Genomic DNA, 113,204 nt, shown 5'->3' with positions numbered 1-113,204 from the left:
CCATGGTGGAAGTGATGCGCGTGTAGCCGGCATTGCGCAGCACCTGTTCCAGCAGCATGACGTTGGCTTCCTGGTCGTCAACGATGAGAATGCTGGCGTTCAGGATCTCGGTGGCTTGAAGCATGGCGGTATTCCTAAAATGAAGTGCTGAATTAGCGTACTGCGTGAGTGTCATCGACCAGGCCGTGCGCGGCCGCATGGTGCAGGGCTACGTCGAGCGCCTCCATGAATTCGACGACCTTGATCGGCTTGGTCAGGTAGCGGAAGAAGCCCGCTTCCAGGCCTTTCTCGATGTCGCGCGGCACCGCGTTGGCCGACAGGGCCATCACGGGAATGTGGCTGGTGAGCGGATCGTCGTGCAAGATGCGCAAGGCGCCATAGCCGCTGATGCCGGGCAGGTTGATATCCATCAAGATCACGTCCGGCTGATACGTGCGCGCCAGGTCGATGCCCAGATGCGCATCGATGGCGGTCAGCAGTTTCAAATCGCTGCGGCGGGCGATCAATTGCTCCACCAGCGCCAGGTTGGCCGGATTGTCTTCCACGTACAGCAAGGTGCGCTGGGTTTCCTGGTCTTCCGGTGCCACAGGCAAGACCTCGCCCGGTTCCAGATGCAATTCGGGCGCGCGCGAGGCCTTGAATTCGACCCAGAAAGTGGTGCCCAGGCCCACCGTGCTGTCGACGCCAATCTGGCCGCCCATCAGTTCGACCAGCTGCTTGGTGACGACCAGGCCGATGCCCGTGCCCTCTTCCGTGCTGCTTTCCTGACCCAGGCGGTTGAAAGGCTGGAACAGCTGACTCATCTGTTCGGCGTTCAGGCCGGCGCCGCTGTCGCTGACGCTGGTGCGCACTTTGTCGCCGCGCTGGCGGCAATCGACTTTCACGCTGCCGCCGCTCTGGTTGTACTTGATGGCGTTCGACAGCAGATTGATCATCACCTGTTTTACGCGCGTACGGTCGGCATGCACATAAAAAGCCTGGCCGCAGCGGGGGAAATGCATGCTGATGCCGCGTTTTTCCGCCTGCGGCGCGATCATCGCCTGGCAATCCTGCAGCACGTCAAGCAAGGACATCGCCTCTTCCGACATGGTGACCTTGCCCGATTCGATCATGGCCAGGTCGAGGATTTCATTGATCAAACGCAAAAGATACCAGCCGCCCTTGAGGATCTGGTCGATCGAGCGCTGCTGCGGCACGCTCGGTGCCGGCGTCTCGGACGCCATCAGTTGGGCAAAGCCCAACACGGCGTTCAAGGGCGTGCGCAATTCATGGCTCATGCTCGACAGAAACTCGGACTTCGCCAGGTTCGCCTTTTCCGCCGCCTGGCGGGCCTTTTCCATTTCGATATTCGTGTCTTGCAAGGCTAGTTCGAACTGCTTGCGTTCCGTCACGTCGCGCGCGGCGGCAAACACGCCCTGCAGCTTGCGGTTGCGGTCGTGGAAGGTCGAGGCGTTGTACGACACTACCGTCTGCTTGCCGTCACGTGCCAGGGCCGTCAGCTCGTAATTGGTCACTTTGCCTTCACGCAACACGCGCGCGATGGCTTCCTCGGCCCGGTCCGGTTCCGTAAAGTAATTCTTGCACGGCGCGCCGATCAATTCGTCGCGCGTACAGCCCGTCAGCGCTTCCATCTGCTGGTTGACGTCGCTGATGATGCCGCGCGGGTCCGTCGTCATCAGGGCGTCGATATTCGATTCAATCAGCGAGCGCGTATAGAACTGCTGCTCGCGCAAGCGCTGGTCCAGCAGCGCCTGTTCCGCCTCGACCTGCTTGCGCGCCGTATTATCGGTGCCGATCAGCAAGTAACCGATGACCTTGCTCTGCGCGTCGCGCAGGGCAGTCACGGACACGATGGCGGGGAAGCGGCTGCCATCCTTGCGGATGTAGGTCAGCTCATAAATGTCTTCGATACCGCGCGTGGCCTTGAACACCAGCGCTTCCACGCCGGGCGTGATGACGGTATCAAGTTCCGAGCTGAGGGCGGCGGCGCGCGCAATGATTTCTTGCGCGTCGGAAATACCGGCCGGCGTCAACTTGTCGACCACGTCGCTCGCTTCATAGCCGAGCATGCGTTCGGCGCCCACGTTGAAAATCTGGATAACGCCTTGCGCATCGGTAGCGATGCAAGAGAAATTGGCGCTGTTGAAGATCGCATCCTGCAAGGCGCCCGCCTTGAGCAGCTGGCGCGGCAGGCTGGCCGCCACCGTGCGCCGGTACAGTGCCGCGAGCAGCATCAGCAGCAGAAATACCAGCGCGTCAATGGCGCATGCCGTCTCGAACGGCGCGCGCCAGGCCAGCGCGCCGACGGCCAGCAGCACGACGGCGCTGAACGAAAATGCCAGCGCCATGGGCCAGCGCGAGGGTGCGCGCGGGGGGATGTTTTCGACAGATTGCATGATGTGCCTGGGCAATGACTACGATAAGAGGAAGAATGTGGTACTTAATGCAATTTTCAGTGCGGCAATTTTCAGTGCGGCAATGTTCAGTGCGGCAGTGTTCAGTGCGCCTGGCGCTGGCGCACGTCCGACAGCAGACGCGTGAATTCCTTCTTCACCACACCATAGCATTCGCACACATTGCCTTCGAGACCGGCGCGGTCCAGCACGGAGATATGGCCGCGCCGGTAACTGATAAAGCCACGCGCCTGCAAGCGCCCGGCCGCTTCCGTCACGCCTTCGCGGCGCACGCCCAACATATTGGCGATGAGTTCCTGCGTCATGGTCAGTTCGCGGTTCGGCAGGCGGTCCATGGTCAGCAGCAGCCAGCGGCACAGCTGCTGCTCCACCGTATGGTGGCGGTTGCACACGGCCGTCTGCGACATTTGCGTGATCAAGGCTTGCGTATAGCGCAGCAGCAAGCGCATGACGGGGCCGGCGCGGTCGAATTCTTCCATCAGCAGGTGCGCCTTCAGGCGATAGCCGACGCCACCCGTCTGCACCACGGCGCGGCTGGGGGTCGAGTTGCCGCCCATAAACAGCGCCACGCCCACCACGCCTTCATTACCCACGCCGGCAATTTCCGACGAGCCGCCATTTTCCAGCAGATAGTGTATAGAAACGATGGCGGTGGTGGGAAAGTACACATGCTGCAGCTTGTCGCCCGAATCGTAGATCACGTCGCCCAGCAGCATGGAGACTTGCTCCAGATGGGGGGCAAGGCGCGCGAAATCGGCGTCGAGCATGGCGGCGAGCAAATGGTTTTGATTCGGGTTGTGCAGCTGGGTATGCGGACTCGACATGGGCAGTTTTCCTGGTTTCCAGTCGTCAGCTAGGGGATAAATGAAAGACGTCCGAACGAGGGCCGCTATGTGCAGCAGCCTAACACGGCGTTTGCACAAGCAAGCGACTATATCTTTTGCGGGTATGGTTGTCTGTTCGCCAGCGAACGGACGGCCACGTGCCCCGCGCCCTACAGTCAGTCACTGCCAGGGCTGCCAGATCATGGATCGGCACCGGCGCTGCCTACCGGACGCCATCATGCAATCATTCATCAAACGCATCTCCATTTCCGTTTCCACCTCGGCCCTGATCACCTTGGCGGTCGGGCTGTGCCTGACGGCCCTGTGCTACGCCTCGGCGCGCCAGATCGAGTCGGAAAGCACCCGACTGCTGCTGCAGTACTTCGCCAGCGCTCACTCGCTGGGCGCCGCCCTGCTGCCCGCCAGCGGCATGAACCTGGACGCCAACCATCGCGGTTCCCTGTACGTGCTGCTGGGCGGATTACTGTCGAGCCTGCTGGCAACGGCGTATGTGTTTCAGCTGGTATCGCGCAATGTCGTGATAGCCCGCATCACAGGCGAACGCACGGCGGCGCTGCAGTTTGCCAACTTGCGCCTGTCTGAAGACATCGCCGCGCGCATGCACAATGAAAAGTCGCTGCGTTTGCGCGAACGCATCATCGAAGTGTCGGTCAATGCCGTCATCCTGTGCAGCGCCGATGCGCCGGGCTACCTGATTGAATACGTCAACCCCGCCTTCGAGCGCATCACCGGCTATGCGGCCGGCGAAGTCATTGGCCAGCGCCTGGAAGACTTGCAGGGTCCCGAGCAAGGGCGGCAAGACATGCATGAGATTACAGCCGCCCTGCGCGAACAGCGCGAAGGCAAGGCCATCGTGCGCAATTTCCGTAAGGATGGCAGTTGCTACTGGAGCGAGCTGTTCGTCGCGCCCGTGCGCGAAGATGGCGATGGCCCCGTCAGCCACTTTGTCGTAGCGCAATACGACATCAGCACCGTCATGCGCTTCGAACAGGAGATGGAATTCCAGGCCAGGCACGATATCCTCACAGGCCTGGCCAACCGGGCACTACTGCGCGAACGGCTGGAGCAGGCGATGGCCGTGACGCGCCGCAACGGCCTGCCCCTGTGGGTGGTGTTCATCGACCTCGACCGTTTTAAATTCGTCAACGATACCCTGGGCCACGACGCCGGCGACCTGGTGCTAAAAAACGTGGCAGAGCGCCTGCGCGACGCCACGCGCGAAGTCGACACGGTGGCGCGCCTGGGTGGCGACGAATTCGTGCTGCTGCTGCCCCAGCATGGCAATGGCGAACCGGGCGCCGCCATCCTGCAGCGCATCCAGGACGCCGTGGCGCAGCCGCTGCAACTGGGCGAATATGAATTCTTTCTCAGCTGCTGCATGGGCGTGGCAGTGTATCCCGACGATGGCCAGGATGCCGACACGCTGATCAAGCATGCCGACATCGCCATGTACCGCGCCAAGGAACAAGGACGGGGCCACTGGCAATTCTATGCCTCGAGCATGAATGCGGGCACCCTGGAGCGGCTGGGACTGGAAAGCGAGTTGCGCCACGCCCTGGAGCGCGGACAGTTCCACCTCGAATACCAGCCCCAGCTGGATCTGGCCAGCGGCGCGGTGGTGGGCATGGAAGCCCTATTACGTTGGCAACATCCGCAACTGGGGCGCATTCCGCCTGCCAGCTTTATCGGCCTGGCCGAGGAAATGGGCTTGATCATTGCCATCGGCGACTGGGCCCTGCGCACGGCGTGCGCCCAGGCGCACGCCTGGCAACTGGCCGGCCATGGCCCGCTGCGCCTGGCCGTCAACTTGTCGGCGCGGCAATTCAAGCAAAGGAATCTGCTGCACGCGGTGGCGCAGGCACTGGCCGAGACTGGCCTCAATGCCGCCCATCTGGAACTGGAATTGACGGAAAGCATGGTCATGCATAACGTGGAGCAAGCCACGGCCATCATGAGCAAGCTGAAGGTACTGGGCGTGCAACTGTCCATCGACGACTTCGGCACCGGCTATTCCAGCCTGGCCTACCTGCGCCACTTCCCCATCGACGTACTGAAAATCGACAAGACCTTCGTCAGCGACATCACGCACAGCGACGACGACGCGGCCATCGTGCGCGCCATCATTTCGCTGGCGCACAGCCTGCGCCTGAAAGTGATCGCCGAAGGCGTGGAAACGGCGCAGCAGTTGGCCTTCCTGCGCCAGCACGGCTGCGACCAGATGCAGGGCTATCTGTTCAGCCGGCCGCTGACCGCGCCCGCCTTCGAAGAACTGTTACAGCAGAGAAAATTGCTACCCGCTTAAAACGCGTGGCGCAAGCCGATGTTCAGCGCGCGGTTGCCGCTGCCTACCTCCGTGGCATTGCCCACCATGTAGGCGGCGTCGTTGCGATTGCGAATGTACGCGTAGGCAAGATACACCTTGCTGCGCTTGGACAAGGCATACGTGGCGCCGATGGCCAGCTGCTGCGCGTCGCGGTTGGCCGCGTCGCGGTCATCCTTGTGGATGAACGAAGCCAGCAAGGTGGTCGCGCCGAGCGGCACGGACACGCCGACGATGGCGTCACGGCTGTCCGTGGACGGAATGGGAGCCTGCGCCGCGCCATACGGGTTTTCCGCAAAGAACATCGAACTGCCATCACCCGTGTTGCGGCCATAGCCGGCAAACGCGGTGGCCATGCCGAAGTTGTAGTTGCCGGCCAAAATGGTGTTGTTGACGTCGGCCTTGCCGAATTCGCCGCCACGGCTCTGGCGCGCCAGGCGCAGGGTCAGGGGGCCGTTGACATAACCGAGGGCCAAGCCCAGCGAACGTTGATCTGCCGCCACCCCCGTGTGTTCGCCAGCACCGAACATGATGGTGGCCGTCACCCCGCGCCATTCCGGCGACGTATAGCGCACGGTATTGTCGATACGCGTGGCCGAATAGCCGGCCAGGTTGGTCGACGCACCGGCCAGGCCGCCCTCGAACGGGTCGGCCACGTCGGTCAGCGCCTGGCTTTGCAAGTTGTACTGGCGGCCCACCGTCAGCATGCCCAGCGGGCTGTTCAGGCCGACAAAAGCCTGGCGGCCGAACAACTGGCCTGCCTGGTCCGAGCGGCCCGTGTCGCTCAACAAGCCCGCTTCCAGCGTGAACACGGCTTGCCAGCCGTCGCCCAGCGATTCCGTGCCGCGCAGGCCCAGGCGCGAGCCGGCCGACACGCCGCTGGTAAGCTTGCTGATGCCGCCTTCCTGCACCAGGCCCGCGTCCATCAGGCCATACACGATGACTGAAGACGGGGTGACTGAAGACGAGTCGACGGACGACTGGGCGTGGGCGACAGGCAAGGCGCCCAGGCTGGCCAGTGCCATGGTGATTGAGATTTTTTTCATGCTGGTTTCCTTGTAAAGACAAAACCGGGAAAGCGCGCGGCCATGGCGCGGCCACAGGCGGCTAGGCGCGCTGTAGTTACTGCCGTATCGAAAGACGACGGGCCAGATAACAACATTCCTGGCGAAGCTGTGGCGGCGCGGCCGATAAAGACGATGGCGCGCGGTATTCCGCCGTGAATGGTGCACCGCTGGCGGTGCGCGTGGCTCAGGCGCCCGGCCCGCAGGGGACGCACTGAAAGTGGCTGGCATCGCTGATGCGCTAGCCTTGAGACGCGGACGAGTGTTGGATATGCAACGTTGATACAACCGCGTCTGCTGGCGCCGTCCGCAAGGATGAGGCAGGAGGCACCGAGGCCAATATTATAGCATCGGCAGCGCCTTTATCCCTGTTCTGTTGTTGGAAAACGACTCGCCAGGCCGCCAAAACACGTCCATATGGCCGCACAAGATGGCGCATGCCGACCAGGCAAACGCTATTGCTGCGGCAGGCCGGCTGCCTTGTCTTTGCCCTTGTGCAGCGGTGTGGCAGCCGGAGTTTAGCGCGTCGCGGCAGCCGCCCGCAGCAAGGCCAGCACGGCTTTATTTTCCGGCGTCGGCGCCCGTTGCTGCGCCATCTTCAACACGGAAATTTCACCGCCCAGCGGATTGGCGCCCAGGCCCAACAACAGCTTGACCATCGCCGCGTCGCCATTTTCAACAGCCGCCAGCAAAGGCGGAAGATAACCGTCGCTGACGACGGGCGCGCCCATCGCGGCCAGGCGGGTGACCCAGTCGTGCCGCTGGCTGCGCACCGCATGCCACAGCAGCGTCTCCTTTTCCAGACGCCGCGAATCGAGCGCCGCCTGCTGTCCCTTGTAAGACTCTTCGGCGGCGGGTCCGACTTGCTGCCATGGCATGCCGGGCATCAGCAGTTGGCGCAGCACGTCTTCGGACGCCGGCTGATGGTTGTACATGGCGCGCATCGCGGCGTCGAGCCAGCGGTCCATGCCCTTCGCGTCATGCCGGGGCACGCGCTGCTTGAGCCAGTCCAGCACACGGCCATTACCCGCTTCGGCGGCATAGGCGTACAGCGACTTGTCCTGCTCATCAATATTCGGCGTGGTGCCGGTGGCCAGCATTTTATCGAGCACTTCGGTGCCGCGCGTCAGGCGCAGCAAGCGCCCCCATAGCAAAGAATCGGCCAACGGCCGTTCGGCTGGCTGCGCAGCCCCGCCTTTCTCGGCTTTTTTCTCTGCCAGGTACTGATCTATCAGCAAATATGGCCGGCCCGCGCCTGCGTCGAGCAAGGCGATCATGCTGGCCGTACGTTCATTCGCATCGATCAATTCCGGCAAGATGTCCGCATTCTCCTGCTGCAAGGCGTATTCCAGCGGCGCCATCGTGTGGTTTTCGCCGCCGTATTGCCGCACATCGGCGCCATGGGCCAGCAACAAACGCACCATCGCGGCATTGCCGTACAGGGCAGCCAGATGCAGGGGCGCGGCGTGGTACAGCGTATCGCCTTCGCCGAGCGGCACGCCGCGCTGCAACAGCAGCGTCATCATGCGCAGCTTGGCGGGCAACAGCGCGGCGTGCCGCTCACGCAACACCTGGCGGCGCGCCTGCAGCGACGCCTGCGCCAGTCGCTCCTGATCGTCGTCCAGCCGCGGTTGCGCCTTCAGCCATGCCGCTTCGGCTTCGACCATGCTGGATGGGGGCAAGATCAAATAGTTCAGCAAGGGAAGCCTGTCGATCGCATAGTTGCCCGGCTCGGCGACGCCGGCAAGCAGCTTGCCAAAAGCAGCTTCGTCGCCTTCTTTGGCAGCCTTGAACAGCGCCGTCACCTCTGGCGTCGTCGGCAGCTTGTTGCGTGCCTCGCGTACATAATTGATCAAGCGTTCCATGCCGTGCACCGAGACCTGCGGCAACGGCATGCCCACCTTCCATGCCCGCGCCAGCTGCTCCGCCTCGGCGTGTTGCGCCGCATTCAGTTTCTTTGTCCAGCCGGCCACAGCGTTGCCGGCGCCCGCCGCGCCGCCCGCCACCGCCAACTGGCTCAGCATGGAAGCGAGCACATAGTCCTGCGGCACGCCCGCCTCCTCGCCATACAGCACGGCCAGCTGCAACTGGGCCTTGGCACTGCCGCTTTCGGCGGCCTTGCGCAGCCAGCGGGCGGCCTGCTTTTCATCCAGGCCGCCCGTGCCCTTCCAGCACAACAAGCCCAGCTGGTAGGCGGCTTCCATGTCGCCGCGCTCGGCGGCGCGGCGGTACCAATCCTGCGGCGAACGCCGTCCCGTCAGCGACGTCGTCGGCAAGGGCGCGCCGCGCTTCCAGCGCTTGGCCAGGCGCTGCGCTTCGTCGACCTGGTCCGGCGACATCGTGCCACGGCGTGCCGGCAGGGACTTCTCCATCGCGGCCGCACCGCTCCACTCCTTGTCTTGCAGCGCCAGCAGGTTGAGCGCATACGACAGCACCCTGTCGACCGGCCCGCCTTCGCCCCGCTCATACATTTGTGCCAGGTCCTGCAGCGGCTTGCCGTCACCCTGCGCTGCCATGACGCCCAACCAGGGCCGCGCGCGCGATGGATTGTGCATGCGGCCCGGCGCATATGCATACATGAAAACCAGCGCCTCCTGCGCGGCGCGATCGCCGCCCTTGGCCGCCAGCAGATACCAGCGCTCCGCTTCGACCTCGCTGCGCTCTACGTCCCGGCATCCTTTCTCGCCCATGTAGATATCGGCGAGGACTTTTTGCGCCTCGACATGGCCGCCCAGTGCCGGTCCGCGCAATTGCGCCACGGCGTCAACGCAGCGTCCACGCTGGAAAGCCGCCATTCCTTCCGGGACGCCGGCGCACGCGCCGCCGACAGCCCATCCGGCGCCGAGCACGGCCAATTGCCACAATTTTTTCATGATTGCCTGAGCTTTCAAATAATGTTGCAAAGATGATAGCTTTAAAAAAATACAATGGGGCAATATTGCGCAATCGTGCGCGGCTTTTCGGGCCATCCAGGCCCGCTATTTGCTGCGCATGCTTTATGCACCCCTTATAATGGTTCCTTTTGCCAATCACACGCCAAATCATGGAATTAGCCAAGTCTTTCGAGCCCGCCGACATTGAACAATTCTGGCGCACCGAGTGGGAACAGCGCGGTTACTTTACCGCCACCCTCGATGCGGGAAAACCTTCCTTCAGCATCCAGTTGCCGCCGCCGAACGTCACCGGCACCCTGCACATGGGCCACGCGTTCAACCAGACCATCATGGATGGCCTGACCCGCTACCACCGCATGCTGGGCCACAACACGGCCTGGATTCCCGGCACCGACCACGCGGGCATCGCCACGCAAATCGTCGTGCAACGCCAGCTGGACGCGCAAAAGATTTCGCGCCATGACCTGGGCCGCGAGAAATTCGTGGAAAAAGTGTGGGAATGGAAAGAAAAATCGGGTTCCATCATCACCGGCCAGATGCGCCGCCTGGGTGCTTCGGCCGACTGGCAGCGCGAATATTTCACCATGGATGAACCGCGCTCGAAAGTCGTCACCGACGTTTTCGTGCGCCTGTTCGAACAAGGCCTGATCTACCGTGGCAAGCGCCTGGTCAACTGGGACCCCGTGCTGGGCACCGCTGTCTCGGACCTGGAAGTGGTATCCGAAGAAGAAGACGGTTCCATGTGGTACATCAAGTACCCGCTGGCCGACGGCAGCGGTTTCCTGACGGTGGCCACCACGCGTCCTGAAACCATGCTGGGCGACGTGGCCGTGGCCGTCGATCCGACGGACGAGCGCTACCTGCCACTGGTCGGCAAGATGCTGAAACTGCCGCTGACCGAGCGTGAAATCCCCATCATCGCCGACGAATACGTCGACAAGGAATTCGGCACCGGCTGCGTCAAAATTACCCCAGCGCATGACATGAACGATTACGCCGTGGGCCAGCGCCACAAACTGGCGCAGATCGTCATTCTGACCCTGGACGCGAAGATCACCGACGACGCGCCGGCAGCGTATCGCGGCATGGACCGCTTTGCCGCGCGCAAGCAGATCGTCGCCGACCTCGATGCGCAAGGCTTGCTCGAGCAAGTCAAGCCGCACAAACTGATGGTGCCGCGCGGCGACCGCACGGGCGTCGTCATCGAGCCGATGCTGACGGACCAGTGGTTTGTCGCCATGAGCAAGCCGGCCCCGGAAGGCACTTTCTTCCCAGGCAAGTCGATCGCCGAAACGGCGCTGGACAAGGTCGCCAATGGCGAAATCAAGTTCGTGCCGGAAAACTGGAGCACCACCTACAACCAGTGGCTCAACAACATCCAGGACTGGTGCATCTCGCGCCAACTGTGGTGGGGCCATCAAATCCCGGCGTGGTACGACGACGCCGGCAATATCTTTGTCGCCAAGACGGAAGCTGAGGCGCAAGCCAAGGCATTGGCCGCCGGCAGCACGGGTCCGTTGAAACGCGACGACGACGTGCTCGACACGTGGTTCTCGTCGGCCCTGGTACCATTCTCGACCATGGGTTGGCCTGAAGAAACGCCGGACATGAAGGCCTTCCTGCCGTCGTCCGTGCTGGTGACGGGTTTCGACATCATCTTCTTCTGGGTCGCGCGCATGGTCATGATGACGGCGCACTTCACGGGCAAGGTGCCGTTTGAAACCGTCTACGTGCACGGCCTGGTGCGCGATTCGACGGGACAGAAGATGTCCAAGTCAAAGGGTAACACCCTGGACCCGATCGACCTGATCGATGGCATCGACCTGGAAGGTTTGATCGTCAAGCGCACCACGGGCCTGATGAACCCGCGCGACGCGGAAAAGATCACCAAGGCGACGCGCAAGGAATTCCCGGAAGGCATTTCGGCCTACGGCACGGACGCCGTGCGCTTCACCATGGCCAGCTATGCTTCGCTGGGCCGCAACATCAATTTCGACCTGGGCCGCTGCGAAGGCTACCGCAACTTCTGCAACAAGATGTGGAACGCCACCCGTTTCGTCATGATGAATACGGAAGGCAAGGATTGCTCGCCGAACGAGGCCGACCTGTCGCAAGCGGACAAGTGGATCATCTCCTTGCTGCAACGCGCTGAACTGGACGTGGCCAAGGGTTTCGAAGACTTCCGTTTCGACAATATCGCCGCCACCATCTACAAGTTCGTCTGGGACGAGTATTGCGACTGGTATCTGGAAGTGGCCAAGGTGCAAGTACAACAAGGCACGGAAGGGCAGCAGCGCGCCACCCGCCACACCTTGCTGCGCGTGCTGGAAGTGGTGCTGCGCCTGGCCCATCCGATCATCCCGTTTGTCACGGAAGCGCTGTGGCAAACGGTGGCGCCACTGGCCGGCAAGACGCTCAAAGCGGACGGTGATTCGATCATGATGCAGCCCTACCCGATTGCCAACGTCGACAAGATCGACGCATCGGCCGAAGCGTGGATGCAGCAGCTGAAAGCCTTGACGGACGCGACGCGCAACCTGCGCGGCGAAATGCAAATTTCGCCATCGGTGCGCGTGCCACTGATCGTCGAAGCGGGCAACGCCACGGAAAAGGCCGCGCTGGCATCATACGCGCCCTACATCCAGTCGCTGGGCAAGCTGGCCGACGTGCAGATCGTCGATGCGCTCCCGGATTCGCCAGCGGCCGTCGCCATCGTCGGCACCACCAAGCTGATGCTGAAAGTGGAAATCGACGTGGCCGCCGAACGCGAACGCCTGGGCAAGGAAATCGCCCGCATCGAAGCTGAAATTGCTAAAGTAAATAGCAAATTAGGCAATGAAAGCTTTGTCGCGCGCGCCCCGGCCGCCATCGTTGCGCAAGAAAACGAGCGTTTGCTCAGTTTTTCGGCCACAATTGAAAAATTGCGCGAACAGTTTGCTAAACTAGCCAGCGCATAAGGCAAGTTTGGAAGGATTGCGCGGCCGTCTACCCAGGACGCCGCGCGGTGCGACTAGTCTTGCTTTGGTGAATAGTTCGTGAACCGATCAAAAAAACCATTGGAGACTAGCGATGCGTACTTTATTCAAAACAACCGTCACAGCAAGCATCATGATGGCCGCCCTGGCCATGGCCGCCGCCGCGGCAGCCACTGACAGCCCCGTCGGCACCTGGAAAACCATCGACGACGCCACCGGCAAGCCGAAATCCATCATCCGTATCACGGAAAGCAATGGCGTCTTGCAAGGCAAAATCGAAAAGCTGTTCCGCGCACCGGACATGGATCAAAACCCCAATTGCGACAAGTGCACGGGTGCCAACAAGGACCAGCCCATCATCGGCCTGACCATCCTGACGGGCTTGAAAAAAGACGGCAAGGAATGGACGGGCGGTGAAATCACGGACCCGGCCGACGGCAAGGTCTACAAGAGCAAGGCTGAACTGATTGAAGGCGGCGCCAAGCTGCAAGTACGCGGCTACAGGGGAATATCGATGTTTGGCCGCACGCAGACGTGGGTGCGCGAAGAATAATCGACACACGCCCTGCGCTGTCGAAGCCGGCCTCTGCGCCGGCTTTTTTACGTCCCTGCTCCCGTACTCCTGTTGTTTTTCCAGCTCGAATCCGCTTGTATTTTGGCCTGTATCAAGGTGGCTGAACGCTATGCGCGCCAACGCACATACCGGTAGTCCCCGCCGTGAAATAGTGCATGCCAGTGACGCCATCGCCCTGTAGCGACGGGCGGCATGGCTCTGCCGGATGACCTCATCCGCAGATGCCCGGCAGTGAATGCCATGCACAAAGGAACGCAAATGAACCTCTTCAAACGATATCTGAACCCGCTGCTCGTCTCGGCAGGTTTGCTGGCCATGGCCGTCCTGGCCGGCTGCGGCGGTGGCGACCAGGGACGCGATCCCATCCTCGGCTTGCCGGCTGCCACCTTGTCCAGCCTGGCTGTTACACCAGCCACGGCGACGGTCGCCATCGGTGCCGGCCAGCAATTCACGGCCATCGCCACGTATAGCGACGGCTCCGCGCAAGACGTCAGCACGAAGGCGACCTGGACTTCCGCTACGCCGGCCAGCGCGACAATCAATGCCGCCACAGGCTTGAGCACCGGCATTGCTGCCGGCAGCAGCAGCATCAGCGCCGCGTTTGGCGGCAAGAGCGCAGCGGCCCAGTTGACCGTCTCGCCCGCCACACTCACGGCCATTGCCATCACGCCGCTCGCGCCATCCATCACCATCGGCGCAACGCAGCAGTTTACGGTGACCGGCAGCTTCAGCGACGGCGCCACGCGCGACGTTACGGCCGTCTCGACCTTTGCCTCCGCCACCCCCGCCACGGCCAGCATCGCCGCTAGCGGCCTGGCGCTCGGCAAGGTTGCCGGCACGACGCAGATCACGGCCACCTCGGGCGCGCTCACGGCCAGCACCGTGCTGACCGTCACGCCAGCGACCTTGCTGTCGATCGCCGTCACGCCGCAAAACCCCATCATTCCCGTCGCCGCGACGCGCCAGCTGGCCGTCCTTGCCACGTATTCGGATGGCAGCACCGTCGATGTCACGGCCAGCACCAGCTTCCTTGCCGCCACGCCCGCTTTCGCCACCGTCGCCAGCGACGGCTTGGTCAGTGGCGTTGCCTTTGGTACCAGCGTCATGACTGCCAGCTTCAACGGCAAAACGGCCAGCACCACCGTCACCGTGCCTGCCCTCACCCTGGCCAGCATCGCCGTCACGCCAGCTACCGCCAGCATCGCTGTCGGTGCCCAACAGCAATTCGTTGCCACGGCAACGTATTCGGACGGCTCGAACGCCATCGTCACGACCGGCGCTAGCTGGACTTCGGGCACCGTTACCACAGCTAGCGTGCTGAACACTGGCGTGGCCACCGGCATCGCCACCGGCACCAGCAACATCACCGCCACGGTCGGCGGCCAGTCGGGCAGCGCGCTGCTGACTGTCACGGCAGTGGCCATCCCGCCCGTGTTTAACCCGATCATTCTGGGCCGCGCGGCACCGTTCGGCGTGCTGGCCGGTACCTCGATCACCAACAATTCGGGCGGCACCACACTGATCACGGGCGACGTCGGTGCACCGTCGCAAACGGTCGATCCGACCCAGGCGGCCGGCTTTACCAACTACAAGTCGGGCGCCATCCTGGCCGGTGCCATGACGGATTTGCAAGCGGCAATCACGGATGGCAATAGCCGTACCTGCGACGTCAGCTTTGCCGGCGGCATCGACCTCGGTGGGCAGACCTTCGGCCCCGGCGTGTATTGCTATGCGGGCGCTATCAGCATCACGGGCACTCTGACACTGAACGGTCCCGGCGTGTACATCTTCCGCACGGCATTGACCCTGGATTCGACCGTCAACTCCATCGTTGCCCTGAACAATGGCGCCACGGCCGACAACGTCAGCTGGCTGCCCGTCGGCCCGACCACCCTGGCCGCGAACAGCGTCTTCAAGGGCAATATCCTGGGCCAGTCGGCCGCCATCACGGTCGGCGACAACACGACCTTGCTCAATGGCCGCGTGCTGACGGCTGCCGCCGTCACCCTGCGCAACAACCAGATCACCAAATAATCGGGACATGACCATGACTATTGCACACACACTGGGCGCCCTGAGCGTGATGACCGGCGCCTTGCTGGCGGCGCAAGCGGCGCAGGCGCAGGACAACACCTTCATCAACCCGGACTGGGCCAACAGCGCCTGGTACCTCGGTGCGGGCGTGGGCCAGTCGCGCGCCACCATCGACGAACCGCGCCTGCGCGCCAGCCTGGCCGCCAACGGTGAAACCGTCACCGGTTTTACCAAGGATCAGCGCGACACCGGCTATAAACTGTTTGTCGGCCGTCAACTGAACCAGTATTTCGCCGTGGAAGGCGGTTACTTTGACTTGGGCAAGTTCGATTTCAAGTCGACCACCAGCGGCAATGGCGTACTCAACGGACAAGCAGCCTTTCGCGGCGTGAACCTGGACTTGCTGGGCCAGCTGCCGCTGTCGCAGCGCCTGTCCTTGCTGGGCCGGGTCGGCATGCATTACACCAAGACCAACACGGAGTTCAGCGGCAACCGCCTGCTGGGCTCGACCAACACGCATGCCAGCGAGCGCAAGCTCAACGCCAAGCTGGGCCTGGGCCTGGAATACAAGTTCAGCGAAGCACTGGCCCTGCGCGGCGAAGTCGAGCGTTATCGCTTGAACGACGCCGTCGGCAACCGCGGCGATGCGGACCTGTATTCCGTCAGCCTGGTCTACAAATTGGGCCGCCCGGCCAGCGCCACGCCCGCCTACCAGCCGGCGCCCGAAGTCGCCCCTGTCGTCGCCATGCCGGCACCCGTCATCGTGGCCGCACCGGCACCTGTCCCCGTGGCGGAAAAAGTGTCGTTTGCTTCGGAAGCATTGTTTGATTTCGATCAATCGACGCTCAAGCCGCAAGGCAAGGCCGCGCTGGACCAGCTACTCGGTCAATTAAGCGGCATGGACTTGGAAGTCATCGTCACGGTCGGTCATACGGATGCCGTCGGTTCCGACGCCTATAACCAGAAACTGTCGCAGCGCCGCGCGGAAGCCGTCAAAGCTTACCTGGTGGCGCAAGGCGTGGAAACGAGCCGCGTCTACACGGAAGGCAAGGGAGAAACGCAGCCCGTGGCCGACAATACGAGTGCCGCCGGGCGCGCCAAGAACCGCCGCGTAACGGTGGAAGTGGTGGGCACGAGAAAAGTCGCGCGTTAAGTTGCATGCGCATAAAAAAACCGGCTTGCGCCGGTTTTTTTTCGTCCACAGTTCTTTTCGTCCACCGCTTATTGCCCTGGCGCCGGCTTGCGGTGATGCTTGCTCAAATGCCTGTCGAGACTGTTGGCAAACTGCTGCCGGTCGGATTGGCTGAAGGCAGCCGGGCCGCCTGTGTCCACGCCACCGCTGCGCAATTCTTCCATGAAGGCGCGCATCGTCAGTTGCTGGGCAATATTATCTTTCGTATAAAACTCGCCGCGCGGATTCAAGGCATAGCCTCCCTTGGTCAGCACGTCGGCGGCCAGCGGAATGTCGCCCGTGATGACGAGGTCGCCAGGATTGAGCAAGCGCACGATTTCCTGGTCGGCCACGTCGGCGCCGGACGGCACTTGCACGGTGCGGATGAAACGCGACGGCGGCACGCGCAAGCCCTGGTTGGCCACCAGAGTGAGCGGTAACTCCAGGCGGTCGGCCACGCGGTACAGAATTTCCTTGATGACCACGGGGCAGGCATCGGCATCGATCCAGATCTGCATGCCCGTGCTCGCGGGCACGCCCTCTACCGCCATCACAGTTCCCACGCTTCGCCGCCGGGGCCCATGCGCGGGGCGCTGACGCCAAAGTGCAAATAGGCGGCCGGCGTGGCCACGCGGCCACGCGGCGTGCGCTGCAAAAAGCCTTGCTGGATCAGGTACGGTTCCAGCACGTCTTCGATGGTATCGGCCGCTTCGCCGATGGCTGCCGCCAAATTACCTATGCCGACGGGGCCGCCGCCGAACTTGAACAGCACGGCTTCCAGCAGCTTGCGGTCCATCACGTCGAAGCCGGCAGAATCGACGTCGAGCATGGCCAGCGCGCGGTCGGCCACCACCTTGGTGATCTCGCCATTGCTTTTGACTTCAGCGAAATCGCGCACGCGGCGCAGCAAGCGGTTGGCGATGCGCGGCGTGCCGCGGGCGCGCTGGGCGATCTCGTGCGCGCCTTCCGGATCGATCGGCGCTTTCAGCAAGGCGGCGCTGCGCGTGACGATCTTGGTCAGCTCGCCCGTGTTATAGAACTCCAGCCGCGCCACGATGCCGAAGCGGTCGCGCAGCGGGTTGGTCAACATGCCGGCGCGCGTGGTGGCGCCGACCAAGGTAAACGGCTGCAAATCGAGCTTCACGGAACGGGCGGCCGGACCTTCGCCGATCATGATATCGATTTGATAATCCTCAAGCGCCGGATACAGAATTTCTTCCACGACGGGCGACAGCCGGTGGATTTCATCGATGAACAGGACGTCGTTCGCTTCCAGGTTCGTCAAAATCGCGGCCAGGTCGCCCGGACGCTCCAGCACGGGACCGGAGGTCTGGCGCAAATTCACGCCCATTTCGCGCGCGATGATGTGCGCCAAGGTCGTCTTGCCCAAGCCCGGCGGGCCGAACAGCAAGGTATGATCGAGCGCTTCCTTGCGCTGGCGCGCGGCCGTGATGAATATCTCGAGCTGGTCGCGGATCTTTTCCTGCCCCACATACTCATCAAGCTGCTTGGGGCGCAAAGCCCGTTCGATGGCTTCTTCGTTATGCGAGATGGGCGCCGCGTCGATGATGCGCTGTTCCGTGAAGCTGTCAGTCTGGATGCTCATGCGTTATCAGCCTTTCGACAGCGCTTTCAGCGCCAGTTTGATGCCATCCGACACGCCGCTGCCAGCCGGCACGTTCTTCACGGCCGCCAGCGCTTCCTTGTCCGAATAGCCGAGCGCTACCAGCGCGTTCAAAACATCCGATTGCGCATCGGGCGCCGCATGCGCACCGCTGGCGCCGATGTCGGCCCCCAGTTTGCCCTTCAATTCCAGCAGCAACCGCTCCGCCGTCTTCTTGCCGATGCCAGGCACTTTCACCAGGCGGCCGGAATCTTGCAGCGTGATCGCTTGCGCCAGGTCGGCTATCGTCATGCCGGACAGGATGGACAGCGCCATGCGCGCACCCACGCCCGTGATCTTGATCAACTGCCGGAACACGGCCCGCTCGGCCGCATTGCCGAAACCAAACAGCAGATGCGCATCTTCACGGATGGCCTGGTGCGTGAACAGCACGACTTTTTCGCCCACATGGGGCAGGTTGTAAAACGTGCTCATTGGCACGTCGACTTCATAGCCGACGCCCTGGCAATCGACCAATAATTGTGGCGGATTCTTTTCAAGCAAAATACCGGAGAGACGGCCTATCATCGCGTGTTCCTAATGAAATTAAATTGTAAACAAAAGCTTGCTGGAGTGTTGCGGCTGTCAGGCCATGTTCAGGGCAAGGCGCACTGCCGCAGACAGTACGAATAGTACGGCAAGGCAGTGCAACGACGCCATGGACGTGGCATGGCAGTCGCAACTATCCGACGAGGCGGCCGCGCTTCATACGCAAGCCCTGCAATTGCGGCGCCAGCGCGCCGAGCATGGCCAGCGCATCAATGCTGTTGGCGTGGCAAATGGCCACGCCCAAGGCATCGGCGGCATCCGTGCCGGGCAAGCCGGGCAGTGACAACAGCCGCGAGACCATATCCTGCACCTGCTCCTTGGCTGCCTTGCCGTGCCCCGTGACGGCCTGTTTCACTTGCAGGGCCGTATATTCGGCCACCGACAGGTCGGCATGCACGAGCGCGCAAATGGCCGCGCCGCGCGCCTGGCCCAGCAGAAGGGTCGATTGGGGATTGACGTTGACAAACACTTTTTCAATGGCCGCGCAATCGGGCTGGTAGGTGCCGACAATTTCGCTCACGCCCTGCAAGATGATCTTCAGGCGCGGCGGCAATTCCCCTTCGGAACTCGTCTTGACGGTCCCCGAAGCGATATAGCGCAGCTTGTTGCCGTGTTTTTCAATGACCCCAAAGCCGGTGGTGCGCAGGCCAGGATCGATGCCAAGAATAATCATCGCCAGATTCTATAATGAATACGGCAGGCACCGGTGAATAACCGGTGCCTGCCGTTTGCACACCTTTCAAGAAGGTGGGATAAACCGTAGCGAGCGGCGATGCGGCGTGGCCGAGAAACGCAACTGTGCTAGAGCACAGTGAGCATCGCAGGCCGCGCCCCGCGCCGCGCCGTAGTTTAGACCGCCTTCTTAATGACGGAAGTGACGCGTTCCTGTGTAGAGCATCACGACGCCGCGCTCGTCCGCCGCATCGATCACTTCCTGGTCGCGCATGGAGCCGCCCGGGTGGATGACGCAGGTCGCGCCTGCGTCGACGACCACGTCGAGGCCGTCGCGGAAGGGGAAGAAGGCGTCCGACGCCACCACGGAACCGGTCAGCGACAGGCCGGCATTTTGCGCCTTGATGGAAGCGATACGGGCCGAGTCGATACGGCTCATCTGGCCAGCGCCCACGCCCAGGGTCATGTTATTGCCGCAGAAGACGATGGCGTTCGACTTGACGAATTTTGCCACTTTCCAGGCGAACATCAGGTCGGCCAGTTGCTGCGGCGTTGGCTGCAGCTTGCTGACCACGCGCAAGTCGCCGATGCCGACGTTTTTCGCATCCGGTGATTGCACCAGCAAGCCGCCACCCACGCGCTTGAAGTCCATCGCGTGCACACCCGAGCCCAGTGGGATTTCCAGCATGCGCACGTTTTGCTTGCTCGACAGAATCTGTTTCGCTTCCGCGGAGAACGATGGGGCGATCAGCACTTCGACGAACAGCTTGGCGATTTCGCCGGCGGTGGCGCCGTCGAGTTCCGTGTTGAAGGCGATAATGCCGCCAAACGCGGAAGTCGGGTCCGTCTGCAGGGCACGCGCATACGCTTCGGCCGCATTCTTGCCCAGGGCGACGCCGCATGGGTTCGCGTGCTTGACGATCACGCAGGCGGCGCTTTGCCCGAAGCCGCCCAGGCTCTTCACGCATTCCCAGGCTGCATCGGCGTCGGCGATGTTGTTGTACGACAATTCCTTGCCTTGCAGCTGGCGGTAGTTGGCCAGCGCGCCATCGGTGACGGCCAGGTCGCGGTAGAAGGCGGCGCTCTGGTGCGGGTTTTCACCGTAACGCATGTCTTGCACTTTCTCAAATGCAACGTTCAGGATTTGCGGATAGGCACCGCGCTCGGCGTGCACTTTCGTCGGGCCCAGGCTGGTCAGGTAGTTGGTGATGGCGCCATCGTATTGCGCCGTGTGCGCAAAGACTTTTTTCGCCAGCATGAACTTGGTGTCGTAGCTCACGTCGCCTGCCTTGCCGTCGGCCGAGCGCAGCTCCGCCAGCACGGCGTCGTAGTCGGTCGGATCGCAGATGACGACCACGTCCTTGTGGTTCTTGGCCGCCGAACGCAGCATGGTCGGGCCGCCGATATCGATGTTTTCGATCGCGTCTTCCAGCGTGCAATCGGCCTTGGCGACCGTGCCCTGGAACGGATACAGGTTGACCACCACCATGTCGATGGTCGGCATGTCGTGCTCGACCAGTTTCGACATGTGTTCAGGGAAATCGCGGCGCGCCAGGATACCGCCATGCACTTTCGGGTGCAGGGTCTTCACACGGCCATCGAGCATCTCCGGGAAACCCGTGTAATCGGCAACTTCCGTGACGGGAACACCGTTGTCTGCCAGCAATTTGGCGGTGCCGCCGGTGGACAGGAGGTTAACGCCGAGTGCGGACAGGGCGCGGGCGAATTCGAGAACGCCGGTCTTGTCGGAAACGGAGAGGAGAGCTTGTTTGATCATGGCTGTGGCTAGGTGGTTAAGTGTTCTTGGCGAATGGCGCAGTTCAGTCCTCAGGCGAAGACTGCTGCGGCGGATTCAAATCTTGGCGTCACTTGCATGCCGGCATTACAGCAAACCGTGCTCCTGCAATTTCTTGCGCAGGGTATTGCGGTTGATGCCCAGCATCTGCGCGGCGTGCGACTGGTTGCCATCGGCGCGTGTCATCACGACTTCCAGGATGGGCTTTTCCACGGTCAGCACAACCATGTCATAGATATTCGATGCTTGCTGTTCGCCCAGGTCATTGAAGTAATCTTCTAGACTTTTCTGTACGACTTCCTGAATGCTTTCTTTGCTCATTTGTATGCTTCAACCGGCTGAACACCTGACAATCCGCTGCCGCGCCGCTCATGCGGTCCGCGTGCTGCCGTCTTGTTTCGGTGTTGTAATTAATATTGCATGACGCTCTGTATAGGCGCTCGCCCTTGTACTGCTGGTAACTGATTTACCCTGCTTGTTGCTATCTGCTCATGCTGCCGTGGCCGTAAGTTTGATCACATCGAGCAGGCCACTTTCACTGGATTCGGAGAGGCAGTATTGTAACCGTTCGCCAAATTTCCATTGCGACTCAAAAAATTGATCGACGGCCAGCAATTGCGCATCCGTCGACTCCAGCAAGTTCATTTGCTGTCGGAACGCTTCGCCGCCGTCCAGGTCTTTCACATACCAGCCGATGTGCTTGCGCGCCGTGCGCACGCCCAGGAATTCACCGTAAAACGCGTAATGGGCACGCAAATGTTCGTCCATCAAGGTGCGCACCTCATCCACGTAGGGCGCCGGCAACAAGGTGCCGGTGCGCAGGAAATGATCGATCTCGCGGCAAATCCACGGCCGGCCCTGCGCCGCGCGGCCGATCATGACGGCATCGGCGCCCGTTTGATCGAGCACAAAGCGGGCCTTTTCCGGGCTGCTAATGTCGCCATTGGCCACCACGGGGATGCCCACCGACGCTTTCACGGCGGCAATGGTTTCATATTCGGCATCGCCCTTGTAGCCATCGGCGCGCGTGCGGCCGTGCAAGGTCAGCATCTGGATGCCGGCTTGCTCGGCGATGCGGGCAATGGTCAGGGCATTCTTGTTTTCGCGGTTCCAGCCCGTGCGGAATTTCAGGGTGACGGGCACGTCAACGGCGTTGACGACGGCGTGCAAGATCTTTTCGACCAAGGCTTCGTTTTGTAACAAGGCCGAACCGCACCAGCTGTTGCACACCTTCTTCACGGGGCAACCCATGTTGATGTCGATGATCTGCGCGCCCCGGTCCACGTTGAACTTGGCGCAATCGGCCAGGTCTTGCGGATCGGCACCGGCGATTTGCACGGCTTTCGGCTCCATTTCGCCTTCATGGTCCGTGCGGCGCGCGCTTTTTTCCGTCGCCCACAGGCGCGGATTCGACGCCGCCATCTCCGACACGGCATAGCCGGCACCCAGCTGCTTGCACAACTGGCGGAAAGGCCGATCCGTCACGCCCGCCATGGGAGCGACGAAAACGTTGTTGCGCAGAATGTGAGGGCCGATTTGCACTGAAGAACCTGGAATGGACGGGGGAACCTGCTATTTTAACCGATTCCCTGCCTATTTAATAAGCACTATTTTTTTGTTTCAATGCGCTAGAGTGGGCGCCACGCTTGTGCAGCACAGCAAAATGGGGGACCGGCCAGCCGGTCCGGCGGGCCGCCCCCCTGTTCACCCAACTTTTAGCCCAGCTCGTCCATTGCAGGCGCGCTCAGGTGTTCGATATTTCCCCAGTGCACTAAATGCAGCTTGCCGTCCGCATACGAAAAACGGTTGACGCTGGCATTTTTGACCTGGAAGTCGCGCGGGCTGTCGAGCGTCATGCCGACCGCTTCGCGGTAGGCGCATTCAAGCACGCCACCGTGGGCCACGATGGCAATCGTCTGGCCGTCATATTGTTCGGCCCAACGGGCGATGGCGACGTTCGCGCGCGCATAGAACTGGCGAAAACTCTCGGCCTGACGCTCGCCTGCCGGCATCACGGCATCGATCTGCCGCGATTGCCATTGCGCATACTCATGCGGATAGCGGGCGGCAATGTCGGCATACAGCAAGCCTTCGAAGGCGCCATAGCAGCGCTCGCGCAGCAAGGGGTCCGTCTGCACGGGCAAGTCTTTCACGTCGGCCACGGCTTGCGCCGTCTGCTGCGCGCGCTGCAAATCGCTGGCAATGATGGCGGCCAGCGGTGCGTCCGCCAGCGCCTGTCCCAGCGCGGCCGCTTGCGCCAGGCCCGCCTCGTTCAGGGCGATGTCGATATGCCCCTGCAGGCGGCGGCCCGCATTCCAGGCCGTTTCGCCATGGCGTATCAGTAAAATCGTGGTGCTCATGCTTTATTTCTTCAGGGTAAGTGCCAGCTCGGGGTTGAGCGAGTAGGCAACGACGAGCTGGGCTTCGTCGAGGATGTGGCCGTACATGGCGGCATGCGCTTGCTGCCCCGTAAAACGCTCGGACAAGGCCAGGCGCGGCACGTCGAGCGCATACAGGCGAAAAATATAATGGTGGATACGCTCGTCATTCCACGGCGGGCACGGACCATCATAGCCGTAATAATCGCCGGCCATGTCAGGATCGCCGGCAAACCAGCCCGTGTAGTCGTTGATGCCCTGGCGCAATTGCAGCCCAGTACCAGTGCCGGCAACCTTGCCGCGCGGCGTGATGCCACTGGAAAATTCACCGGCGGCAATAACCCGCATGGCGGGCGGCAAGTCGAGCAAGCTCCAGTGATAAAAGTCACCGCGCGGCGCCGTCAGCGGCAGAGCCTGGTCCTCGCGGTTGGCCAGGCTCGCATCTTGCGGCGCATCAGGGTCAATGCAGAACAGGGCCAGCGACTCGGTGCCATTCGGCACCTCGTCCCAGGCCAGATGGGGATTACGGTTGCCGGCAAGGCGCACGCGGCTGACCGGATCGAGCTCGGCAAACGCATATTCGGCCGGTATCAAGCCGCCATCACGAAACGTCTCGCTCCACAATTTCATCGCTTGCTCCTCTTTATCGTTTTATCTATTGCTTTGCGTTCACTTGCAGCCAGAACGTGACGGGGCCGTCATTGGTGAGGGACACCTGCATGTCGGCGCCGAACTGCCCCGTTTGCACGGTCGCATGGCGGTGGCGCGCCTGTTCCACGAAATGCGTGAACAGGCGCAAGCCATCCTGCGGCGAGGCCGCCGGCGTGAACGACGGGCGCGTGCCGGACTTGGTGTCGGCCGCCAGGGTGAACTGGGGCACCAGCAACAAGCCGCCAGCCACGTCCGTCACGCTGCGGTTCATCTTGCCCGCCTCGTCGGCAAAGACGCGATAGCCGAGCAATTTGCTCAGCAAGGCGTCCGCTTCCTTCTCCGTATCGCCCCGCTCGGCGCACACGAGCACCATCAGGCCGGCGTCAATGGCGCCGATGGTCGCACCATCGACATCGACTTTCGCCTGCGTAACGCGTTGCAGCAGCGCGATCATGCCGTCAGGGTGACGCGCGCAAATTTGCGCTTGCCAACTTGCAACACGAATTCGCCTGCCGCCACTTGCAGCGCCTTGTCGCTGATAACGGTGCCGTCGATGCGCACGCCGCCTTGCTCGATCATGCGCATGGCTTCCGACGTGGATGGGCACAGGCCCGCCTGCTTGAGCAATTGCGGGATGCCCAGCGGCGCGCCAGCCAGGCTGACTTCGGGAATGTCATCGGGAATGCCGCCCTTCGAACGGTTGACGAAGTCGGCCAGCGCATCTTCCGCTGCCTGCTGCGAATGGAAACGGGCGACGATTTCTTGCGCTAGAGCAACCTTGGCATCGCGCGGATTGCGCCCGCCCTCCACTTCGCTCTTCAGCTGCGCCAGTTCGGCGATCGAGCGCCACGACAGCAACTCGTAGTAGCGCCACATCATGACGTCGGAAATGCTCATCAGCTTGGCGAACATGGTGTTGCCCGGTTCCGTGATGCCGATGTAGTTATTCTTCGACTTGGACATTTTTTCCACGCCGTCCAAACCTTCCAGCAGCGGCATGGTCAAAATACACTGCTGCTCCTGTCCGTACTGCTTTTGCAATTCGCGGCCCACCAGCAGGTTGAACTTCTGGTCCGTGCCGCCCAGTTCCAGGTCCGATTTCAGGGCCACCGAATCGTAGCCCTGCATCAGCGGATACAGGAATTCATGCACGGAAATAGGAATGCCGCCCTGGAAGCGCTTGGTGAAATCGTCGCGCTCGATCATGCGCGCCACCGTGTAGTGGGAAGCGAGCTGGATGATGCCGCGCGCGCCCAGCGGATCACACCACTCGGAGTTATAGCGGATTTCGGTCTTGCTGGCATCCAGCACTAAAGATGCTTGCGCGAAATACGTCATCGCGTTAATCTCGATCTGTTCCTTGGTCAAAGGCGGGCGCGTGACGTTGCGGCCCGAAGGGTCGCCGATCATCGACGTGAAGTCGCCAATGAGGAAAATGACTTGATGGCCCAGGTTTTGCAACTGACGCATTTTGTTCAGCACAACAGTGTGGCCCAGATGCAAGTCGGGTGCAGTCGGGTCCAGGCCCAGTTTGATGCGCAGTGGAACACCGGTTTTCTCGGAACGTGCTAATTTTTGCGCAAATTCGCTTTCGATCAAGAGTTCGTCGACGCCACGCTTGGTAATCGCGAGGGCTTCTTGTACTCTGTCCGACAGCGGAAGTGCGGTCTGAGCGGCGTTAGCCTTTACAGGCGATGCGGTGGTGTTGATTTCCATAAAATTTGACTGTAGATCTCAAAATGGTAGTAGGTTTGCGGAGTTTGCTATAATGCTCGATCCCATCAATCTTGCCGTATGAAAACGAACCAAAATAACAATAACAAAGAGCATTAGTTCAGGTCACGTTCAAGGGCAAATTTTAACTGATTGCATGAACCCTATACATAAAATCACAGGCTCACGCTTGTACACGCAGCTGACGACGACACGCAAGGCACGCATTATTAGCGTGTCGGCAGTGTTGCTCGCCGTTACCGCCTTCGGCGCTGTCGCTGTGTCTCCCATGGCGCCCGACGCATCCGACATGCCGGTCACGTCCATCGCCCAGAACCTGGAAATGCCGGATCTCGCCTCGCAAATTTCCGCGATGGAACAGGTAGACCAGAATTTCACCCACGAAGAAAAAGTCCGCGCTGGCGATACCCTCGCCACCCTGCTGACCCGTCTCGGCGTGGATGATCCAGCGGCCGCCAATTTCATCAAGACCGACAAGATTGCGCGCGGCGTGATGTTGCTCAAATCGGGCAAGCGCGTGCAAGCGCAAACGTCCGAAAACGGCGACCTCAACTGGATGCGCGCCACCCTCGTCGACGGCAGCGACAAATCGGTCAAGAACATCCTGATCACCCGCAAGGGCGACAAGTTCGTGGCCACGGAAGTGGCAGCCCAGCTGGAACGCCGCGTTGAAATGCACGCGCGCAAGATTACTTCCACCCTGTTCGCCGCCACCGACTCCAGCCTGGACGGCACCCGCCTGCCCGACTCGATTTCCGCGCAAATCGTGGAAATGTTCTCGACCAATATCGACTTCCGCTCCGACCTGAAACGCGGCGACTCGTTCAATGTCGTCTACGAAACATTCTGGCAAGATGGCGAATTCGTCCGAGCGGGCCGCATCCTGGCCGGTGAATTCACCAACCGCGGCACGACTTATCAGTCCGTTTGGTTCGAAGACCCAGCCAGCAAACAAGGCGGCGGTTACTACAGTTTTGACGGCAAGTCCCTCAAAAAAGCCTTCCTGAAATCCCCCCTCGAATTCTCCCGCATCTCGTCCGGCTTCTCCATGCGCGTGCACCCGATTTCCGGCAACTGGAAAGCACACAAGGGCATCGATTTTGCTGCTGCAACGGGCACGCCTATCCGCGCCTCGGGCGACGGCGTGGTCGATACCGTCGGTAGTCAAAATGGCTACGGCAATGTTGTTGTCCTGAAACACTGGGCCAACTACACCACCGCCTACGCCCACATGAGCCGCTTCGCTTCCGGCTTGAAAAAAGGTCAAAAAGTCAGCCAGGGTGATGTGATCGGCTATGTCGGCACCACCGGCTGGTCCACGGGCGCCCATTTGCACTATGAATTCCGCGTCGGCGGCGTGGCACAAGACCCAAGCAAACTGAACGTCCAAGCCCAGGCGCCGCTGACGGCCGCCGAGCTGAGCCGCTTCCGCATGGTGTCGAACGACATGATGCACCGCTTCACCCTGCTGCGTCCGAACGACACGGCACTGGCGTCGCGTTAAACGAGACTGCGACACTGCAACACTGCCTTCGGGCAACAGGCACCGCCCATGTAGATGGCCGGTGCCTTTGTTTTTTCCCGCGCGCTTTTGCGTACGGCACAAATGCGGCACAATGCACCTCATCACTTACGCATTCAAGGAAACACCCATGCTGTATATCGGTTTGATGTCGGGCACCAGCCTGGACGGCGTCGACGGCGCCTTGGTCGATTTTTCCGACGATGGCAGCGTGCGTAGCCTGGGCGACGCCTATATTGCCTTTCCCGCCAGCCTGCGCGCCGACCTGATGGCATTGCAAAGTGCCGGCCAGAATGAAATCGAACGCGAAGCGCTGGCGGCCAATCAACTCGTGCGCCATTACGCCGACTGCGTCACCATGCTATTGAGCAACGCGGGCATAGTCGCGGACGCCATCGTTGCCATCGGTGCGCATGGCCAGACCATCCGCCACCGCCCCGAACTGGGCTTTACGCGCCAGTTGAACAACCCTGCCCTGCTGGCCGAACTGACGGGCATCGATGTCATCGCCGACTTGCGCAGCCGCGACGTGGCGGCCGGCGGCCAAGGCGCACCGCTGGTGCCGGCCTTCCATCAAGCCATTTTCAATCTCCCCGGCCACACCCGTGTGCTGGCCAATATCGGCGGCATCAGCAATATCAGCGTGCTGCATGCGGACGGCACGGTAACGGGCTACGACACGGGGCCCGGCAATGCGCTGATGGATGGCTGGGTCTTGCAGCACCAGGGCCAGCCGTACGACGCCAACGGCGCCTGGGCCGCCACGGGCAAGGTTATCCCCGCCCTGCTGACAGAATTGCTCGATGATCCGTATTTTGACTTGCCGGCGCCGAAAAGCACGGGGCGCGACCTGTTCCATGCCGACTGGCTGCAAGGCAAGCTGGCCAGGTATCCAGCAGCCCGGCCGGCCGACGTGCAAGCGACCCTGACGCAACTGACGGCCGCCAGCCTGGCGCGCGCCATCGCGCGCGACGGCGCACAGGCGGAAACGGTGTATGTATGTGGTGGCGGCGCGCAAAACGCCAGCCTGATGGCGGCGCTGGCGCGCGAATTGCCGGGCATGGCGGTGGAGTCTACCGAAGCGCTGGGCGTGGCGCCCAGCCAGGTCGAGGCGCTGGCGTTTGCCTGGCTGGCTTGCCGTTTTACGCAGCGCAAGCCAGGCAACTTGCCGGCCGTCACGGGCGCGCAAGGCTTACGAGTACTAGGTGCGCTGTATCCGCGTTGACAAGGAATAACTATTCCAGAAACACAAATAGCGGATCATCGATCCGCTATTTCTTAAACCCGTTCAGTCTGTTATTAGACGGAGAACGAGGAACCGCAACCGCAAGTCGAGGTGGCTGTCGGATTCTTGATCACGAACTGCGCGCCTTCCAGGTCATCCTTGTAATCGATTTCCGCGCCGACCAGATACTGGTAGCTCATGGAATCGATCAACAGCTGGACGCCGTTCTTGACCATGGTGGTGTCATCTTCGTTGACGATTTCGTCGAAGGTGAAGCCATACTGGAAGCCGGAACAGCCGCCACCCTGCACGAAGACGCGCAATTTCAGGTCGGGATTGCCTTCTTCTTCGATCAACTGCGCGACTTTTTCAGCGGCGCTATCGGTAAAGATAATGGGTGAAGGGATCACATCTTGCATTTCAGCGACGGCATTCATATCAGACACTCCTACTAGAAAACATTAACTCATTATAGACTGTTGCCGCAAGTCGCGCTGCGACCGCCGCTGACGCGGCTGGACGGTGTTGTTCCTGCTCACATTTCCGACACGGCCAGGTGCAGCACGGGGTCGGCGCTGTCGTGGCGGCTGAGCTTGCCTTGCACCAATGCGCCGCTGTGCATTTCCAGCACCTTGTAATACACCTCTCCCAGAATGCGGGCTTTCGGCTGGATTTCAAGCATTTCGGACACATACACGGGGCCATTGATCTCGCCGCTGACGACCAGACTGGAGCAGCGCACCTCGCCATCGATGCGGCCCGCCTCGCCCAGCACCACATACGTGGGCTCGCCTGCTTCGCCCGTGACATTGCCGCGCACATGACCATCGATGCGCAAGCCGCCGCAAAACAGCAAGTCGCCCTCGATCCGCGTGGAGGCGCCGATCAGGGTATCGATGGGGTTTTTCGCGTTGCGCTCGAACATGAACGTCATCCTGTCGGGGTAGGTGGCAATCCAATTTATCACAGGTCCGGCAAAAAGGCGTCGGACCTGCACAAGCACGGTTGCCTATTTTTACGGCAGCAGGGCGATGTGTTGCAAACCAGCCGTTTCTTTCAAGCCAAACATCAAGTTCATGCACTGCACAGCCTGGCCCGAGGCGCCCTTGACCAGATTGTCCTGCACCACCAGCACGATGACGGTGTTGCCGCCTTCAGGGCGGTGCAAGGCCAGGCGCAACATGTTCGAACCACGCGTGGAACGCGTTTCCGGATGCGAGCCGAATGGCATCACATCGACGAAAGGCTCATCTTTGTATTGCTCTTCGAACAAGGCTTGCAATTCTTCATTGCTGACATCCTTGTTCAGCTGCGCGTACAGCGTCGAATGCATGCCGCGGATCATCGGCACCAGGTGCGGCGTGAAGGTCAGCGCCACTTTTTCGTCCGTGAAACGCTGCAGTTGCGCCGTCGTTTCCGGCAAGTGGCGGTGACCGGCCACGCCGTAGGCTTTGAAGCTGTCGCTGCTTTCCGAGAACAGGATGCCGATTTCCGCCTTGCGGCCGGCGCCGGACACACCCGACTTGCAGTCGGCGATCAAGCCGCCCGCATGGACCAGGCCGGCCTTGAGCAGCGGATAAAAGCCCAGCTGCATGGTGGTCGGGTAGCAACCGGGGTTGGCGATCAGGCTGGCTTTTTTAATATCTTCACGGTTCAATTCCGGCAAGCCGTACACGGCTTGCTCGATCAGCTCGGGCGCCGTGTGGGGAATCTTGTACCACTGTTCAAACTTGGCCTGGTCTTTCAGGCGGAAGTCGGCGGCCAGGTCGATGACTTTCACGCCGGCGGCCAGCAGGGCTGGTGCTTGCGCCATGGCAACACCGTGTGGCGTGGCAAAGAAGACCACGTCGCACTGCTGCAAATTGGCCTTGTCCGGCGAGGAAAACGCCAGTTTTACGTGGCCACGCAGGGAAGGATACATGTCAGCAACGGGCAAGCCATCTTCCTTGCGCGAGGTAATCGCCGTCAACTCGACATCTGGATGGGTTGCCAGCAAGCGCAGCAATTCCACGCCCGTGTATCCAGTGCCGCCGACGATGCCAACTTTGATCATGTTCTTTCCTTGTGTGTAGATTGCATAAGATTGCATAAAGATAGGGGAAACCCTACCCCTGCTGGTTTTCCGCGTATTTTACAGCGCAACGGCGCATCCCGCTGAAATGCAAAAAAGCCGCAGGACCGAAGTCCAGCGGCTTTTCGACCAGCACCCCGAAAGGTGCTGTAGCGTAGAAATTAACGCTTCGAGAATTGCTTTGCGCGACGTGCTTTGCGCAGACCAACTTTTTTACGCTCGACTTCACGTGCATCGCGGGTAACGAAACCGGCTTTCGCCAGTTCCGGTTTCAACGCTGCATCGTAGTCGATCAGAGCGCGGGTGATGCCGTGACGAACTGCACCAGCCTGGCCCGACTCACCGCCGCCATGGACGTTGACTTTGATGTCGAAACGCTCGACATTGCCGGTCAGTTCCAGTGGTTGACGGATGACCATCAGACCCGTTTCGCGCGAAAAGTATTCGTTTGCTGGTTTGCCGTTAACAACGATCAAGCCTGTGCCAACTTTGATAAAAACCCGAGCCACTGCACTTTTGCGACGGCCGGTTCCATAATTGTAATTACCGATCATGTCAGTTCCTTAGAGAACAAGTGCTTTAGGTTGCTGAGCAGCGTGCGGATGGGAACCTTCCGCGTACACTTTCAGCTTCTTGATCATTGCGTAGCCGAGTGGGCCTTTAGGCAGCATGCCTTTGACCGCTTTCTCAAGCGCGCGACCTGGAAAACGCTGTTGCATTTTCTGGAAGTTGGTTTCGTAGATGCCGCCTGGATAGCCAGAGTGACGGTAGTAAATTTTCTCAGTAGCTTTGGTACCGGTCACACGCAGTTTGCCTGCGTTGATGACGACGATAAAGTCGCCGGTATCGACGTGAGGAGTAAATTCTGGTTTGTGTTTGCCGCGCAGTCGGAGTGCCACTTCGCTGGCAACACGTCCGAGGACTTTGTCCGTCGCGTCAACCACGAACCAATCGCGCTGGACTTCATGTCCTTTAGCGGAAAATGTTTTCATGTTGACTTCCTAATAGATTACACGCTCAAATGGTGGTTCCGCCGATGCTGCTATGCGGACTCTGCCTTATTTACTTTTCCTGAGCGAACGGAAAGCCGACAAGTATAAGCGGCTTTGCCTTGCCGCGTCAAGCCACGATGCAGACCCGCTGCGGGCTGGCGGGCGGCACATGGACAGGCATTCCTCTATTACAATACAAAACGCTTACAATTTTCGGAGAGTACGATGGAATGCAAAGTCAGCTGGAATGGCCCGTCGGGCATGAGTTTTCGGGCAGAAACCGGTTCCGGCCACCTGGTGACCATGGATGGCGCGCCCGATGGCGGCGGCCACAACCTGGCGCCACGCCCCATGGAAATGGTCTTACTGGGCACGGGCGGCTGCACCGCCTATGACGTGGTGCTGATCCTGAAACGCGGGCGCGAAGCCGTCAGTGGCTGCGAAGTGACGCTGAAGGCCGAGCGCGCCGAGACCGACCCGAAAGTGTTTACCAAGATCCACTTCCACTTCACCGTGCGGGGCAAGGCCCTGAAACCGACGGCAGTGGAACGGGCCGTGGCCTTGTCGCATGACAAATATTGCTCGGCATCGATCATGCTGGCCAAGACGGCGGAAATCACGCATTCCTTCGAAATCATCGAGGAATGATCCAAGGCGCTCCACGGAGCGCCTTTTTTATCGCTTGTTTATATGTAGTAAGCCGTTTTCGTCATGACCTTGCCCATGATGCCCATCAACGCCTTGACTGGCGCCGGGGTGTCGATGGCGCCTAATCTCTGGGCGGCGGCGCCATGTTCCACTTCATCGATGGCCATCTGCTTGACGATGGCGCGCGACTTGGCGTCCTGGGGCGGCAATTCTTGCAAGTGGCTGGCCAGGTGCGCTTCCACCTGGCGCTCCGTTTCCACCACAAAACCCAGGCTGCGGCCGTCGCCCATGCGCGCGGCAATGGTGCCCAGCGCAAAGGAACCCGCGTACCACAGTGGATTGAGCAGGCTCAAGCGCGAGCCCAGTTCCGTCAGGCGCTGCGCCGTCCAGGCCAGATGGTCTTCTTCTTCCCGCCCCGCTTCATCGAACTGGGCGCGGATGGCCGGGCTGTGTGCATAGCGCGCCTGCGAGTTGTACAGGGCCTGCGCGCAGACTTCGCCCACGTGGTTGACGCGCATCAAGCCGGCGCTGTGGCGCTGCTCGGCCGCGCTCAGCTCCGCATCGGGCGCGTGCGCAGCCGGCGAGGGACGCGAAGCCGAGGCAACGCCCGCAATGACTCGCAGGGCCTTGTCGGCGCCAACAATCAAACGATCCAGGGGGTCAAAATAACGGTTCGCGGTCATCGTGGCTATTCATGTAAGGGAAAACATGAATTATAGGACGATCAGGGCCAGCCGTCCCCACGCCGCGCGCAGGATGAACGGGGCTTCATTGACCTGTGCGCGCTTTTTCCTGCTCGATCCAATCGACCACGGGGCCGACGGCGTCCAGGCCGGAGAGGTTTTTCGCCACGCCCAGGTTCAGTGAAACCAGGAAAGAAATGCTGTCGACGGGGATGTCCGGGCAATGCTCGGCAAACGCGGCGCGAAAACGCTCCGATTGCAGCACGCGCAAGACTTTCTCGCCGCTCATGAATTGCAGCACGCTGGCGATGCTGTGCCCGCCACCAATCGAGTGATAAATAAAACGGTTGTACCTGGCGTCGATCTGCTTGAAATCGAGGGTTTCTTCCGTCATCAGGCCGGCCAGGTAGTACAAGCCCAGGCTGACGCGGAAGAAACCGATGGCTTCGGCACTGCTCATGCCGGCGCGCGCCACGGCCAGTACCTTGTCCTGCATTGCCTGATCGATCGTTCGCATTGCGCTCTCCCGCGCCGTCCGTCGGCGCCCACCGGGCCAGCTTGCATGAAGATACTGTTTTTTTCAATAGACCAAACGATATTTCCATCTTGCAAGTTACATTTTTTGCATGCTACTCTCGTTCTTCACCGTTGAATGGATGAAACACATGATTGAGGTCAAGCACCTGGCAAAACGTTTCCGCATGCCGTCCCACAAGGGCAAGGGCGTGCACGTCAGCGATCCGCGCGAACATGAGGGCTGGTTTCACGCCGTGCGCGACGTCAGTTTCAGCTGCGCCCCGGGCGAAGTGCTGGGCCTGCTGGGTCCGAATGGCGCCGGCAAGACCACCACCTTGCGCCTGCTGTCGACGGCCCTGCAAGCGGACGCGGGCAGCGCCCTGGTGAACGGCGTCGATGTGCTGCGCCAGCCGCTGGTGGCGCGCCAGAGCATCGGTTTCCTGTCCGGTTCGACGGGGCTGTATGGCCGCCTGACGGCGCGCGAGAACGTCGAGTACTTTGGCCGTCTGCATGGCATGCCGGCCGACAAGCTGAAACGCCGCTGCGACGAGCTGTTTGCCCTGCTGCACATGGAGGAATACGGCGGCAAGCGGGCCGATCAGTTGTCAACGGGCATGAAACAGAAGTGCGCAATCGCCCGCACCGTCGTGCATGAGCCGCAAGTGGTGATCCTCGACGAGCCGACGACGGGCCTGGACGTGATGTCGGCCAAGATCCTGCTCGACTTCATCGCCAGCTACAAGGCGCTGCGCGTGCCGCTGATCTTTTCCACGCACCATCTGCACGAGGTGGAAAAGCTGTGCGACCGCGTCTGCATCATTAACCGCGGCACCACCGCCTTCCATGGCACGGTCAACGAACTGCGCCACCTGGGCGGGAGTGCCGATCTGTACGACGCCTTTGTCAGCGTCATCAACCAGGGAGCTTGAGCCATGTGGACCATTTATCTGAAAGAGTTGCTGGAACTCACGCGCGACCGCAAGACGCTGATCTTCACCATCCTCATCCCCATCTTTGCCATGCCGCTGATCTTTGGCGGCTTCGCTTATGTTTCAAGCAATATGTTCAAGAACGCCAAGACGGCGGAAATGCGCTACACCCTGTTCGGCAAGGACCATTCGCCGGGCTTGAGCGCGCGTTTTGCGCAGCAGCACAACTTGCGCGAAGTGCCGCTGGCCAGCGTGGGGGACATCCGGCGCGCCATCGGCGATGACACCATCAAGTTCGCCGTGGTCATTCCGCCCCATTTTGAAGAGGCGCTGCAGCAACATCAGCAAGCCAAGGTCACCTTGCACTACAACAGCGCCAGCACGGTCGACGTGACCCAGCAGCGGGTGCGCGACATTGTCGAGACCTACAACGCCAGCCTGCGCGAAGGGGCGCTGTCGGCCCTGAACCTGAGTCCGGCCCAGCTGGCCTTTGCCCTGCACCCCATCGTGCTCGACAAGCAATCGACGGCCAACCAGCGCGAGCAGATGGGCGCCATCGTCGGCGGCATGCTGCCCTATTTGCTGCTGATGGTGTGCCTGACGGCGGCCATGTACCCGGCCATCGACCTGGGCGCCGGAGAAAAGGAGCGGGGCACCCTGGAAACCCTGCTGCTGGCGCCCGTGCCGCGCAGCGCCATTGTGCTGGCCAAGTTCCTCGTGCTGTTTACCGTCGGCATGACCTCGGCCGTGCTGATGGTCGGCAGCATGGGCGCCCTGCTGGCCATCTTCGGCAGTTCGCTGGAGGGCAACATGGCCGTCATGGTGCGCAGCATCGGCTTGCCCGACCTGGCCATGGTGACCCTGATGCTGGTGCCGACGGCGGCCATCTTTGCCTCGCTGCTGCTGTCGATCTCGATCTACGCGAAAAGCTACAAGGAAGCGGCCGGCATGATCACGCCATTGATGCTGTTCGTCATCCTGCCTACGGTGGCGGCCATGCTGCCCGGCGTCGAGCTGAACTGGATGTGGGCCATGGTGCCGCTGACCAACGTCTCGCTGGCCATGAAGGAACTGGTGAAAGGCACCATGGATTACCGCATGTTTGGCGTGATTCTGGCCTCGACCACGGTGATTGCGGGAGCCCTGCTGATGCTGTGCCGTTGGTGGTTTAACCGGGAATCGGTCCTGTTCCGTAATTGATAGTCACGCGGCGCGCCAGCGGGGTAAAACAGCCCCCGATATGGCGCGCCGTCCACCCTGTCCATCTGCACTCTGGGCACGCGAAAACGCCGTGTATCGCATGCAACTGCCCAGTACGTCTTAAATTCAATACAATGCCAGCATAGAGTAGCCCTGTAGCATCGGGCAACAACGCATGAATTAGGAGTTGTATGGAATTGCAGATTCGCAAATTGTCGAAGACCTACGCGAATGGCGTGGTGGCGCTGGATAACGTGTCGCTGACGATACCGCCCGGGATGTTTGGCTTGCTGGGCCCGAATGGCGCCGGCAAGTCTACCCTGATGCGCACCCTGGCCACCCTGCAGGAATGCGATTCCGGCTCCATCTTCTTCGGCGACTATGACGTGCTCGACGACAAGGACGAGATCCGCCGCATGCTGGGCTACCTGCCGCAAGATTTCGGCCTGTACCCGAAAGTGACGGCCTACGAGCTGCTCGACCACTTCGCCACCTTGAAAGGGCTGTCGCAGCGGGCGCGCCGGCGCGAAGTCGTTGATGGCCTGTTGCAGCAAACCAACCTGTTCGACGTGCGCCACCAGCGCCTGGGCAGCTTTTCCGGTGGCATGCGCCAGCGCTTCGGCATTGCGCAGGCCCTGCTGGGCGACCCGAAACTGATCATCGTCGACGAGCCGACGGCCGGCCTCGACCCGCAGGAGCGGGTGCGCTTCCACAACTTGCTATCCGACATAGGCGAAGACAAGACGGTGATCCTGTCGACCCACATCGTGTCCGACGTGGCCGACCTGTGCGCCAACATGGCCATCATCAACAAGGGCCATTTGCTGCTGTGCGGCAAGACCCAGGAGCTGATCGACGAAGTCAGCTGCAAGATCTGGGCGCGTTTTGTCGAGAAGAAGGAGCTGGCCAGCTTCCAGCAGCGCCATGCCGTCATTTCCACGCGCTTGCTGTCGGGCCGCACCTTGATTCACGTCTACAGCGACGATGATCCGGGCGACGGCTTCGAGGAAGCCATCGGCGACCTGGAAGACCTGTATTTCGCCACCATTGCCGGGCGCCACCGCGTCGCCCCGCAGTGCGACTGAGGGGCCAGCCATGTTTGCCATCGCCCGCTTTGAAGCGCGACAGCGGCTCAAGCTGCTGTCCACCTGGGTGTATTTCGTCATGTTTTTGGCGCTGGCCATGCTGTGGATGGCCGCCGCCGGCGGCGTCCTCAAGGAAGCGAGCATCAGTTTCGGCGGCAAGTTCCTGATCAACGCACCGCGCTCGCTGGCGTTCACGTGCAGCCTGCTGGGCTGCTTCGGCGCCGTGGTGGTGGCCGCCATGATGGGCCGCTCGGTGCAGCAGGATTTCGAATACGGCATGCAGCACTTCTTCTTCAGCGCGCCGATCACAAAATACCAGTATGTATTTGGCCGCTTCCTCGGCGCCTACCTGGTGCTGGCGGTGGTGTTTTCCAGCATCGTGATCGGTGCCTGGCTGGGCGCCTGGCTGCCCGGCATCGACCCGGAACGGCTGGGGCCGCAACGCGCGCTGGCCTACCTGATGCCGTATGTGTTTACCCTGCTGCCGAACCTGTTCATCTTTGGCGCCATCTTCTTCGTCATCGCCGCCCTGACGCGGCGCATGCTGCCTGTGTACATCAGCTCGGTAGTCATGCTGATCGGCTACCTGGTGGCGCCCTCGCTGGCGCGCGACCTCGACTACAAGACCCTGGCCGCCCTGATCGACCCCTTCGGCACGACGGCGCTGATACGCCTGACGGAATACTGGCCGAACGCGGAGCGCAACACGCGCCTGGTGACGTTAGAGGGCGTGTACCTGCTGAACCGCGCCATCTGGTCGGGCTTCGCCCTGGTGGCCTTGCTGCTCGGTTACTGGCGCTTCCAGTTCCACGCCACGACGGACGCGGGCGCCAGCAAGCGCCGCAGCGAGGGTGACGTGCCGCTGCGCCTGTCGAACGCCTCACTGTCCACGCAAGAAGCGCCGGACTTCGCGCAGCGCAATCTGGCCGCCCTGCTGGTCAAGATGAGCTGGCTGAACCTGCGCGAAACCATCAAGAACATCTATTTTGTCGTCATCGTGCTGGCCGGCGTGCTGACCATGTATGGCGGCGCGCTCGACATGGGTTCCATGTATGGCACAAATACCTATCCGGTAACGGAAAAGGTGCTGGACATGGTCAGCGCATCGTTCGCCCTGTTCATGCTGATCATTACCACCTTCTACGCGGGCGAACTGGTATGGCGCGAGCGCGAGGCGGGTACGCACTTGATGCTCGACGCCCTACCCGTGCCGAACTGGCTGCCCCTGCTGTCGAAACTGTTTGCGCTGATCGGCCTGCAGGCACTGCTGAGCCTGGTCATCATGCTATGCGGTATGTCGATCCAGGTCTTCAAGGGCTATTACCGCCTCGACCCCGGCCTGTACGTGGAATCGCTGTTCCTGTCGCACCTGCCGCATTACGCGCTGATCGCCGTGCTGGCCATCTTTTTGCAGGTATTGATCAATCACAAGTACCTGGCATATTTCGCCATGATTCTGTACCACATCGCCAGCATCAGCTTTTCCTCGCTGGGCCTGGGCGACCCGCTGCTGCTGTACGGCAACACGCCGGACTTCGTGTATTCGGCCATGAACGGCGCCGGCCACTATGTGTTGCGCGAGCGCTGGTACTTGCTGTACTGGAGCGGCGCGGCCGTCATGCTGACGGTACTGTCCTTGCTGTTCTGGCCGCGCGGCGCGCAGGACAGCTGGCGCATCCGCCTGCGCCTGGCGCGCCACGGCCTGACGCAAGGCGTGCTGGCCAGTTTTGCCGGCGGCGCCCTGATCTTCGTCGGCGCCGGCGCCGTGCTGTTCTACGTCTTCCACGTGGCCAACGATTACAAATCCGACTACGCCCGCGATGCGGACCGCGCCAGTATCGAGCGCCAGTACCGCAAGTTTGCCGCCACGCCACAGCCGAGAATCACCGACGTGAAACTCGACGTGGCCATCTACCCGGCGCAGCGCACCCTGGCCGTCACGGGCCGCTATGTGCTGCAAAACAAGACCAGTCTGCCGATCAGCCACATTTTTGTGCAGCAAGACCCCACGTCCACCATACGGCTGCGTTTCGATGCGCGCGTGCATCCCGGCCTCGATGACGGCAAGCTGGGCTTTTACAGCTACCGCCTGGCCGCGCCGCTGGCGCCGGGCGCCAGCCTGGGCCTCGATTTCGACATTTCCTATGCGCCACGCGGCATCTTCGGCCTGGGCCAGGACACGCCCGTGGTGGCCAACGGCACCTTCTTCACGAATGCCGTGCTGCCGCATATCGGCTACCAGCCGCAGCTGGAATTGACGGACCCGCGCGACCGCAAGAAACACGGCTTGCCCGCGCGCGAACGGGCCTTGCCGCGCGACGATGCACGGGGGCTGGCCGACAATTACGTCAGCAACGACGCCGACCGCATCAACTTTGACGCCACCGTCAGCACCGTCGACGGCCAGACGGCCATCGCGCCGGGCATGCTCGACAACGACTGGATCGCCAAGGGCCGCCATTACTTCCATTACACGATGGAGCAGCCGATCCTGAATTTCTACGCGTTCCAGTCGGCCCGCTACGCCGTCAGGCACGAGCGCTGGCAAGACGTGGCCATCGACGTGTATTACCATCCTGGCCATGAATACAATCTCGATCGTTTCGTGCGCGGCAGCAAGGAAGCACTCGAGTACTACACGAAAAACTTCGGCCCCTACCAGCACAAGGTCTTGCGCATCGTCGAGTTTCCCCGCTACGCCACCTTTGCGCAATCGTTCCCGAATACGATTCCGTACTCGGAAGGCCTGGGCTTCATCGCCAAGGTGGACGACAAGAATCCGAAAGACATCGACTATCCGTTCTACATCACCGCGCATGAAGTGGCGCACCAGTGGTGGGCGCATCAATTGGTCGGCGGCAACACACGGGGCGCCACCGTGCTCAGCGAAACCCTGGCCGAATATTCGGCCCTGATGGTGATGAAAAAAACCGTGGGGCCGGCCAAGATGCGCCGCTTCCTGCGCTATGACTTGAATCAATACCTGATGGGTCGCAGCGAAGAACGCAAGAAAGAACTGCCGCTGGCCGAGAATGAAAACCAGGCCTACATCCATTACCACAAGGGCAGCCTGGCCATGTACTTGCTGCAAGACATCATCGGCGAAGACAAGGTCAACGGCGTGCTGCGCGAGCTGCTCAAGACCCATGGCCAGAAAGGCCCGCCGTACGCCAGCGTGACGGCGCTGATTACCGGCTTGCGCCAAGTCACGCCGCCCGAGCAGGCATACTTGATCGACGATCTGTTCGAGAAAATCGTGCTGTTCGACAACCGCGCCCTGTCGGCCACGGCCACGAAACGCAGCGATGGCAAATACGTCGTCACCCTCAAGGTGCAGGCGAGCAAATTGACGGCAGGTGAACAGGGAGAGGAACACGACGCGCCCCTGCGCGACTGGATCGAGATCGGCGTCGACGACGCGAATGGCCATCCGCTGCTGCGCGAACGCCTGCGCATGACGGCGCGTGAAGCGAACTACACCGTCATCCTCAGCAGCCGACCAGGCAAGGCGGGGATCGATCCAGACAACAAGCTGATCGACCGCAAGCCCGATGACAATATGGTCACCGTCGAGCTCGAAGAACCGTGACGAAAAATGGCCGCCCTGAACAGGCGGCCATTTTTCTCTGCATCCACGTCAGGCCCAGCTATCAGGTTGCGGCGGAGCGCGTCACCAGACTCAGGCTAATGCCCATTTCCGTCAGATGCTGCATGTCGGTCAGGGTCAGGTCCAGCGGCGCGTCGACCGTGTCGTCGCCATTCAACTCCAGTTGCAACTCGGCCACGATGCGCGGCATGGTGAATGTGACGCCGCGCGAGCGGCATTCGGCCAGGTAGCTGCGTATGCGTGAGGGCAACACTTGCGCTTTGGACGCCTGCGCGATCAGTACGTCGAAGCCGGAATCGACATGCACGCGGCCAGCGCCCTTCGACTCGCCCTTGCGCCATTGCCGTTCCGGATCGGTGGGCAAGACTTCTAGGATAGATTTGAGCGTGGGGTCGTCCCCATGCACCGACAGCTTCACCATATTCATATTACAAGACTTTCTAGTCAGGACGCCGCCAGGACGACGATGCGATCATCAGACCGACAAGTCTACGCAGGGAAGACAAATATGTCCATACGGCAATATTTATTATCACCCTCTAATTTGTGCCACATCAACAACAGGCGGAACAAGCTTGTTCCGCCTGCAACACACAATTACAGCGCCACGGCGCGTGCCTGCAAGGCTGCCCGCACGCCGGCGCCGTAGGCCGGGTCGGCCTGGTCGAAGTGCGCCAGCTGACGCTGCAAGGTGTCCGCGCGCACCTGGCTCAAAGGACCGGCAAGGTTGTCGAACAGGTTCTGTTTCGCCTGGACAGACATCAGACGGAACAAATTGCCGGCCTGCGTGTAATCGTCTTCCGCAGCGCGCCCATCGTAGCGCGCCGCGCCGCCATCGAGTGCCAGCGCCCCCTCGCCATGGCCCAGGCCTTGCGGCTGCGTGCCTGCCGCCGCCACGTTCGCGTAGTTCTGCGCCGCGCCGTCATTGCGGATGGCCATGCTGCCGTCGCGCTGCTGGTTATGGAAGGGGCAGCGGGCCGCATTCACGGGCAGATGCTGGTGGTTCGTGCCGACCCGGTACAGCTGGGCGTCGTGGTAGGCGAACAGCCGACCTTGCAGCATCTTGTCCGGAGAGTATCCCATGCCCGGCACGGCGTTGGCCGGCGAAAAGGCTGCCTGCTCGACTTCCGCGTGGTAATTGGTCGGGTTGCGGTTCAGCTCGAAAATACCCACCGGTAACAGCGGGAAGTCCGCGTGCGGCCACACTTTCGTCAGGTCGAACGGGTTCCAGCCCGTGCGCTGCTCCCATGCATCGAGTTGCTCCTGCGTCGCCACCTGCAGCTTGACTTCCCACTGAGGAAAATCACCGCGCTCGATGGCGCCGAACAGGTCGCGCTGGGCGTAATCGGGATCGGCACCTGCCAGGCGGCCCGCTTCCGCCGCCGGCAGATTCCTGATGCCCTGGCGCGTCTTGAAATGCCATTTCACGTACACGCGCTGGCCATCGGCATTGATCAGGCTATACGCGTGGCTGCCGAAGCCGTCCATGTGGCGGTAACCGTCCGGCGTGCCGCGGTCCGAGAACAGCATGGTGACCTGGTGCAGGCTTTCCGGTGCATGGCTCCAGAAGTCGAACATCATTTCGGCCGATTTCAAATTGCTTTGCGGATCGCGCTTTTGCGTGTGGACAAAGTCGGGGAATTTGATCGGGTCCTTGATGAAGAACATGGGCGTGTTGTTGCCGACCAAATCCCAATTGCCTTCTTCCGTATAGAAGCGTACGGCGAAGCCGCGCGGGTCGCGTTCCGTATCAGCACTGCCGCGTTCGCCACCAACGGTGGAAAAGCGCGCGAAGGTCGCCGTCTGCTTGCCCACTTCGGCAAACAATCTGGCCTTGGTATAACGCGAGATATCGTGCGTCACGGTAAAAGTGCCGTAGGCACCCGAGCCTTTTGCGTGCACCACGCGCTCGGGAATGCGCTCACGGTTGAAATGCTGGAGTTTTTCGATCAGGTGGAAGTCTTGCAGCAGCAGCGGGCCGCGGGGACCGGCGCTGAGGGAATTCTGGTTGTCGGCGACGGGGATGCCCGAGGCGGTACTGAATGGCGGCTGTTGGCGCATGGCTGCTTTTCCTTCGTTGTTGACTAATAGAAGCAGTGTAACGAGGTCAACAACAAAGGAAAAGCTAATTGATTTTATCGAATCGATAGTTATTTACAATGAACAACCGTGGGCGTCGCATACGCCGCCCAGTTGCGCCTGCAACTTCGCCGGCTGCCCCAAAAAGCTTCCGATATCGATCACGGACAACTTGCCGCTGCCGTCGTCGAGCACGAATGTGGGAAAGCCCTGCCCGCCCACCTGCGCCAGCAAGGCGCGGCTGGCATCGATATGCTGCTGCGTGGCGACGCCGGCCTGCCGCGCATATTCCGTTTGGAATGCAGCACCATCCATGCCCAGCTCTTGCGCCAGCGCCAGCAGCACCGGCAGGTCGGCGATGCGCATGCCGTCCACGTAATGGGCGCGCTGCACGCGCTGCAGCATGTCCAGCCCTTTGCCGGCCAGCATGTCAGCCGCCAGGATGGCCGTGATCGGCGGCTCGGAATCCATCATGGCCGTGGTGTCGTTGAGCAAACCATTCACGTAGGCGTCGCCGAAGGGCTGGCCAGACAATTGCTCGATGCGCCGGTCATGCGGCAGCACATAGCCGCGCCATTCGGGCGTGATCTGGCGGCGATTGCTGCCCGTCATCATGCCGCCGCCGTGCAACGCCACCGTCAGGCCGGGCACGGCGCGCGCCGCCTCGACCAGCGGCGCGGCGCCGTAGCACCAGCCGCACAGGGGATCAAAAATGTAGTGCAATGTAGGGTTGGCCATGTTGGCTCCTTGATTCTTGAATTCGTTGCATTCAACCCCGCGCGGCCCGTGCAGGCCCCGCGCGGCAGTTTTTACCACCTAACCACCCACTTACCACTTCATCTCGCCCTTGGCCACCTTGGCGCTGGTTTCCAGCGCACCATCGAGGCCCAGCTTCGGATAGCGCATTTTCATCGTCTCGATCAAGGCGGCCGAATTGGCGGCCTTGGCCGTTTCCGCTTCAAACGTCACCAGGTAGTCGCGCGTAAAGCCGATGCTGTCGGGCGTCAGGCTGGAACCCACCTTGAAGTGGCCCGGCACGACGGTGACGGGTTTCAGTGCGGCAATGCCATCAAGCGTCTTGAGCCAGTCCTGGCGCGATTGCGCGCTTTGCGTATCGGCTGTCCACACGTGCAAGTTGCCAAACAGCACCACGCCACCGACGACAGCTTTGATCGATGGAATCCACACGTAGGTGCGCGATGGCGTCGGGCCGGCGATGTCCAGCGACCGGCCTTCCAGGGCGATGCGCTTGCCCGTCAACGCTTCGGGAATGACGATGCTGTGCGGCGCATTGTCTTTCAGGATCGGTCCCCAGTAGGCGACCTTGGCATCGGCCTTGCGACGGATTTCCGCAACCGTTTCCAAAGTGGCAACTATTTTCGCCTGCGGGAACGCTGCCTTGATCACGTCGAGGCCAAAGTAAAAATCGGGATCGCTGTGGCTGATGTACACCGTCGTCAGTTTCTTGCCGCTGGCGCGGATTTTTTCCACCAGCTTTTGCGCTTCGGCGCGCGAAAACTGTGCATCGATCAGCACGGCATCATGCTTGCCCGCGACCAGCACGGAAGCGACGGGGAAGATGGCCGCTTCGCCCGGGTTGAACACGTCCAGGGTCAAGGGGGCGCTGGCGGCAGCCGAGGCGGCGCCGGCGGCAAACAGGGTGGAAACAAGAACGCTGCTGATGGATTTGGAGAACATGCTGTGCCTTCACAAAATGATGGGGATGCATGCATCTTACGTTGCTTAATCCGGTAGAAAAACCCAAGAATCCGCAATAGTTTGTTGCTTGATTCGACGCAATCGTCGATTCCATCGAAAGCTGGCAAACACGGCACCGTGCACTCTTCCACCGGGGAGGTGCGCTGAAACAACACGGCAGCGCACGCGCATCAACATATCAAATGTGCCACAGGGTCACAGGGTCATGATGGCGTCACATTAGATTGTTATCTTGCTAGCTCTTTCAAACCTAGCCGGATGAACCACATGACACGCAGAAAAATTTCCGTCGCTGGCTGCAGCGTCGCCATCACCCTGATGCTGGCCGCCTGCGGCAGCGACGCCAAAAAAGAAGAGATAGTGGCTGAAGCGCCGCCGAAAAACGTCATCTTCTTCCTCGGCGATGGCATGGGCCTGACCACCATGACGGCCGCGCGCATCTATTCGGTAGGCGAAGACGGTGCGCTGACCATGGACACGCTGCCGGAAACGGCCTTCGTCAAGACCTTCTCGAACGATGCGCAAGTCACCGACAGCGCGCCATCGATGGCCGCCTACATGACGGGCGTCAAGATGAACAATGAAGTCATTTCCATGTCGGCCAACACGCTCGCCATCGATCCGGGCAAGGATGCCAACGGCAACAAGCTGGTCAACAAATGCGGCACCGGCAACGGCACCCCCGCCACCACTTTGCTGGAACTGGCCAAAGCCAAGGGCTACGCGGCCGGCGTCGTCAGCACGGCGCGCGTGACGCACGCCACGCCGGCGGCCACCTACTCGCACATCTGCCACCGCGACCTGGAAAACGATATCGCTGCGGCCCTCGTGCCAGGCGGTACCGGCTACAACAGCGCCCTGGGCACCACCGGCCTGGAAGTGGTGCTCGGTGGCGGCGCGCAATTCTTCAAGCCGTTCAAGGACGGCGGCAAGCGTTCCGACGACCGCGATCTGGTGGCCGAGCTGAAAGCGAAGAGCTACACCGTCGCCAACAACGCCACCGACTTCAAGGCCGTCGATGCGGCCAAGACGGAGCGCCTGTTCGGCGTGTTCACCTCCAGCCACATGAGCTACGACCTGGACCGCGATGCGGCCAAGGAACCTAGCCTGGCGGAAATGACCACCAAGGCCATGGATGTATTGGCCAGGAACAAGAAGGGTTATTTCCTGATGGTCGAAGGCGGCCGCATCGACCATGCGCTGCACGAAACCACGGCCAAGAAGGCCCTGCAAGACACCGTCGCGTTCGATAACGCCATCAAGGCCGCCATCGAAAAAGCCAAGCTTACCGACCCGACCCTGGCCAATACCCTGATCGTCGTCACGGCCGACCATGACCACACCCTGGTGCTGAACGGCTACGCCAAGCGCACCGGCAAGACGGCTGCCGGCAACCCTGGCGTGCTGGGCGTGGTGAAGAACTACGTCACCGGCGCGGTCGAGAAAGACCTGGACGGCGCACCGTACTCGATCATCGGCTTCGGCAATGGCGAAAAGCGCACGCAATCGAGCCGCGCCGCCATGGCCAGCCTCGATGAAACCGTCACCAGCGCCAATGATTACCATCAGGAAGCGGTGATCCGCACCGCGGTCGGCAATGAAACCCACGGCGGCACCGACGTCTTCCTGGGCGCCATCGGCAAGGGCTCGGAAACCTTCCTGGGCACCATCGACAACACCACAGTATTCGGCCTGGTCAAGACCGCCGGCGGTCTGTAATCACCAAGAGACAAGAATTGGACAAGCACATGAAATTCACCTTGAAACCCGTTGCATCGAAACCCGCCACACTGAAATCGGCCCTGAAACTCTCCTTGCTGACCACGCTCGTGGCCGCCAGCGTCGCCAGCGCCTACGCCGCCGACGCCAAGAACGTCATCTTCTTCCTCGGCGACGGCATGGGTCCTTCCGTCGTGACGGCAGCGCGCATCTTCAAGTACAAGGAAGAGGGCAGCCTGAACATGGACAAGCTGGAACGCACGGCGCGCATCAAGACGTTCTCGAACGATGCGCAAACGACAGACAGCGCCCCATCGATGGCCGCCTACATGACCGGCGTCAAGATGAACAATGAAGTCATCTCGATGGCGCAAGACACCATCGCCAAGGAACCCGGCCGCGACGCCAACGGCAACCTGGGCGTGGACAACTGCCCGGCCGGCGGCAAGAGCGTGCCCACCATCCTGGAACTGGCGAAGGCCAAGGGCAAGGCCGTGGGCGCCATCACCACCACGGAACTGACGCATGCCACGCCGGCGACCACCTTCTCGCACATCTGCAATCGCAATGCGCAGTACGCCATCGCCGCGCAAACGGCGCCAGGCGGCACCGGCTACAACACGGCCCTGGGCGACGGCGTGGACGTGCTGATGGGTGGCGGACGCAACCACTTCACGCCATGGTCCGCCAGCAACAAGGGCGGCCGTGCCGACGGCCGCAACCTGCTGGCCGAATTCGCGGCCAAGGGCTACACCGTGGCCGCCAACAAGGCGGAAATGGCAGCCGCACCGAGCGGCAAGAAATTCATCGGCTTGTACAGCGCGAAGAGCCACCTGGAATATGAACTGGACCGCACCGCCACGCCACCGCTGGGCGAAGGCGCGACCCAGCCTAGCCTGTCGGAAATGACGCTGAAAGCCATCGACCTGCTGTCGAAAAACAACGCTGGCTACTTCCTGATGGTCGAAGGCGGGCGTATCGACCACGCCTTGCACGGCATCAACGCCAAGCGCGCGCTGACGGACACCATCGCCTTCGACGACGCCATCAAGGCGGCCATCGACAAGGTCAGGGAAACCGATCCGAAGCTGGAAAACACCCTGATCGTCGTCACGGCCGACCACGACCACACGCTGGCGTTCAACGGCTACGGCAAGCGCGGCAACCCTATCCTCGACATCAACCGCGGCTACAAGGATAACCAGCCAAGCAAGGATGAAGACGGCAATACCTACACCACCCTAGTGTTCGGCAACGGCCCGAACCGCCCTGACCTGCGCACCAACGTCGACAGCGCCACGGCCCTGGCCGACAACTACAAGCAAGAAACAGGCGTGCGCCTGGCCAGCGAAACCCACGGCGGCGGCGACGTCAAGCTGCTGGCCACGGGTGCCGGCGCCAAGGCATTCAAGGGCACGCTGGACAACACCAAGGTATTTGACTTGCTGAAGGCGGCATTCGGCTTCTGATCTGCATCAACACGGTAACCCCACCGGGGCGGATGGCAGTTTTGCCCTCCGCCCCCTTTGCACGATAAAGGCAACACCATGAAATCGACCCTGATCGCCGTGCTCCTCGCCGCCGGCTTTGCCGCCGGCGCGCAAGCCGCTCCCGCAACACCTTCCGCTCCCGCCGACCTGGATCTGGGCATCACCTATTACAGCCGCGTGCTGACGCCGGAAGGCGTAACGCGCGAGAGCCGCTACGAGGAAAAAATGCTGCGCCGCCCCGGCCACGTGTGGGTCGAGCGCGTGCTGGCGCCGGCCACCGACGCGCACGCGGGCCACAGCCATGGCGAGCACAAGAAGGTGACGTTGAAAACGTCGACTGCGGCCACGCAGCATGAGCACAAGCACTTCAATCCCGTGCTGATTCCCCGCCACGTGATGCTGGAAAAGAACACCGTGCGCGTGGAATACATCGATGCACACGACAAGATCGTCGTCTCCATCCCCAAGGCCGAATACGAAAACGTCAATTTCGACGGTTCCTGGGAAAACAGTTTTTATTTGCTGGACCCGAAACTGGTGGCCGCCATGCCGCTGTCGAAACAGGCATCGAGCGTGACGGGCGCGCGCTGGCGCGAAGTGGAAAAAAATGGCGTGTTCCAGCGCATCCTGTGGGATGAGCAAAAGCAGATTCCCCTGGTCATCGAAAGCGGCGACCGCGCGAACACCTTCTATCGCCGGGTCGACGTCAAGCTGCAGCCGACCGTCAGCAAGGCACAGCCGTGGGCCAATCTGCAAAACTACGCGCAGCGCGAGTATTCGGACTATCTCGACTAAGAACGAGGCTAGTTCCGCACTTGACCACCCCATGCCCGCTCGCTAGTATCGACAAGGTACAGCAACGGGAGTGCGGCATGGATGAACAATTAGAAAATGGTTTGCGCATGCGCAAACACGTGATGGGTGACGCCTTTGTCGAGCGCGCCTTCGCCCAGGTCGACGCTTTTACGGCGCCCTTGCAGGACTTCGTCACGCGCAACGCCTGGGGCACGACCTGGTGCCGCGACGGCCTGGATTTAAAAACGCGCAGCCTGGCGACGATTGCCATGCTGACGGCCCTGGGCCGCGCCCAGGAGCTGCGCGGTCACGTGCGCGGCGCCATCAACAATGGCGCATCGATGCAGGAAATCCAGGAAGTGCTGCTGCACGCGGCCGTGTATTGCGGCATGCCGCTGGCCATCGACGCCTTCCGCTCGGCGCATGAAGTGCTCAAGGAAATGGGGCTGGCGACACCGGCCACGCCGCCAGGCTGAGCATTGATGCGTACAATCGGGACGTAAAAAAAGCCAGGGAGCGATCCCTGGCTTTCGTCTGGCTGGCGCCGGATTACTCCGCTGCCGCCGCCTTCTTCGCCGGCGCCTTCTTGGCGGCCGGCTTTTTCACAGCCGCAGCCTTCTTGGCCGGTGCTTTCTTCACGGCCGCCTTCTTGAGCGCCGGTTTCTTCGCTGGCGCCGCGCCCTCTTCGCCTTCCACCTCAGTGGCTGCCGCCTTGGGCTTGGCTACCGCCTTGGCGCCCGGCTTGGCCTTGCGTTCTTCAAACTCGAAGCTCACCTTGCCATCCTTGCCGCGCACGAGGAAAGCCTTGAACGGGCGACGGGTACGCTGCGAAACAAAGCCCGGCAACAAGTCCGTCTTGCCATCGTTAAGCAGTTTCGCCATTTGTTCCGGCAAGATTTCCTGCTGCAAGATAATGCGGCCGCTGCGGAAGTCGCACGTCTTCGGCTTGGCCATGCTGTGTTCGCACACATAGGCCAGGCCCATTTCATACACGCCGGCGTTGCACTTGGGGCAAGGTCCCACGGGCGTCTGGCCCGTGAAATCGACGCCTTCGCCATCTTCGCTTTCGTCGTTCTGGCCGAAATCGAATTCCAGCTTGAAATTCGTGATCTCTTCATCGCGCACGATGCGCAGGATGGCGGCGAACGGACGGCCCATCTTCGAGCGGAAGCCTTGCAGCGGGCCAATGGTGCGGTCCTTCAGCAATTGCTCCACTTCGGCGATTTCGAACTGGCGCGAACCCGGCGTCTTGCTCATCGAGAATTCGCACTTGGTGCAGGCGAAACGGCGGTAGTTTTCCTTCACCACGCCGCTGCAATTCGGGCAGGGCGTTTCCAGCGTGGCGTAGTCGCCGGGAATCGTGTCGTTATCGTATTCCTTGGCGCGCTTGACGATGATTTGCGTCATCTGCGCGATTTCACGCATGAATTCTTCGCGCGAAATCTTGCCTTTTTCCATCTGCGACAGCTTGTATTCCCACTCGCCCGTCAGCTCCGGCGCCGTCAATTCATTGACGCCCAGGCCTTTGAGCAACGTCATCAGCTGCGACGCCTTGGCTGTCGGGATCAGTTCGCGGCCTTCGCGTATCAAATAGCGTTCCGTCAGCAAGCCCTCGATGGTGGCCGCGCGCGTCGCTGGCGTGCCCAAGCCCTTGCCGGCCATCGCATCGCGCAGCTCGTCGTCGTCGATCAGCTTGCCGGCGCCTTCCATGGCCGACAGCAAGGTCGCCTCCGTAAAGCGCGCAGGCGGCTTGGTGACCAGGCCGTTGGCGTTGACGCTTTCCGTCTGCACTTTTTCGCCCTTGGCGACGGGCACCAGGTTGCCGTTGCCATTGCTTTCCTTGTCGGCATCCGTCGACGCTTCCTTGCCATAAATAGCCAGCCAGCCCGGATTGGTCATGACCTTGCCTTCAGTCTTGAACTGATGGCCCGACACTTCCGTGTAACGCGTGGTGACCTGGAATTCCGCAGGCGGGAAGAACACGGCCATGAAGCGGCGCGTGACCAGGTCGTACAATTTTTGTTCCGGCTCGGACAGGTTCTTTGGCGCGATCGTCGTCGGGATAATCGCGAAGTGATCCGAGATCTTCGTGTTGTCGAAGATGCGCTTGTTCGGCTTGACCCAGCCCTTGTCGACGATCTGCTTGGCGAACTGGTGGTAGTTGCTGTTTTCCTTGACCGTTTCCAGCGCCTGCAGCACGGTCGGGATGTAGTCTTCCGGCAGGTGGCGCGAATCGGTACGCGGATACGTCAGCACCTTGTGTTTTTCGTACAGCGCCTGGGCCAGACCCAGGGTGTTCTTGGCGGAGAAGCCGAAACGCGAGTTCGCTTCGCGCTGCAAACTGGTCAGGTCGAACAGGCCCGGCGCCATCGAGGTGGTCGGTTTCGATTCTTCCGTGACGATGCCTTGGCGGCCGCGGCAGGCGGTGGCGATCGAGTCGGCAGCCGTCTTGCTCCACAGGCGCTCGGCGCGCTTCTCGGGATCGTTTTCGTCCTTCTTGAACTTCGTGTCGAGCCAGCGGCCTTCATAAATGCCGGCCGCGCAGACGAATTCGGCGCGCACTTCCCAGAAGTCGCGCGGCACGAATTTTTTGATCTTGTCTTCGCGTTCAACCACGATCGAGAGCGTTGGCGTTTGCACGCGGCCCACGGTGGTCAGATAGAAGCCGCCTTCTTTCGAATTAAACGCCGTCATGGCACGCGTGCCATTGATGCCGATCAACCAATCGGCTTCCGAACGGCAGCGGGCCGCGTCCGCCAGCGGCAGCATTTCTTCATCGCTGCGCAGGTGCGAGAAACCGTCGCGGATGGCGCCCGGCGTCATCGACTGCAGCCACAATCGCTTGACCGGTTGCTTGGCTTTCGCGTTTTGCGCGATCAGGCGGAAAATCAGCTCGCCTTCGCGCCCCGCATCGCATGCGTTGATAAGGGTGGTGACGTCTTTACGTTTGATCAGCTTGTTTAATACTTTGAGGCGCGCTTCCGTCTTAGGGATCGGGTTCAGCGCGAAATACGGTGGAATCATCGGCAAGTGCGCGAAACTCCATTTGCCGCGCTTCACGTCGAATTCTTCCGGCACGGCGATCTCCAGCAAGTGGCCGACCGCCGACGACAGGACGTATTCATCCGATTCAAAGTACTCATCGTGCTTGGTGAAGCCGCCAAGCGTCTTCGCGATATCGTTCGCGACAGAAGGCTTCTCGGCGATGATGAGGGTTTTTGTCATATTTTTTAGTCTCGAAAAATGCTCTAGGATAGTTTCAGCATGCGCATCATACAGTGCATTGCCAGGCGCCGACGCTTTTGTCTGCGCAAGGCCTTGTGACTTGTGGTCTTGTCAAGCGGCCAATGATAAGCGCCTATTGAAGAATTCGGCAAGTTATCTGCAAGCAAGAATGCGCAGGCGCAAACACGATGGACTAGCGGGCGCGCTGGTGCAGTACATAGTAAAGGGGATGGCGCGGCAGCGGTGCCAAGATTGGGCCAACGGCTGCGTGGCAGCCAGCAAGACAGCATAAAAATGTTCAGGGCAAGGCGCAGCGTTGCAGCCAGTACGCTAGTACGCTAGTACGCTAGTACGGCAAGACGCTGTAACGCCGCCATGGACATTTTTATTAGTGTAGCAGACGGGGAGGCAGGTCTTCGTCGTCGACGAATAAGTCGTCAAACATCAGGGCATCCGGTTCCTTGCCCTGGCTCCACAGCAGCATCAGCACGATGACTTTCAGCTTACCCAGCGAGACGGGCGCCTCGTCGAGCGCCAGCGCCCGTTCGATGACGATTTCGCGCTGCAGCGGCGAGAGCACCTTGGCACTTTCCAGGAACTGGATGAAGCCGATGGCGGCCGTGCCCAGCACGTCGCTTTCCTGCTTGACATAGAAGCGCGTGCCCGTGGAACTGGCCGTCAAGGTTTGCTCGACGCCGGCCATGGCGTTCAAGTCCGTCAGCCACACGAGCGCTTCGGAAATCTCCACGTCGTCGAAACCGACGGCCGACAGTTTACGCGCCAGGACTGCCGGCTCGGGGCAGGCGTCGGGGCGATAGTAAGTCTCGTAGAGGTAAACCAGGATATCGAACATGGCTCTACTCTATCAGCTAAGTTCGCTGCGACACAAGGGTGCGCACGGACAAAGCGCGCCCGTGCGGCAAGGCCACCACACAAGTGACAAGCTGTCATTTGCAGCGTTGAAACAGTCCTCCCGGCAAGCGCTCGACCAGCCCCGCCAGCTCCAGCGCCAGCAACTCACCCATCAGCACGCCCATGGCCAGGCCGCTGCGCGCGGCCAGGGTATCGGCATCGAGGGGATCGTGGCCCAGTGCGGCCAGCAGCGGCGGTTCGTCTTCCGCCGCTGGCGGCGCCTTGGGGACACCGCCCAGCCACTGCAGCTCTTGCAGCACGTCATCGGCCGACTCGACCAGCTTGGCGCCCTGCTTGATCAATGCATGGCAGCCCTTGGCCAGCGTGGCATGGATGGAACCGGGCAAGGCATACACGTCGCGCCCCTGCTCGCCGGCCAGGCGTGCAGTGATCAGGGAGCCCGATTGCGCGGCCGCCTCGATCACCAGCACGCCGCGCGCCAGGCCGCTGATCAAACGATTGCGGCGCGGAAAGTTACCCGGCATGGCGGGCAGCCCAAGCGCATACTCGCTGACGATGCACCCCTGTTCGGCAATTCTTTGCGCCAGATCAAGGTTGCGTCGCGGATACACCAAATCGGCGCCCGTGCCGATCACGGCCACGGTGGCGCCCGTGCCGCGCAAGCCGCCTTCGTGCGCGTACGTGTCGATGCCCAGCGCCAGCCCGGAAATGATGGTCAAGCCTGCCGCGCTGAGGGCGTGTGCAAACGCGGCCGCGTTCTGCATGCCTTGCGCGCTGGCATTGCGGCTGCCGATGATGGCCACGCCGGGACGCGACAGCAGTTCCGCCCGCCCCCGTATATATAACAATAGCGGCGGATCGGCGATTTCCAGCAACAGGGGCGGATACCCGGCATCGGCCAGGGTCAGCACGGCATTGCCGGGCCGCTGCAACCATTGCAGGGTGAGCGCCAGCTGGCTGTTGGCCACCGGCTTGGGCGGCTGCACGATGGCACGCGCCACGCCGGCCGGCACCACCTCGCGCAAGGCCTCGAACGGCGCGGCGAAGATCTGCGGCGGCAAGCCGAAGCGGGCCAGCAAGGCGCGCGCCGCCACCGGCCCCACGCCGGACAGATGCTGCAGGCGCAGCCAGCCCGCCAATTCCGTGGCCGTGTCTGCCGTCGTTGCAAGTGCATGCATGACAACCTCACTGTGTACTGTGCCATCCCATGCTAGCGCCATGGCGCGCATGCGATACCGACGCGCGCAAGGATACGTGCAATGGCGCTGCAAAACGGCCCGCCGTCCACAGGGCCATGGGCGTCTGTGATAAAATTTCCCTTTGCAGCAAACGAATAGCGCACTGGCAAACGCATCTGCCGCGCCGTTGTGCCATACGCGCCCAACCGTAGCGTACTCAAATAAAATAGCCCTGCCATCGTTCGCATGGCCCAGGCATGAATAATCCGGCGCATCGGCGCCCACCTTAACCAGTCGAATCCGTATGTCCATATTAAATATCCTGCGTTACCCCGATCCTCGCCTGCACACGATCGCCAAGCCCGTCACCGAATTTGACGCGCGCCTGCAAACCCTGATCGACGACATGGCCGAAACCATGTACGACGCCCCAGGCGTCGGCTTGGCCGCGTCACAAGTGGATGCGCATATCCAGATGATGGTGATCGACATCACCGAAGAGAAAAACCAGCTGCAAGTATTCATCAACCCTGAAATTACCTGGGCCAGCGAGGAAAAGCAGGTCTACGACGAAGGCTGTTTGTCCGTGCCTGGCATCTACGATGGCGTCGAGCGCCCGGCCCGCATCAAGGTGCGCTCCCTGGACCGCCACGGCAAGCAGTTCGAGTTGGAAGCCGATGGCTTGCTGGCCGTCTGCATCCAGCATGAGATGGATCATCTGCTGGGCAAGGTATTCGTCGAATACCTGTCGCCGCTCAAACGCAACCGCATCAAGGCCAAGATGATCAAGGAAAACCGTGGTCTCGAGCGCGAAGCGAGCCTGCGCGCACAAAATCGCCGTTTCTAAGCCGCTTTTGCCGCTGTGCTGATAGACTAAGCAGCAACAGTAGTCGTCACACCACGCCAGTCTGGCGCCTCCGGCACAGGCCTGCGCATCTCACGTCAAGGAACCAAATGAAAGTGATCTTCGCAGGCACCCCTGAATTTGCCGCCACGGCCCTGAAAGACTTGCATGAAGCAGGTTTTGACATTCCGCTGGTGCTGACCCAGCCCGACCGCCCTGCCGGGCGCGGCATGCAACTGCACGCCTCGGCCGTCAAGCAATACGCGCAACAGCATGGCATCGACGTGCTGCAACCCTTGTCCCTGCGCATGGACAGCAAGGACCCGCAGCGCGCCGCCGAGGCAAAAGCAGCCCACGAACGCCTGCTGGCCACCGATTACGACGTGATGGTCGTAGCGGCCTACGGCTTGATCTTGCCGCGCAGCACGCTCGACATCAAACCTTGCATCAATATCCACGGTTCATTGCTGCCGCGCTGGCGCGGTGCGGCGCCGATTCACCGCGCCATCGAGGCCGGTGACGATGAAACGGGCGTGACCATCATGCAAATGGAAGAAGGCCTCGATACGGGCCCCATGCTGGCCATCGAGCGCACGCCCATCGAAGCGGGCGATTCCACCGCCAGCCTGCACGACAAGCTGGCCACGCTGGGCGGCAAGATGATCGTCGAGACCCTGCGCAAGATGCAGCAGCAGCCACTCGAAGCCGTGCCGCAACCGGAAGCGGGCGTGACTTACGCGGCAAAAATTGCCAAGGACGAAGCGGCGCTCGATTTCAGCCAGCCTGCGCTGGAACTGGGCCTGAAAATCCGCGCCTTCAATCCCTTCCCCGTCGCTTGCGGCCAGGTCGATGGCGTGACCATCAAGATCTGGTCCGCCGAGGTAATTGAAGCGGACAGCAAGGAAGCGCCAGGCCAGGTGCTGGCAGCCGATGCCCAGCACGGCATCGTCGTGGCCTGCGGCAATGGTTCCTTGCGCCTGACGGAACTGCAAAAACCGGGCGGCAAGCGCTTGCCCGCAACTGAATTCATCAAAGGCTTCCCGCTGGAAGGCAAACGTTTCGTTTAATTCACACCCCAACTAGCCCGGCGGCAAGCACCCCATGGACCAGCTAACCGCCCTGCGCGCCTTGCGCCGCGTCGTAGAACTGGGCAGTTTCACGGCCGCCGGCGCCGCGTTGGGCATTTCCCACTCGATCGTTTCGCGCCAAATCCGCCAGCTGGAAGGCCAACTGGGCGCCCAGTTGCTGAACCGCACCACGCGCCGCTTCGCCCTGACGGCCGCCGGCCAGGAATACTATCTGGCCAGCCGCGACATCCTTGACGCGCTCGATGCGGCCGACCGCGCCGTCGCCAGGCACCAGGCGCAACCGTCCGGCAGCTTGCGCATCAATGCACCAGTGGCCTTCGGCACGCTGGAACTGGCCGCCTGGCTGCCCGATTTCACCCGCCAATACCCGCACATACACATCGACCTCGTCTGCAATGACCGCATTGTCGACCTGATCGACGATGGCTTCGACGTGGCGCTGCGCCTGGCGCGCGGCTTGCCCGATTCCACCCTGGTGGCGCGCCAGCTGGCCAGCAGCCGCACGCTGGCCGTCGCCTCGCCCGCCTACCTGGCCCGCCATGGCCATCCGGCCACGCCGCAAGATCTGGCGCAGCACAATTGCTTGAGATACACAACCGGCGACAAGCCGGCAGAGTGGCTGTTCACGGACGCCGGCGGCGCCGCGCACAAAGTGGCCGTACGCGGCAGCCTGCAAGCCAATACCAGCGTCGCCCTGCGCGAGGCCGCCGTGGGTGGCATGGGTATCGCCGGCGCAGCCGCCTTCATCGTGCGCGATGCGCTATGCAGCGGCCAGTTGGTCGAGGTCTTGCCCGGCTACACCTTGCGCCCACGCACCTTGTACGCGCTGTATCCGCACAGCCGCCAGCTGTCGCCGAAGGTCAGGGTCTTCGTCGATTTTGCCGTGCAGCATTACCAAGGGCGCCACTGGGATTGATCATGGCTGCTGCAGCGCCTTGCGCACGGCGCGAAACTGCTGCGTCAAGCCGCCATAGCCCCAGGCCGCCTGACGCGCGTCATGCACGTGGATGTAGCTGACGTCATGCAAGGCGCCGAGACACTCCTGCATGGCGGCGAACACGGCGGCGATATAGGCGGCTTTTTCCGCTGCCGTATTCGTTTCATCGCTGATCAAGATATCGAGAAAAAAACTGGCCTTGCCCTGAGCTTGCAGTGAGGGCCCGCCGACAAACCAATGCGCCGCATCGGCATGGCTGATCGCCACCGACGTCAATTCGGGCGCCTTGTGCAGCAGCCGCGCCGTCAGGGCGCTCAGGGTGGCGGCGATGGCGGCCGACTGGCGCGCATCGGGCGCAGTGGACAAACGCAGGTTCAGGATGGGCATGGGATGCTCCGCAAGTGGATGAAGACCCATTCTAGGCAGGCGGGATGAAAAGTGGCAGCCTCCGCCAGGCACAGGATCTGTGCAGTTTGTGCACCAATGCCTGCACCATAAAAAAGGGCTTGCCGCGGCAAGCCCTTTTTTGCATCCAGCACCCTTGCCTAGCGGCGCTGCACCTTCATCAAACGTCCGCCCACGGACGACGACAGGCTGACCTCGAAACGCCCGCCGGTCGGCAAGGCGTTCACATCAACGCTGGCATTGCCCCCTGTCAAGCCGCTGGCGACCACCGTCTTGCGGCCATCGGCGGCCACGTGCAGCACGGCCGCGTACGGCTCCGCTTGCGCATCCCAGGCCAGCGCCAGCTTGCCGCCGCTTTGCGTTACCTCAAAGCTGCCATCGTTGGCAGCCTTGCTGCGCCGCGCGGAACGCTCCAGCCTGGTCAATGGCTTACCATTGAACAATACTTGCACGTCGCTGATATCGCCGGGGTTGGCGAAGCTGACGCGGAAGTGGCTCATAGCGCTGCCGCCATGGTCGGCCACGGTTACGGCATCGAAGGGCAAGTCGATAGTCGTTCCCGACACCGTCAAGACCCGCAGGGTGTACGCCTGACCGCTGCCGCTGGCCGCTGCGCCCACACGCGTGGACGAGGCAACGGCCGGGCGCAATGCCACGCCGGTCGGCGTGATGCGGCCGGAAATGGTCAGATAGCCATTCTCGGCCACGGACATGCTGGCGGCCAACACATTGCTACCCGTCACCTGCGTGCTGCGTTTTTCCAGGAATTGTTGCACCCGCGCATAGCTATAGTCGGAGAACCAGGCACCGCTGCAATAGCTCATCACGTCCTTCATCGGCGTGCTGCCATAGACTGCCTTGCTCAGTTGGCCGATATTGCCTGCGTAGTTGCTGTTGTACAGCGGTTGCGGGCCCAGATTGCCATCCGCATAAGGGTAGTCGGCAGCGGCGCCAGCCGGGCCGCCGCAGGCGACGTGCTGCAGCGAGTGGTTGTGGCCCAGCTCATGCACGAGCGTGGTCAGCCATTCCGGCCATTGATTGCCGAAGGGATCGACCGATGCGATGCTGTTGAACCTGGCATCCAGGCCGATGGCCGACGTGAAGTCGTTGCCGCTGCTGCGCTGGTTGATGTAGGCCAGGCCGGCGGCGCGGGTGGAAGACATTCTCGGCACGAAACCATAATAATAGGCGCCGCTGTCTTCCAGCGCGCGCTTGCTTTCCAGTTTGCCCAGGGTATCGCTCCACCAGCTGTCGGCCGTGCTGCTGCCCGGCATGCTCAGCGCAGCGCGCGTCGTGATGCTGATATTTTCCGTCGCATACGGATACACGCGCAGCAGCGCAGCACGGATCACCTCGGCGTCAGGCAGTTGCGCCACGCCATCGTCGGTGCTCAAGGGCACGAGCACCAAGCGGATTTTGGCCAGGCTGGCCACCACGGGCGCCGCTTCCTGGGTCACTTGCACGCCGTCATTGCCAACGGCCGTCACGCGCACGCGCACGCCGGGCAAGATCCAGCCGGCAGGCAGGACGGCACTGAAATTGCCGTTAAAACTGTCATCGTTCTTTTGCGTTGGCAAGACCGATGGGCCGCTCATGCTGATGCTGCCCAGGTTGCTGCCATTCGCGGCAGTCGCATTCAAGGTGACTGCCGGGCTGGCCTGGCCCGCTTGCGTGGCCAGCACGGACACGCGCACGGCGGCCGGCTTGCCGCGCGTCAGGCGCAAGGCCGTATTGCTGGCGTTCAAGTTCAGTACCTGCGCGAAATCAATGCTGCCCAGGGTAAACGCCGACACCGTGCCTGCATTGACGGCAATGCGCGCAGCGGCTGACAGCATCACATCGCCCGTTGCCGAGCTTGGTGCAGACAACAGCAGTTGGCTGGCACTGGCGCTGACGATGACGGCTGGCGTATTGCCCACCGAGGCCGAGCTGACCTGGTCAAGATTGCTGCCCTGCACCGTCACCGACAAGGTCCCGCCACTGATGGCCGACGTGATCGACGTCACTGCCACGCTCGCCAAGACCTTGTACGTATCGCTGCTGATGACATCGTTGTACGGACCGCGCACCGTCAGCGCTCCTGTTGCCGCCCCCAGGGGCACCACCACGGTCACGCTGCCGGCCGTCTGGCTTTGCGGTGTCGCCGCCGCGCCATTGCCAAACTGCACCGCCGTCACGGCGCCCATGCCACCGCCCGCGATCGTCACGCTGGAACCGGCGCCGCCCGTCAATGGCGCGATGCTGCCCACGCTCAATGGCAGGTACACATTGAGGTTATAGCTGGTGGCCGCCGTGCCGCTGGCGCTGACCAGGCTCAAGGCACCCGACACGGGCACGCCTGGCATGGCCAGAGTCACGCTGGTCTCGCTGGCGGCGCTGGTGGCAAGCGTCACGCCGCCCACCTGGAAGGCCGTCACGCGGCTCAAATTGGTGCCCGTGACCACCAGGCTGCCACCCACGGCGACATTTGCCGCCGAGACGGCCGAGACGGCAGGAATTACGACGGGATTGCCCGAGGCGGTCGCTACTACCGTATCACCACCGCCCCCGCCGCCGCCGCAAGCGGACAGGCCCAGCATGAGAAACAATCCAACAAGCACATGGTTTTTCATGGCTGGCATCCATACTGATACAGCGCGATGCCGGGGAGGATAGGAGAGGAATGTGACATATCGGTGACTTTTGGTGAGAATTTAATTGCGAGGAACCAACATTATGGGTTATTTCGATTCCATAAGACAACTATTAATGCTTTTGATTTAATTGGTTTTGATAATAGTTAAAATATCTACCTGGCAAACTTTATTTTCAGCAATACGTGTCTCATTCTGCATTGCCTTACACCCCAATTATTTTCCTTTGCAGCTATTGCCATTCCATTCATGAAAAATAATGGGAGCGGATTCAAATAATGTGGAAATTTTTCCACAGCATAGAGCACATACCTTCCTGCCAACCTTGGCGGAAAAATTAACATTTTGAATAAGATTTTCAAGCCTGGCATTTTCAGCTGCGGCCGCGATGATGCCACCGTAGCGCCAGCCGTGGCGCCGTTGTGTTGCTCGAACCACGGCAGACTGGCCTGCCACCGCTTTTGCTTAAAACCAAAGCAGCCTGATGCCGTATAATTTTAGACCCGGTGAAATCAGGCGATTGCCACCTTCTGCCTGCCCTACCCGGCTGGCACTCTCCGTCAGCTGATCCTGCTGGCCCGCATCCGCCTCGTAAAGTCTTGTCGCCGCGCCGCCGCCCGTTTGCCTATTGAAAGCATGAAATGAACGATACCGTGATCCCCGCCATGTCCACGACCGAAGCCACCTTGCGCGCCATTCTGGCGCAGCGGATCATGATCCTCGACGGCGCGATGGGCACGATCATTCAGCAGTACAAGCTCGACGAAGAAGCGTACCGTGGCGGCCCCGCTGGCCGCTTCATCGATTTCGCCGCGCCGGTCAACAGTGGCGCGCGTGAACTGTTCGTCAAAGGCAATAATGAGCTGTTGACCCTGACGCAGCCGCACATCATCCAGGAAATCCACGAGCGCTACCTGGCGGCGGGCGCCGACCTGATCGAAACGAATACTTTTGGCGCCACGACCATCGCGCAAGATGATTACCACATGGCCCACCTGGCCTATGAAATGAATGTCCAGGCGGCCAAACTGGCACGCGCCGCCTGCGATAAATATTCCACCCCGGACAAGCCGCGCTTCGTCGCCGGCGCCCTGGGCCCCACGCCGAAGACGGCATCGATCTCGCCCGACGTGAACGATCCGGCCGCGCGCAACGTCAGTTTCGACCAGCTGGTGGCCGCCTATCTGCAGCAGACGCAGGGCTTGGTGGAAGGCGGCGCCGACGTGCTGCTGGTGGAAACCATTTTCGACACCTTGAACTGCAAGGCGGCCCTGTTCGCCATCGATCTGTTCTACGAGCAAAACCCGACCGTCGTGCGCTTGCCTTTGATGATTTCCGGCACCGTCACGGACGCCTCGGGCCGCATTTTGTCGGGCCAGACCGTGCCCGCCTTCTGGAATTCCGTGCGCCACGCAAAACCGCTGACCATCGGCCTGAACTGCGCGCTGGGCGCCGCCCTGATGCGCCCGTACGCGGAAGAGCTGGCCAAGATCGCCGACACCTTCGTCTGCATCTACCCGAACGCGGGCTTGCCCAACCCCATGAGCGACACGGGTTTCGACGAGTTGCCAGCCGATACGTCCGCCCTGCTGCGCGAATTTGCCGACGCGGGCTTTTTGAACATGGCGGGCGGTTGCTGCGGCACCACGCCCGAACATATCGCCGCCATCGGCGAGTTGCTGTCGAAAAATACCCCGCGCACGGTGCCAGCGCCGTCGCACGACTTGCGCCTGGCCGGCCTGGAACCGTTTGTCGTCAATGACGAGTCGCTGTTCGTCAACGTGGGCGAGCGCACCAACGTCACGGGCTCGAAGGCGTTCGCGCGCATGATTCTCAACGAGCAATACGACGAAGCCCTATCCGTGGCGCGCCAGCAAGTGGAAAACGGCGCGCAAGTGATCGACATCAACATGGACGAGGCGATGCTCGACTCGCTGGCGGCCATGACGCGCTTTTTGAACCTGATCGCCTCGGAACCCGATATTTCGCGCGTCCCCATCATGGTCGACTCGTCGAAATGGTCGGTCATCGAAGCGGGCTTGAAATGCGTGCAGGGCAAGGCCATCGTCAACTCCATCTCGATGAAGGAAGGCGAAGAGGAATTCCTGCGCCAGGCCAAGCTGTGCCGCCGCTATGGCGCCGCCGTGATCGTCATGGCCTTCGATGAAAAAGGGCAAGCCGACACCTTCGAGCGCAAGATCGAGATTTGCGCCCGCGCATATCACTTGTTGATCGATGCGCTGGACTTCCCGCCGGAAGACATCATTTTCGATCCGAACATCTTTGCCGTCGCCACCGGCATCGAAGAGCACAACAACTACGCCGTCGACTTCATCAACGCCACGCGCTGGATCAAGGAAAACTTGCCGTACGCGAAGATTTCGGGCGGCGTGTCGAACGTGTCGTTCAGCTTCCGCGGCAACGACCCGGCCCGCGAAGCCATCCATACCGTCTTCCTGTACCACGCCATCAAGGCCGGCATGACCATGGGCATCGTCAATGCCGGCATGGTAGGCGTGTACGACAACCTGGACCCGGAACTGCGCGAGCGCGTGGAAGACGTGGTGCTGAACCGCCGCGAAGACTCCACCGAGCGCATGATCGAGTTTGCCGGCAGCCTGAAGGCGGGCGGCAAGGCCGAGGCGCAAACCCTGGCCTGGCGCGAAGGCACGGTGCAGGCGCGCCTGTCGCATGCGCTGGTGCACGGCATCACGCAATTCATCGTAGAAGACACGGAAGAAGCGCGCCAGGAGCTGCTGCACAATGGCGGGCGCCCCATCCACGTGATCGAGGGCCCTTTGATGGCCGGCATGGACGTGGTCGGCGACCTGTTTGGCCAGGGCAAGATGTTCCTGCCGCAAGTGGTGAAATCGGCGCGCGTCATGAAGCAGGCCGTGGCCCATTTGATTCCGTACATCGAAGAAGAAAAGCTGCTGGAAGAAAAACGCACGGGCATCGTCGCCAAGCCGAAGGGCAAGATCATCATGGCCACAGTCAAAGGCGACGTGCATGACATCGGCAAGAACATCGTCACGGTAGTCTTGCAATGCAACAACTTCGAAGTGGTGAACATGGGCGTGATGGTGCCGTGCTCGGAAATCCTGGCGCGCGCCAAGGTGGAAAACGCCGACATCATCGGTCTGTCGGGCCTGATCACGCCGTCGCTGGAAGAAATGGCGTATGTCGCCAAGGAAATGCAGCGCGATGAACACTTCCGCATGCTGAAGATTCCCCTGCTGATCGGCGGCGCCACCACCAGCCGCGCCCACACGGCCGTGAAAATCGCGCACAACTACGAGGGCCCCGTGATCTATGTACCGGATGCCTCGCGTTCCGTGTCTGTCGCGCAATCCTTGCTGACACCGGAACAGCGCGACAAGTACGTGGAAGACATCGAACTCGACTACGCGCGCATCCGCGAGCAGCACGCCAACAAGAAGGCGCTGCCCATCTTGCCGCTGGCGCAAGCGCGCGCCAACAAGATGATCGTGCCCTTCGACGGCCCGTGCAAGCCCGTGAAACCAAAATTCATCGGCCGCCGCGTATTCAAGAATGTCGACCTGGCCACCCTGGCCAACTATATCGACTGGGGTCCGTTCTTCCAGACCTGGGACCTGGCCGGCCCCTTCCCTGCCATTTTGTCCGATGACGTGGTGGGCGACGCGGCCACCAAGGTGTACGCGGAAGGCCAGGCCTTGCTGAAAAAACTCATCGACGGGCGCTGGCTGACGGCCAATGGCGTCGTGTCCCTGCTGCCGGCGAACAGCATCAATGACGACGATATCGAGGTGTACACGGATGATACGCGCAGTAGCGTAGCGTTCACCTATTACGGCATGCGCCAGCAAGGCGTCAAACCCGTGGTCGACGGCGTGCAGCGGCCGAACCAGTGCCTGGCCGACTTCATTGCACCGAAGGCATCGGGCGTGAAGGATTACATCGGCATGTTTGCCGTCACCTCCGGCCTGGGCATCGAGAAATACGAAAAGCGCTTCGAAGATGCGCACGACGATTACTCGTCCATCATGCTCAAATCGCTGGCGGACCGCCTGGCCGAAGCGTTTGCCGAATACCTGCATGAGCGCGTGCGCAAGGATTTATGGGGCTATGTGCCGGACGAGCAGTTGAGCAACGACGCCATGATCGGCGAGCAATATGTCGGCATCCGCCCCGCACCCGGCTACCCCGCCTGCCCCGAGCATACCGTCAAGAAAGAAATGTTCAAGGTCATGCAGGCCGAGGAAATCGGCATGCTATTGACGGAATCGTATGCCATGTTCCCCGGCGCGGCCGTCTCCGGCTTCTATTTTGCCCACCCGGAGTCGAAATACTTCGTTGTCGGCAAGATAGGCATGGACCAGGTGGAAGACATGGCCAAGCGCCGCGGCGCCAGCATCGAGGACGTGGAACGCTGGCTGGCGCCCAATCTGTCATGATAAGCACAAGGCGCGCGGAACTTATAGCGCGCCGCAGCGCACTAACGCAGTATGCCGGTCGGCATGCTGCATGCCCGCTCCGGCCCGTTCCCTAACTGGCTAAGGAGGATATATGGCAAACAATTTCAAACTGAAACGCTGGCAAGATCAAGTGATCCTGTTGCTGGGCCTGTGGCTGCTCGTCTCGCCCTGGGCCTTTTCCTACCCCGAAGGCTCGCCGCAGATGATCAACGCCTTTGTCTCGGGCCTGGTGATCGCCGTGCTGGCCGCCTTCGACCTGTACAAAACGTATTTCTGGGCCGTCGTCGTCAACCTGCTGGTCGGCGTCTGGGTGGCCGCCTCGCCGTGGATCTTGCAGCTGGCCGAACAGCGCGTCGTCATGTGGAACGAGCTGCTCGTCGGTATCGCCGTCGTCGTGCTGGCCCTGTGGGAACTGCGCACCGACCCCGAGTTGCACAAGCACTGGCCCGGTGCCGCCGTATAGCGGCGTAAAAAAACCCTGCCACGGCTAGGCCGTGCAGGGTTTTTTTAACGTTACGGGAGGCGTCAGTTACAACGCATACCTCACCACATTGTCGCTCCATTCGTAGGCAGCCATTTCCAGCTCCACCAGGTCGTCCGGCGACATGGCCAGGTCGCGCAAGGTCGGCACGATCTCGCCTTCCATGTCTTCGATGCGCTCGATGCATTCGGCCAGGCGCAGCAGGTCGCCGTAGAAGCCTTCGCGCGACAGCAGCGCTTCGGCCACTTCATCGATCACTTCGATCTGGCTGAGGATTTCCGACATCGGCACGCCGAACAGGGTATCCATCAGGGACATGATGCCGACCGTAAAGGCGATATCGGCCGAGTGGGCGTGGTTAGGACGCAATTTATGCGCGAGCAGCTCCAGCAAACGGCCGCGCGTGGTGGCCAACATCAGCAGCGGCGTCATGCTATGGCCGCGCTTGCTTGGCTCCGCATACAGCATGATTTGCAGCCAGCGCTGCAATTGGCGGCGGCCCAGCACGGTCACAGCCTGGCTCAGCGAATCGATGCGCTGACGCGCGCCCACGGCAGGCGTATTCACCAGACGCAGCAGGTTCAGGGCCAGCGACACGTCGCGCTTGATGGCGCGCTCGATCTCCATATTCTCGGCGTCGGAGGTAACCAAGGTCATCAGTTCCATGACGGCCAGTTGCGACGGCGACAGTTTTTTGCCCGTCATGATGGCGGGCTTGGCAAAATAATACCCCTGGAAGTAATCGAAGCCCAGGTCCAGCCCGGACTTGAATTCTTCGCGCGTCTCGACCTTCTCCGCCACCAGTTTCTTCTGCTCCTGCTTGAAACGGGGGGCCAGTGCTGCCAGCACCTTCGGCTCGACCTTGCTCATGTCCATTTTGACATATTGCACAAGCGGCAACAGCTGCTGTACTTGCGACGTATCGGCCACCACGTTTTCCAACGCGAAGGTGAAACCATGACCCACCAGTTCGCTGATGCGCGCGCGCACTTCCGGCGTGACGGGCATCGATTCGACGATTTCCAGCACGACTTTTTCACGCGGCAGGAAAACGAAGATGTCGCTCATGATCACGTCGGCATCGACGTTGACGAAACCGAGTGCGTCGCCGATGACCTTTTCCATTCCCAGCTGGGAAGCGTGGGCGATCACGGACGCCGTGGCGGACAGATCGCTGGTGATGTTGGCGGGACCGACCGGGGCGTTGCGGAATAGCAACTCATAGCCAAACAGGGCTTGATTGCGGTCAAGAATAGGTTGTCGCCCCAGATAGAACTCGCGCACGCGCAAGGGTTTCGGGGTGATGTCGTTGCTGGAAATATCGATCATTAAGTCTTCATCAATCAGGTCGAGTGACACCGGCCGCGCGGCGCCCGCATCAAGGTTCACTATTGACAATACTTTAGCTGAATTTCGCCCGCGCTGTGGGTATTTTGGCAGCAATCAAGCGTATTGTCGTCAACAAATTAGGCCGCTGGCGTGTCTTGCACCATCCCGTCGACAAATAACTTCAATTCGCCCGGCGCAAACGCCGTCCATTGCTCATTCGTCGTCAGCGGCTGGGTGACGATCACAGCCACGCGATCCTGTGGCGTCGTCACCTGGGAAAAGTCCACGCTCAGGTCTTCATCGGAGAGTTTAGCAGTTGGAAACGGATGTTGTCGCACCAGATAGTGCAAGCTGGTCGAGCAATGGGCAAACAGCGCCTCGCCGCTCGACAGCATCATGTTAAAAGTGCCGTGGGCCGCGATGCTGGGCAACAACTCCGCCAGGGCGGCGTGCAGTTGCGGCAACGCCGGCGGAGCGTCGCCAAAGCGCGCATGCAGCTCCTGCAGCAGATAGCAGAAGGCCAGCTCACTGTCCGTGCAGCCGACGGGGCGGTAACTACCCGTCAGCACGGGGTTGAACTCCTTCAAATCGCCATTGTGGGCGAACACCCAGTAGCGGCCCCACAGTTCGCGCACGAACGGGTGGCAGTTTTCCAGCGCCACCTGGCCTTGCGTAGCCTTGCGAATATGCGCGATGACATTGCGCGACTTGATGGGATAGCGTTTGATCAGTTCGGCCACGGGCGAGGCGATGGCCGCCTGGTGGTCGACGAAATGGCGCACGCCGGCGCCCTCGAAAAAGGCAATGCCCCAGCCGTCATGGTGGGTATCGGTGTGGCCACCGCGCATGGCGAAGCCGGTAAAACTAAAGACAATGTCCGTGGGGACATTGCAATTCATTCCGAGAAGTTGGCACATGGTCTGTTTGCAGCTGGATAACACAACCACCATACCATGCCGTCAGACGGATTGGTATGGTGGCGATAGCCATCACACTAGTGCAACAGAACTGGCTGGCTCATGAGGGAATCATAGCTGCCTAAAAATTCATCGATCTCTTCCATGCTGGGTTCGCTGGCGATCAGTTCCGTGACGTCGCGGCGGAAGTTTTGCGCAAGGATACCGGCGATAAACGTCTCGCGTTTGCCGCCCTTGTCGACGATTTCATAGCCGCCAAAGCGCAGGGCTTCCAGGTCGACGTCGGCGCCGAATTCCACGACGCTGTATTGCTCGCTGTTATAGATCAGGTTCATTTTGCATCCTTCGCTCAGGCAGGAGAAGCTCCTGCGGTTTCAGAACAGAGGTGGGGCTGATACGGCACTATTTCAAGCGCCATGCCACCCGGCGGGCTGCAGAGTTGTAACGAGATGCACATTGCGACTGCGGTACGTCGATCAGGAAAGCGCCAAGAAGCCGCGCTCAGGAAACCTGTATGTCTGCTTGCAGCGCCAGTAGGGCATCATAGGGACTGGCAGTGAGCCAGGTGCGCAATTGTTCGATGTGCGAGGCATCGGCCAAGCTGATGAACAAGTGCACGGGGGGGTGGCGCAGCAGACGATTCAATGTTACACGCAATACGAGATTGCCGCTGCAGCACAGGCAACCGGGTGCGATGCGCAACAGTTGCAATGGAAATGATGGAGAAGGGGGAACTTGCTCGGCCAGGTCCGCCAGGATGGCGTTGCCATCGGCCAATCCCTCGAGGATCACGGCGGTCGGCTCGTCCGGCGCCAAGGCTTGCGCGATGGCTGCCTCGCGCCCGGCGGCGCAGCCACCGCTGACCAGGGTCAGCGGCGTCACGCGCCGCGGCATTGCCGTCACAGGTTCTTCTTGGCCAGCTTGCCCGGTTCGACGCCCAGCTGTTTCAGCTTGCGGTACAAATGGGTGCGTTCCAGGCCCGTTTTTTCCGCCACGCGGGTCATGCTACCGCCTTCGCGGCCCAGGTGGTGTTCAAAATACATGCGCTCGAACGCGTCGCGCGCCTCGCGCAGCGGCAAGTCGAACGACAGGTTGTAGCCATGGCCTTCGGCTATCGCCGGTACGGCGATGCCTGGACGCACCATCAGCTGTTGCGGCGCACTGCCGCCAAAGCTGGGCACGGGATGGCTGCTTTCCTCGGCCACCACGGGTGCCACGGGACGCGGCGCCACGCTAGTCGCGCGCACGGTTTCCTGTGCCCGCGTCAAGCCTTGCTGGACTGCTTTCAGCAGTTTTTGCAGGGCAATCGGTTTTTCCAGGAAGTTCATGGCACCGATGCGCGTCGCCTCGACCGCCGTATCGATGGTGGCGTGGCCCGACATCATGATCACCGGCATGGTCAGCAAGCCGTCGCGCTGCCATTCCTTGAGCAGGGTCACGCCATCGGTGTCGGGCATCCAGATATCCAGCAGTACCAGATCCGGCGCACCGGCGGCACGCGCTTCACGCGCCTGCTGCGCATTTTCGGCCAGCTGGATAGCATGTCCTTCGTCACCCAATATTTCCGAGAGCAACTCACGGATACCCATTTCATCATCCACTACGAGTATGTTTGCCATTCGTGTCTTGCCTTCCTCATTTCGCCAGCCCTCGCGCACAAGATGCACACGGCGGACAGCTATGATTTTATTAGTTTTTTAAATACTAAACCAGACCCTCACGCCAGGAATTCCTGGGCAGGAGTGTCGGGAGCTAACTTTAACAGCAAAATGACCACCGCAGCGCCATTGCCGTCGACCCGGTTCTCGATATCGATGCGTCCGCCATGTTCATCGATAATTTTCTTTACCATCGCCAGGCCCAATCCCGTACCGCGCGCCTTCGACGTCACATAGGGCTCGAAGGCGCGCGCCAGGATTTTTGGCGCGAAACCAGGGCCATTGTCGGTGATGGCCAGCCGCACGGCGATATTCACGCCGCCGTCCGCACTGCGATAATGAATTGCTTCCGTCCTTACGTCAATCCGCGGATGCGGCGAGTCCGGCGGCAGATCGGCCATGGCGTCTTGCGCGTTCTGCAGCAAGTTATGGATCACCTGCCGCAACTGGGTCGGATCGCCCATCACCATCGGCAGATTCGGCGCCAGTTGCGGATGGATGATGTCGCCATCATCACCGCGCAAGTACAAGTTCAGGATCTCTTCGATCAGTTCGTTCAAACGCAAGGGCGTGAGCACGGCCGGCGGCGTGCGCGCATAGTCGCGGAAGTCATCGACCATGCGCTTCATCGCATCGACCTGCTTGACGATGGTGGTGGTGGCGCGGCTGAGCAGGTCGGCATCGGGCTGCTCCAGCTTGCCTTCGAGCTTCATCTGCAGTCGCTCGGCCGACAGCTGGATGGGCGTCAGCGGATTCTTGATTTCATGCGCCAGGCGGCGTGCCACCTCGCCCCAGGCGATCGAGCGCTGCGCAGAAATGACGTCGGAAATATCATCGAAGACGACGATGTAGCCGCTGCCGGACTCCAGCGGCAGGCGCGAACCGCGCGCCAGCAGGGTGATGTCATGCTCGTCGGCACTACTGCCCAGGCGGCGCGGGATCTCGATCTGGCGCTGCCAATGCAGGCGCTGCTGGTTGCGGCCCGAGGCCGATTGCGCGCTTTGCGCCGTGAAGGCACTGATGATGGCCGAGCCAAACTCTTCCATTCCAGCAATATGCGCCAGCGGCTGGCCCACCATGCTCATGCCCGAATGCTGCAGGATGCGTTCGACCGACTCATTGCAGGTCACCAGCTTGAAATCGCCGTCGAGCACCATCACGCCGGCCGACATGTTCGCCAGCACCGATTCCAGGTGGGCCTTGGCGTTTTGCAGCGCGGCGCGGTTGCTTTCCACTGCCGTGCGCGCATCGAGCAGCTGGCGCGTCATGATGTTGAACGACTGCGTCAGGGTACCCAGTTCATCCTTGGTGGCGACGATCGGGCGCGGCGACAGGTCGCCCTCGGCCACGGCGCGCGTGCCTTCGGCCAGCAGCAGCAGGGGCTGGGCCAGGTTACCCGCGATCAGGAAAGCGCTGCCGATGGCGCCAAAAATGGCCAGCAACAAGGTCAAGGTGAGGATTTCCATGTACATCTTGCGCAAGCCGACGCGCGCGACGAAACGTTCCTTGTATTCGCTGTAGGCGGCCCGCAGCACCTCGCCATTCGTCGCCAGCTTGGGCGGCACCGCCTGCAGCAGTTGCAGGTAGCGGGGCGAAACGGAGGGACCCGGCACGGTCACCAGCACCCGCAGGCGCAGGCTGGCCGCCGTTTCCAGCGATGCCGGCGTGCCCGCGCGGAAACCGCCGCCGCCCGACTCCGTGCCATCGTCGTGCAACTCCAGGCCCCCTTCGGCGGAAGCATAGCCGGCCGGCAAGGCGGCTTGCACCAGCATGGCCGGCGTAGGCAAGTCGGCCGCACTGTGCGGCCCGGCGCTGGCCAGCAGCACGCCATCGCCGCTGACGATCATGACATTTTGCATGCCCTCTTCGCGCAGCAGGCTGGTCAGCACTGCCGGACCGGCCACCGGGTCGGCGCCCAGTTCCTCGACCGCCTTGTGGCCCCGGTGATCCAGCTCGACCAGGGCCGCATCGAGGCCGGCACGGCCCAGCTCAATCCCCGATTCCAGCGCCGCTTCGATCTTGACGTTGAACCAGGACTCGATGGAATGGGAAACAAATTGCACGGAGACAAGGAAAATCACCAGGCCCGGCAGGATGCCGACGGCGGCGAACAGCATTACCAGGCGTGTCATCAGCTTGGAGCCGAACTTGCCGCTCTTGTAGCGCGCGTACAGGCGGCCCAGGGAAATGCCCACCAGCGTCAGCAGGGATACGGCCACGGCGGCGTTCAGGCCCAGCAGCCAGGTGTAATAGCGGTCGAAAAAGCCAGAATTATCGGAAGCCGACGCCAGCAGGAACAGCAGGATACTGACAATGCCGCCGCCCACCACCAGCAAATAGCGCAATGCTTGACTCACTACTCCGCCGTATACAAAAAGGTTTTTTTATTCGAAGCCAGGCGCCAGTCGCTGTTATTGAAGGCATTGACCTGTATCGGCTTGGGCAGGTAGTCGCGGTCCATGCCCATGCGCAAGGTGACGTTGTACGTCTGCCCCACTTTCAGCTCGCCGCGCCGCGCCACCAGCCAGCGGCTGGGGCGGCGGATCAGGAACAGCGCATCGTCGAGGGTGGGGAAGCTTTGCTGCAAGCCACCGCCCGACACATGATACTGGCGCGTGAGCACGTTGTACGACAGCTTGCTGGTCTGGCGCGCCACAATGGCTTTTTCATCGAACCAGTACCAGCGGGGCCGGGTCAGTTCGATTTCCGTCGTGAAATACAGCGGCACGCCATGCTGTACGGCATCATCGAGGTCGTGATTAAGCTCGAAGGAATACGTGGCGGCCAGCTTATAGCCCTCTTCGCTAGACTCGATGTAGGCACGGGTGATCTCGACCATGTCGGCGGCATGCGCGCGTGGCATGTTACATGCCAGCATCAGCAGCAGGGCCAGGAGTCGGAAGAGTCGTGTTGTCACAAGTGTGCCGATGGTGTCCGTAGGAAAAAGTTCGACGAATCGATCAAGCCGCATTTTTTTGGAATAGCGCATAGAACAAACCGTCATGGTCCTGCTCCGCGCTGCCAGTCGGCAACAGCTGGCCAGGCGCTGTCAATCGGGTCGCATTATTGCGCACCGCAAATGCCGCCGCCTGTGCCTCGGACTCTTGCGGCCACAATGAACATGTCACGAACAGCAATTTACCATCGGGGCGCAGCATCTGCCACAGGTTGTCCAGAATTTTGGAGGAAAGTGTTGCAAGTTGGAACGCATCGCCCTTGCGGCGCAACCAGCGAATGTCGGGATGGCGGCGCACGATGCCCGAGGCCGTGCACGGCACGTCGGCCAGGATGCGGTCGTACTGCTGGCCGTCCCACCACGCGCTCGATTGCGCATCCTGTGCCTTCAAGGTGGCGTCCAGGCCCAGGCGCTCAAGGTTTTCCGCGATGCGCGGCAAGCGCTTGGCGTCCGCATCGATGGCGGTGACCTGCACATCGGCCAGTTCCAGAATGTGGCACGTCTTGCCGCCGGGCGCCGCGCAGGCGTCCAGCACGCGCATGCCATCTTGCAAGTCCAGCAGCGGTGCGGCCAGTTGCGCGCCGGCATCCTGCACGGAGACGACGCCCTGCTCGAAGCCGGGAATCAACGCCACGCCGATGGGCTTGTCCAGCCGCACGGCAAACGGTCCCACCTGGCGCGCGGCAATGCCCGCCTCTGCCAGCACGGCCAGATAGGCTTCGACCGTGCTTTTGCGGCGATTCACGCGCAGGGTCAGTGGCGGCACGGCATTGCCGGCCGTCAGAATGGCTTGCCAGTCGCGCGGATAGGCCAGGCGCAGCGAATCGATCCACCATTGCGGATAATTCCATTGCGCCAACGGTTGCTGCAGGGCCGCTTCCAGCAAGGACTTGCGCTCGCGCAAGAAACGCCGCAAAACGGCATTCACCATGCCCTTGGCATGCGCCAGGTCAGGGTGCGAAGTGGCCACCGTAACAGCCTGGTCGACGACGGTAAATTCTTCGTACGGCTGCTCGCCCGGCTCGGCCGACATCAGGGACAACGCGCAGCACAGCAGCGCAGCGAGCATCGGCGGCTCGGGTGCCTTCGAGGTCATCAGGCCAACCAGGGTTTCGCTGCGGCCCAGCTGGCGCATGGTGCGGTAGGAAATATCCTGGATGGCGCCGCGCGCCTGCGGGTTGGCGTTCGATTGCGCAAACACCTTGGCCAGCGCCTGCGGCAGAGCCGTGCCCGTGCGCACTTGCGCCACGGCATTGGCGGCGCCCAGCAGGCAAAACGCCAGCGAGTCGGCGCGCAAATCGGGTTGGAAGCCTGGCTGCAAGACCGGTTTCAGGTCGGGATGGTAGCTGGGACGCAATTTCGGTGCGGCAGGGGCAGGAGCCTGGCCTGGCGCCGGCTTGGTTTTCAATTTCAGCGTGGGGCGCTTGTTCATAATTATCCGGTGTGGCTGCGCGCGGCTGGCGGCATGGAGGCAAATACGCGGCCGCGCGTCATCAATAAAGGGTCGATTGTAGCGTTTGTGGCGCCCTCTGGCCCAAGCGATTGCAGCGATATATGTAAATTGCGGCAAAAAACTGCATATATACAAGCAGAATGCGCCATGCTGATGTTTTCATGCACCAACATGGGCATGTTGTCCTGATAATATCGTGAAATGCGCCGGCACGGGGACCTTGCCGGCAAGCGTATTGTTCCCGACGGCAAACCAGTATAATTGACACAGTCTGGGCGGCTGGGTAATTGCCGTCCGTTTTGCTTTTTGATTCATTCTATTCATTCTTAACGCGGTTCCACCGCCATCCTGCTCATGCTCGCCCAACAGAAACAAGAAATCATCGCCCTGTTCCAGGCCGCCCTCGCTCCCGTCCTGGCCGGCACTTCGCTGACGCCATCCGTGGTGCTCGAGCGACCACGCGATGCATCGCATGGCGACGTCGCCTGCAACATCGCCATGCAACTGGCCAAGCAGCTGAAACAGAATCCGCGCGAACTGGCGCAAACCATCGTCGCGGCCGTGCTGGCCAACCCGGCTGGCCATGGCCTGATCGAGGCAGTGGAAATCGCCGGCCCCGGCTTCATCAACGTGCGCGTCTCCGCCGCCGCCAAGCAGGCCGTCGTGAAGACCATCTTGAGCGAAGCCGACAACTATGGCCGCAGCACGGCAGGCGCCGGCAAGCAGGTCATCCTGGAATTCGTCTCGGCCAACCCGACCGGCCCGCTGCACGTGGGCCACGGCCGCCAGGCGGCCCTGGGCGACGCCCTGTCCTCGCTGTTCGACGCGCAAGGCTACCAGGTGACGCGCGAGTTCTACTATAACGACGCAGGCGTGCAGATCCAGACCTTGGCCAATTCCGTGCAGGCGCGCGCGCGTGGCTTCAAGCCGGGCGACGCCGAATGGCCAGAGTCCGCCTACAACGGCGACTACATCGCCGACATCGCCAACGATTTCAAGGCCGGCAAGACCGTCTCGGCCAGCGATGGCTTGCCCGCCACGGCGAATGGCAACGTGGAAGACATCGATTCGATCCGGCCGTTCGCCGTCACCTACCTGCGCAACGAGCAGGATATCGATCTGCAGGCGTTTGGCGTGAAGTTCGACAATTACTACCTGGAGTCATCGCTGTACGCGGACGGCAAGGTCAATAGCGCGGTCGAAACGCTGGTCAAGGCGGGCCACACTTACGAGCAGGATGGCGCGCTGTGGCTGCGCACCACCGACTTCGGCGACGACAAGGACCGCGTCATGCGCAAGACCGATGGCACCTACACGTATTTCGTGCCGGACGTGGCGTATCACCTGGTGAAATGGCAGCGCGGCTTCGTGCAGGCCATCAATATCCAGGGCAGCGACCACCACGGCACCATCGCGCGCGTACGCGCCGGCCTGCAGGCGGTCGACATGGGCATCCCGCAAGGCTACCCCGACTACGTGCTGCACAAGATGGTTACCGTCATGAAGGACGGCGAAGAGGTGAAAATCTCGAAGCGCGCCGGCTCCTACGTGACCGTGCGCGACCTGATCGAATGGTCGGGCGGCGGCGACATCGCCAAGGGCCGCGACGCCGTGCGCTTCTTCCTGATCTCGCGCAAAGCCGATACGGAATTCGTCTTCGACGTCGACGTGGCGCTGAAAACCACCGATGAAAACCCGGTGTATTACGTGCAGTACGCGCATGCGCGCATCTGCCGCATCCTGGAAAACTGGGGTGGCGATGGAAGCACGGTCACCGGCATTGACTTGTCTCCCCTGACGGCACCGACCGAAGCGACCCTGCTGGCGACCCTGGCCGCCTACCCGGAAATGCTGGCGCGCGCGCAAGCGGAGCTGGGGCCGCATCAAGTTGCCTTCTACCTGCGCGACCTGGCCGCCAATCTGCACAGCTTCTACTTCGCCGAAAAAGTGCTGGTCGAGGACGAAGCCGTCAAGATGGCCCGCCTGGCCCTCGTCATCGCCGCGCGCCAGGTACTGCGCAACGGCCTGGCACTGATCGGCGTGTCCGCGCCAAACAAAATGTAATCGCGAAGGTCTAACCGTCAATGAATCACGCCTCCTCTTACACTTCGCGCGCCACGCCGAGCCGCCGCCAGCAGGGCAACACGCTGGTCGGCATCATCATCGGCCTGGTCATCGGCCTGGGCATCGCCGTGGTAGTCGCCCTGGTGATCACAAAGGGCGCCTCGCCCTTCACCGACAAGTCGGGCAAGGCCGGCAAATCGGCCGAACCGACCGCCGGCCAGATCGCCGATCCGAACAAGCCGATGTACGGCAACAAGGAAGCGGCCAAGGAAGCGGCGCGCGACTTCTCCAAGGAGCCACGCGAGATCGTCACGCCGACGCAGCCAGCTGCGCCCGCGCCCACCACCGCGCAGCAGCCGAAGGCACCGCCGCCGGACGCACTGCAGGAATTGATCGGCACCCTGAAGGACAAGCCGGCGCCGAAAACGCCGGCCGCAGCACCCGCGCCGCAAGCCAAGGCCGACGTGAAAGAGACCAAGGCCGATGCAGCCACCGACAAATGGATTTATTATCTGCAGGCCGGCGCCTTCCATGACATGTCGGACGCCGAAAGCACGCGCGGCAAACTGGCGCTACTGGGATTCGAAGCGGCCATCAGTGACCGCAGCACCGATGCCGGCGTGCTGCACCGCGTGCGCATCGGACCGTTCAACCAGCTCGAAGCGATGAACCGCGCGCGCACCAAGCTGTCTGAAAATGGCATCGATGTCGCCGTCGTCCGCAACCAGAAATAAGGAACCAGCATGCGTTTTCTGAAGAAAATCCTGTTCGCCGCCGCCCTGTGCACCGCCGCCATGGGCGCATCGGCCTCGCCGGCCGAGCCGAAGAACGGCGTCGAATACGAAACCCTGGCCACGCCGCAGGCGACGGAATCGGGCAAGAAAATCGAAGTGACGGAATTTTTCGCCTATTACTGCCCGCATTGCAACGTGCTTGAGCCGCAACTGGCGGCCTGGGTCAAGAAGCAGGGCGACAACATCGTCTTCAAGCGCGTGCACGTGTCGCGCGATGACAGCGTGGCGCCGCAGCAGCGCCTGTTCTTCACCCTGCAAGCCATGGGCATGCTCGACAAGCTGCACACCAGCGTCTTCCACGCCATGCACGTGGAGCGCAACCGCCTGAACACCGACGACGCCGTTTTCGACTTCGTTGCCAAGCAGGGCGTGGACCGCCAGAAGTTCATCGACACTTATCGTTCGATGGGCATCTCGGCCCGCGTGCGCCGTGCGGATGCCATGATGCAGGGTTATAACGTGACGTTCTGGCCCATGATCGCCATCGACGGTCGCTACATCACCTCGCCTTCGCAAGCCGATCAAGGCAGCAAGTCGGCAAAGAACGAAGAGCAGCTGAACGCCCAGGCGCTGAACGTGATGGACGTGCTGGTCGCGAAAGCCAAAGCGGAAAAGAAATAAGCATGACCACTTCCCTGACGCAGCCCCGGCACGCGCGCATCGCCTGATGCACAGCGTTTTCATCACGGGGGCGTCGAGTGGACTGGGCGCCGCCCTGGCGCTGCAGTACGCGCGCCAGGGCGCCCAACTGGGCTTGCTGGCCCGCCGCGGCGAAGCGCTGCAGCAACTGATCGCCTCCCTGCCCCACCCTGAACGCCACCGCGCCTACGCCGTCGATGTGTGCGACCACGCCGCCCTGAAAAGCGCGGCAGATGACTTTATCGCCTGCGCCGGACGCATCGACGTCGTCATCGCCAGCGCCGGCGTGTCGTTCGGCACCCTGACCGAACACGCGGAAGACCTGGACGCCTTTGCGCGCCTGATGGCCATCAATGTCACGGCCACCGTTGCCACCTTCGCGCCCTTCATCGCCGCCATGAAAACCCAGGGCAACGGGCGCCTGGTGGGCATCGGCAGCGTGGCCGGCATACGCGGCCTGCCCGGCGCCGAAGCCTACAGCGCCTCGAAGGCGGCCGTGATCAGCTACTGCGAATCGCTGCGCCTGGAACTCAAACCGGCCGGCATCAAGGTCGTCACCATCACGCCCGGCTACATCGACACGCCGATGACGCGCCACAATGCCTACCGCATGCCCTTTTTGATGCCGGCCGAAAAATTCGCCGTGCGCGCCGCGCGCGCCATCGCCGACGGCGACAGCTATCGCGTGATCCCGTGGCAGATGGGCGTCGTCGCCAAGCTACTGCGCGCGCTGCCCAATGCCGTCTACGATATGGCCTTCGCCAATGCGCCGCACAAGGCGCGCAGCAAGCCATCCGGCGACAGCCAGTAACCCGACTCTCCCCATGACGAAGCACTCAGACTTGAACAGCGCGGCCATCGCCGCCCATTGCGCCACAGGCGCCGCCCACGTGGCCATCGAAGTGATCGACGAAACGGGATCGACCAACGCCGATCTGCTGGCGCGCTGCGCCACCCTGACCGGACCGACCCTGCGCGTCGCAGGCCAGCAGACGGCCGGACGGGGGCGTGCCGGGCGGCCCTGGGTGTCGCAGGCGGACGCCAGCCTGATGTTCTCGCTGGCCTGGCGCTTCAAGGGGCCGCTGCATCAGCTGGTCGGCCTGCCGCTGGCCGTCGGCGTGGCGCTGGCCGAAAGCATGACGGCGCTGGGCGTGCCGGTGCAGCTGAAGTGGCCGAACGACCTGCTCAAGGATGGCCATAAACTGGCTGGTATCCTCGTCGAGACGCAGCAGGCACAGGGCAACGATAGTGGCGGCGTATGGGCCGTGATCGGCTGCGGCATCAATCTGCTGATGCCCGATGCGCTGGAACGGCAGATCGGGCGCAGTGTCTCGGCCGTGCCCTGGTTGGCGCAGATGGAACGCAATACGCTGGTGGCGGCCTTGCTCAGCCGCCTGGCTGGCGTGCTGGCCGAATTCGACGACACGGGCTTTGCACCCTTTGCCGAACGCTGGAACCTGCTGCATGCGTGGCAGGGCCAGCACGTGAAAATCCTCGACAACGGCCAGTTGCTGCAGCAAGGCGTGGCCGCCGGCGTGGATCACCTTGGCCGCCTGCTGCTGCGCACCGATGGCGGCCTGCAAGAAATCATGTCCGGCGACGTGTCGCTGCGCCTGACCGGGGAGTAAGCACATGCTACTGCTGATAGACGCCGGCAATACGCGCATCAAGTGGGCACTCGTGGCCACCGGGAGTGCCCCCGGCGGCTGGCTGACCAGCGGCGCCGTCACGCATGCGCAGATCGACACCCTGGCCGCGCAGTGGGCCGCACTTTCCATCAGCGAAGCGCTGCTGTCGAACGTGGCAGGCAATGTCATCGGCATGCGCCTGCGCGCCATGCTGCCGGTCGCTGCCCGTGACTTTGCCTCGCTGCCGCAGCTGGCCGGACTGACAAACGGCTACCGCGCGCCGTCGCAACTGGGCTGCGACCGTTTTGCCGCCGCCATCGGCGCGCACGCGCTGGCGCCTGGCCAGGCGGTCATCGTCGCCAATTGCGGCACCGCCACCACCATCGACGCCATCACGGCCGATGGCGTTTTCCTCGGCGGGATGATCTTGCCGGGACTGGGACTGATGGCCAGCTCGCTGGCGCGCAACACGGCGCAGCTGCCGCAAATCGCCAGCGACGCCATGCTGCCAGCCGGCTTTGCCGACAACACGGACGACGCCATCCTCTCCGGCTGCCTGGCAGCCCAGGCGGGCGCCATCGAACGGGCCGTGCGCATGCACGGCGCCAGCGCCTGTTTATTGTCAGGCGGTGCCGCGCCGCGTATCGCACCGGCCCTGGCACTGGCGGTACCGCTGCATCTGGTGGACAATATTGTCATGCTCGGCCTGCAGGCGGCAGCGCGCGCTGGCGCGGCAGGAACACAAGGAAACCACGTATGCTGAAATTTATCTTCTGGCTGCTGGCCGGCATCAACCTGCTGGTGCTGGCCATCGGGCAGGGATATCTGGGCAGTTTTCGTAGTGAGACGCGCGAACCGGCGCGCCTGAAAAACCAGCTGCAGGCCGGCAAGCTCACCTTGCTGACGCAGGAGCAGGCCACGGCGCCCGCCGCGCCGCCCGCTGCCGAAGAGGGCGCGACGCCGACGGCGACCGCACCTGCTGCACCGCCATTGTATGCCTGCACGGAGGTGGGCAATTTCCTGCTGGCCGACGGACGCCGTTTCGAGGCGCAAGTGGCAGCGCTGGACCTGGGTGACCGCCAGTCGCGCCGCAACGTGGCCGGCCAAGAGATTTCCAGCTACATGGTGTACATCCCGCCGCAGGGCAGCAAGGAAGGCGCCGACCGCAAGGCCGGTGAATTGAAGCAGCTGGGCGTGACGAATTACTTCATCATGAACGAAGGCAGCCCGCTGCGTTGGGGCATTTCCTTGGGTGTCTTCAAGTCGGAAAACAGCGCGCAAAGCCAGCTGGCATCGCTCAACAAGCAGGGCGTGCACAGCGCCCGCATCGCGCCGCGCTACAGCGCCAGCAAGCAGCTGGCCTACCAGTTCCGCGACCTCGACGCCGCCACGCGCGCGCGGCTGGAGAAAATTAAAACGCAGTTCCCGGAGCAAGAACTGCGCAATTGTAAATAACTACCTTTGAATCACGATAGGCTTGATACCCGTCGACTCAGGTAGATTCGCTGCCGCGCGGGCCGCGTCGGCACGGCTGGAGAACGGTCCGCCATACAGACGGAACAGGTTACCGGCCTGCACCACCCCAAGCGTCCCCAGGGCCGCCGCGTATGGCGCCAGGAGCGAACGTCCCGTTTCCGCATTGTCGGCGCGCGAGTAGGCGCCCAGTTGCAAATAAAAGCCGCTGGCCAGCGCTGCCGGGGCAGGCATCGCCACCGTCGCATCGACGGGCAGCATCTGCGTCGACACTTCCGGCTGCACCACGGCGCCCGTTTCCACCGGCGTATCGATGGAGATAGCCACCACGGAAGGCACCGGCTTGGGCGCCGCTCGAGCAGCCAGGATGGCATCGATATCGGCTGGCAGCAACCGTTCGACCACCACCTGATGGCTGCCCTTGCTCAGGAATCCCAGTTTCAGCGCAGCCGTGTAGGACACGTCGATCACGCGCGTGGCGTGGAACGGACCGCGGTCGTTGATGCGCACGATCACCTGTTCGCCACTGTCGAGACTGGTCACGCGCGCATACGATGGAATCGGCAAGGTAGGATGGGCTGCCGTCATCTTGTACATATCGTAGATTTCGCCCGACGAGGTGCGCTGGCCATGGAATTTCTTGCCATACCAGGTGCCCGTGCCCTTCTGCTTGAACGGTTCGTTGTCGGTGATCGGCGTGTAGGTTTTGCCAAACACGACGTAAGGACGGTTCGAGCGCGTGGAATACGGCTCGTTGCGCACTTCCGCATCGGGTACGTCGCGCAGCTTGGCGGGCGGATTGTCGCCCGGGCCGTCATCCTTGTAGTAGCCGCCGCGCCCGGAACCGGCCGCCGGCAGCGCCGGCAAGGTGGGATCCTGGCGCACGGGCACCTTGACCTTGCCGCCGGATGGCAGCGGCACGTTATTCGATGCGGGCTTTTGCGGCGTGGTGCCGCAGGCGGCCAGGGTCAGCAAGACCGCCAGGCTCAGTCCGCGCATGGCGAAGGTGTCGACAGGCGCGCGCATCAGGTCTGCACCAGCTTGCGATGACGCTGGATGCTCATCAGGATACCGGTGGCCACGCCCAGGGTCAGCAGCGCGGTGCCGCCATAGCTGAGGAAAGGCAGGGGAACGCCGACCACCGGCACGATGCCGCTGACCATGCCCATGTTGACAAAGGCGTAAGTAAAGAAAATCATGGTAATGGCTCCTGCGAGCAAACGGGTGAAAAAGCTGGGGGCATTGGCGGCGATCATCATCCCCCGTCCCACCAGCAGCAAATACATCAGCATCAGAATCAGATTACCCACCAGGCCGAACTCCTCCGAATACACGGCGAAGATGAAGTCGGTCGTGCGCTCCGGGACGAATTCCAGGTGGGCCTGCGTGCCGTGCGTCCAGCCCTTGCCCGTCATGCCGCCGGAGCCGATGGCGATGATGGACTGGATGATATGGAAGCCCTTGCCCAGCGGGTCCTTGGTCGGGTCGATCAGCATCATCACGCGGTCGCGCTGGTAATCATGCAGGTGCGACCAGGCGATCGGCAGGCAGGAAACAAAGGTGATCAGCAAGCCGGCCAGCACCTTCCACGACAGGCCGGCCAGGAAGATGACGGTAAAGCCTGCCGCCACCACCAGCAATGCCGTGCCCAGGTCGGGCTGGCGCGCGATCAGGTAGACAGGCACCAGCAACAGCAGGGCCGCCATCAGGAACGATTTCCAGCGCAGGGCGCCCGCATTATGCTGGAAGAACCAGGCCAGCATCAGCGGCGTGGCGATCTTCAGGAATTCGGATGGCTGAATGTCGATCACGCCGATATGCAGCCAGCGCCGCGCACCCAGCTTGATGGTGCCGAACAGCGCCACGGCCACCAGCAGTATCACCGATATCGTGTACGCGGGCACGGCGATGCGCATCATCATCTGCGGCGTGATGTTGGCCGCCACCCACATCACGAAAAAGCACAGCAGGATGTTGCGCAAATGGTCCTCGATTTTGCCGGGGATGCCGATGCTGGCCGAATACAGGGTCAGCAGGCTGGTACACAGCAGCATCAGAATGATGATCATCAGCGGCGGATCGAACACCGCCAGATAGGGTTTGGCGCGCCGCCACAGCGAACGCCTCTCGTTAATGGGCATGTGCTTCCTTATTGCCTGGCAGGTACCGCCGGGGCGGCCTGCTCGTCAGTGATTTCTTCCAGGGTGCGCACTTCGTCGACATCTTCCTTGGGCACCTTGGTGGTGTCCTTTTCCTTGTCGCTCGGGCGCTTGCCCAGCAGGTAGTAGTCGAGCGCCTTGCGCGCGATCGGGGCGGCCACGCCGGCACCGAAGCCCGCGTTTTCCACCACGATGGCAATCGCGATGCGCGGCTTGTCGGCCGGTGCAAAGGCCGTAAACAAGGCATTGTCGCGCAGGCGTTCAGCCAGCAACTTGGCATTGTACTTCTCGTTTTTCTTGATGCCCACCACCTGCGCCGTCCCCGTCTTGCCGCCCACCGTGTACTGCACGCCGGCAAAGATGCGCGCGGCCGTGCCGCCCTGCTCGCTGGTGACTCCGACCATGGCGCGCTTGATGATGTCGATGTTTTCCTGCTTGAGCGCGATGCGGTAGCTTTCCTTCGGTACCGTCAGGGTGCGCGCACGCGTGGCGGCGTCTTCGATGATCTTCACCAGATGCGGTTTCATCACCACGCCGTTATTGGCCAGGTTGGCTGTCGCGTGGGCGATCTGCAGCGGCGTATAGGAATTGTAGCCGGAGCCATTACTCACCGAAATCGTGTCGCCGCCCACCCATTTTTTCTGCTGTGGCGTCTTGAAGCGGTTGCGCTTCCATTCCGTCGACGGCAGCACGCCCGTCTTTTCATTATTCAGGTCGATGCCCGTCAACTGGCCGAAACCGAACGGCTTCATGAAGTCGTGGATGGCGTCGATGCCCATGTCGCGGCCCAGCTGATAGTAATAGGTGTTGCAGGACACGACGATAGACTTGTGCATATCCACCGTGCCATGACCGCCCACCTTGTCGTCGCGGAAGGTGTGGCCACCCAGGATGAAGAAGCCGGGATCGGAGATCGACTGGCTCGGCGTGCGCTTGCCCAGTTCGAGTGCGGCCAGCGCCATGAAAGGCTTGAAGGTCGAACCGGGCGCGTAGGTACCGGACAGGGGCCGGTTGACCATCGGCCGGTCCAGCGAAGTATTGAGTTCATTCCAGCTTTGCTGGTCGATGCCGTCGACGAACAGGTTCGGGTCGTAGCCGGGCTTGGAGACGTAGGCCAGGATGTCGCCCGTGGCCGGGTCGATCGCCACGGCCGCGCCGCGCCATTCGCCAAACGCTTCCTCGACCACTTTTTGCAGTTCGATGTCGATCGACAGGATCAGGTTGTTGCCAGGCGTCGCTGCCGTGCGCGACAGCGTGCGCATGGCGCGCCCGCCGGCCGACACTTCCACTTCTTCGTAGCCGGTGGTGCCATGCAGCTGCTTTTCGTAGCTTTTTTCCAGGCCTTCCTTGCCGATATGGTCGGTGCCATTGTAGTTGGCCGCGTCCTCGCCCTCTTCCAGCGCCTTGGCTTCATTGCGGTTGATGCGGCCGATGAAGCCCACCACGTGCGACGCCACCTCGCCCATCGGATACTGGCGGAATAATCGCGCCTGCACCTCCACGCCGGGGAAGCGGAAACGCTGCGCCGTGAAGCGCGCCACTTCTTCATCCGTCAGGCGCGTGCGCAGCGGCACGCTGACAAAATTCTTCGATTCTTCCAGCAGCTTCTTGAAGCGGCGGCGGTCCTTGATGTCGATCTGCACCAGCGTCGACAGCTCGTCGATCACCGAATCGAGGCTGGCGCTCAATTTCGATGGCGTGATTTCCAGCGTATAGGCCGAGTAATTACGCGCCAATACCACGCCGTTACGGTCAAGGATCAGGCCGCGCGTGGGCACGATGGGCACCACGGCGATGCGGTTGTCTTCGGCCTTGGTCGCGTAGTCCTCGTGCTTGATCACCTGCAGCCAGATGAAGCGCGCCAGCAGCAGCGAAAAACAGACGAAGACGAGCGCGCCCAGGATGGTCAGGCGCATGCGGAAAAAATGCAGTTCGCGCTCGGTATTCTTAAGTTCAGTCATGGCAGGCGCCCGTCAAATCGGCCGGTTATGATCGCGGTCCACGGCGCGGCGCTGCGGTGCCAGCAAGATCCACGTGACGAAGGGCCATAGGGCGACGGCGACGAAGCTCTCGATGAAATTGAGCCAGCCGGGGAAACGGCCCGAGACGATCAAACGCGTCAGCAATTGCAGCGCCTGCGTCAGCAGCAGCAGCGGCAGCACATGCAGCGCCTGCGTCAGGATGGGGAACCACAGCACGCGGCGGTGCATCATGATGGCGAAGTAGGACAGCAAGGTGTAGGCCAGCGCATTCTCGCCCAGCAGGGTCGAGTCGTGCACGTCCATCATCAACCCCATGAAGAAGGCCACACCGATGCCGACCTTGCGCGGCTGGTGGATACCCCAGAAGACCAGTACCAGGGCGACGAAATCGGGCACGCCGACGAACTGCCCCCATGGCAGCAGGTTCAGCAGAAAAGCGCACAGCAGGGAAAAACCGATGAACAGGGGGCTGACCGGCAGCAGGATGTAATGCGGGCGGTTCATCGTGTCGCCTCCTTCGGTGGCACGGCGGCAGGTGTTGGTGCGGCGGCAGGCGCCGCCGGTTTCGGCGCGGGGCCGGCAGGCGGTTTCGCGACCGGCGCGGTGGCTGTATTGGTGGCCGGTGGTGTCGCAGCGGCGGCGGCAGGCTCCTTGACCGGATCCTTGATCGGCGCCATCTTGCCGGCGATCTTGCGGCCCGTCTTGACGTCTTCGACTGGCGGACGCGGTGGGATCTCCGGCGACGTCATCAAGATGAGCAGTTGGGTGTTGCGTTCAATGCCAGCCAGCGGCTGGCACACGACGCGGCCAAATGGACCGTGCGCATTGCGCTCGACCAGGGTCACGCGCGCCACGGCCAGGCCGGCCGGATACAGGCCATCGAGGCCAGAGGTAATGACGATGTCGCCAATCTGGATGTCGGCGGTGGGAGCCGTAAAGCGCAGTTCCATGGTGCCGGACTTGCCGCGCCCGATAGCCACGCTGCGCACGCCATTACGCAGCAGCTGCACGGGAATGGCCTGTTCTTCATCGGTCAGCAAGGTCACTTCCGAGGTGAACGGGAACACGCGCGTGACTTGTCCCACCACGCCCAGGTTGTCGATCACGGGACGGCCCAATTCGACGCCATTCTGGATGCCCCGGTCCAGCACGATCTTGCGCGTGGCAGAATCGCGCGTGTCATACAGGACTTCAGCCATCATGGTCTTGACCGGAACTCTTTCGCGCGCCTCCATCAACTTGCGCAAATGGTTGTTTTCAACGATATTGAGCTGCGCCTGCTGCATGATCTGCGCCGAAGCGATTTGTTCGTGCTTCAGGTCACGCACCTGTTTTTCCAGGGAGGACAGCGAAGAAAAGTAGTTGCCGACGCCAAGCGCCACATCGCGCGGCACCAGGGCCGCCATCTGCACCGGATACAGCACCGTGCCGACTGCCTGGCGCACGGCCGTCAAAGCGTGCATGCGCGAATCGACCAGCAACAGGGCGATAGAGATGCCGGCGAACACCATCATCTTGACGCGGGCGGAGGCGCCTTGTTTGAAAAGTGGCGGAGGACTGTATTCCATGACTTCCAATAATCAGGCCAGGCGCAGTGCGCCAACGTGCAAGCCCCGGTCGAACGCCGGCGCCAAAACCAAAAAAAGGCCGGAGTTGGTTTCCGGCCCTTCTGTCAGATTATTCGTAGGAGAAGATCGAGCCGAGCTTGTCCATACGCTCCAGAGCCATCCCGGAACCGCGCACCACACAGGTGAGCGGGTCCTCGGCCACCAGCACCGGCAGGCCGGTTTCCTCCATCAGCAGGCGATCCAGGTCGCGCAACAGTGCGCCGCCGCCCGTCAGCATCATGCCTTTTTCGGCGATGTCGGCTCCCAGTTCCGGCGGTGTCTGTTCCAGCGCGTTCTTCACGGCCGAAACGATGTTGTTCAGCGGATCGGTCAGCGCTTCGAGAATCTCGTTGCTGGAAATGGTGAACGAGCGCGGGATGCCTTCGGACAGGTTGCGGCCCTTGACTTCCATTTCCTTCACTTCCGAACCCGGGAAAGCCGAACCGATGGCTTTCTTGATGGCTTCGGCCGTTTGTTCGCCGATCAGCATGCCGTAGTTGCGGCGGATGTAGTTGACGATGGCTTCATCGAACTTGTCGCCGCCCACGCGCACGGAACCCTTGTAGACCATGCCGCCCAGCGAGATGATGCCCACTTCCGTGGTGCCGCCGCCGATGTCGACCACCATCGAGCCGGTCGCTTCGGACACGGGCAAGCCCGCGCCGATGGCCGCTGCCATCGGTTCTTCGATCAGGTATACCTGCGAAGCGCCGGCGCCCAGCGCCGATTCGCGGATCGCGCGGCGCTCGACCTGGGTCGAACCGCACGGCACGCAAATGATGATGCGCGGCGAAGGACGGAAGAATTTCGAGTCGTGCACCATGCGGATGAATTGCTTGAGCATCTGCTCGGTCACGGTGAAGTCGGCGATCACGCCATCTTTCATCGGACGGATCGCTTCGATATTGCCCGGCACCTTGCCCAGCATCTGCTTGGCTTCCTTGCCGACTGCCTGAATGGTTTTCTTGCCATTCGGACCGCCTTCCTGGCGGATGGCGACAACGGACGGTTCGTCCAGGACGATACCGAGGCCGCGCACATAAATAAGGGTGTTGGCCGTGCCCAAGTCAATGGCCAGATCGGTGGAGATATACCTGCGTAAAAAACCAAACATGAGTGTCCTGTAGCGCATCGAGCTGCGCAAAAGCTGTTTATAGGGAGTTTCAAAGCGGGCGCTTTCAGGCCCCCTGAAAATCCATGAAGGCGATTTTCCCGGGTGTCACTTGGCGCTTGCGCAATCTTTTCTATGCTGCGGCAGCGGTCCATCAGCGCCGGCAACGCATTAACCCGCCATTCTACCTTATAATTTGAATGCGATTTGCTCAAAAACCATGGAAAAGTGCGACTCTTGCGGCCGCGACTTACGCGGCATTCCTCGGCTTTTGTGAGCAAAAAAGCAGCAAATACCCGCGTTTTATCAAAACGCCAACTTAATACTCATGCGCGTCACTCCGCGCCATTCGCCATGTCCCTGACACTCTCCGACGTAAAACGCATCGCCCACCTGGCACAACTTGAAATGGCCGACGATCAGGCCGTCACGTCGTTGGCCCAATTGAACAAGATTTTTGCACTGGCGGAACAAATGCAAGCCGTCAATACCGATGGCGTAGCCCCCCTGAGCCACCCGCTGGCCGCCCACATGGACAATATCGCCCTGCGCCTGCGCGAGGACATCGCCACCGAAACAAATCGCCGCGAGGCTTACCAGGCTGTGGCGCCGAAAGTCCAGGATGGCCTGTATCTCGTGCCTAAGGTTATCGAATAAACACGCCGTTGCGCCGTTCCCGCCTTCTTGCTGAATATCAAAATAGAAACGCCATGCATACAAAATCCATCAAACAGCTGTCCACGCTTTTGCAGAACAAGGAAATTTCCGCCGTTGCACTGGCGACGCACTTCCTCGACCGCATCGCAGCGGACACTTCGAACGCCTTCCTGCACGTCGACCGTGCCCTGACCCTCGTGCAAGCTGCCGAGGCCGATGCGCGCATCGCCGCCGGCACAGCCACGCCATTGACGGGCGTACCGATCGCGCACAAGGACCTGTTCGTCACTAAGGGCTGGCGCACGACGGCCGGCTCGAAAATGCTGGCCAACTACGCCAGCCCATTTGACGCCACCGTGGTGGAAAAATTCCAGGCGGCCGGCATGGTCACCCTGGGCAAGGTCAATTGCGATGAATTCGCCATGGGTTCCGGAAACGAGAACTCGGCCTTCGGCGCCGTGCAGAACCCGTGGGACAACGCCGCTGTGCCAGGCGGTTCGTCCGGCGGCTCGGCCGCCGCCGTTGCTGCCGGCTTGACGCCGGCAGCCACCGGTACCGACACGGGCGGCTCGATCCGCCAGCCGGCCGCCTTCTGTGGCATCACTGGCATCAAGCCAACTTATGGCCGCGTCTCGCGCTTCGGCATGATCGCCTTTGCCTCGTCGCTGGACCAAGGCGGCCCAATGGCCCGCTCGGCCGAAGACTGCGCCCTGCTGCTCACCGCCATGGCCGGCTTCGACGAACGCGATTCGACCAGCCTGTCGCCGGAACAGGGGGGCGTGGCGGAAGATTTTTCGCGCAGTCTTGATGAACCCCTCACAGGTTTGCGCATCGGCGTGCCGCGCGAGTATTTCGGCGAGGGCCTGGCCAAGGACGTGGAAGCGGCCGTGCGCGGCGCACTGGCGCAGTATGAAAAGCTGGGCGCCACCCTGGTCGATATCTCGCTGCCGAACACGGCCCTGTCGATTCCCGCCTACTACATGATCGCGCCGGCCGAAGCGTCGTCGAACCTGTCGCGCTACGACGGCGTGCGCTACGGCCACCGCGCGGCCGAGTACAAGGACTTGCAGGACATGTACAAGAAGTCGCGCGCCCAGGGCTTCGGCCCGGAAGTGCAGCGCCGCATCATGGTCGGCACCTATGTGCTGTGCCATGGCTACTACGACGCCTACTACCTGAAGGCGCAAAAGATCCGCCGCCTGATCGCGCAGGATTTCGACGCCGTCCTGAATGGCCCGAACGCCGTCTGCGACGTCATCATGGGCCCCGTCGCGCCAACCGTCGCCTGGGACCTGGGCGACAAGACAGACGACCCGGTGGCGAACTACCTGGCCGACATCTACACCCTGTCGACCAGCCTGGCCGGCCTGCCCGGCATGTCGATCCCTTGCGGTTTCGGCGCGGGAGACAAGAATAGCAAGCGCCCCGTCGGCCTGCAAATCATCGGCAATTATTTTGGCGAAGCCAAACTGCTGAATGTGGCCCACCAGTTCCAGCAAGTGACGGACTGGCATACGCGCGCTCCTGCCGGCATCTAAATATATATTTGCGCCGCTTTGCCGGCGCCACCAAAAAAAAAGCGAGAACACTATGCAATGGGAAGTCGTCATCGGTCTTGAGAACCACGTGCAGCTCACGACCGAATCCAAAATTTTCAGCGGTTCGCCGATCAAGTACGGCGCCGATGCCAACACACAGGCCAGCCCTGTCGACCTGGCCCTGCCAGGCGTGCTACCGGTGATGAACAAGCAAGCCGTCGACCGCGCGATCCGCTTCGGCCTGGCCGTGGGCGCCACTGTCGCGCCGCACTCGGTCTTCGCGCGCAAGAACTATTTTTATCCTGACTCGCCCAAGGGCTACCAGATCAGCCAGTTCGAGGACCCCGTCGTCATCGGCGGCGCGCTGACCTTCGGCTATGAAAAGGATGGCGAATTCGTCACCAAGACGGTCAACCTGACGCGCGCCCACCTGGAAGAAGACGCAGGCAAATCCCTGCATGAAGACTATGCGGGCATGAGCGGCATCGACTTGAACCGCGCCGGCACGCCGCTGCTGGAAATCGTCTCGGAACCGGAAATCCGCAGCGCCGCCGAAGCCGTGGCCTACGCCAAGGCCCTGCACTCGCTGGTCATGTGGCTGGGCGTGTGCGACGGCAACATGCAGGAAGGCTCGTTCCGCTGCGACGTCAACGTCTCCGTCCGCCCGGTCGGCCAGAAGGAATTCGGCACGCGCTGCGAGATCAAGAACCTGAACTCCTTCCGCTTCATCGAGGAAGCCGTGCACGTCGAAGTGCGCCGCCAGATCGAATTGATCGAAGACGGTGGCAAGGTCGTGCAGGCGACGCGCTTGTACGATCCGGATCGCAAGGAAACGCGCGAAATGCGCAGCAAGGAGGACGCCCAGGATTACCGCTACTTCCCGGACCCTGACCTGCCGCCGCTGGTCATCTCGCCAGAGTGGATAGCAACGATCAAGGCCTCGATGCCGGAACTGCCAGCCGCCATGCGCGCCCGTTTCATCAGCGAGTACGCGCTGCCGGAATACGATGCGCTGGTGCTGACGCAGTCGAAAGCCATGGCGACCTATTTCGTCGCCGTGGTGGACAAGGCCGGCAAGGAAAACGCCAAGGCCGCCGCCAACTGGCTGATGGGCGACGTAGCGTCGACCCTGAACCGCGAAGGCGTGGACCTGGACGACGCGCCCGTCTCCGCCGCGCAGCTGGCCGCCATGCTCAAGCGCATCGCCGACGGCACGATCTCGAACAAGGCGGCGAAGGAAGTCTTCGCCGGCATGTGGGAAGCCAAATCGAGTGACGAACACCTGGTCGATACCGTCATCGATACCAAGGGCCTGAAGCAGATCTCGGACTCGGGCGCCCTGGAAGCCATCGTCGATGAAGTGCTGGTGGCGAACGCCAAGTCGGTGGAGCAGTACCGCGCCGGCAAGGAAGCGGCCATCAACGCGCTGATCGGACAAGCCATGAAGGCATCCAAGGGCAAGGCCAACCCGGCCCAGTTGACGGAACTGCTGAAGGCCAAGCTGGCGGGATAAGCCCCCCGCTTGCCAAGAAGGGATGCTGCGGCATCCCTTTTTTATGCGCCGCATCGGCGCTGGCGCCACCCGCTTGCGGGTATGATCATGGATTATTCCACGCACCTGTGAACCCGCCATGAACAAGATCAAGACCGGCCTGGTCGGCTACGGCTTTGCCGGCTCCACCTTCCACGCTCCCGTGCTGTCTACCATCGATGCCCTGGAACTGGCGGCCGTCGCCTCCAGCAAGCCGGAGCTTGTACACAAGGATTTGCCGAACGCCAGCGTGTATGCGGAAGCGGCGCAGCTGTTTGCCGATGCATCGATCGAGCTGGTCGTCATCGCCGCGCCTAACGAGGCGCATTTCAGCCTGGCGCAAGCGGCCCTGCAGGCGGGCAAGCACGTGGTGGTCGACAAGCCCTTCACCATTTCCAGCGCCGAGGCAGAGAGCCTGATCGCCCTGGCGCAAGAGCGCAAGCTGGTGCTCAGCGTGTACCACAACCGGCGCTGGGATGGCGATTTCCTCACCTTGAAAGCGCTGCTGGCGCAGGGCACGCTGGGGCGTATCGCCAGCGTCGAATCGCATTTCGACCGTTTCCGCCCCGAGATCCGCCAGCGCTGGCGCGAGTCCGGCGCACCGGGCGGCGGCCTGCTGTACGACCTGGGCCCGCACATGCTGGACCAGGCCATGCAGCTATTCGGCCAGCCTGAAAAGCTGTACGCCGATATCGCCCTGCAGCGTGATGGCGCGCAGGCTGTAGATTATTTCCACCTTGTGCTGTACTACCACCGCCTGCGCGTGGTGCTGCAAGCCGGCTGCCTGGTGAAAGCGCCGACGGCGCGCTTCGCCGTGCACGGCGATCAAGGCAGTTTCGTGAAGTTTGGTCTCGACCCTCAGGAAGACGCCTTGAAGGCGGGCGGCAGGCCGGGCCAACCCGGCTGGGGCGCGGACCCCGTGCGCGGCGCGCTGCACCTGGGCACGCAGGCGGACGGACATTTTGAACACCTCGAGATGCAGGCGGGCCGCTACCAGGACTTTTACCAGGGCATGGCCGACGCCATCCGCCACGGCGCACCGGCGCCCGTGGCGGCCGAAGATGCGGCGGCGACGATACGCCTGATCGAACTGGCGCTGCAAAGCGCCGCCGAAGGCCGCGTGCTCGCGGTCAGCTGATGCAAGGTCGTTGATCGGGGTCAGTTGATGACGAAGGCCAGCACCACGGCGCCCAGCGCCAGCAGGGCCAGGCCGCAAAGGAACAGCAGCTCGCCCCACCATTCGTAGCGCAAGCGCGACTGGCCGGGGCGCAGCGACATGAACGAGAGCACCGCGCTGACGAGAAAGACGATGGCATCGATGGCGAGCAGCTTGTCGATGGCCACGCGCACCTCGCCGCGCGGCGCCAAGTGCCCGATCGACAGCACCGTCATGCATACGCCGACCATCGTCGCCGACGTGGGCAGTATATGCGTTGACAAGCCCCGCGCCGACAAGCCCCGGTCTGGCGCCTTGCCGTCGCCCGGCATCAAGGCTGGCCCTGGTTCGTTCCCGGCGGCCAGACCAGCTCCACGCGCGCGGACGATCCCGCCTTGACCTGCACCTTGCGTTCCAGAGTCTTGCCGGCCAGGGTGGCGCGCAGGGTGTAGCTGCCTGGCGCCAGTTTCGCCAGCAGGAACGGCCCGCTGGCCGTCGTTTCCAGCGCCAGCGCGCCCTTGGCGTCGCGTATCTCCAGCTTCACGTCGGAGGCAAATTCCGCCTTGCCCGCCGCCTGCACGGAAAACACCAAGCTCAAAGGCCATTGCCGGCTGGCGCTCTTGATGGCAGTCGACTCATCGAGGCCGATGCCGCCGCTCAGGTACTCCACCGCCCCGCTCTTTTGCACGGGCGGCAAGGCGCTATCGGTCTGCGCCTGCGCCGCACTTCCCAGCAACAGCCCGGCGGCCAGCATTGCCGCCGCCAGGCTCAAGGTACTGCGTCTGTCTGGTGCCATTTCACTCTCCTCATGTTGCTTGAATCAAGATAGAAAGCGCAGCTTAAACAGGGCTTAGATGGCCATCAGCGCCGGCGCATGGCCTCGGCGATCTTCTGGTCCGTCTTGTACTGGCTCAGCGCATACACGGCCCAGATCGTCGCTGGCAGCCAGCCGATCAAGGTGATTTGCAGGATCAGGCAAATGATGCCGGCAATGGGGCGACCAATGGTGAAAAAGGTCAGCCACGGAAATATCAGGGCAATCAACAAGCGCATCGTTCGTTCCTTGAGTATTCCCCTGTGCCGCGGGGACCGGGCCGGCATGCGCCGACGGTGAATTCAGATAAACCGATTATAACGATACTGGCGCCTCAAGGCGCTACGGGTGCCAGCAGTTTCTCCATCCACGCGAGGATTGCGGCGAAGATCACGTCGCGGTTCACTTCATTAAAATTCTCATGGTAATTGGCCGGATAGTAGTGATAGTCGAGCAGGCCCTCGGGCACGCTGCGCAGCAGGCTTTCCGTGGCGCGGCTGTCGGCCAGCTTGTCGTCGCCCGCCACCACGGCGAACAGGGGGAAGCGCCAATCCGACAAGCCGCCCGCCAGTTCCTTTTGCGCCGACGTCAAGGCATGGGCAAAGCGCACCGACGCCGCACTGGCGCGGATGCCGTCGCGCTCGTCCTGGAAATGGCGCGCGGTGATGGTTTGATCGTGCGTCAGCAGCATGGTCAGATTCCCCAGCGGTACCTTCATCGTGGGGTAGCGCCTGGCCAGCCAGCCAGACAGCATCTGCAGCACCTTCGGCACGGGAATCGCATTCACGTAATACGGCGACGAGATGATGAAGCCCCGGATGGCCGGATCGCCCGCGAAACGGCGCAGCCCCAGGTGGGTGGCAATCAGGCCGCCCATGGAATGGCCCATGACGAAAATCGGCAAGCCCGGATACGTCTGCTTGACCCAGGCGAGGAACCGCTCCTCGTCGTCGAGGAAGGCCTCGAACGAAGGTATATCAACCTTGCGCTTGCCATCGTGGCCCACCATGTCGAAGCTGACGGTGGCGATGCCGTGCTGGCGGAAGTACAGCGCTGGCGTGACATAGTCGCCCGCATGCGCCATGCCGCCGTGGATCGCCAGGATCACGGCGCGAGGGTGTTGTGGCTGCCAGATGTGGATGGGCCGCTCGACCTGGTCGCTGCACTGCAGGCTGCCCATCTTGTCTTCTGAAAAACGCATCGCTGCTCCTGTCATACCCTGTCACGCTTTCAGATGATCGATCAACTGGCGCGCATACAGGGGTAATTCACTGAACTGGCGCACGCAGATCGTTAGATTGCGTACCGACCAGGGATCGGATAATTCCAGGCAGCGCAGCGCCATCGTTTGCTGGCAGCGGCTGGCCGCCGCCAGTGGCACCACACTGATGCCCACGCCACTGGCCACCATGCGGCACACGGCATCGAAACTGCGCAAGCGCACGCGCACCTTCAACGGACGGCCCAGACGCGCCGCATGCATGCCAAGGTACTGCTGCATCGCGCTGTCGTCGGCCAGGCCGATGAAATCGTGATCCAGCAGCGTGGAGAACGCGACGACGCCATCCTGTCCGAGCGCGCGGTGATGCACGCCGTCGGCCGCGGCGATGACCACCAGCCGGTCGGGGCGAAATAAAAACGTCTGCAAGCCGCGCATGTCGACCGAATCGGAGACGATGCCCATGTCGGCCAGCCCTTCCGAGACGGCCTTGACGATATCGTAACTGAGGCGCTCTTCCAGGTCGATGGTCAAATTCGGATGGCGGTCGAGGAAAGCGCCCAGCGCCTCGGGCAGGAACTCGCTGAGCGCCGCCGTATTGCACAGCAGCCGCAACTGCCCTTTCAAACCCCGCGCAAATTCACCAAGCTCACCGCGCATTTTCTCCATTTGCTGCAGCACCAGGCGCGCGTGATGCAGCAAAGTCTGGCCCACGGGGGTCGGTTCCACGCCGCGCCGCCCGCGCAGCAGCAGGGGCATGCCCAGCATCTCTTCCATGCCGCGCACGCGCGCACTGCTTGAGGCCAGCGCCAGATGACTGCGCGCGGCGCCCGCCGTCAGGCTGCCCGCTTCCACCACGTTGACAAACAGCTGCAAATCGACCAGATCAAAGCGCATGGCAGCTCCCCTTTTCGCCATCTTATCAGCCTTCGGCTATCACTTAGGCTGACTCAACATAATCCACCTTGGCGAAAGTCGCGGGCAAGCGCAGAATCCACACAAAATTACTGCGGAATAAAAAAGATGGAGACGTCATTCCTGCTGGCCGTCGGCGCCAGCTTCCTCATCGCTGGCTTCGTCAAGGGCGTAGTCGGACTGGGCTTGCCGACGGTGGCCATGGGCACGCTCAGCCTTGTCATGCCACCCGTGCAGGCGGCGGCCCTGCTGATCGTGCCATCGATGGTGACGAATGTCTGGCAGCTGGCGGCCGGCCCCGGCCTGCGCACCCTGCTCCTGCTGCGGCGTTTGTGGCCCATGCTGGCGGCAATCATGGCGGGCACCCTGGCGGGCGGCGCCCTGCTGCAGAGCGACAGCGGCACCTGGGCCGTCGTCGCGCTGGGCGTGGCGCTGATGCTGTACGCGCTGGCGGGACTATTCTCGCTGCAGTTGCGGGTGCCGGCGCGGCACGAGACCTGGCTGGGGCCCTTAGCGGGCGCCGCGACGGGGCTGGTGACGGCCGCCACCGGCGTGTTCGTGATCCCCGCCGTGCCGTATCTGCAGGGACTGGGCCTGGCGCGCGATGCACTGGTGCAGGCGCTGGGCCTGGCGTTTACCGCATCGACCGTGGCGCTGGCGGCCAGCCTGGCCTTGCACGGTGACTTCAGTCTCGGCGCGGCCGGCGCTTCCGCGTATGCGCTGCTGCCGACGCTGGCCGGCATGCTGGCCGGCCAATGGCTGCGCGGACGCATCGCGCAACAAGTGTTCAAGCGGTGCTTTTTTGTCGGCCTGTTCGCCCTGGGCCTGCATGCGGCACTCAAGCCATGGCTGGCATGATGCACATCGATTGGCAAGGGGACAGCGCGCTGTGCGCGTGGATCGACGGCCAGCAAGTGGCCATGCTAGACATCAGCAAGTGCGCGAACGGGGTGACGGTGAACATGCTGTTCGTGAAACCGCCGTTCCGGCGGCGCGGCATCGGCGGCGCGCTGTTGCGGCGGCTATTGCAATGCCACCCGCAAGCCGGCGCCGCCTGCAGCGACCCGCGGCTGCGGGCGCTGCAGGAAAGTAGCGCGACTTAAAGTGCTCAGGGCAAGGCGCGGTGCGGCAACGCGTTGCAACGCCGCCATGGGCGCTTTAAATGCCGTAGCGGGTGCGGTACGCGGAAACAGCCTCTTTATGTTTCAGCAGTTCCGGATCGGCGCCAGCGCCATTCAGGTAACCGAACAAATCGTCCAGGTTGCCGATCGAGATGACGGGAATGCCATACTGTTTCGACACTTCCTGCACCGCCGAACTTGGCGACAGCTGGCCGTCCGGGCCAGAACGCTCCATGCGGTCCAGGGCAATCAGCACGGCGCATGGCTCGGCGCCAGCGGCACGGATCATGTCCACCGATTCGCGCACCGAGGTGCCCGCCGAGATCACATCGTCAATGATGACGACTTTGCCATGCAGCTTGGCGCCGACGATGGTGCCGCCTTCGCCATGGTCCTTGGCTTCCTTGCGGTTGAAGGCGAACGAGGTGTTGCGGCCCTTGCCTGCCAGCGCCACGGCGGTGGCCGACGCCAGGGTGATGCCCTTGTAGGCGGGGCCAAACAGCATGTCGAATTCGACGCCCGAGTCGAGCAGGGTCTGCGCGTAGAACTGCGCCAGCTCGGCCAGCGTGGCGCCGTCATGGAACAGGCCCGCATTGAAGAAGTATGGCGATGATCGCCCGGCCTTGGTGGTGAACTCGCCAAACCGCAAGACTCCCTTGGATACTGAAAACGCGATAAACTGCTGGCGTAAATTATTCACATTAGCCTCATTTTTTAAAAGTGCCTGTATTTTAATCCGCGCGCAGCGGCGAGACAATCGCCATGCCGCGCCCGCCGGCCCCGTCCAGCGCCCTTTTCACTCTCACTCTATGCCAAAAATTATCTCCGCCAACCTGAACGGCATCCGTTCCGCCGCCAAAAAAGGCTTTTTCAACTGGATGGGCACGCAAACGGCCGATTTCATCTGCGTGCAGGAATTGAAGGCGCAGTTGCCCGACATGACGCCCGAATTCCTCAACCCGCACGGCTACCATGGCCACTTTCACTATGCCGAGAAAAAAGGGTATTCGGGAACGGGCGTGTACAGCAAGGTCGAGCCGGACGCCGTGCATATCGGTTTCGGCAGCCCCGAATTCGATGCCGAAGGCCGCTACGTGCGCTGTGATTTTGGCAAGCTGTCCGTCATTTCCGTGTACTGCCCGTCCGGTTCGTCCGGCCCGGAACGCCAGGAAGCCAAGTTCCGCTTCATGGAGCTGTTCCTGCCGCACCTGCTGGAATTGAAGGCGTTAGGGCGCGAAGTGATCATCTGCGGCGACTGGAATATCGCCCACCATGAAATCGACCTGAAAAACTGGAAGGGCAACAAGAAAAATTCCGGCTTCCTGCCGGAAGAGCGCGCATGGCTGACGCGCGTCTTCGACGAAGTGGGCTTTGTCGACGTGCACCGCGGCCTGGACAAGCGCGAAGACCAGTACACCTGGTGGAGCAACCGGGGCCAGGCCTACGCGAAGAACGTGGGCTGGCGCATCGACTACCATGTCGCCACGCCCGGCATCGCAGCCCAGGCGCATACGGTCAACGTCTACAAGGACGAGCGTTTTTCCGACCACGCGCCCTTGATCATCGATTACACCATCAAGGCGTAAGCTCCGCTACAGGCTGCGCCGGCTTTCAAAGTGGCGCGGCTCGCCGCTCAAAGGGTCCGTGAAATCGATCGCCCGCGCCAGCAGCTGCAGCGGGTGCGACATGTCGTCTTCCTTGCACGGCAGGGCCAGCGGATAAAACGCATCGTTGACAATGGGGATACCGAGTGACGCCAGATGCACGCGCAGCTGGTGCTTGCGCCCCGTGTGTGGCTGCAGCCGGTACAGGTTTACCTCGCCGCGCTCTTCGATGATGTCGATGACGGTTTCCGAATTCGGCTCCCCCGCTTCCTCGCGCATGAGAAAAAACTGCGCGCCTTCGACCATGCGGCTGCGGTAGGTAAATGGAAAATCGCGGCCATCGAGGCGCGGCGCCAGCGCCTCATACGTCTTGCGCACTTCACGGCGCTGGAACAGCGACTGGTAGGCGCCACGGCTGGCTACCTGGCGCGAAAAAATCACCACGCCGGCCGTCTCGCGGTCAAGGCGGTGGATAGGCGTCAGGTCGGCGCTATCGAGCTGCTTCTTCAGGCGCGTCAGCAGGGTCTCTTGCACGAAGCGCCCGGCTGGCGTCATGGGCAGAAAATGCGGCTTGTCGACCACCACCAGGTGTTCATCCTGAAACAGGATCTCTTCCTGGAAGGGGATCGGCGTTTCGCACTCCAGCTCGCGGTAGTAAAAAATGCGCATGCCGCGCCGGTATGCGCTGTCCGGTCCCAGCACGGCGCCGTCGCCGTTGACCACTTCACCGCGCGCCATGCGGTCTTGCCACTGCGCGGCGCTGATCTGCGGATAACGTTCGAGCAGAAACGACAGCATGTCCGGCCACTGCCCCTCCGGCAGCCACAGATAGCTGGGCGCGACGCCGTCGCGCAGGGGCAGCGGCGCAGGGCCGCTACGGGAAGACATCCTAGCGCTGCGCGATGGCGTTGCTGCGGTAGGGCGGCAAGGCATCCACGCTGACGCCCTTGCTGCGCGCGTACAGCGGCAGCACTTGTGCCATATGGCTGTTCATCTGCGAGATGCGGTCCTTGCCCGATGGGTGCGTCGAGAGGAATTCCGGCGGCGCGCCCGCGCTCACCGCCGCCATCTTCTGCCACAGGATGACGCCGGCGCGCGGATCGAAACCGGCGCGCGCGGCCAGGTCCATGCCGATCAAGTCCGCTTCGCGTTCATCGTCGCGCGAGAATTTCAGCATCACGCCCTTGGCTGCCATGTTAGTGGCGGTGCTGGTCAGGTTCGGATCGACACCGAGCCAAGCCGACAGGCCGGCGCCGGCCAGCTTGGCGCCAACGGCGGCCAGGTTGCCCTTGCCTGCCTGCGCCTGCGAGTGTTCGCGCAAGGCGTGCGAAATTTCATGCCCCATGACGACGGCCACTTCATCGTCGGTCAGGTTCAGCTTGGTGATAATGCCGCTGTAAAAAGCGATCTGCCCACCCGGCATGCAAAAAGCGTTGACCTCGTCCGAGTTGAGCAGGTTGATCTGCCAGTTCCAGTTGGCCGCCGCCTCGTTCCAGCGCGTGGCGAACGGGATGATGCGTTGGGCGATGGCGCGCAGGCGCTTGACCTGCGGATCGCTGTCCGGCACCAGCGCATTCTTTTCCTTCGCTTCGTTGACCAGCTGCGTATATTGCTGCTTCGATTGTGCATTGAAATCGGCACCGCCGGCAAAGATGCGCGTGGTCGACAAAGGGCGCACCTTGATGCCATCCTGTATCGTCGCCTGCTGGGCGAAGACTGACATCGGCGCGAGCGCGGTGGCTGCGCACAGGCTGGCCAGGACGGTGTAACGTTTAAGGGATATTGGTGCCATTGGCAGACCTCCATGGAGCGATTTTAGGCAGCATCATCATGGCCGGAAAGGCCAGGAAGAAGCAAACGATGAAAAACGAGAACCAGCCCAGCTCGGCGACCAGGAAACCCACCGAGGCGTTGATCAGAGTGCGCGGCACGGCACTCAGGCTGGAAAACAGTGCATATTGCGTCGCCGTGTAGCGCGGGTCCGTGGTGCGCGACAGGAACGCGACAAAGGCGGCCGCACCCAGGCCCAGGCTGGCGAAGGCTTCAAAACCGATCACGGCGCTCAATAGCATGGTGTTCGGTCCCACCTGCGCCAGCCAGGCAAAGCCGAGAATCGCGATGGCCTGCAGCGCGCCGAACACCCACAGGCCCCGGTTGATGCCCAGCTTGAGCATCCATATGCCGCCCACCACGCCGCCGGCCAGGCTGGCCCAGAAACCCGTGGTATTGGCGGCCAGGCCGATCTGCGTCATGCTAAAACCCAGGTCGAGATAAAACTTCGTCGCCAGCGCCGTGGCCATGCTGTCACCGATTTTGTAGAGTAATACGAAAGCGAGGATCCACATTGCGTTACGCCAACCATCACGCGCGATGAATTCCTGGAACGGTAAGATGATCGCTTCGCGCATGGTCTTCGGCGGCGAGCCATACACGGTCGGCTCCCTGATCAGCAAGGTGCAGACCAAGCCCGGCAACATGAAGGCAGCCGTGATCCAGAAGACGGGCTGCCATGGCATGCGGTCGGCCAGGATCAGCGACAGCGCACCCGGTACCATGCCCGCCACCTTATACGCGTTGACGATGACGGCGGCGCCCAGTCCCTGCTCGTTATCGGCAAGGATTTCGCGCCGGTAGGCGTCGATGACGATGTCCTGGCTGGCCGACAGGAAGGCGACGCCGCCGGCGGCGGCTGCGATCAGGCCGATCTGCGTCAGCGGGTCGAGCATGCCCATGCCGCCGATGGCAAAAAACAGTGCCACTTGCGTCAGCGCCATCCAGCCGCGCCGGCGTCCCAGTCCCAGGACGCGGTAGCGGTCCATCAGGGGCGCCCACAGGAATTTCCAGATATACGGAAACTGCACCAGAGCGAACAGCCCCAACGCTTTCACATTCAAGCCCGACTTGGCCAGCCAAGCCTGCAACAAATACAACAGGATGAACAGCGGCAGGCCGGAACTGAAGCCCAGCACCAGCACGGCCAGCATGCGGCCATTGGCATAGGAACGCCATCCCGGCGCCGGGCTTGTCGTCATCAATGCACCGCTTTTTTACGCAGGCGGAAGACGGCCAGGTCGCCGCGCAGGTTCGGCAGCACGGAGACCATCTTGCCTTCGGCCAGGGCCACGCATTCGATCACTTCCAGGCCGCATTCCTCGGCCAGCTCGCGGAAGTCGTTGATGGTTGCGCAGCGCACGTTGGGCGTGTCGTACCACTGGTACGGCAGCGATTTCGACACGGGCATGCGCCCTTTCAGCAATGCCACGCGGTGCGGCCAGTAGGCGAAGTTGGGGAATGAGACGATGGCCTCGGCGCCCACACGCACGATGTCGCGCAGCAGCGGCTCGACCTGCTTCATCATCTGCAGCGACGACAGGCACAGCACCGTATCGAAACTGTTGTCGCCAAAGATGGCCAGGCCTTTTTCCATGTCTTGCTGGATCACGTTCACGCCGCGCAGGGTGCTGGCCAGCACCTTGTCGTCGGCGATCTCGATGCCATAGCCGCTGCATTCCTTGTCGCTTTGCAGGTACTGCAGCATCACGCCTTCGCCGCAGCCCACGTCCAGCACATGCGCGTTATTCGGCACCCAGTGGGCGATGAAGGCCAGGTCGGGGCGCAGCGCGCTCAATTCGTCAAAAGTCATGCGGTCTCCTTCGCGCCATGGCGGACGGCGGTGTGCTGTGCAGAAGCGGGCAAGCCCGCCCCGATGTCGTTCCATACCTGGCCATAATAGGCGCGCACCATATTCATGTAACGCGGGTCTTCCAGCAGGAAGGCGTCGTGGCCGTGCGGCGCGTCGATTTCCGCATAGGTCACCTGGCGGCGGTTGCACACCAGCGCCTCGACGATTTCGCGGCTGCGCTCGGGCGAGAAGCGCCAGTCTGTGGAAAACGAGGCGAGGAAGAATTTGGCCTTGGTGCCCGACAGGGCCTTGGCCAAGTCGCCGCCATGCGCGCGCGCCGGGTCGAAGTAGTCGAGCGCCTTGGTAATCAGCAGATAGGTGTTCGCGTCAAAGTACTCGGAAAACTTGTCGCCCTGGTAGCGCAAATACGATTCGATCTCGAAATCGATGCCGAAGCCGAATTTGTAATCGCCCGTCTGCGCCGCGTCGCGCAGCTTGCGGCCGAATTTCTCGGCCATGTCATCGTTCGACAGATACGTGATGTGGCCCACCATGCGCGCCACGCGCAAGCCGTTCTTCGGTACCACGCCATGCGCATAAAAATCGCCGCCCCGGTAATCGGGGTCGGACAGGATGGCCTGGCGCGCCACGTCATTGAAGGCGATATTTTGCGCCGACAGTTTGGCCGTCGAGGCGATCACCACGCAGTGGCGCAGCCGCTCGGGGAACATGATGCTCCACGCCAATGCCTGCATGCCGCCCAGGGAGCCGCCCATCACGGCGGCGAACTGGCGAATGCCCAGTTCATCGGCCAGGCGCGCCTGCGCGCTGACCCAGTCTTCCACCGTGACGACGGGGAAAGAAGCGCCATACGGCTTGCCGGTGGCGGGATTGATGTGCATGGGGCCCGTCGAGCCGAAGCAGGAGCCAAGGTTGTTGACGCCGATGACGAAGAATTTGTCCGTGTCGAGCGGCTTGCCGGGACCGACCATATTGTCCCACCAGCCCGTGCTCTTCGGCTCGTCGGCATACACGCCGGCCACGTGATGCGAGGCATTCAAGGCGTGGCAGACCAGCACCGCGTTCGATTTGTCGGCGTTCAGGGTGCCGTAGGTTTCATACATCAACATATAGTCCCGCAGCGATGCTCCGCTTTGCAGCTGCAGGGGTTGCGCAAAATACATGGTTTGCGGCGAAACAATTCCAATGGATGACATGTGTGTCGGTTTATAAAGGGGGTGGCCCCGCGGGCCATGGTCGATGCAGCACCGCGATGATAGGTTCTGCAACTTTAACACCAGGAGACATCTTGCCGCGCGCGATGTCTTCTGGTGCTGATAACGCGACAGTTTACATGAGCTGCAACTGTTGTACTGCTTCCGCGATCACATTTGGTTCCATGGAACGCATAATTTTGCGCATTTGTGGTGCGATCAGGCCCAGGTCGCTGTTGAGGATCTCTTGCTTGACCGCCAACAACTGGGCCGGATGCATGGAAAACTCGCGCAGTCCCATGCCCAGCAGCAGACGCGTGAGCTTTACGTCGCCCGCCATTTCGCCGCAGACGGCCACGTCGATGCCCGCCTTGTGGCCGGCGGTAATCGTCATGGAGATCAGTTGCAGTACGGCCGGGTGCAGCGGATTGTACAAATGCGCCACCTCGTAGTCGACGCGGTCGATGGCCAGGGTGTACTGGATCAGGTCATTCGTGCCGATCGACAGGAAATCCATGCGCTTGACGAACATGGGCAGGGCCAGCGCCGCAGCAGGAATCTCGATCATGGCGCCCACTTCGACGGCGTCGTCGAACTTGACGCCCTCCTCGCGCAGGCTGGCCTTGGCCTGCTCTATCATGGCCAGCGACTGGTCGATCTCGAAGGCATGCGCCAGCATCGGGATCAGAATGCGCACCTTGCCGAAAGCCGAGGCACGCAGAATCGCGCGCAGCTGCGTCAGGAATAGCTGCGGCTCGGCCAGACAGTAACGGATGGCGCGCAAGCCCAGGGCGGGATTCAAGGCCGTATGGTCGGACTGGTCGAGCGGCTTGTCGGCGCCGATGTCGAGCGTGCGGATGGTCACCACGCGCCCTTTCATCGACTGCACCGTGTTGCGGTAGGCCTCGAATTGCTCGTCCTCGGTAGGAATCTTGTGGGCGCGGCCCATGAACAGGAATTCGGAGCGGAACAGGCCCACGCCGCTGGCGCCCGATTCCAGCGCAAACGCGCAATCTTCGGGCAATTCGATATTGGCCAGCAGGGTAACGGGGGTGCCGCATCGGGTGACGGCCGGCGTCTTTTTCAGCTTGCCCAGCTTCTTGCGCGCGCGCTGCATGGCCACTTGGCGCTCGCGGTACTGCTCCAGCACCAGCGCGCTGGGGTTGGCGATGACGACGCCAGCGTCGCCGTCGATGATCAGCCAGTCGTCCTGCTCGATCAGCATCGACGCCTGCGACATGCCGACGGCGGCCGGGATATCCAGGCTGCGCGCGACGATGGCCGTGTGAGAGTTCTGTCCGCCCACGTCGGTAATGAAGCCGATGAAGGAACGGTCGCGGAACTGCAGCATGTCGGCCGGCGAAATATCGTGAGCGACAACGATCATTTGCGCCAGCAATTCATCTTCGGCGGCCGCCTTGGGCAGCAGCTGTTCGGTGCCCAGCAAGACCTTCAGCACGCGTTCGGCCACTTGCTGGATATCGGCCTTGCGCTCGCGCAGATACGGGTCTTCGATTTCGTCGAACTGCGCCGACAATTCATCGATTTGCGTCAGCAGCGCCCATTCGGCGTTGTAGTGGCGCGAACGAATGATGTCGAGCGGCGCTTCGGCGATCAGCGGGTCCGACAGGATCAGCGCATGCACGTCGATGAACGCACCCAGCTCGGTGGGCGCATCTTTCGGCAGCTCGTTCCACAGGGTTTGCAGCTCTTTGTGGACCGCGGCGATGGCGTTTTGCAAGCGCTGGACTTCGGCTTCGATCTGCTCCTGGGCGACCAGGTAATGTTTGACGTCAAGGGCGGCCGGCGCCAGCAGATGCGCGCGGCCAATGGCGATGCCGCGGGAGACCGGGATGCCGTGGAGCGTGAAAGATGCCATGGGGTGACCTGTCGAAATACGGCTGCGGCTGCGTTCGGCGAGCATTACTCGCCTTCGCCAAACCTGTCATTAATCAGGGCGGTGAGCGCATCGACACATGCCTGCTCATCATCGCCCTCGGCTTCCAGGGTCACTTTCGCGCCCTTGCCGGCGGCCAGCATCATTACGCCCATGATGGACTTGGCGTTAATGCGGCGCGCGTTGCGGGTCAGCCAGACATCGCTCTTGAACTTGGCGGCGAGCTGGGTAAATTTGGCGGAGGCGCGTGCGTGCAGTCCCAGCTTGTTGATGATTTCGAGTTCTCTTTGAATCATTTTTGTATGGTCTCTATCCCTGAATGCACTACGCTGATGACAATCTTGGCCTATAAAACCCGCCGCCTTCAGGGCGGCGGCCATGCACTTCCTTATTCGCCCACACGAATGCGGTTATCGACGCGCACGGCGCCGCTTTGCGCACCGGCCAGCGCCATCTCCACCACCACGTCAAGCGTATCGCGGCGATACGTGATGGCGCGCAGCAGCATCGGCAGGCTGATGCCGGCGATGACTTCCACCCGGCCCGCATCGGCCAGCTTGTTGCAGCAGTTCGACGGCGTGCCGCCCTTCACGTCGGTAATCACCAACACGCCGGAGCCTTCGTCGAGGCGGCAGATGGCGTCAGACGCCAGCTTCTGCACTTCCGCCAGGTCCTGGTCGGCGACGACATCGATGGCTTCAAAACGTTCCGTTGGCCCCCGAAACACATGCGCGCAGGCGGCGATGAACGCCTGTCCCAGCGGTGCGTGTGTCATAAGCAAAATCCCTACCATAGTCATTTCACCTTCTGGCGTTGCTGCGCTTGCGCAACGCCATGCTCGACGGCGTCGACAAACATGGCAGCCACGTCAAACCCCGTCTGCTGCATGATTTCCTGGAAGCAGGTCGGGCTGGTGACATTGACTTCCGTCAGATAGTCGCCGATCACGTCCAATCCTACCAGCATCAGACCACGCGCGGCCAGGATCGGGCCCAGTTTTTCAGCGATTTCCAGGTCGCGCGCCGTCAAGGGCTGCGCCACGCCCGTGCCGCCGGCGGCCAAGTTGCCGCGCACTTCGCCCGCCTGCGGGATGCGTGCCAGCGCAAACGGCACCGGCTTGCCGCCGATGACGAGGATGCGCTTGTCGCCCTTGTCGATGTCGGGGATAAAACGCTGCGCCATGATGGTTTGCGCGCCATTCTCGCTCAAGGTCTCGATGATGGCGCCCAGATTCAGGCCATCGGCCTTGACGCGGAAGATGCCTGTGCCGCCCATGCCGTCGAGCGGCTTGAAGATGACGTCCTGGTGCTTGGCGTGGAAGGCGCGCAGGCGCGCTTCGTTCGACGTCACCAGGGTGGGCGAGGTGAATTCGGAAAACTGGGCAATGGCCAGCTTTTCATTGTTGTCGCGGATGGCGGACGGTTTGTTGAAGACGCAGGCGCCCTGCTTTTCCGCCAGCTCCAGCAAATACGTGCCATACACGTATTCCATGTCGAACGGCGGGTCCTTGCGCTCGATGATGGCGTCCAGTGATGACAGGCGTACTTCCTCGGTGGATATCACCTTGTACCAGTCGTGCTCGTCGCCGGTCAGCTCGATGTGCTGTACCAGTGCCGTGACGATGCCCTCTTCCAACGCCATGTCCTTCTGCTCGAAGGCGTAGACGGTGTGACCGCGTTTTGCCGCCTCGCGCATCATGGCGAAGGTGGAATCTTTGTAAGTCTTGAAGCCTGCCAACGGGTCGGCAAGGAATGCAATTTTCATGGTGCGTCCAATCGGGGAGCCTGGATAAGGAATGCTTGATTCTAGCCGAGATCGCCAGGCACGGTAGTCACCGCGCCTGGCAAGTCTCCTTATGAATCAATACACCTCGGGATTCGGGTCCGTGCGCTCCATTTCCAGCGACGCGGCCAGCAAGGCCAGGCGCGCCACTACGCCATACACATAGAAGCGGTTCGGCGCGGCAGTGCCCGGCTTGGCCTTCAAGTCCGGCACGGCATGCTGCTGGGCAAACGCCAGCGGCACATACTGCGAGCCGGGCGCGTTCAGATTCTGATCCACGCCCCGCTCTGCGTGCACACGATAGAAGCCGCCCACCACATACCGATCGATCATGTAGACGACAGGTTCGGCTACCGCATCCTTGATGCTTTCGAACGTGGGCACGCCTTCCTGGATGATCACGTCGGTGACGACCTTGCCATCCTTGACGATGGACATCTTGTCGCGCTGCTTGCGCGACAGGTCGCGCACTTCGCTGGCGTCGCGCACTGTCATGATGCCCGTGCCATACGTGCCAGCATCGGGCTTGACGATGACAAACGGCTTTTCCTTGATGCCGTATTCCTTGTATTTCTTGCGGATCTTGGCCAGCAACACGTCGACGCTGGCGGCCAGCGCATCTTCGCCCTCGCCTTCCTGGAAGTTGACGTCGCTGCACTTGGCGTGGAAGGGGTTGAGCATCCATGGATCGACATCGATCATCTTGCCGAATTTTTTCACTACCTCATCGTAAGCCGCGTAGTGGTTGCTCTTGCGGCGCAAGGCCCAGCCCGCGTGCAGAGGCGGCAGCAAGCTTTGTTCATGAATATTTTGCAAGATATCGGGGATACCGTCCGACAAGTCGTTGTTCAGCAAGATCGTGCACGGATCGAAATCCTTCAAGCCCAGGCGGCGGCCGTTGTTCAGGCGCACGAGGGGCTCGATGACGAGCATGTTGCCATCTGGCAACACCAACGGTGTCGGCTGGGTGATCTCGGGCGACCACGAGCCCAGGCGTACGTGCAGCCCCGTCTGGCGGAAGATCTGCATCAATCGCGCCACATTTTGCAGGTATTGCGGCGTGGTGTTGTGCAATTCCGGCACCATCAGCAGGTTGCGGGCGTCCGGACAATACTTGTCGATGGCGGCCATGGCCGCCTGCACGGACAAGGGCAGCATTTCCGTGGCCAGGTTATGAAAACCGCCAGGGAACAAATTGGTATCGACTGGCGCCAGCTTGTAACCCGCATTGCGCAAGTCTACCGAGCAATAGAAGGGCGGCGTGTGCTCTTGCCACTCCATACGAAACCAGCGCTCAATGGCCGGCGTCGCGGCCAGAATCTTTTTTTCGAGGTCGAGCAGCGGTCCGGTCAGGGCCGTGACGAGATGGGGAACCATAGTTACATCCTTAAATTATGTGCAGTATTCAAAAAAGCACACAGAACTGCCGACTATATTACCGTGTAAGTACCCCAAATCGGGGCAAAAGCCTTGTTTTAAAGACCTTTTCCATTCCCACAACGAAAAAAAGGCACCTCAATGAGGCGCCTCTTCAAGCCAGGCATGCCGCGCCTCGGCGCTGGCATGCCAGATAATGATCATTTAACCATGATATGCCTGCTCGCCATGGCTGGTGATATCGAGGCCTTCGCGCTCTTCTTCTTCCGGTACGCGCAGGCCGATGACGATGTCGACCAGTTTATAGGCGATGACGGAGACCACGGCCGACCAGATGATGGTGGTGCCGACCGCTTGCGTCTGCACCCATACCTGGTGTCCGATGGAGTATGGGTCAGCCGACATCTTGTTGGTGACATAGTCGAAGATGCCTTGACCGCCCAGTTGTGGTGCAGCAAAGACACCCGTCAGCAAAGCACCGAGGATGCCGCCCACGCCATGCACGCCGAACACGTCGAGCGAATCATCGGCGCCGATCAGGCGTTTCAGGCCATTCACGCCCCACAGGCAGACGACACCGGCCAGCAAGCCGATGACCAGGCCACCCATCGGACCGACAAAGCCGGCCGCCGGGGTGATTGCCACCAGGCCGGCAACGGCGCCCGATGCGCCACCGAGCATGGATGGCTTGCCTTTGCTGATCCACTCGCCGAATACCCACGACAGGGTGGCGGCAGCGGTGGCCAGCAGCGTGTTGACGAAGGCCAGGGCAGCCACGTCGCCCGCTTCCAGCGAGGAACCGGCATTGAAACCGAACCAGCCCACCCACAACAGGGAAGCGCCGATCATGGTCATCGTCAGCGAGTGCGGTGCCATCGATTCACGGCCGTAGCCGACGCGTTTGCCGATCATGATCGCGCCCACCAGGCCGGCGACGGCGGCATTGATGTGCACCACGGTGCCGCCGGCGAAGTCCAGCGCGCCTTTTTGCCAGATCCAGCCCGCTTTAAGCGCTTCGCTGGCCGAGGTGGTGGCATTGGTGATCAGGTCAGGGCCGGTCCAGAACCAGACCATGTGGGCCGCTGGCAGGTAGGCGAAGGTGAACCACAGCACGACGAAGGCCAGCACGGCGGCAAACTTGGCGCGCTCGGCAAAGGCGCCGACAATCAGTGCGCAGGTGATGGCGGCAAAGGTGCCCTGGAAAGCGACAAACACGAACTCGGGAATGACGACGCCCTTGCTGAAGGTGGCGGCGGCGGCAAACGTACCCTTGGCCGGATCCCAGATGCCGTTCAGGAACAGGCGGTCGAAGCCACCGAAGAAGGCGGTTTTTTCCGTGAAAGCGATCGAGTAGCCGTAGATGCACCACAGAACGATAACCAGCGCGAACACCATGAACACTTGCATCAGCACCGACAGCATATTCTTCGAGCGCACCAGGCCGCCGTAGAACAGGGCCAGGCCGGGGATGGTCATCAAGATCACCAGCAAGGTGCTGATCATCATGAAACTGGTGTCGCCCTTGTTGGCGACGGGCGCGGCGGCTGGCACGGCAGCGGCCGGGGCCGGAGCGGCAGCAGCCGGTGCTGCGGCGTCAGGAACAGGCGTCACGGCGGGAACGGCGACGGCAGTGGTCGTAGCCGCTTCCGTCTTGGCGGGCGCATCGGCAAAGCTCGGCGTGGCAACGCCAAACGCACACAGGCAGGCTATCCCGGCGAGCAATTTTGTTATATTTTTATGCATCAATATTCCCCTTAGAGCGCTTCGTTGCCGGTTTCACCGGTACGGATGCGGATAACCTGTTCCAGGTTGTACACGAAAATCTTGCCATCGCCGATTTTACCGGTACGCGCGGCACCTTCGATCGCTTCGATGGCCTGGTCGACAATGGCGTCATCGACGGCCGCTTCAATCTTGGTCTTTGGCAAGAAATCGACGACATACTCAGCGCCACGGTACAGTTCCGTGTGACCTTTCTGGCGGCCGAAACCTTTCACTTCGGTGACGGTAATGCCTTGCACATTGATAGCCGACAAAGCTTCGCGTACTTCGTCCAGTTTGAACGGTTTAATGATTGCAGTAATCATTTTCATGGCAGTCTCGCTTAAAAGGTTTTGGACACGGTCAGCACGAGACCGGATTTCGCCAGATTCTTGCCATTCGGTGCCAGTGATACGATATTGGCCTTGACGGCAGCCAGGGAAACGGTCGCCACGCCAAAGTCCTTGGTCACGCCGATCTTGACATCGTTATAGCTGAGGGAATCGTTGTGCTCGACTTTCTGGCGGCCCACGTGCACGTTCATGATATAGCCGTCAATCAGGTCGAAGTTGCCGCCCACGTCAAGATAGCCGCTATTCTTGCTGTCGGCGACGCCGAACAGATTGGTGGTCGAATGCGAGTACTTGATATACAACGGGCCGTAGCCGAGCTGGCCGTACAGCTCGAAAGTGTTGGCATTGGTGCTCAGTCCATTCGAAGGATAGAAATAGTACAGACCGCCCACGTCATAGGTAAAATCCTTGCTGATCTCGCCACGCTTGCCGCCGTAGATATCCCATTCCAGATTGGTATCGCCGCCGCCGTCCTTGATCCATTTGATGCTCGACAGCCAGGTGCCCACATACAGGCCCGTTGGGTTATGGGTATAGTCGGCACCACCGCTGATGGCCGGTTTCAAGCGGCTTTGCGAGATGCCGCGGTAACGGTAGTCGCTGGTCAGCGCCACGTTGTAGCTCACCACGTTATCAGGTACGGCTTCGGCTGCAGCAGGCACCGCCAATGCATCCTGGGCCATGACGCTACCGCACAAGGCGGTCATGGCCAGCGTCAACGCAGCTACTAAAGTCATGTTCTTGGACAGATTCTTCATGGCGATTCCCTTTTATTGAACTTTTAAAGCGGTTGAGGTTTAAAATCTTGGCTGGAGATCACAAAGCGTTCATCATTTCTTTAGCAGAATACGTGCCAGCTCGCTTGCCACCTTGACAGGTGCATTTCCGTCCACACATACCCTGCACACCGCCAGGAATGCGGATACGGACTGCTGAAGCACAATGAACCGCCCAGTTTCGCACCAGATTAACGCCGCTGTGCACCGCAATGGTGCGATGCACAGGCCGCACCATAAAAGGACTGACCATGGACATGAATACATTCTTTAACGACTTGCAAGGCAAGATCCATCAAGCCATCGAAAACTCGCCGGCCAAGGATATCGAGAAAAATGTGAAATCGATGATGACCCAGGGCTTCGCCCGCCTCGATCTCGTCACGCGCGAGGAATTCGATATCCAGGCGCAAGTGCTGGCCAAGACCCGCGCCAAACTGGACGCACTGGAATTACGCCTGATCGAACTGGAAACGCGCCTGAACGAGTCCAAGGCGTAAGGTGCGGCCGGCAAGGCCCCGTTATTGACGGCCTTGCTGGCATACATCAAGCCTGATGGCGTTGCAAGCGCTAGACTGATCTTGCCCGCGCCCGCGCCACAGGGGAGTCTGATGAGTCTGGCCGTCCTGAAAAGCCGCGCCCTGGCCGGCATGGAGGCGCCCGAGGTAAGTGTCGAAGTTCACCTTGCCAATGGCTTGCCGTCCTTTACCATTGTCGGCCTGCCGGATACGGAAGTGAAGGAATCGCGCGACCGCGTTCGGGCCGCGTTGCAAAACTGCGGCTTTGACATGCCGGCGCGGCGCATCACGGCCAATCTGGCGCCGGCAGACTTGCCCAAGGAATCAGGCCGCTTCGACTTGCCGATTGCGCTGGGCATCCTGGCCGCCTCCGGCCAGTTGCCGGGCGACCAACTGCAGCACTACGAATTTGCAGGCGAACTGTCGCTTTCGGGCCAGTTGCGCCCCATCCGCGGCGCCCTGGCCATGACCTTTGCCATGCAGCGCAGTCAATCGGGCGCGCCACGCGCCTTCATCCTGCCGCAAGCGAACGCGGACGAAGCGGCGCTGGTCAGCGATGCCTGCATCTATCCCGCCCACAGCCTGCTTGAAGTTTGCGCGCATTTTGCCGCGCCCGCCAGCCAGAACGCGCTGCAGCGCCATCACCCCCTACTGGCAGCGCACGCTTTTGCGTATCCCGACTTTGCCGATGTGCAGGGGCAGTTGCAAGCGCGACGCGCACTGGAAGTGGCGGCCGCGGGCGGCCATAACATCTTGATGGTGGGACCGCCGGGCGCGGGCAAGACCATGTTGGCCAGCCGCTTCCCCGGCGTGCTGCCCCCCATGAGCGATGAAGAGGCACTGGAATCGGCCGCAGTTCATTCGCTGGGCGGCCACTTCAAGGTGGAACACTGGAAACGTCGTCCCTATCGTGCCCCGCACCAGACGGCGTCCGGCGTGGCCCTGGTGGGCGGCGGCAACCTGCCGCGCCCGGGAGAAATCTCACTGGCCCACTGCGGCGTGCTGTTTCTCGATGAAATCGCCGAATTCCAGCGCCGGGTGCTCGATGTGCTGCGCCAACCCATGGAATCGGGCGTCATCAGCATTTCGCGCGCGGCCCGCCAGGCCGAATTTCCTGCCCGCTTTCAATTGATCGCCGCCATGAATCCCTGCCCGTGCGGCTATCTGGGCCACGCTTCTGGCCGTTGCCGCTGCACGCCCGACGCCGTGCTGCGCTATCACAGTCGCCTGTCCGGCCCGCTGCTCGACCGTATCGACCTGCAAATTGAAGTTGCCGCCATGCCGCCGGCGGCGCTGGGGCGACATGCAGGCGCCGGCGAAAGTACGCAAGCCATCGCCTCCCGGGTCGCCGCAGCCTTTGCCTTGCAACTGGCACGCCAGGGAAAATCAAACCAGCGCCTGAGCAACATGGAAATTGAACAGCATTGTCGCCTGGAGCCACATGGCGAACTGTTGTTGCATGGCGCCATGACGCGCCTGCACTGGTCGGCCCGCACCTACCACCGGGTTCTGCGCGTGGCGCGCAGCATCGCGGATCTGGCGGACAGCTCCGCCATCACGCCGCCGCATGTCGCCGAAGCGATCCAGTACCGGCGCGTACTGCGCGAGATATAAGGCGGCCAGTGACCGCCACACGTGCGCGATTGCGCGTGACTGGCGGCGCTGCTACCATCTGCTGATGAAAAAAACATCACTCTCCCTCTTCCTGGCCGCGCTCGCAACAGCTTGCACGCTCTCCGCCTGCAGTCCAAAATTCGACTGGCGCGACTATCGCAGCCCCGACGCCCAGTTCACGGCCCTGTTTCCAGGCAAGCCGGCCGTGCTGACACGCGAAATCGATCTGGATGGCAAGAAAGTCAGCCTGACCATGACAGCCAGCGAGGTTGATGGCAATACCTTCGCCATCGGCAGCGCCGTACTCGACAGCCCAGAACAGGCGCAAGCGGCCCTGCCCGCCATGCAGACTGCCCTGTTGAAAAATATCAATGGCGTCGTGCGCAGCGAAAAACTGGCCTCGGCTGCCAGCAGCACAGCGGCCGGCAGCCATCAACGCAGTTCGCTGAGCGTCGAAGCGACTGGCACACAGCAAGGCAAACCCGTCTTGCTGGTCGGGCGTTTTGTGGCGCAGGACAAACGCATCTTCCAGGTCATCATTCTCGGTGAAGAAAGCAAGCTGTCACGTGACACCATCGATACTTTCATGGATTCAGTCAAACTGGATTAAAACTTAATGATCGCTTAAACGGGTGTTTTCACGGTCAGCATGCCCTTGTAAATACGTGTGTTGTCCAACAATTGACAGTATCCAGCTTGCAAATATGCAATCCGGGTAATCGGACGGCCTGTGCGACACCCAAGTCGTGATATTGTTTCGACACTAATGACAAGTTTCAGAAAGCGCCTATGTTGATCTCATTCAAATCCAAATCTTCCCCTGAAGTGCTGATGTACCAGGAACATGCCCAGCGTATCCTCGACATCCTGCACAAGAACCCCACGCGCGGCGTCATCACGCCAGCGGAAGCAGGCGATGCCCTGGCCTTGCTGGAAAAAGAAGTCACGGAAAGTAAATTACATCCGGAAAATGACATCGAACACGATGCGCATACGCCGGAAACTCTGGAAGATGGCGAAACAGGCACCCATGCGCGCGCGCAGAAAGTGCATTTTTCGCAGCGCGCCTACCCACTGATGGAAATGCTGCGCGCGGCCAAGGCGGAAGGTGAAAGCATCACCTGGGGAATCTAGTCCGATGAATGCTGCAGACGAAAAAAAACCCCGCACACGCGGGGTTTTTTTATATAACAAGCCTGACGATAACCTACTTTCACACTGGTTGCAGCACTATCATCGGCGCAGAGTTGTTTCACGGTCCTGTTCGGGATGGGAAGGTGTGGGACCAACTTGCTATGGTCATCAGGCATAACTTTTTCAACAGCCTGCTCCCAACGGGGCAGCAAACCATCTGATCTGAGGAGGCGAATTATATAGGAATTTGCCTGAAGATGGGACTAAAAATGGCGCTTTTATAGTGAATAAACCACCAGACTAAAAAAAACCCGACCATTTCTGATCGGGTTTTTCTCTACTGCGAATAACAAGCCTGACGATAACCTACTTTCACACTGGTTGCAGCACTATCATCGGCGCAAAGTTGTTTCACGGTCCTGTTCGGGATGGGAAGGGGTGGGACCAACTTGCTATGGTCATCAGGCATAACTTGTACTGACGCTTGTTCTCGGTGGAGCAACAAGGCCATGAATCTGGAAGAAGTGTCGATTATTTACTGAGATGTTACTTGGGTAATGACTGCGTTATCAACAACACACAACATGTACTTTCTCATCCTCTGTACCTGCTAAGGTTATAGGGACAAGCCGTACGGGCAATTAGTACTGGTTAGCTTAATGCATTACTGCACTTCCACACCCAGCCTATCAACGTC

Annotated in this window: 105 protein-coding genes and 3 rRNA genes (1 of these 108 running past the window's edge); 39 read left to right on the top strand and 69 right to left on the bottom strand. The window is 61.6% G+C overall.

The window, feature by feature from the left end; genetic code table 11:
- The 3 genes from ACQ4W7_RS15100 to ACQ4W7_RS15090 all read right to left on the bottom strand — a co-directional run.
- A protein-coding gene (locus ACQ4W7_RS15100; RefSeq protein ID WP_426074665.1) for a response regulator crosses the window boundary here: on the bottom strand, positions 1-124 show its beginning. Its footprint begins 683 nt before the window's first position; only the first 124 of its 807 coding nucleotides appear in the window; its start codon is at positions 122-124; its stop codon lies off the left edge, out of view.
- Between the two features lie 28 nt (positions 125-152).
- Positions 153-2,396 carry a PAS domain S-box protein gene (locus tag ACQ4W7_RS15095; protein ID WP_426074664.1) on the bottom strand — a complete coding sequence of 748 codons (2,244 nt, stop codon included), beginning with the start codon at positions 2,394-2,396 and terminating at the stop codon, positions 153-155.
- Between the two features lie 101 nt (positions 2,397-2,497).
- On the bottom strand, positions 2,498-3,238 hold the full coding sequence (locus ACQ4W7_RS15090) for a Crp/Fnr family transcriptional regulator (protein WP_436531478.1): 741 nt from the start codon (positions 3,236-3,238) through the stop codon (positions 2,498-2,500).
- Between the two features lie 238 nt (positions 3,239-3,476).
- Between ACQ4W7_RS15090 and ACQ4W7_RS15085 the strand changes: the two genes are divergently transcribed.
- Complete coding sequence (locus ACQ4W7_RS15085) at positions 3,477-5,561, top strand: putative bifunctional diguanylate cyclase/phosphodiesterase (protein WP_436531476.1); 2,085 nt, start codon at positions 3,477-3,479, stop codon at positions 5,559-5,561.
- Here the strand turns inward: ACQ4W7_RS15085 and ACQ4W7_RS15080 are convergent.
- Both ACQ4W7_RS15080 and ACQ4W7_RS15075 read right to left on the bottom strand, forming a co-directional pair.
- Complete coding sequence (locus ACQ4W7_RS15080) at positions 5,558-6,625, bottom strand: porin (RefSeq protein ID WP_436531474.1); 1,068 nt, start codon at positions 6,623-6,625, stop codon at positions 5,558-5,560. The genes ACQ4W7_RS15085 and ACQ4W7_RS15080 overlap by 4 nt on opposite strands.
- 536 nt (positions 6,626-7,161) lie before the next feature.
- Positions 7,162-9,516: an ankyrin repeat domain-containing protein gene (locus ACQ4W7_RS15075; RefSeq protein WP_436531472.1), complete on the bottom strand. Its 2,355-nt coding sequence runs from the start codon at positions 9,514-9,516 to the stop codon at positions 7,162-7,164.
- A gap of 170 nt (positions 9,517-9,686) precedes the next feature.
- Between ACQ4W7_RS15075 and ACQ4W7_RS15070 the strand changes: the two genes are divergently transcribed.
- From ACQ4W7_RS15070 to ACQ4W7_RS15055, 4 genes are all read left to right on the top strand, one after another.
- Positions 9,687-12,494, top strand: a complete 2,808-nt coding sequence (locus ACQ4W7_RS15070) for a valine--tRNA ligase (protein ID WP_426074659.1) — start codon at positions 9,687-9,689, stop codon at positions 12,492-12,494.
- A gap of 112 nt (positions 12,495-12,606) precedes the next feature.
- On the top strand, positions 12,607-13,065 hold the full coding sequence (locus ACQ4W7_RS15065; protein WP_436531469.1) for a DUF2147 domain-containing protein: 459 nt from the start codon (positions 12,607-12,609) through the stop codon (positions 13,063-13,065).
- A 279-nt stretch (positions 13,066-13,344) separates the two neighbouring features.
- Positions 13,345-15,120, top strand: a complete 1,776-nt coding sequence (locus ACQ4W7_RS15060; protein ID WP_436531467.1) for an Ig-like domain-containing protein — start codon at positions 13,345-13,347, stop codon at positions 15,118-15,120.
- Between the two features lie 13 nt (positions 15,121-15,133).
- Positions 15,134-16,273 (top strand): OmpA family protein, encoded by a 1,140-nt coding sequence (locus ACQ4W7_RS15055; protein ID WP_436531465.1) that lies wholly within the window; start codon positions 15,134-15,136, stop codon positions 16,271-16,273.
- 68 nt (positions 16,274-16,341) lie between these two features.
- Here the strand turns inward: ACQ4W7_RS15055 and ACQ4W7_RS15050 are convergent, their stop codons facing one another.
- From ACQ4W7_RS15050 to tyrS, 11 genes are all read right to left on the bottom strand, one after another.
- Entirely contained in the window at positions 16,342-16,809 is a 468-nt protein-coding gene (locus tag ACQ4W7_RS15050) for a YaiI/YqxD family protein (protein ID WP_436531648.1), read from the bottom strand.
- A 32-nt stretch (positions 16,810-16,841) separates the two neighbouring features.
- Positions 16,842-17,897 (bottom strand): Holliday junction branch migration DNA helicase RuvB, encoded by a 1,056-nt coding sequence (ruvB, locus tag ACQ4W7_RS15045; RefSeq protein ID WP_034749202.1) that lies wholly within the window; start codon positions 17,895-17,897, stop codon positions 16,842-16,844.
- A 6-nt stretch (positions 17,898-17,903) separates the two neighbouring features.
- A complete protein-coding gene (gene ruvA / locus ACQ4W7_RS15040; protein WP_436531463.1) occupies positions 17,904-18,482 on the bottom strand; it encodes a Holliday junction branch migration protein RuvA in 579 nt (192 codons plus the stop codon).
- A 154-nt stretch (positions 18,483-18,636) separates the two neighbouring features.
- Positions 18,637-19,176 (bottom strand): crossover junction endodeoxyribonuclease RuvC, encoded by a 540-nt coding sequence (ruvC, locus tag ACQ4W7_RS15035; protein ID WP_436531461.1) that lies wholly within the window; start codon positions 19,174-19,176, stop codon positions 18,637-18,639.
- Positions 19,177-19,365: 189 nt separating this feature from the next.
- Positions 19,366-20,952: a bifunctional phosphoribosylaminoimidazolecarboxamide formyltransferase/IMP cyclohydrolase gene (gene purH / locus ACQ4W7_RS15030; protein WP_436531459.1), complete on the bottom strand. Its 1,587-nt coding sequence runs from the start codon at positions 20,950-20,952 to the stop codon at positions 19,366-19,368.
- A gap of 105 nt (positions 20,953-21,057) precedes the next feature.
- The gene (locus ACQ4W7_RS15025) at positions 21,058-21,291 is read right to left on the bottom strand and encodes a helix-turn-helix domain-containing protein (RefSeq protein ID WP_008445162.1); all 234 of its coding nucleotides are present in this window, start codon (positions 21,289-21,291) and stop codon (positions 21,058-21,060) included.
- Positions 21,292-21,459: 168 nt separating this feature from the next.
- The gene (gene dusB / locus ACQ4W7_RS15020; protein WP_436531457.1) at positions 21,460-22,512 is read right to left on the bottom strand and encodes a tRNA dihydrouridine synthase DusB; all 1,053 of its coding nucleotides are present in this window, start codon (positions 22,510-22,512) and stop codon (positions 21,460-21,462) included.
- Between the two features lie 173 nt (positions 22,513-22,685).
- On the bottom strand, positions 22,686-23,330 hold the full coding sequence (locus ACQ4W7_RS15015; protein WP_426074653.1) for a histidine phosphatase family protein: 645 nt from the start codon (positions 23,328-23,330) through the stop codon (positions 22,686-22,688).
- Between the two features lie 3 nt (positions 23,331-23,333).
- Entirely contained in the window at positions 23,334-23,978 is a 645-nt protein-coding gene (locus tag ACQ4W7_RS15010; RefSeq protein ID WP_436531455.1) for a YbhB/YbcL family Raf kinase inhibitor-like protein, read from the bottom strand.
- A gap of 25 nt (positions 23,979-24,003) precedes the next feature.
- Positions 24,004-24,453, bottom strand: a complete 450-nt coding sequence (gene dtd, locus ACQ4W7_RS15005) for a D-aminoacyl-tRNA deacylase (protein WP_436531453.1) — start codon at positions 24,451-24,453, stop codon at positions 24,004-24,006.
- A complete protein-coding gene (gene tyrS / locus ACQ4W7_RS15000) occupies positions 24,450-25,715 on the bottom strand; it encodes a tyrosine--tRNA ligase (protein WP_436531451.1) in 1,266 nt (421 codons plus the stop codon). The genes dtd and tyrS overlap by 4 nt, the downstream gene beginning before the upstream one ends.
- 154 nt (positions 25,716-25,869) lie before the next feature.
- Between tyrS and ACQ4W7_RS14995 the strand changes: the two genes are divergently transcribed.
- Together ACQ4W7_RS14995 and ACQ4W7_RS14990 are read left to right on the top strand one after the other, a co-directional pair.
- Positions 25,870-27,237 (top strand): M23 family metallopeptidase, encoded by a 1,368-nt coding sequence (locus tag ACQ4W7_RS14995; protein WP_426074649.1) that lies wholly within the window; start codon positions 25,870-25,872, stop codon positions 27,235-27,237.
- Positions 27,238-27,385: 148 nt separating this feature from the next.
- Complete coding sequence (locus ACQ4W7_RS14990) at positions 27,386-28,480, top strand: anhydro-N-acetylmuramic acid kinase (RefSeq protein WP_436531449.1); 1,095 nt, start codon at positions 27,386-27,388, stop codon at positions 28,478-28,480.
- A gap of 74 nt (positions 28,481-28,554) precedes the next feature.
- Here ACQ4W7_RS14990 and erpA read toward each other — a convergent pair whose 3' ends face one another.
- The 5 genes from erpA to rplM form a co-directional block, all read right to left on the bottom strand.
- A complete protein-coding gene (gene erpA, locus ACQ4W7_RS14985) occupies positions 28,555-28,917 on the bottom strand; it encodes an iron-sulfur cluster insertion protein ErpA (protein ID WP_029496047.1) in 363 nt (120 codons plus the stop codon).
- Between the two features lie 98 nt (positions 28,918-29,015).
- Positions 29,016-29,405 carry a bactofilin family protein gene (locus ACQ4W7_RS14980; protein WP_426074647.1) on the bottom strand — a complete coding sequence of 130 codons (390 nt, stop codon included), beginning with the start codon at positions 29,403-29,405 and terminating at the stop codon, positions 29,016-29,018.
- A 90-nt stretch (positions 29,406-29,495) separates the two neighbouring features.
- Positions 29,496-30,533 (bottom strand): N-acetyl-gamma-glutamyl-phosphate reductase, encoded by a 1,038-nt coding sequence (gene argC / locus ACQ4W7_RS14975; protein ID WP_436531446.1) that lies wholly within the window; start codon positions 30,531-30,533, stop codon positions 29,496-29,498.
- A 179-nt stretch (positions 30,534-30,712) separates the two neighbouring features.
- A complete protein-coding gene (rpsI, locus tag ACQ4W7_RS14970) occupies positions 30,713-31,105 on the bottom strand; it encodes a 30S ribosomal protein S9 (RefSeq protein ID WP_010393285.1) in 393 nt (130 codons plus the stop codon).
- Between the two features lie 9 nt (positions 31,106-31,114).
- The gene (rplM, locus tag ACQ4W7_RS14965; RefSeq protein WP_010393282.1) at positions 31,115-31,543 is read right to left on the bottom strand and encodes a 50S ribosomal protein L13; all 429 of its coding nucleotides are present in this window, start codon (positions 31,541-31,543) and stop codon (positions 31,115-31,117) included.
- Between the two features lie 225 nt (positions 31,544-31,768).
- Here rplM and ACQ4W7_RS14960 point away from each other — a divergent pair, with 225 nt between their 5' ends.
- Positions 31,769-32,191, top strand: a complete 423-nt coding sequence (locus tag ACQ4W7_RS14960; protein ID WP_426074645.1) for an OsmC family protein — start codon at positions 31,769-31,771, stop codon at positions 32,189-32,191.
- Positions 32,192-32,229: 38 nt separating this feature from the next.
- Here the strand turns inward: ACQ4W7_RS14960 and coq7 are convergent, their stop codons facing one another.
- Both coq7 and ACQ4W7_RS14950 read right to left on the bottom strand, forming a co-directional pair.
- Positions 32,230-32,874, bottom strand: coding sequence for a 2-polyprenyl-3-methyl-6-methoxy-1,4-benzoquinone monooxygenase (coq7, locus tag ACQ4W7_RS14955; RefSeq protein WP_426074644.1), 645 nt, complete (start codon positions 32,872-32,874; stop codon positions 32,230-32,232).
- 85 nt (positions 32,875-32,959) lie between these two features.
- Complete coding sequence (locus tag ACQ4W7_RS14950) at positions 32,960-33,391, bottom strand: hypothetical protein (protein ID WP_436531444.1); 432 nt, start codon at positions 33,389-33,391, stop codon at positions 32,960-32,962.
- A 148-nt stretch (positions 33,392-33,539) separates the two neighbouring features.
- Here ACQ4W7_RS14950 and ACQ4W7_RS14945 point away from each other — a divergent pair, with 148 nt between their 5' ends.
- The 4 genes from ACQ4W7_RS14945 to ACQ4W7_RS14930 all read left to right on the top strand — a co-directional run bounded on the left by ACQ4W7_RS14945 (position 33,540) and on the right by ACQ4W7_RS14930 (position 40,193).
- Entirely contained in the window at positions 33,540-34,319 is a 780-nt protein-coding gene (locus tag ACQ4W7_RS14945) for an ABC transporter ATP-binding protein (protein WP_436531442.1), read from the top strand.
- A 3-nt stretch (positions 34,320-34,322) separates the two neighbouring features.
- Positions 34,323-35,519, top strand: a complete 1,197-nt coding sequence (locus tag ACQ4W7_RS14940) for an ABC transporter permease (protein WP_426074641.1) — start codon at positions 34,323-34,325, stop codon at positions 35,517-35,519.
- 191 nt (positions 35,520-35,710) lie between these two features.
- Positions 35,711-36,604 (top strand): ABC transporter ATP-binding protein, encoded by an 894-nt coding sequence (locus ACQ4W7_RS14935; RefSeq protein ID WP_035824559.1) that lies wholly within the window; start codon positions 35,711-35,713, stop codon positions 36,602-36,604.
- Between the two features lie 10 nt (positions 36,605-36,614).
- Positions 36,615-40,193 carry an ABC transporter permease/M1 family aminopeptidase gene (locus ACQ4W7_RS14930; RefSeq protein ID WP_436531440.1) on the top strand — a complete coding sequence of 1,193 codons (3,579 nt, stop codon included), beginning with the start codon at positions 36,615-36,617 and terminating at the stop codon, positions 40,191-40,193.
- 61 nt (positions 40,194-40,254) lie between these two features.
- Here ACQ4W7_RS14930 and ACQ4W7_RS14925 read toward each other — a convergent pair whose 3' ends face one another.
- The 4 genes from ACQ4W7_RS14925 to ACQ4W7_RS14910 all read right to left on the bottom strand — a co-directional run bounded on the left by ACQ4W7_RS14925 (position 40,255) and on the right by ACQ4W7_RS14910 (position 43,988).
- Positions 40,255-40,638, bottom strand: coding sequence for a hypothetical protein (locus ACQ4W7_RS14925; RefSeq protein WP_436531438.1), 384 nt, complete (start codon positions 40,636-40,638; stop codon positions 40,255-40,257).
- 170 nt (positions 40,639-40,808) lie between these two features.
- A complete protein-coding gene (locus ACQ4W7_RS14920; protein ID WP_436531436.1) occupies positions 40,809-42,272 on the bottom strand; it encodes a catalase in 1,464 nt (487 codons plus the stop codon).
- Positions 42,273-42,365: 93 nt separating this feature from the next.
- Positions 42,366-43,028 (bottom strand): DsbA family protein, encoded by a 663-nt coding sequence (locus tag ACQ4W7_RS14915; protein ID WP_436531434.1) that lies wholly within the window; start codon positions 43,026-43,028, stop codon positions 42,366-42,368.
- Between the two features lie 90 nt (positions 43,029-43,118).
- A complete protein-coding gene (locus ACQ4W7_RS14910; RefSeq protein WP_436531432.1) occupies positions 43,119-43,988 on the bottom strand; it encodes an MBL fold metallo-hydrolase in 870 nt (289 codons plus the stop codon).
- Positions 43,989-44,276: 288 nt separating this feature from the next.
- Here ACQ4W7_RS14910 and ACQ4W7_RS14905 point away from each other — a divergent pair, with 288 nt between their 5' ends.
- From ACQ4W7_RS14905 to ACQ4W7_RS14890, 4 genes are all read left to right on the top strand, one after another.
- Positions 44,277-45,728, top strand: coding sequence for an alkaline phosphatase (locus ACQ4W7_RS14905; RefSeq protein ID WP_436531430.1), 1,452 nt, complete (start codon positions 44,277-44,279; stop codon positions 45,726-45,728).
- A 29-nt stretch (positions 45,729-45,757) separates the two neighbouring features.
- A complete protein-coding gene (locus ACQ4W7_RS14900) occupies positions 45,758-47,197 on the top strand; it encodes an alkaline phosphatase (protein WP_436531428.1) in 1,440 nt (479 codons plus the stop codon).
- Between the two features lie 78 nt (positions 47,198-47,275).
- Positions 47,276-48,013, top strand: a complete 738-nt coding sequence (locus ACQ4W7_RS14895) for a hypothetical protein (RefSeq protein ID WP_426074633.1) — start codon at positions 47,276-47,278, stop codon at positions 48,011-48,013.
- Between the two features lie 77 nt (positions 48,014-48,090).
- Complete coding sequence (locus ACQ4W7_RS14890) at positions 48,091-48,489, top strand: carboxymuconolactone decarboxylase family protein (protein WP_436531426.1); 399 nt, start codon at positions 48,091-48,093, stop codon at positions 48,487-48,489.
- A gap of 73 nt (positions 48,490-48,562) precedes the next feature.
- Here ACQ4W7_RS14890 and ACQ4W7_RS14885 read toward each other — a convergent pair whose 3' ends face one another.
- From ACQ4W7_RS14885 to dprA, 3 genes are all read right to left on the bottom strand, one after another.
- Positions 48,563-51,238 carry a DNA topoisomerase III gene (locus ACQ4W7_RS14885; RefSeq protein WP_426074631.1) on the bottom strand — a complete coding sequence of 892 codons (2,676 nt, stop codon included), beginning with the start codon at positions 51,236-51,238 and terminating at the stop codon, positions 48,563-48,565.
- A 388-nt stretch (positions 51,239-51,626) separates the two neighbouring features.
- Positions 51,627-52,091 carry a Smg family protein gene (locus tag ACQ4W7_RS14880; protein WP_096233791.1) on the bottom strand — a complete coding sequence of 155 codons (465 nt, stop codon included), beginning with the start codon at positions 52,089-52,091 and terminating at the stop codon, positions 51,627-51,629.
- Positions 52,092-52,185: 94 nt separating this feature from the next.
- Complete coding sequence (gene dprA / locus ACQ4W7_RS14875; protein ID WP_436531423.1) at positions 52,186-53,289, bottom strand: DNA-processing protein DprA; 1,104 nt, start codon at positions 53,287-53,289, stop codon at positions 52,186-52,188.
- Between the two features lie 304 nt (positions 53,290-53,593).
- Between dprA and def the strand changes: the two genes are divergently transcribed.
- The 3 genes from def (at position 53,594) to ACQ4W7_RS14860 (ending at position 56,137) form a co-directional block, all read left to right on the top strand.
- On the top strand, positions 53,594-54,136 hold the full coding sequence (gene def, locus ACQ4W7_RS14870) for a peptide deformylase (protein ID WP_426074629.1): 543 nt from the start codon (positions 53,594-53,596) through the stop codon (positions 54,134-54,136).
- A gap of 107 nt (positions 54,137-54,243) precedes the next feature.
- Complete coding sequence (gene fmt / locus ACQ4W7_RS14865; protein ID WP_436531421.1) at positions 54,244-55,200, top strand: methionyl-tRNA formyltransferase; 957 nt, start codon at positions 54,244-54,246, stop codon at positions 55,198-55,200.
- Between the two features lie 34 nt (positions 55,201-55,234).
- On the top strand, positions 55,235-56,137 hold the full coding sequence (locus tag ACQ4W7_RS14860; RefSeq protein WP_436531419.1) for a LysR family transcriptional regulator: 903 nt from the start codon (positions 55,235-55,237) through the stop codon (positions 56,135-56,137).
- Here ACQ4W7_RS14860 and ACQ4W7_RS14855 read toward each other — a convergent pair whose 3' ends face one another.
- From ACQ4W7_RS14855 to ACQ4W7_RS14845, 3 genes are all read right to left on the bottom strand, one after another.
- Complete coding sequence (locus ACQ4W7_RS14855; RefSeq protein WP_436531417.1) at positions 56,138-56,545, bottom strand: tautomerase family protein; 408 nt, start codon at positions 56,543-56,545, stop codon at positions 56,138-56,140.
- Positions 56,546-56,703: 158 nt separating this feature from the next.
- Positions 56,704-59,175: an IPT/TIG domain-containing protein gene (locus tag ACQ4W7_RS14850; protein ID WP_436531415.1), complete on the bottom strand. Its 2,472-nt coding sequence runs from the start codon at positions 59,173-59,175 to the stop codon at positions 56,704-56,706.
- Positions 59,176-59,412: 237 nt separating this feature from the next.
- On the bottom strand, positions 59,413-59,652 hold the full coding sequence (locus tag ACQ4W7_RS14845) for a hypothetical protein (protein ID WP_436531413.1): 240 nt from the start codon (positions 59,650-59,652) through the stop codon (positions 59,413-59,415).
- A 185-nt stretch (positions 59,653-59,837) separates the two neighbouring features.
- On the opposite strand from ACQ4W7_RS14845, the gene metH reads away from it, so the two are divergent.
- Complete coding sequence (gene metH, locus ACQ4W7_RS14840; RefSeq protein ID WP_436531411.1) at positions 59,838-63,632, top strand: methionine synthase; 3,795 nt, start codon at positions 59,838-59,840, stop codon at positions 63,630-63,632.
- 112 nt (positions 63,633-63,744) lie between these two features.
- Complete coding sequence (locus tag ACQ4W7_RS14835) at positions 63,745-64,116, top strand: SPW repeat protein (protein ID WP_426074623.1); 372 nt, start codon at positions 63,745-63,747, stop codon at positions 64,114-64,116.
- Positions 64,117-64,182: 66 nt separating this feature from the next.
- Here ACQ4W7_RS14835 and ACQ4W7_RS14830 read toward each other — a convergent pair whose 3' ends face one another.
- The 8 genes from ACQ4W7_RS14830 to rsmB all read right to left on the bottom strand — a co-directional run bounded on the left by ACQ4W7_RS14830 (position 64,183) and on the right by rsmB (position 72,426).
- Positions 64,183-65,463 (bottom strand): EAL and HDOD domain-containing protein, encoded by a 1,281-nt coding sequence (locus ACQ4W7_RS14830; protein ID WP_426074622.1) that lies wholly within the window; start codon positions 65,461-65,463, stop codon positions 64,183-64,185.
- Positions 65,464-65,600: 137 nt separating this feature from the next.
- Positions 65,601-66,380 (bottom strand): class II glutamine amidotransferase, encoded by a 780-nt coding sequence (locus ACQ4W7_RS14825; RefSeq protein ID WP_436531409.1) that lies wholly within the window; start codon positions 66,378-66,380, stop codon positions 65,601-65,603.
- A gap of 77 nt (positions 66,381-66,457) precedes the next feature.
- The gene (locus ACQ4W7_RS14820; RefSeq protein ID WP_071079509.1) at positions 66,458-66,715 is read right to left on the bottom strand and encodes a BTH_I0359 family protein; all 258 of its coding nucleotides are present in this window, start codon (positions 66,713-66,715) and stop codon (positions 66,458-66,460) included.
- Positions 66,716-66,881: 166 nt separating this feature from the next.
- Entirely contained in the window at positions 66,882-67,274 is a 393-nt protein-coding gene (locus tag ACQ4W7_RS14815; RefSeq protein ID WP_436531646.1) for a CobW family GTP-binding protein, read from the bottom strand.
- Positions 67,275-67,279: 5 nt separating this feature from the next.
- A complete protein-coding gene (locus ACQ4W7_RS14810; protein WP_436531407.1) occupies positions 67,280-67,999 on the bottom strand; it encodes a response regulator in 720 nt (239 codons plus the stop codon).
- Between the two features lie 98 nt (positions 68,000-68,097).
- Positions 68,098-70,395, bottom strand: coding sequence for a sensor histidine kinase (locus ACQ4W7_RS14805; RefSeq protein ID WP_436531405.1), 2,298 nt, complete (start codon positions 70,393-70,395; stop codon positions 68,098-68,100).
- Positions 70,395-70,901 (bottom strand): DUF4390 domain-containing protein, encoded by a 507-nt coding sequence (locus tag ACQ4W7_RS14800; RefSeq protein ID WP_226938932.1) that lies wholly within the window; start codon positions 70,899-70,901, stop codon positions 70,395-70,397. The genes ACQ4W7_RS14805 and ACQ4W7_RS14800 overlap by 1 nt, the downstream gene beginning before the upstream one ends.
- A gap of 97 nt (positions 70,902-70,998) precedes the next feature.
- Complete coding sequence (gene rsmB, locus ACQ4W7_RS14795; RefSeq protein ID WP_426074618.1) at positions 70,999-72,426, bottom strand: 16S rRNA (cytosine(967)-C(5))-methyltransferase RsmB; 1,428 nt, start codon at positions 72,424-72,426, stop codon at positions 70,999-71,001.
- A gap of 375 nt (positions 72,427-72,801) precedes the next feature.
- On the opposite strand from rsmB, the gene argS reads away from it, so the two are divergent.
- From argS to ACQ4W7_RS14760, 7 genes are read left to right on the top strand one after another with little or no spacing between them, the layout of a single operon-like run.
- Complete coding sequence (gene argS / locus ACQ4W7_RS14790; RefSeq protein WP_436531403.1) at positions 72,802-74,511, top strand: arginine--tRNA ligase; 1,710 nt, start codon at positions 72,802-72,804, stop codon at positions 74,509-74,511.
- A 20-nt stretch (positions 74,512-74,531) separates the two neighbouring features.
- Entirely contained in the window at positions 74,532-75,245 is a 714-nt protein-coding gene (locus tag ACQ4W7_RS14785; protein ID WP_426074616.1) for an SPOR domain-containing protein, read from the top strand.
- A 9-nt stretch (positions 75,246-75,254) separates the two neighbouring features.
- On the top strand, positions 75,255-75,926 hold the full coding sequence (locus ACQ4W7_RS14780; RefSeq protein ID WP_436531400.1) for a thiol:disulfide interchange protein DsbA/DsbL: 672 nt from the start codon (positions 75,255-75,257) through the stop codon (positions 75,924-75,926).
- 46 nt (positions 75,927-75,972) lie between these two features.
- Entirely contained in the window at positions 75,973-76,755 is a 783-nt protein-coding gene (locus ACQ4W7_RS14775) for an SDR family oxidoreductase (protein ID WP_436531398.1), read from the top strand.
- Positions 76,756-76,768: 13 nt separating this feature from the next.
- A complete protein-coding gene (locus ACQ4W7_RS14770; RefSeq protein ID WP_436531396.1) occupies positions 76,769-77,572 on the top strand; it encodes a biotin--[acetyl-CoA-carboxylase] ligase in 804 nt (267 codons plus the stop codon).
- Between the two features lie 4 nt (positions 77,573-77,576).
- Positions 77,577-78,335, top strand: a complete 759-nt coding sequence (locus ACQ4W7_RS14765; RefSeq protein ID WP_436531394.1) for a type III pantothenate kinase — start codon at positions 77,577-77,579, stop codon at positions 78,333-78,335.
- Positions 78,329-79,027, top strand: coding sequence for an SPOR domain-containing protein (locus tag ACQ4W7_RS14760; protein ID WP_436531393.1), 699 nt, complete (start codon positions 78,329-78,331; stop codon positions 79,025-79,027). The genes ACQ4W7_RS14765 and ACQ4W7_RS14760 overlap by 7 nt, the downstream gene beginning before the upstream one ends.
- Here ACQ4W7_RS14760 and ACQ4W7_RS14755 read toward each other — a convergent pair whose 3' ends face one another.
- The 6 genes from ACQ4W7_RS14755 to ACQ4W7_RS14730 form a co-directional block, all read right to left on the bottom strand.
- Positions 79,028-80,071 (bottom strand): septal ring lytic transglycosylase RlpA family protein, encoded by a 1,044-nt coding sequence (locus tag ACQ4W7_RS14755; protein WP_436531391.1) that lies wholly within the window; start codon positions 80,069-80,071, stop codon positions 79,028-79,030.
- Positions 80,071-81,186, bottom strand: a complete 1,116-nt coding sequence (rodA, locus tag ACQ4W7_RS14750) for a rod shape-determining protein RodA (RefSeq protein ID WP_426074608.1) — start codon at positions 81,184-81,186, stop codon at positions 80,071-80,073. Before rodA ends, ACQ4W7_RS14755 begins: the two co-directional genes overlap by 1 nt.
- 8 nt (positions 81,187-81,194) lie before the next feature.
- Entirely contained in the window at positions 81,195-83,165 is a 1,971-nt protein-coding gene (mrdA, locus tag ACQ4W7_RS14745) for a penicillin-binding protein 2 (protein WP_436531389.1), read from the bottom strand.
- A gap of 12 nt (positions 83,166-83,177) precedes the next feature.
- Complete coding sequence (gene mreD, locus ACQ4W7_RS14740) at positions 83,178-83,690, bottom strand: rod shape-determining protein MreD (RefSeq protein WP_035824494.1); 513 nt, start codon at positions 83,688-83,690, stop codon at positions 83,178-83,180.
- Positions 83,687-84,754 (bottom strand): rod shape-determining protein MreC, encoded by a 1,068-nt coding sequence (gene mreC / locus ACQ4W7_RS14735; RefSeq protein WP_436531387.1) that lies wholly within the window; start codon positions 84,752-84,754, stop codon positions 83,687-83,689. Before mreC ends, mreD begins: the two co-directional genes overlap by 4 nt.
- Positions 84,755-84,863: 109 nt before the next feature.
- On the bottom strand, positions 84,864-85,907 hold the full coding sequence (locus tag ACQ4W7_RS14730; RefSeq protein ID WP_010393186.1) for a rod shape-determining protein: 1,044 nt from the start codon (positions 85,905-85,907) through the stop codon (positions 84,864-84,866).
- Positions 85,908-86,258: 351 nt separating this feature from the next.
- Between ACQ4W7_RS14730 and gatC the strand changes: the two genes are divergently transcribed.
- The 4 genes from gatC (at position 86,259) to ACQ4W7_RS14710 (ending at position 90,768) form a co-directional block, all read left to right on the top strand.
- Positions 86,259-86,561, top strand: a complete 303-nt coding sequence (gene gatC / locus ACQ4W7_RS14725; RefSeq protein ID WP_436531385.1) for an Asp-tRNA(Asn)/Glu-tRNA(Gln) amidotransferase subunit GatC — start codon at positions 86,259-86,261, stop codon at positions 86,559-86,561.
- Between the two features lie 53 nt (positions 86,562-86,614).
- A complete protein-coding gene (gene gatA, locus ACQ4W7_RS14720; protein ID WP_436531383.1) occupies positions 86,615-88,099 on the top strand; it encodes an Asp-tRNA(Asn)/Glu-tRNA(Gln) amidotransferase subunit GatA in 1,485 nt (494 codons plus the stop codon).
- Between the two features lie 52 nt (positions 88,100-88,151).
- Complete coding sequence (gene gatB / locus ACQ4W7_RS14715; protein WP_436531381.1) at positions 88,152-89,612, top strand: Asp-tRNA(Asn)/Glu-tRNA(Gln) amidotransferase subunit GatB; 1,461 nt, start codon at positions 88,152-88,154, stop codon at positions 89,610-89,612.
- A 118-nt stretch (positions 89,613-89,730) separates the two neighbouring features.
- Positions 89,731-90,768 carry an oxidoreductase gene (locus ACQ4W7_RS14710; RefSeq protein ID WP_436531379.1) on the top strand — a complete coding sequence of 346 codons (1,038 nt, stop codon included), beginning with the start codon at positions 89,731-89,733 and terminating at the stop codon, positions 90,766-90,768.
- Positions 90,769-90,788: 20 nt separating this feature from the next.
- Here ACQ4W7_RS14710 and ACQ4W7_RS14705 read toward each other — a convergent pair whose 3' ends face one another.
- The 5 genes from ACQ4W7_RS14705 to ACQ4W7_RS14685 form a co-directional block, all read right to left on the bottom strand.
- Positions 90,789-91,118: a hypothetical protein gene (locus ACQ4W7_RS14705; RefSeq protein ID WP_436531644.1), complete on the bottom strand. Its 330-nt coding sequence runs from the start codon at positions 91,116-91,118 to the stop codon at positions 90,789-90,791.
- Entirely contained in the window at positions 91,118-91,582 is a 465-nt protein-coding gene (locus ACQ4W7_RS14700) for a peptidase associated/transthyretin-like domain-containing protein (protein ID WP_436531377.1), read from the bottom strand. The genes ACQ4W7_RS14705 and ACQ4W7_RS14700 overlap by 1 nt, the downstream gene beginning before the upstream one ends.
- Before the next feature lie 65 nt (positions 91,583-91,647).
- The gene (locus ACQ4W7_RS14695; protein ID WP_152253502.1) at positions 91,648-91,839 is read right to left on the bottom strand and encodes a YqaE/Pmp3 family membrane protein; all 192 of its coding nucleotides are present in this window, start codon (positions 91,837-91,839) and stop codon (positions 91,648-91,650) included.
- Positions 91,840-91,934: 95 nt separating this feature from the next.
- Positions 91,935-92,801: an alpha/beta fold hydrolase gene (locus ACQ4W7_RS14690; protein ID WP_426074601.1), complete on the bottom strand. Its 867-nt coding sequence runs from the start codon at positions 92,799-92,801 to the stop codon at positions 91,935-91,937.
- 21 nt (positions 92,802-92,822) lie between these two features.
- The gene (locus ACQ4W7_RS14685; RefSeq protein ID WP_436531374.1) at positions 92,823-93,716 is read right to left on the bottom strand and encodes a LysR family transcriptional regulator; all 894 of its coding nucleotides are present in this window, start codon (positions 93,714-93,716) and stop codon (positions 92,823-92,825) included.
- Positions 93,717-93,842: 126 nt separating this feature from the next.
- On the opposite strand from ACQ4W7_RS14685, the gene ACQ4W7_RS14680 reads away from it, so the two are divergent.
- The gene (locus ACQ4W7_RS14680) at positions 93,843-94,592 is read left to right on the top strand and encodes a sulfite exporter TauE/SafE family protein (protein WP_436531372.1); all 750 of its coding nucleotides are present in this window, start codon (positions 93,843-93,845) and stop codon (positions 94,590-94,592) included.
- A complete protein-coding gene (locus ACQ4W7_RS14675; protein ID WP_436531370.1) occupies positions 94,589-94,837 on the top strand; it encodes a GNAT family N-acetyltransferase in 249 nt (82 codons plus the stop codon). Before ACQ4W7_RS14680 ends, ACQ4W7_RS14675 begins: the two co-directional genes overlap by 4 nt.
- Positions 94,838-94,892: 55 nt before the next feature.
- On the opposite strand, the gene pyrE is transcribed toward ACQ4W7_RS14675, so the two are convergent.
- Positions 94,893-95,555 (bottom strand): orotate phosphoribosyltransferase, encoded by a 663-nt coding sequence (gene pyrE, locus ACQ4W7_RS14670; protein WP_071325453.1) that lies wholly within the window; start codon positions 95,553-95,555, stop codon positions 94,893-94,895.
- A gap of 109 nt (positions 95,556-95,664) precedes the next feature.
- Between pyrE and ACQ4W7_RS14665 the strand changes: the two genes are divergently transcribed.
- Entirely contained in the window at positions 95,665-96,441 is a 777-nt protein-coding gene (locus tag ACQ4W7_RS14665; RefSeq protein WP_426074598.1) for an exodeoxyribonuclease III, read from the top strand.
- A 6-nt stretch (positions 96,442-96,447) separates the two neighbouring features.
- On the opposite strand, the gene ACQ4W7_RS14660 is transcribed toward ACQ4W7_RS14665, so the two are convergent.
- The 13 genes from ACQ4W7_RS14660 to ACQ4W7_RS14600 form a co-directional block, all read right to left on the bottom strand.
- Complete coding sequence (locus ACQ4W7_RS14660) at positions 96,448-97,347, bottom strand: RluA family pseudouridine synthase (protein WP_436531367.1); 900 nt, start codon at positions 97,345-97,347, stop codon at positions 96,448-96,450.
- Between the two features lies 1 nt (position 97,348).
- Positions 97,349-98,251, bottom strand: coding sequence for a M48 family metallopeptidase (locus ACQ4W7_RS14655; RefSeq protein WP_426074596.1), 903 nt, complete (start codon positions 98,249-98,251; stop codon positions 97,349-97,351).
- Positions 98,232-99,491 (bottom strand): AmpG family muropeptide MFS transporter, encoded by a 1,260-nt coding sequence (locus ACQ4W7_RS14650; RefSeq protein WP_426074595.1) that lies wholly within the window; start codon positions 99,489-99,491, stop codon positions 98,232-98,234. The genes ACQ4W7_RS14655 and ACQ4W7_RS14650 overlap by 20 nt, the downstream gene beginning before the upstream one ends.
- A complete protein-coding gene (gene metW / locus ACQ4W7_RS14645; RefSeq protein WP_070222822.1) occupies positions 99,491-100,102 on the bottom strand; it encodes a methionine biosynthesis protein MetW in 612 nt (203 codons plus the stop codon). The genes ACQ4W7_RS14650 and metW overlap by 1 nt, the downstream gene beginning before the upstream one ends.
- The gene (metX, locus tag ACQ4W7_RS14640; protein ID WP_426074594.1) at positions 100,099-101,298 is read right to left on the bottom strand and encodes a homoserine O-succinyltransferase MetX; all 1,200 of its coding nucleotides are present in this window, start codon (positions 101,296-101,298) and stop codon (positions 100,099-100,101) included. The genes metW and metX overlap by 4 nt, the downstream gene beginning before the upstream one ends.
- A 133-nt stretch (positions 101,299-101,431) precedes the next feature.
- Entirely contained in the window at positions 101,432-103,174 is a 1,743-nt protein-coding gene (ptsP, locus tag ACQ4W7_RS14635) for a phosphoenolpyruvate--protein phosphotransferase (protein ID WP_426074593.1), read from the bottom strand.
- Positions 103,175-103,218: 44 nt separating this feature from the next.
- Complete coding sequence (locus ACQ4W7_RS14630; RefSeq protein WP_034749416.1) at positions 103,219-103,488, bottom strand: HPr family phosphocarrier protein; 270 nt, start codon at positions 103,486-103,488, stop codon at positions 103,219-103,221.
- Positions 103,489-103,580: 92 nt separating this feature from the next.
- Positions 103,581-103,985 carry a PTS sugar transporter subunit IIA gene (locus tag ACQ4W7_RS14625; protein WP_426074675.1) on the bottom strand — a complete coding sequence of 135 codons (405 nt, stop codon included), beginning with the start codon at positions 103,983-103,985 and terminating at the stop codon, positions 103,581-103,583.
- Between the two features lie 2 nt (positions 103,986-103,987).
- Positions 103,988-104,956 carry a glutathione synthase gene (gene gshB, locus ACQ4W7_RS14620; RefSeq protein WP_436531363.1) on the bottom strand — a complete coding sequence of 323 codons (969 nt, stop codon included), beginning with the start codon at positions 104,954-104,956 and terminating at the stop codon, positions 103,988-103,990.
- A gap of 96 nt (positions 104,957-105,052) precedes the next feature.
- On the bottom strand, positions 105,053-106,351 hold the full coding sequence (gene gshA / locus ACQ4W7_RS14615; protein ID WP_436531361.1) for a glutamate--cysteine ligase: 1,299 nt from the start codon (positions 106,349-106,351) through the stop codon (positions 105,053-105,055).
- A 204-nt stretch (positions 106,352-106,555) separates the two neighbouring features.
- Positions 106,556-108,094 carry an ammonium transporter gene (locus ACQ4W7_RS14610; RefSeq protein ID WP_436531359.1) on the bottom strand — a complete coding sequence of 513 codons (1,539 nt, stop codon included), beginning with the start codon at positions 108,092-108,094 and terminating at the stop codon, positions 106,556-106,558.
- An 11-nt stretch (positions 108,095-108,105) separates the two neighbouring features.
- Positions 108,106-108,444 (bottom strand): P-II family nitrogen regulator, encoded by a 339-nt coding sequence (locus tag ACQ4W7_RS14605; protein WP_010393464.1) that lies wholly within the window; start codon positions 108,442-108,444, stop codon positions 108,106-108,108.
- 11 nt (positions 108,445-108,455) lie between these two features.
- The gene (locus tag ACQ4W7_RS14600) at positions 108,456-109,223 is read right to left on the bottom strand and encodes a TorF family putative porin (RefSeq protein WP_426074589.1); all 768 of its coding nucleotides are present in this window, start codon (positions 109,221-109,223) and stop codon (positions 108,456-108,458) included.
- 269 nt (positions 109,224-109,492) lie between these two features.
- Between ACQ4W7_RS14600 and ACQ4W7_RS14595 the strand changes: the two genes are divergently transcribed.
- The 4 genes from ACQ4W7_RS14595 (at position 109,493) to ACQ4W7_RS14580 (ending at position 112,507) form a co-directional block, all read left to right on the top strand.
- Positions 109,493-109,741: an accessory factor UbiK family protein gene (locus tag ACQ4W7_RS14595; RefSeq protein WP_046683506.1), complete on the top strand. Its 249-nt coding sequence runs from the start codon at positions 109,493-109,495 to the stop codon at positions 109,739-109,741.
- 111 nt (positions 109,742-109,852) lie between these two features.
- On the top strand, positions 109,853-111,373 hold the full coding sequence (locus ACQ4W7_RS14590; RefSeq protein ID WP_436531357.1) for a YifB family Mg chelatase-like AAA ATPase: 1,521 nt from the start codon (positions 109,853-109,855) through the stop codon (positions 111,371-111,373).
- 64 nt (positions 111,374-111,437) lie between these two features.
- The gene (locus tag ACQ4W7_RS14585) at positions 111,438-111,983 is read left to right on the top strand and encodes a hypothetical protein (protein WP_436531355.1); all 546 of its coding nucleotides are present in this window, start codon (positions 111,438-111,440) and stop codon (positions 111,981-111,983) included.
- A gap of 179 nt (positions 111,984-112,162) precedes the next feature.
- Positions 112,163-112,507, top strand: coding sequence for a DUF1840 domain-containing protein (locus ACQ4W7_RS14580; RefSeq protein ID WP_426074586.1), 345 nt, complete (start codon positions 112,163-112,165; stop codon positions 112,505-112,507).
- 60 nt (positions 112,508-112,567) lie between these two features.
- On the opposite strand, the gene rrf (ACQ4W7_RS14575) is transcribed toward ACQ4W7_RS14580, so the two are convergent.
- From rrf (ACQ4W7_RS14575) to ACQ4W7_RS14565, 3 genes are all read right to left on the bottom strand, one after another.
- Positions 112,568-112,680, bottom strand: a 5S ribosomal RNA gene (rrf, locus tag ACQ4W7_RS14575).
- Between the two features lie 180 nt (positions 112,681-112,860).
- A 5S ribosomal RNA gene (gene rrf / locus ACQ4W7_RS14570) occupies positions 112,861-112,973 on the bottom strand.
- 154 nt (positions 112,974-113,127) lie between these two features.
- A 23S ribosomal RNA gene (locus ACQ4W7_RS14565) occupies positions 113,128-113,204 on the bottom strand; the annotation flags it as partial.

Source organism: Janthinobacterium algoris (assembly GCF_051380935.1).
GTDB lineage: Bacteria > Pseudomonadota > Gammaproteobacteria > Burkholderiales > Burkholderiaceae_D > Janthinobacterium.
This window is presented reverse-complemented; position numbering and strand designations above follow the sequence as displayed.

Coding starts and splice junctions, on each gene's coding strand:
- argC (WP_436531446.1), bottom strand. CDS start 30,533: ATGATCAAAGTTGGCATCGTCGGCGGCACTGGATACACGGGCGTGGAA.
- ACQ4W7_RS14765 (WP_436531394.1), top strand. CDS start 77,577: ATGCTACTGCTGATAGACGCCGGCAATACGCGCATCAAGTGGGCACTC.
- ACQ4W7_RS15085 (WP_436531476.1), top strand. CDS start 3,477: ATGCAATCATTCATCAAACGCATCTCCATTTCCGTTTCCACCTCGGCC.
- ACQ4W7_RS14595 (WP_046683506.1), top strand. CDS start 109,493: ATGGACATGAATACATTCTTTAACGACTTGCAAGGCAAGATCCATCAA.
- ACQ4W7_RS14690 (WP_426074601.1), bottom strand. CDS start 92,801: ATGCGTTTTTCAGAAGACAAGATGGGCAGCCTGCAGTGCAGCGACCAG.
- ACQ4W7_RS14930 (WP_436531440.1), top strand. CDS start 36,615: ATGTTTGCCATCGCCCGCTTTGAAGCGCGACAGCGGCTCAAGCTGCTG.
- ACQ4W7_RS14780 (WP_436531400.1), top strand. CDS start 75,255: ATGCGTTTTCTGAAGAAAATCCTGTTCGCCGCCGCCCTGTGCACCGCC.
- ACQ4W7_RS14935 (WP_035824559.1), top strand. CDS start 35,711: ATGGAATTGCAGATTCGCAAATTGTCGAAGACCTACGCGAATGGCGTG.
- ACQ4W7_RS14905 (WP_436531430.1), top strand. CDS start 44,277: ATGACACGCAGAAAAATTTCCGTCGCTGGCTGCAGCGTCGCCATCACC.
- ruvA (WP_436531463.1), bottom strand. CDS start 18,482: ATGATAGGCCGTCTCTCCGGTATTTTGCTTGAAAAGAATCCGCCACAA.
- metW (WP_070222822.1), bottom strand. CDS start 100,102: ATGACTTTTGACGAATTGAGCGCGCTGCGCCCCGACCTGGCCTTCATC.
- ACQ4W7_RS14925 (WP_436531438.1), bottom strand. CDS start 40,638: ATGAATATGGTGAAGCTGTCGGTGCATGGGGACGACCCCACGCTCAAA.
- ACQ4W7_RS14675 (WP_436531370.1), top strand. CDS start 94,589: ATGATGCACATCGATTGGCAAGGGGACAGCGCGCTGTGCGCGTGGATC.
- ACQ4W7_RS14760 (WP_436531393.1), top strand. CDS start 78,329: ATGCTGAAATTTATCTTCTGGCTGCTGGCCGGCATCAACCTGCTGGTG.
- ACQ4W7_RS14605 (WP_010393464.1), bottom strand. CDS start 108,444: ATGAAAATGATTACTGCAATCATTAAACCGTTCAAACTGGACGAAGTA.
- ACQ4W7_RS14755 (WP_436531391.1), bottom strand. CDS start 80,071: ATGCGCGCGCCTGTCGACACCTTCGCCATGCGCGGACTGAGCCTGGCG.
- mreC (WP_436531387.1), bottom strand. CDS start 84,754: ATGGAATACAGTCCTCCGCCACTTTTCAAACAAGGCGCCTCCGCCCGC.
- ACQ4W7_RS14910 (WP_436531432.1), bottom strand. CDS start 43,988: ATGTTCTCCAAATCCATCAGCAGCGTTCTTGTTTCCACCCTGTTTGCC.
- ACQ4W7_RS14800 (WP_226938932.1), bottom strand. CDS start 70,901: ATGCCACGCGCGCATGCCGCCGACATGGTCGAGATCACCCGTGCCTAC.
- ruvC (WP_436531461.1), bottom strand. CDS start 19,176: ATGATTATTCTTGGCATCGATCCTGGCCTGCGCACCACCGGCTTTGGG.
- ACQ4W7_RS14940 (WP_426074641.1), top strand. CDS start 34,323: ATGTGGACCATTTATCTGAAAGAGTTGCTGGAACTCACGCGCGACCGC.
- gshB (WP_436531363.1), bottom strand. CDS start 104,956: ATGAAAATTGCATTCCTTGCCGACCCGTTGGCAGGCTTCAAGACTTAC.
- def (WP_426074629.1), top strand. CDS start 53,594: ATGTCCATATTAAATATCCTGCGTTACCCCGATCCTCGCCTGCACACG.
- tyrS (WP_436531451.1), bottom strand. CDS start 25,715: ATGGAAATCAACACCACCGCATCGCCTGTAAAGGCTAACGCCGCTCAG.
- ACQ4W7_RS14660 (WP_436531367.1), bottom strand. CDS start 97,347: ATGTCTTCCCGTAGCGGCCCTGCGCCGCTGCCCCTGCGCGACGGCGTC.
- ACQ4W7_RS14850 (WP_436531415.1), bottom strand. CDS start 59,175: ATGAAAAACCATGTGCTTGTTGGATTGTTTCTCATGCTGGGCCTGTCC.
- ACQ4W7_RS14630 (WP_034749416.1), bottom strand. CDS start 103,488: ATGATTCAAAGAGAACTCGAAATCATCAACAAGCTGGGACTGCACGCA.
- ACQ4W7_RS14730 (WP_010393186.1), bottom strand. CDS start 85,907: ATGTTTGGTTTTTTACGCAGGTATATCTCCACCGATCTGGCCATTGAC.
- gshA (WP_436531361.1), bottom strand. CDS start 106,351: ATGGTTCCCCATCTCGTCACGGCCCTGACCGGACCGCTGCTCGACCTC.
- ACQ4W7_RS15025 (WP_008445162.1), bottom strand. CDS start 21,291: ATGAGCAAAGAAAGCATTCAGGAAGTCGTACAGAAAAGTCTAGAAGAT.
- ACQ4W7_RS14700 (WP_436531377.1), bottom strand. CDS start 91,582: ATGGCACCAGACAGACGCAGTACCTTGAGCCTGGCGGCGGCAATGCTG.
- ACQ4W7_RS15015 (WP_426074653.1), bottom strand. CDS start 23,330: ATGAGCACCACGATTTTACTGATACGCCATGGCGAAACGGCCTGGAAT.
- ACQ4W7_RS14580 (WP_426074586.1), top strand. CDS start 112,163: ATGTTGATCTCATTCAAATCCAAATCTTCCCCTGAAGTGCTGATGTAC.
- ACQ4W7_RS14860 (WP_436531419.1), top strand. CDS start 55,235: ATGGACCAGCTAACCGCCCTGCGCGCCTTGCGCCGCGTCGTAGAACTG.
- ACQ4W7_RS14650 (WP_426074595.1), bottom strand. CDS start 99,491: ATGACGACAAGCCCGGCGCCGGGATGGCGTTCCTATGCCAATGGCCGC.
- rpsI (WP_010393285.1), bottom strand. CDS start 31,105: ATGATCGGTAATTACAATTATGGAACCGGCCGTCGCAAAAGTGCAGTG.
- ACQ4W7_RS14770 (WP_436531396.1), top strand. CDS start 76,769: ATGACGAAGCACTCAGACTTGAACAGCGCGGCCATCGCCGCCCATTGC.
- ACQ4W7_RS15065 (WP_436531469.1), top strand. CDS start 12,607: ATGCGTACTTTATTCAAAACAACCGTCACAGCAAGCATCATGATGGCC.
- ACQ4W7_RS14960 (WP_426074645.1), top strand. CDS start 31,769: ATGGAATGCAAAGTCAGCTGGAATGGCCCGTCGGGCATGAGTTTTCGG.
- ACQ4W7_RS14920 (WP_436531436.1), bottom strand. CDS start 42,272: ATGCGCCAACAGCCGCCATTCAGTACCGCCTCGGGCATCCCCGTCGCC.
- ACQ4W7_RS14945 (WP_436531442.1), top strand. CDS start 33,540: ATGATTGAGGTCAAGCACCTGGCAAAACGTTTCCGCATGCCGTCCCAC.
- ACQ4W7_RS15055 (WP_436531465.1), top strand. CDS start 15,134: ATGACTATTGCACACACACTGGGCGCCCTGAGCGTGATGACCGGCGCC.
- ACQ4W7_RS14895 (WP_426074633.1), top strand. CDS start 47,276: ATGAAATCGACCCTGATCGCCGTGCTCCTCGCCGCCGGCTTTGCCGCC.
- ACQ4W7_RS14855 (WP_436531417.1), bottom strand. CDS start 56,545: ATGCCCATCCTGAACCTGCGTTTGTCCACTGCGCCCGATGCGCGCCAG.
- ACQ4W7_RS15060 (WP_436531467.1), top strand. CDS start 13,345: ATGAACCTCTTCAAACGATATCTGAACCCGCTGCTCGTCTCGGCAGGT.
- ACQ4W7_RS14990 (WP_436531449.1), top strand. CDS start 27,386: ATGCTGTATATCGGTTTGATGTCGGGCACCAGCCTGGACGGCGTCGAC.
- ACQ4W7_RS14590 (WP_436531357.1), top strand. CDS start 109,853: ATGAGTCTGGCCGTCCTGAAAAGCCGCGCCCTGGCCGGCATGGAGGCG.
- ACQ4W7_RS14820 (WP_071079509.1), bottom strand. CDS start 66,715: ATGAACCTGATCTATAACAGCGAGCAATACAGCGTCGTGGAATTCGGC.
- ACQ4W7_RS14980 (WP_426074647.1), bottom strand. CDS start 29,405: ATGTTCGAGCGCAACGCGAAAAACCCCATCGATACCCTGATCGGCGCC.
- argS (WP_436531403.1), top strand. CDS start 72,802: ATGCTCGCCCAACAGAAACAAGAAATCATCGCCCTGTTCCAGGCCGCC.
- rodA (WP_426074608.1), bottom strand. CDS start 81,186: ATGCCCATTAACGAGAGGCGTTCGCTGTGGCGGCGCGCCAAACCCTAT.
- ACQ4W7_RS14885 (WP_426074631.1), bottom strand. CDS start 51,238: ATGACAAAAACCCTCATCATCGCCGAGAAGCCTTCTGTCGCGAACGAT.
- gatA (WP_436531383.1), top strand. CDS start 86,615: ATGCATACAAAATCCATCAAACAGCTGTCCACGCTTTTGCAGAACAAG.
- ruvB (WP_034749202.1), bottom strand. CDS start 17,897: ATGAGCATCCAGACTGACAGCTTCACGGAACAGCGCATCATCGACGCG.
- ACQ4W7_RS15095 (WP_426074664.1), bottom strand. CDS start 2,396: ATGCAATCTGTCGAAAACATCCCCCCGCGCGCACCCTCGCGCTGGCCC.
- metX (WP_426074594.1), bottom strand. CDS start 101,298: ATGTCATCCATTGGAATTGTTTCGCCGCAAACCATGTATTTTGCGCAA.
- ACQ4W7_RS14600 (WP_426074589.1), bottom strand. CDS start 109,223: ATGAAGAATCTGTCCAAGAACATGACTTTAGTAGCTGCGTTGACGCTG.
- ACQ4W7_RS14785 (WP_426074616.1), top strand. CDS start 74,532: ATGAATCACGCCTCCTCTTACACTTCGCGCGCCACGCCGAGCCGCCGC.
- ACQ4W7_RS14625 (WP_426074675.1), bottom strand. CDS start 103,985: ATGGTAGGGATTTTGCTTATGACACACGCACCGCTGGGACAGGCGTTC.
- ACQ4W7_RS14915 (WP_436531434.1), bottom strand. CDS start 43,028: ATGGCCAACCCTACATTGCACTACATTTTTGATCCCCTGTGCGGCTGG.
- ACQ4W7_RS14900 (WP_436531428.1), top strand. CDS start 45,758: ATGAAATTCACCTTGAAACCCGTTGCATCGAAACCCGCCACACTGAAA.
- ACQ4W7_RS14695 (WP_152253502.1), bottom strand. CDS start 91,839: ATGCGCTTGTTGATTGCCCTGATATTTCCGTGGCTGACCTTTTTCACC.
- ACQ4W7_RS14880 (WP_096233791.1), bottom strand. CDS start 52,091: ATGTTCGATATCCTGGTTTACCTCTACGAGACTTACTATCGCCCCGAC.
- ACQ4W7_RS14815 (WP_436531646.1), bottom strand. CDS start 67,274: ATGCCGCGGCGCGTGACGCCGCTGACCCTGGTCAGCGGTGGCTGCGCC.
- ACQ4W7_RS14585 (WP_436531355.1), top strand. CDS start 111,438: ATGAAAAAAACATCACTCTCCCTCTTCCTGGCCGCGCTCGCAACAGCT.
- dtd (WP_436531453.1), bottom strand. CDS start 24,453: ATGATCGCGCTGCTGCAACGCGTTACGCAGGCGAAAGTCGATGTCGAT.
- ACQ4W7_RS15010 (WP_436531455.1), bottom strand. CDS start 23,978: ATGAAATTGTGGAGCGAGACGTTTCGTGATGGCGGCTTGATACCGGCC.
- ACQ4W7_RS14655 (WP_426074596.1), bottom strand. CDS start 98,251: ATGGCACCAATATCCCTTAAACGTTACACCGTCCTGGCCAGCCTGTGC.
- fmt (WP_436531421.1), top strand. CDS start 54,244: ATGAAAGTGATCTTCGCAGGCACCCCTGAATTTGCCGCCACGGCCCTG.
- mreD (WP_035824494.1), bottom strand. CDS start 83,690: ATGAACCGCCCGCATTACATCCTGCTGCCGGTCAGCCCCCTGTTCATC.
- erpA (WP_029496047.1), bottom strand. CDS start 28,917: ATGAATGCCGTCGCTGAAATGCAAGATGTGATCCCTTCACCCATTATC.
- rsmB (WP_426074618.1), bottom strand. CDS start 72,426: ATGAACAAGCGCCCCACGCTGAAATTGAAAACCAAGCCGGCGCCAGGC.
- dprA (WP_436531423.1), bottom strand. CDS start 53,289: ATGCATGCACTTGCAACGACGGCAGACACGGCCACGGAATTGGCGGGC.
- ACQ4W7_RS14950 (WP_436531444.1), bottom strand. CDS start 33,391: ATGCGAACGATCGATCAGGCAATGCAGGACAAGGTACTGGCCGTGGCG.
- mrdA (WP_436531389.1), bottom strand. CDS start 83,165: ATGACTGAACTTAAGAATACCGAGCGCGAACTGCATTTTTTCCGCATG.
- ACQ4W7_RS14830 (WP_426074622.1), bottom strand. CDS start 65,463: ATGATCGATATTTCCAGCAACGACATCACCCCGAAACCCTTGCGCGTG.
- ACQ4W7_RS14995 (WP_426074649.1), top strand. CDS start 25,870: ATGAACCCTATACATAAAATCACAGGCTCACGCTTGTACACGCAGCTG.
- ACQ4W7_RS15075 (WP_436531472.1), bottom strand. CDS start 9,516: ATGAAAAAATTGTGGCAATTGGCCGTGCTCGGCGCCGGATGGGCTGTC.
- ACQ4W7_RS14890 (WP_436531426.1), top strand. CDS start 48,091: ATGGATGAACAATTAGAAAATGGTTTGCGCATGCGCAAACACGTGATG.
- ACQ4W7_RS14705 (WP_436531644.1), bottom strand. CDS start 91,118: ATGCCGGGCGACGGCAAGGCGCCAGACCGGGGCTTGTCGGCGCGGGGC.
- coq7 (WP_426074644.1), bottom strand. CDS start 32,874: ATGACCGCGAACCGTTATTTTGACCCCCTGGATCGTTTGATTGTTGGC.
- ACQ4W7_RS14680 (WP_436531372.1), top strand. CDS start 93,843: ATGGAGACGTCATTCCTGCTGGCCGTCGGCGCCAGCTTCCTCATCGCT.
- ACQ4W7_RS14775 (WP_436531398.1), top strand. CDS start 75,973: ATGCACAGCGTTTTCATCACGGGGGCGTCGAGTGGACTGGGCGCCGCC.
- ACQ4W7_RS15090 (WP_436531478.1), bottom strand. CDS start 3,238: ATGTCGAGTCCGCATACCCAGCTGCACAACCCGAATCAAAACCATTTG.
- ACQ4W7_RS14825 (WP_436531409.1), bottom strand. CDS start 66,380: ATGTGCCAACTTCTCGGAATGAATTGCAATGTCCCCACGGACATTGTC.
- ACQ4W7_RS14710 (WP_436531379.1), top strand. CDS start 89,731: ATGAACAAGATCAAGACCGGCCTGGTCGGCTACGGCTTTGCCGGCTCC.
- metH (WP_436531411.1), top strand. CDS start 59,838: ATGAACGATACCGTGATCCCCGCCATGTCCACGACCGAAGCCACCTTG.
- ACQ4W7_RS14665 (WP_426074598.1), top strand. CDS start 95,665: ATGCCAAAAATTATCTCCGCCAACCTGAACGGCATCCGTTCCGCCGCC.
- ACQ4W7_RS14610 (WP_436531359.1), bottom strand. CDS start 108,094: ATGCATAAAAATATAACAAAATTGCTCGCCGGGATAGCCTGCCTGTGT.
- purH (WP_436531459.1), bottom strand. CDS start 20,952: ATGATCAAACAAGCTCTCCTCTCCGTTTCCGACAAGACCGGCGTTCTC.
- rplM (WP_010393282.1), bottom strand. CDS start 31,543: ATGAAAACATTTTCCGCTAAAGGACATGAAGTCCAGCGCGATTGGTTC.
- ACQ4W7_RS15080 (WP_436531474.1), bottom strand. CDS start 6,625: ATGAAAAAAATCTCAATCACCATGGCACTGGCCAGCCTGGGCGCCTTG.
- ACQ4W7_RS14685 (WP_436531374.1), bottom strand. CDS start 93,716: ATGCGCTTTGATCTGGTCGATTTGCAGCTGTTTGTCAACGTGGTGGAA.
- ACQ4W7_RS15050 (WP_436531648.1), bottom strand. CDS start 16,809: ATGCAGATCTGGATCGATGCCGATGCCTGCCCCGTGGTCATCAAGGAA.
- ACQ4W7_RS14810 (WP_436531407.1), bottom strand. CDS start 67,999: ATGGCAAACATACTCGTAGTGGATGATGAAATGGGTATCCGTGAGTTG.
- ptsP (WP_426074593.1), bottom strand. CDS start 103,174: ATGGCATCTTTCACGCTCCACGGCATCCCGGTCTCCCGCGGCATCGCC.
- ACQ4W7_RS15070 (WP_426074659.1), top strand. CDS start 9,687: ATGGAATTAGCCAAGTCTTTCGAGCCCGCCGACATTGAACAATTCTGG.
- gatC (WP_436531385.1), top strand. CDS start 86,259: ATGTCCCTGACACTCTCCGACGTAAAACGCATCGCCCACCTGGCACAA.
- ACQ4W7_RS14835 (WP_426074623.1), top strand. CDS start 63,745: ATGGCAAACAATTTCAAACTGAAACGCTGGCAAGATCAAGTGATCCTG.
- gatB (WP_436531381.1), top strand. CDS start 88,152: ATGCAATGGGAAGTCGTCATCGGTCTTGAGAACCACGTGCAGCTCACG.